This is a genomic window from Nocardioides plantarum, assembly GCF_006346395.1.
Lineage (GTDB): Bacteria > Actinomycetota > Actinomycetes > Propionibacteriales > Nocardioidaceae > Nocardioides > Nocardioides plantarum.
Map to the genome: position 1 here is coordinate 1,978,946 of NZ_VDMS01000001.1, position 113,020 is coordinate 2,091,965.

The window sequence follows — 113,020 nt, forward strand, 5'->3', positions numbered from 1 at the left end:
CGTTGTGCGAGGCTTCCGCCGTGGCTGACCAGACGAGCGGCGAGGCGGGCGGCGAGGTGGTGAGGCCGCGGCGGGGCCGGCCCGGGCACGACCAGCCCGCCGTGCTGGCCGCGGCGATCGACCTGTTCAACCGCAAGGGCTACGACGCCACCAGCATCGGCGACATCGCCGAGGCGCTCGGCGTCACGAAGTCCGCGGTCTACCACCACGTCGCCAGCAAGGAGCAGCTGCTGGCCGAGGCCCTCGACGAGGCGCTCGTCGAGCTCGAGGCCACCGTCGCGCACGCGGTCGGTGCCGACGGCTCGGCCTACGAGCGCTTGCGGGGCGTCGTACGACGCAGCGTCGAGGTGCTCGTCGAGCACCAGCCGGCGGTGACGCTGCTGCTCCGGGTGCACGGCAACAGCGAGACCGAGCGCGACGCGCTGCGCCGGCGCCGCGCCATCGACACCCAGCTCGCCGCCCTGGTGCGGCGGGCCACCGAGGAGGGAGCGCTGCGCGGCGACCTCGACCCCGACCTGGTCAGTCGGCTGCTCTTCGGGATGGTCAACTCGCTGGTCGAGTGGTTCCGCAGCACCGGCCCGGTCTCGCCCGAGCAGCTCGCCGCGGCGGTCGCCGCGATCTCGTTCGAGGGCCTGACGGCCCCCTAACGCGGCTACCGGGGCGGGCGCTGGTCGACGATGCGGCGCATCTTGCCGACGGACCGCTCGATGCCGCCCGGGTCGCGGACGTCGACGGCGACGCTGACGCCGATCGAGTTCTTGACCAGCCGCTGCAGGAGCGAGCCGGCCTCGTGGGCCGCGTCGAGAGCAGTGCTCTCGCGACGTTCGACCCGGACGGTGAGATGGTCGAGGTTGCCGTCGCGGCCCAGCACGCACTGGAAGTGCGGCGACAGGGCAGGCGTCTGCAGGATGAGCTCCTCGATCTGGGTCGGGAACAGGTTGACCCCGCGCAGGATGATCATGTCGTCGGTGCGGCCGGTGATCTTCTCGATCCGCCGCATGGTGCGCGCGGTGCCGGGCAGCAGCCGGGTCAGGTCGCGGGTGCGGTAGCGGATGATCGGCATGGCCTGCTTGGTCAGTGAGGTCAGCACCAGCTCGCCCTCCTCGCCGTCGGGCAGCACGTCGCCGGTCACGGGGTCGATCACCTCGGGATAGAAGTGGTCCTCCCAGACCGTCAGGCCGTCCTTGGTCTCGACGCACTCGCTCGCGACGCCGGGCCCGATGACCTCGGACAGCCCGTAGATGTCGACGGCGTGCATGTCGAGGCGCTGCTCCATCTCGCGGCGCATGTCGTTGGTCCACGGCTCCGCGCCGAAGATGCCGACCTGCAGCGAGGTCGAGCGCGGGTCGACGCCCTGGCGCTCGAGCTCGTCGACGATCGAGAGCATGTAGGAGGGCGTGACCATGATCAGGTCGGGCCGGAAGTCGAGGATCAGCTGCACCTGGCGCTCGGTCATCCCGCCGGAGACAGGGACGACGGTGCAGCCGAGCCGCTCGGCTCCGTAGTGGGCGCCCAGGCCACCGGTGAACAGCCCGTAGCCGTAGGCGTTGTGCAGCACGTGGCCGCGACGGCCGCCCGCTGCGCGGATGCTGCGAGCCACGACCGTCGCCCACGTGTCGATGTCGTCCTTCGTGTAGCCGACGACCGTCGGCTTGCCCGTCGTACCGGACGAGGCGTGCACGCGGACGACGTCCTCGCGCGGCACCGCGAACATGCCGAACGGGTAGTTGTCGCGCAGGTCGGCCTTGGCCGTGAACGGCAGCCGGGCCAGGTCGGCGAGCTCCCGGACGTCGTCGGGGTGGACCCCGACCGAGTCCCAGGCCGCCCGGTAGTGGGCGACGTGGTCGTAGGCGTGACGCACCGACCACCGCAGCCGCTCGGTCTGCAGCGCGCGCAGCTCGTCGACCGAGGCCGTCTCGATGGGCTCGAGGTCGCCGGGGCGGGGGCTGAGGTCGGGCAGGTCAGGCATCGAAGTCGACCGTCACGGCGTCGCCCAGCGGGAAGGACTGGCAGGTGAGCACGAACCCGGCGTCGACCTCAGCCGGCTCGAGGGCGTAGTTGCGGCGCAGGTCGACCTCACCGTCGGTGACCTTGGCCCGGCAGGTGCCGCAGACGCCGCCCTTGCAGGCGAACGGCAGGTCGGATCGCATCGCGCTCGCACCGTCGAGGACGGACTGGGTGACCGGCAGCGGGGCGGTGGTCGACAGCCCGTCGAGCACGATCGTCACCGCGACGGTCTCGCCGCTCACCTCGGCGTCGACCCGGGTGAGCTCGGGCGGCGGGGCGTCGACGTAGAACAGCTCGAAGTGGACCCGGTCGGCGGGGACGTCGAGGTCGCCGAGCACGACGCGGGCGTCCTCGATCATGGCGTGCGGGCCGCACAGCCAGACGTGGTCGTACGACGCCACCGGCGCGACGGTGGTGAGCAGCCGCCGCAGCCGCACCTCGTCGAGGCGGCCGCTGAAGAGCTCGACGTCGCGCGGCTCACGACTGAGCACGTGCACCAGCTGCAGCTGCGGCCCGAAGCGGTTCTTGAGGTCAGCGAGCTCCTCGGCGAACATCACCGACCCGCTGGTGCGGTTGCCGTAGAGCAGCGTCACGTGGCCGCCGGCCCCCAGCACGCTGGCGGCCACCGAGAGCATCGGGGTGATGCCCGACCCGGCCGCGACGCAGAGGTGACGGCCGCCCTGCAGGACCGCCGGGTCCGGGCAGAACCGGCCGGTCGGCACCTGCACCTCGATCTCGTCGCCGGCGCGGACGTCGCGCACCAGCCAGCGGCTGAACAGGCCGTCGGGGATCTCGCGCACCCCGACCCGCGGCGGGCCGCCGGCAGGGGCGCTGATGGAGTACTGGCGGCGGTGCTCGACCCCGTCGACGACCTTGCGCAGGGTCAGGGACTGACCGGGCACGAAGGCGAACGCCTCCGCCAGGTCGTCGGGCACCTCGAAGGTGACCGCGGCGGCGTCGTCGGTGAGCGACTCGACCTCGCGGACCCGCAGCGGGTGGAAGGCGGCTCGGGCGGGCGCGACCATCAGATCTCCTTCACGTGCTCGAACGGCTCGAGACAGTCGGTGCAGCGGTAGAGCGCCTTGCAGGCCGTGGCCCCGAACTCCGAGGTCAGGCTGACCGCGTCCGATCCGCAGCGGGGACAGGCGATCGCCCGTCGGGTCGGGAACAGGTCGAGCAGCACGGGTCCGGTGACGGCCGGCGCGGGTCCGGGGGCCGACAGCCCGTGGTCGCGCAGGGCCTGACGGCCGCGCTCGGTGATCCAGTCGCTCGACCAGGCCGGCGTCAGCGCCACCTCGACCCGGGCGGCGTGGCCCGCGTCGCGCAGCCGGTGCACCAGGTCGTCGCGCATGGTCGCCATCGCCGGACAGCCGGAGTAGGTCGGCGTGATCGTCACGACGACGCCGTCGGCCTCCTCGCGGACGTCGCGCAGCACCCCGAGGTCCTCGAGCGTGAGCATCGGCATCTCCGGGTCCGTGACGGAGCACGCGAGCTCCCACACGTCGGTCGAGGTGCGAGGCGCCCCGGCGCCGGTCCACACGTCGGTCGAGGTGCGAGGCGCCCCGGCGCCGAGCCTCGAGACCTCCGCAGCCGACCCACCCGACCCACCCCGTGGCCTCGAGGCTCGCTGCGCCCGCACCTCAGCCGACGGCGTGCTCACCACTGTCCCCGCGGATGCGCCCGGGCGACGACCTGCATCTCGGCGAGCAGCCGCGAGAGCGCCTCGGTGTGGCCGGTCCCGGCCCGCGGGGGGCGGTCCGGACGCTCGACCCCGGCCACGGCGAGGACCTGGTCGAGCACCACGTCGGCGGCCGGGCCGGCCTCGTAGGCTGCCGCCAGCTCGGCGTACAGCGGCCAGAGCGCGTCGAGCCCGGCCGCCAGGCGACGCGCGGACTCCTCGGTGCCCTGCGCCAGGGTGACGAACCAGCGCGCGGCGTAGTCGCGGTGGTAGCTGAGCTCCTTGACGCCCTTGACCGCGATCGCGGACAGCACCGGGTCGGCGTGCGTGCTGAGCTGCTCGAACGCCGCCAGCCGGACCGTCGAGAAGAGCAGCAGCCGGACCATCGTCTGCGCGAAGTCGCCGTTGTCGACCTCGACCATCCGGTGGCACCGGAACGCGACCGCCTCGCGGAAGAACGCCAACGCGTCCTCGGCCGGGACCGGCGACCCCTCGGGCAGGACGGGTACGACGGACGGGTCGGCCGCCGCCGCCCGGGCCAGCAGCAGCCGCGCCTGACCGAGCAGGTCGAGCGCGCAGTTGGCCAGCGCGATGTCCTCCTCGAGGTCGGGCGCGTTGCTGCACCACTCGCTGAGCCGGTGCGACAGCACGAGCGCGTCGTCACCGAGCATCAGGCAGTACGCCGCCAGCTCGGCCGCGTCGAGGCCTGCGGGCACCGTGGTGTCGACCCCGGCGAGCGGGTCCTCGAAGTCGGTCCCGAACGCCCACTGCGAGTCGTCGCCGACGACGTCGTGGTGCTCGAGCAGGCCGTCGTACGGACTGTCCATCTCCGAGCCGCCCATCACATGTGGGGGACGTCGTCGGGGATGGCGTAGAAGGTCGGGTGCCGGTAGACCTTGTCGCCGGCGGGCGCGAAGAGCGGGTCCTTCTCGTCGGGGCTCGAGGCGGTGACCGCGTCGGCGCGCACGACCCAGATCGACACGCCCTCGTTGCGGCGCGTGTAGACGTCGCGCGCGTGCCGGACCGCCATCTCGTCGTCGGCGGCGTGCAGCGAGCCGACGTGCACGTGGTTGAGGCCGCGCTTGCCGCGCACGAACACCTCGTAGAGCGGCCACTCCCGCTCCTTGCTGTGACCCGGTTGGGACGCCGGCACCCCGGTCAGCGGCACCGCGCCGTGGCCACCGGATGCGGCGAACTCGCCCGCGCTCACGCCGACACCTCGAGACCACGCTGCTTGTCAGCGAAGGCCGACGCGGCCTCACGCACCCACGCACCGTCCTCGTGGGCGCGCTGCCGGTGGGCGATCCGCTGGGCGTTGCAGGGGCCGTTGCCCTTGACCACCGCCATGAACTCGTCCCAGTCGGGGGTGCCGAAGTCGTGGTGGCCGCGCTCGGCGTTCCAGCGCAGCTCGGGGTCGGGGAAGGTCACGCCGAGCACCTCGGCCTGCGGCACGCTCATGTCGACGAAGCGCTGACGCAGGTCGTCGTTGGTGTTGCGCTTGATGCCCCAGGCCATGGACTGCTCGGTGTTGGGCGAGTCGTCGTCGGGCGGACCGAACATCATCAGCGCCGGCCACCAGAACCGGTCGACCGACTCCTGCACCATCGCGCGCTGCTCGTCGGTGCCGCGCATCATCGTCATCAGCAGCTCGAAGCCCTGGCGCTGGTGGAAGGACTCCTCCTTGCAGACGCGGATCATCGCGCGGCCGTAGGGACCGTAGGAGGTGCGGCACAGCGGCACCTGGTTGCAGATCGCGGCGCCGTCGACGAGCCAGCCGATGGTGCCGACGTCGGCGTACGACAACGTGGGGTAGTTGAAGATCGAGGAGTACTTCTGCCGGCCCTCGATGAGCATCTCGGTGAGCTCCTGGCGCGACACGCCGAGCGTCTCGGCGGCGGAGTAGAGGTAGAGCCCGTGACCGGCCTCGTCCTGCACCTTGGCCAGCAGGATCGCCTTGCGCCGCAGCGACGGGGCCCGGGTGATCCAAGCGCCCTCCGGCTGCATGCCGATGATCTCGGAGTGGGCGTGCTGGGCGACCTGGCGCACGACCGTACGGCGGTAGGCGTCGGGCATCCAGTCGCGCGGCTCGATCCGGTCGTGGCGCGCGATGGTCGCCTCGAACTGAGCCTGCAGGTCCGTGTCGCCCCCGGCTTCGGTCTCGCTCTCGGTGGTGGTCACGGGTCCTCCTCGACGCTTTACTGACCGACCGGTCTGTTATACCTTGACACGGCTGCACGTCGCCACGCAAGCACCCCCGACGAAGGAGTCACCCGTGACCGCACTGCTGGAGAGCTACGCGTCAGGACGCTGGTTCTGCGCCGACGACGACGGGCAGCCGGTGCGCGACGCGGTCACCGGCGAGGAGGTCGCCCGGGTCAGCGCCGCCGGCCTCGACCTCGGGGCGATGGTCGCCCACGGCCGGACCGTGGGCGTCGCCGCGCTGGCCCCGCTCACGTTCCACGAGCGCGCCGGGCTGCTCAAGGCGGTGGCCAAGCACCTCACCGACCACAAGGACGAGCTCTACGAGCTGTCCTTCCGCACCGGCGCGACGCGCCGGGACTCGGCGGTCGACATCGACGGCGGCATCGGCACGGTCTTCTCCATCGCGAGCAAGGGCACCCGCGAGCTGCCCAACGACACGGTCCACCTCGACGGCGGGCTCGAGCGACTGGGCCGCGAGGGCACGTTCGTGGGCCAGCACGTGTGGACCAGCCGGCCCGGCGTGGCCGTGCAGGTCAACGCGTTCAACTTCCCGGTCTGGGGCTTCCTCGAGAAGCTCGCGCCCGCGTTCCTCGCCGGATCCCCGACGATCGTCAAGCCCGCCGCGCAGACCGCCTACCTCACCGAGCTCGTCGTACGCCGGATCATCGAGTCGGGCCTGCTGCCGGAGGGCTCGCTGCAGCTGCTGTGCGGCAGCCCCGCCGGCCTGCTCGACGAGCTCACGGTCCAGGACCGGGTCGCGTTCACCGGCTCGGCCCACACCGCCGGGCTGCTGCGCAACCACACGCAGGTCCTGCACGGCGGCGTCGAGCTGACCGTCGAGGCCGACTCGCTCAACTGCTCGATCCTCGGCCCCGACGTCAGCGCCGACGACCCCGAGCTCGACCTGTTCGTCAAGGCCGTCGTGGCCGAGATGACCGTCAAGGCCGGCCAGAAGTGCACCGCGATCCGCCGGGTGCTGGTGCCCCGCGCCCTGGCCGGCACCGTCACCGACGCGATCGCCGCACGGCTCGCCACCATCACCGTCGGCGACCCGCGCTCGACCGACGTCCGGATGGGCGCCCTGGTCAGCCTCGAGCAGCGCGACGAGGTCCGCAAGGCGATCCAGTCGCTGCGCGCCTCGGCCGAGATCGTCTTCGGCGATCCCGACCACGTCGACCTGGTCGACGCCGACGCCGAGCGCGGCGCGTTCCTCTCCCCCGTGCTGCTGCGCGCCGCCGACGGCGCGGTCGAGCCGCACGACGTCGAGCCGTTCGGCCCGGTGTCCACCGTCGTCGCCTACGACGGCGTCGACGACGCGATCGCGCTGGCCGCCCGCGGCAAGGGCAGCCTCGTCGGGTCGCTGGTCACCCACGACCCCGACGTAGCGCGCCGGGTCGTGCTCGGCGCGGCGCCCTGGCACGGACGCATCCTGGTGCTCGACCGCGACGACGCGCGGGAGGCCGCGGCTGCCGGTGGCCACGGCTCCCCCCTGCCCGTGCTGGCGCACGGCGGTCCCGGTCGGGCCGGCGGCGGCGAGGAGCTCGGCGGCATCCGCGGTGTCCTGCACCACCTGCAGCGCACGGCGATCCAGGCCTCGCCCGACATGCTCACCGCGATCACCGGTCGCTGGACCACCGGCGCGCAGCGCACCGAGGACCCCGACGGCACCCACCCGTTCCGCAAGAGCCTGGCCACCCTGCGGGTCGGCGACACCATCGCCTCCGCGTCGCGCCGGGTCACCCGCGCCGACATCGACCACTTCGCCGAGTTCACCGGCGACACCTTCTACGCCCACACCGACCCCGAGGCCGCGGCTGCCAACCCGCTCTTCGGCGGCATCGTCGCCCATGGCTACCTCGTGGTCTCGCTGGCCGCGGGCCTGTTCGTCGACCCCGACCCCGGCCCGGTGCTGGCCAACTTCGGCGTCGACCACCTGCGCTTCCTCACGCCGGTCAAGGCCGACGACACCATCGCCGTCACCCTGACCGTCAAGCAGATCACCCCGCGCACCTCCGCCGACTACGGCGAGGTCCGCTGGGACGCCGTCGTCACCAACGCCGACGACGAGCCCGTCGCGACCTACGACGTGCTCACCCTGGTCGCCAAGCAGTGGCCCGCCTGAGCCCGGCCTGGGCCACTAGCGTCGGCACATGACCGAGGCCGACGTCGCGACCTGCCCCAAGCACATGACCTTCGGGCCGTGCGGCGGGGTTCGCGACGACGGCAGCTGCGAGATGCGGGCCCATCCCTGCCCCTTCGCGCTGACCGCGGAGCCGGTCGCCTGGACCGACCCGCCACGGTCCGAGCCGCCACCGTCGTCCGGCCTCCTGGCCGCGCTCGCGACCGGCCGCGCCGTGATCACCGACCTCTCGCTGCCGCCGTACGACGCCGAGGCGGTCGCGGCGATGACCCGCCTGCTGGCCGACTCGTGCGACGCGTTCCTGGTGGGCGAGCACCAGAGCCGGCCCGACTTCCCCCCGGTGCTGATGGCCCAGCTGATCCGCGGCGCCGGCGGCGTCCCGTGGCTGACCCTGGCCTGCCGCGACCGCAACCGGGTCGTGCTCGAGCAGGAGGTGACCGGGCTGCGGCTGGCCGGCGTCGACGGCGTCCTGTGCGTCACCGGTGACGGCCGGGCCCCGGGTGTGCGCGACGGCGTCACCCAGGTCTTCGACCTCGACGGCACCGAGCTGGCCGCCCTGGCCGCCGCGGCCGGGCTCGCGGTCGCCGTGCCCGAGTCGCCCGACGCCTTTCCGCGCGAGCTGCGACCGGGCCGGCTGGTCGAGAAGCAGCGGGCCGGCGCCCACGTCGCGTTCCTCAACCACGTCGGGAGCCCGGCCCGGGTCGCGACGTACGTCGCCCGCGCGCGCGACCTGGGGCTGACCATCCCCGTCGTGGCCGGGGTCGCGGTCTACACCGACGAGCGCTCGGCCCGGGTGCTGCAGAGCTTCCCGGGACTCCAGCTCGACGACGCCCGGGTCGAGCGGGTCCTGGCCGCACCCGACACCCGCGCGGCCGGCATCGAGGCGGCCGTCGAGGAGGCCCGTGCCCTGCTGGCGATCGACGGGGTGGCCGGGGTCGATCTGTCGGGCCGGGGCAGCTCCCGCGGTGAGTTCCACGAGGCGGAGGTGAAGGCCGAAATCGGGTACCGGCTCCGCGATGCCTCCTGACGACGCGATGGTCGACGAGTTCGACACCTATGCCCGATGGACCGCCGACGCGGTCGCCGAGCTCGGCGACGACCACGCCCTCCCGGCGGCGTGCCGGGGCAGCGGGAGCCCCGCCGCGCTCGACTGGCTGGCCGGGCGGATGGGGCTGCGCCGTGGGACCCGGCTGCTCGACAGCGGGGCCGGGGTCGGCGGCCCGGCCGAGCACGTCGCGCGGGGCCTCGGCGTGGTCCCGGTCCTGGCCGAGCCCATGGAGGGCGCGTGCCGTGCGGCCGCGCGCCTCTTCGACAACCCGGTCGTCGTCGGTGACGGCGCGGCGCTGCCCTTCCCCGACGGTGCGTTCGACGCGGTCTGGTCGCTGGGGGTGCTCTGCACCGTCGACGACAAGGTGGCCCTGCTGGCCGAGCTGGCCCGCGTCGTGGTGCCCGGCGGGCCCGTGGGGCTGCTGGTCTTCGAGCGCCGGGTCGAGCACCTGGCCGACCAGCCCGAGGGCAACTCGTTCCCCACCTCCGCCGAGCTCGCCGCCCACCTGGAGCGCGCCGGGCTCGTCGTACGCGACGAGACGTGGGTCGAGGACCTGCCCGCGACACCGCGGGACTGGACGCGGGCGGTGGAGGAGGTCGAGCGGGTCATCGCGCGCGACCACGGCGACGACGAGGGGTTCCGGGTCGCCCAGCGGCAGTCGGACCAGGTCGGGCACCTGATGGGTGACGGCCTGGTCGCCGGACGGCTGCTGGTGGTCACCACCCCGGTCTGACCCGGCCTGACCGCCCCCGGCCGGAGCCGGCGACACCGCCTCCGTCACGCTGGGACCCATGAGCCACCGCCTCACCGTCCAGTACTTCGAGCCGACCGACGGCCCCGCCTTCGAGGCCGCCTACCGCGAGCGCCACGTGCCGCTGGTCCGGGCCGTGCCCGGCCTGCGCAGCTTCACCCTGACCCGGCCCCGGGGCGGCGAGGGGACGCCGTACCTCGTCGCCGAGCTGTGGTTCGACGACGCTGCCGCGTTCGAGGCGGCGATGACCTCGACCGAGATCGCCGCGACGGGCGCCGACGCCGAGACCTACGACGTCGCCCGCAAGGTGATGTTCAGCGGCGACGTCGACGACGTCACCAGCTGACCCGCCCGGCCGGTCAGCCGAGCAGCGCGGCGACGGCCGCGTCCGAGGCCGCGAGCGCGTCGCGGTCGTACGTCGAGCCCGTCACCAGCAGCTCGTCGGCCCCGGTGCGCTCGGCCAGCTGCTCGATCCGCTGCCGGATCGTGTCACCACGGCCGGCCGCGACGCCGTCCAGACCGGCCTCGACCCGCTGGCGGTCCTGGTCCTCCCAGCGGGCGGCCCTGATCTGCGCGACCGGCTCGAGGGGTGCGAAGACCCCGGTCCGACGCGAGCGCACCATCGCCCACACCTCGGGCAGCGCCAGGTCGCGCGCCTCGCGGTCGGTGTCGGCCACGAGCACGTCGAGCGAGACCGTGACCCGCGGGAGGCTCCCCCGGTGCGCACGGAAGTCGCGCCGGTACGCCGCCAGGCGGTCCCCCACGTCGGGCTCGGACAGCACCGGGCCACCCACGACGACCGGCAGTCCCAACCGCGCCGCGACGTCGATCCCGCGCCCGGTAGCCAGCACGAAGAGCGGGATCTCCTCCTCGACGAGGGGGCGCGCGGTCACCGGGGCGGTGCCCTCGAGGTAGCCACGCAGCTCGACGACGTCCTCGACGAACGCGTCCGACTGCTCCGCACCCTGCCGCAGCGCGCGGCGTACGGGGGCGGTGAAGCCGGGCGACCGACCCAGCCCGAGGTCGATCCGGCCCGGGTGCAGACCGGCGAGCATCAGGAACTGCTCGGCCACGACGAGGGGCTGGTGGTGGGGCAGCATGACGCCGCCCGACCCGAGCCGGATGCTCCGGGTGCGGGCGCCGATCGCGGCCAGCAGCACCGCGGGGGCCCCGGACGCGATGCCCGGTACGCCGTGGTGCTCGGCCACCCAGAACCGGTCGTACCCCAACGCCTCGGCCGCGACGGCCCGCTCGAGCGTGTGCTCCAGGGCGTCGCCCTCCGCGGCTCCGGCCCGGGTCCGGGAGCGGTCGAGGAGGGACAGTCTCATGGTCGGCACAACCGTCGGTGACGCCGCGACGTTCCCCGCGGCGCGGCGTGCCCGTGTGACCCGGGCGACCTTTGACTTCGAGTACTCGAAGTTCCTAGCGTCGTCGACATGAGCCCACGGACCGCGCAGCGCGGCTACACGATCAAGGAGACCGCCGCCCTGACGGGGATGCCGGCCTCCACGCTGCGCTACTACGAGCAGATCGGCGTCATCCCGGCCATCGGCCGCGACGCCAGCAGCGGCCACCGCGTCTACGACGAGGACGACCTCGACCAGCTGGTCTCGGTCGCCTGCCTCGCGGCGACCGGGCTGTCGGTGAGCGACATGCGGACCTACGTCGCCAACAACCGGATCGGCGCCGCGGCCGCCGCCGACCAGCGTGCGCTGCTCGAGGCCCAGCAGCGGCGCCTGGCCCACGAGGCCGAGCACCTGGTCCTGCGCCAGCAGTACGTGCGACTCAAGATCGACTACTGGGACGCGGTCGAGGCGGGTGACGAGGCCCTGGTCGAGCAGATCACGACCCGCGCCCACGCCCTGGCCAACGAGCTCCAGCAGACCAAGCAGCACTGACCCAGACAGAAGAGAGATCACCACCATGCCCAGCACCACTGTCACCGCCTACGCCGCTCCCGCCTCCGGCGAGCCGCTCGCCCGCACCACCATCGAGCGCCGCGAGGTCGGCGCCCACGACGTCCTCATCGCGATCGAGTACGCCGGGATCTGCCACTCCGACATCCACACCGTCAACGGCGACTGGGGTCCGCAGCCGTTCCCGGTCGTCCCCGGCCACGAGATCGTGGGCACCGTCAGCGAGGTCGGGGCCGAGGTCACCACCCACCGGGTCGGCGACCGGGTCGGCGTCGGCTGCATGGTCAACTCGTGCGGCCGGTGCGTCAACTGCCGCAACGGCGACGAGCAGTACTGCGTCGACGGCACCGTGCTCACCTACGCCTCCACCGACCGCGACGGCTCCACCACCCAGGGCGGCTACTCCACCCACGTCGTCGTCGACGCCGGCTTCGTGCTGTCGGTGCCCGAGGGCCTCGACCCCGCGGCGGTCGCGCCGCTGCTGTGCGCCGGCATCACGACGTACAGCCCGTTGAAGCGGTGGGGCGCCGGCCCCGGCAAGCAGGTCGCGGTCGTCGGCCTCGGCGGGCTGGGCCACCTGGGCGTCAAGATCGCGCACGCGATGGGCGCGGAGGTCACCGTGCTGTCGCAGTCGCTGAAGAAGCAGGAGGACGGTCTGCGCCTGGGCGCCGACCACTACTTCGCGACGTCCGACCCCGACACGTTCGAGCAGCTCGCCGGGAGGTTCGACCTGATCGTCAACACCGTCAGCGCGGGCCTCGACATCGGTCCCTACCTGCAGCTGCTCGCCGTCGACGGCGCGCTGGTCAACGTCGGCGCCCCGCCGGAGCCCTACAGCGTGCCGGCCATGCTGCTCGTCAGCGGCCGTCGCACGTTCGCCGGCTCGATGATCGGCGGCATCGCCGAGACCCAGGAGATGCTCGACTTCTGCGCCGAGCACGGCATCGCCTCCGAGATCGAGGTGATCCGCGCCGAGCAGGTCAACGAGGCCTACGAGCGGGTCCTGGCCTCCGACGTGCGCTACCGCTTCGTGATCGACGCCGCGACGATCGACTGACACGGGTCCGGCGCCTGCTCTTCGTCACGTCGTGAGGGCCACGAGCGGTGACGGTGCCCACGTGGGCCACTCGACCGGTCCGGTGACGACACCCTTGGTGAAGGCGGCGCACACCCGGAACGGTTCCTCGGCGTTGCTGTTGTCCAGCACCTCGGTGACATCAGCGATCCGGATGGCCTGGGCGACGTAGTCCCACAGGCGTTCGTAGCGGCCCCGGATCTTGTCCTCGTCGACCCGGTGGCCGCCGAGCCGGACACGGTCGTGGACACGGCGGACCGTCAGGCCGACCGGGACGATGACGACATGGAGGTTGACGATGTAGCCGAGCGCAGACGCGTCCGAGACGAGCGCGACCTTGCTCTCGTGTGAGAACACGGTCTCGCTGATGAACGACTGCCCCAAGTTGAGCGACTGCCTCCGCAGGGCCTCCGCGAATTGAGCCGCCTCATAGGCATGCGGCTCAGGGTCGGCCCACGTCTGGGCTGCGATGACATCCGCGTTGATGAAGGGGAGCCCCGTCACAGGAATGAGGACGTCGTCGGCGTAGGTCGACTTACCTGCCCCGTTGGACCCGGCCAGGAGGTGGAATACCGGCACTACTCAGAGCCGGGGTGAATGATGACGTTGCCGTCCTCGTCAGCCTCGGAGTACGCCTGACCGGACGCCCTGAACGTGGCTCCATAGTTCAAGCTCGACCGTCGCTCAGCGATCCGTTCGGTCCAAGCCCCACGCACCACGGCCTGCTCGCGCTGGCCGAGCTCGTCGTAGGAACCCTCACCTGAGAGGACCTGCCTGATCGCGCGATGGTTGACCTGGGGCGACATCTCGAGCTCGCGACCGATCCGAGCCCAGTGCGCGATCTGCTGAGGAACCGTGCGGGAGTCCTGTCGGGCCGCCGCCGCCGCTGAGTCATAGATGTCAGCCGGGAGTCGGGTCGGTGGAGTCGTCCGCATGCCGCGAGTGTAGCACCGTGCTACCGAGTAGGACGGAGCCAGACCGTGAACAGAAGACCGGCGGGCCTCTAGACACGGTTGGCTAATCGATGTAGCTTTTGGCTAATCCAATAAGCTAACCGTTCGGAGGACGCCATGACCCGCCACCTGACCATCGACGACCACACCCTCGCCTACGACGTGAGCGGCGAGGGGCCGCTCGTGGTCCTCGCCCACGGCATCGGCGACAGCCGCCACTCCTACCGCTTCGTGGCCCCGGCGCTGGCCGCGGCCGGCTACCGGGTCGCCGTCGTCGACGTCCGAGGCTGCGGTGAGTCCAGCGTCGGCTGGGACGGCTACAGCCGCACCGACATCGGCGGTGACCTGGTCGCCCTGGTCCGCCACCTGGGCGGGCCGGCCGTCATCGTCGGCCACTCGATCAGCGGCGGGGCCGCGACCATCGCCGCCGCCACCGCACCCGAGCTGATCACCGGCCTGGTCGAGCTGGCCCCGTTCACCCGCGTGCAGAAGATCCCGCTCGGCGGTCTGGTGAGCAACCGGCGCTACCGCCGTGGCACCATGCGGCTGGTGCGGACCTTGCTGCTCGGCAGTGTGTCGAGCTGGTCGGCCTACCTCGACCTGGCGATCCCGACCAAGCCCGCCGACTGGGACGCCGAGCTGGCCCGCATCCAGACCACGCTGGGCGAGCCCGGCCGGATGAAGGCGCTGCAGGCCATGTGCAAGACCAGTCCCGCAGACGCCGGCGACCAGCTCGCCCACGTCGCGTGCCCGGTCCTGGTGATCGAGGGAAGCCTCGACCCCGACTGGACCGACCCGCGCGCCGAGGGCGAGAAGATCCTCGCCGACCTGCCCACGGGCCTCGGCGAGCTGGCCGTCATCGAGGGTGCCGGCCACTACCCCCACGTCCAGACGCCCGACGAGGTCGTCGCCCTGACCCTGCCGTTCCTGGCCCGGACGCTGACCGGTGCCTAGGGCCGGACTCACCCCGGCCACCGTCACGGCGGCGGGCGCCGCCCTGGCCGACGAGATCGGGCTCGACCACCTCAGCATGGGCCTGCTCGCCGAGCGGCTCGGCGTCAGGACCCCCTCGCTCTACAAGCACGTCGACGGACTGGGTGACCTGACCCACCGGATCGCCGTCCTGGCCATGACCGAGCTCGCCGACGCCGTCCGCGACGCCACCCAGGGCCGGGCCGGCAGCGACGCACTCGTCGCCGCGGCCCAGGCGGTGCGCTCGTTCGTCACCGAGCGGCCCGGGCGCTACGCGGCGGGCAACGCGGCCCGCCCCTCCGGCCCCGACGACCCCCTGCTCCCGGCGGCCGACCGGTTCCTGGGCTCGCTGTCGGCGATCCTCCGGGGCTACCGGCTCGACCCCGCCGACGAGATCCATGCGCTGCGGATGCTGCGCAGCATGCTGCACGGTTTCGCCAGCATCGAGGCGGCCGGTGGGTTCATGATCGACACCGACATCGGCGACAGCTTCGCCTGGATGGTCGACCTGGTCGACCGCGGCCTCACCGTGCGCGCCCAGGTCGCACCCTCGATCCCTACGCCGCGACCGAGTCCAGCGCCTCGGCGGTGAGCGTGACCGACCTCAGCCGGGCCGCGGTGCTGGGTGCCTGGTGGGCGGTGATCAGCTCGTCGGCGCCGATGCGGTCGCGGAAGTCCTCGAGGTAGCGCGCCACCGCGGGACCGTCGCCGACGGCGGCGTAGGTGAACATCTGGTCGACGTGCTCGGCCGCGCCACGGCGCAGCAGGACGTCGGCCTCGACGTCGCTCAGGGTCTGCCCGCGTCCGAAGAGCGTGACGGCGATGGTGCGACGGGCCGCCTGCAGGTTGGCCGCGGCCTCCTCGGTCGTGTCGGCGGCGACCACGTTGACGCCCGCGATCACGTACGGCGCCGCGAGCTGGTCCGAGGGCCTGAACTCGCGCCGGTAGGCGGCCACGGCCGCCTCGAGCGCCTGCGGAGCGAAGTGGCTGGCGAAGGCGTACGGCAGCCCGAGGGCCGCCGCCAGGTGGGCGCCGAACATCGACGAGCCGAGGATGTAGAGGGGCACCTCCGTGCCCTGGCCGGGCACGGCCGTCACGCCGGGCACCCGGGACTCCGTGCCCAGGAACGCCTGCAGCTCCTGCACGTCCTCGGGGAAGCGCTCGGAGGCGGAGGGGTCGCGCCGCATCGCCTGGGCCGTGGCCTGGTCCGAACCCGGCGCGCGCCCGAGACCGAGGTCGATCCGGTCGGGGTACATCGCGGCGAGGGTGCCGAACTGCTCGGCGATCGTCAGCGGCGAGTGGTTGGGCAGCATCACGCCGCCGGCGCCGAGCCGGATCGTCGAGGTGTGCGCCCCGACGTGCGAGATCAGCACGCTGGTCGCGGACGACGCGATGCTCGACATGTTGTGGTGCTCGGCGTACCAGACCCGGCGGTAGCCGTGGGCCTCGGCGCGCTGCGCGAGGGCGACGCTGGCCGCGATGCTGCTGCCGACGGTCTCCCCCTTCGCGATCGGGGCGAGGTCGAGCACGGACAGGGGGAAGCTCATGGGTGGTGCCTCTCGGGTCGACTACCCGTTCCAACAAGACAGTGGGTGTCCCTCTTCCCCGGTGAGGGACACCGGCACGGCGCGCGTCAGCCGGTGGCCGAGGCGGCGGCGCGTGAGGGATCGGCCGCGGCGGCCAGCCGGGAGTCGACGGCCGCGGGGCTGAGGACCTGGTCGAGGGCCATCGCGGCGCAGCCGACCAGGCCGGCCCGGTCGCCGAAGGTCGAGGGCAGGAAGCGCAGGTCGCGCGTGGCCAGGGCCGACGCGCGCGCGTAGACGGACTCGCGGACCCCGGCCGCGTAGACGTCGAAGGCGGCGGCCATGTCACCCCCGATGACGACGGCCTCGGGGTTGAGGATGTTGATGGCGACGGCGAGCACCTCGCCGAGCCGGCGGCCGCTCTCGCGCAGGCGGTGCTTGGCCTCCGCGTCGCCGCCGGCAGCGAGGGCGGCGAGGTCGCGCACGTGGTCGACGGGGTGGCCGGCCTCGCGCAGCTCGGCGACCAGCGCCCAGCCGGCCGCGATCGTCTCCAGGCACCCGACGTCACCACAGCGGCAGGGCCGACCGGCAGCGGCCTCGACCTTGGTGTGGCCGATCTCGCCGGCGGCCCCGAGGTGCCCGGCGACCACCCGGCCCTCGGCGAGGATGCCGAGGCCGAGACCGGTCGAGGCCTTGACCACGAGCAGGTCGGGGTGGTGGCGGGCGTGCCCGAGCCGCTCGGAGCGGGCGAGCACGTCGGCGTCGTTGGCGACGAAGGTGGACCCCGGCTCGATGCCACCGGCGACGAGGGCCGCGCGCAGGTCGACGCCGTCCCAGCCGGGCATGGCCGGCGACTCGATGCTGACCCCGAGCACCGGGTCGACGGTGCCGGGCAGGCTGATGCCGGTGCCGTAGACCGGCTGCGCCGTCGGGAGCGGCTCGATCAGCTCTCGCAGGTGGGCCGCGACGACGGGCATCACCACGTCGGGCGAGGCGCCCACCTCGTGCTCGACCGAGGACGAGCCGAGCTCCTGGCCCTGGAGGTCGAAGACGGCCAGCTGCGAGCGGGACCGACCGATCGCCACCGCCAGCACGACCGCCGCGTCGGCGTTGAGGGACAGCCCGGCGGGGGGCCGGCCGCCGGTGGAGGCGAGCTCGTCACCGGTGACCACGAGGCCCGCGGCCTCGAGCAGGGCCAGGCGGGCGCCGACCGCGGTGCGGGAGAGCCCGGTGAGGCGTCCGAGGTCCGAGCGGCTGCTGGCCCGGCCACGGCGGACCAGCTGGAGCAGGTCTCCGGCGGTCGTCATAGTCGCATCCTAGACACAAGTTGCGCGTAGTTATGTCTTTGTCATGCGTAAGTTTGCTTGTTCAGAGCAGTCTTTGGCTCTACCGTGGTCCGGGTGACCCTTCCGACCTCCGAGCTCGCCGACGGCATGCCGACCTGCGACTTCACCATCGTCGGTGCCACCGGTGACCTGTCCCTGCGCAAGCTCGTGCCCGCGCTCTACCGCCGCGAGGCCGAGGACCAGCTGCGTCCCGGCACTCGCATCATCGGCGTCTCCCGCTCCGACCTCGACGACGACGGCTACCGCGCGGTGGTCGGCGAGGCCCTGGCCCACCACATCGGCGACGAGCTCGACCCGGTGGTCGTCGTACGGCTGCTGGCCCGCGTGCACCACCTCGTCCTCGACGCCGCGACGCCCGACGGGTGGCACCTGCTCCACCACCTGCTCAAGGAGGGCGACCCCGACGCCGTCCGCGTCTTCTACCTGGCGACCGCCCCGGCCCTGTTCGGACCCATCTGCCACCGCCTCGACGAGATCGGCGTCGTCGACCCGAGCGCCCGTGTCGTGCTGGAGAAGCCGATCGGTACCGACCTGGCCTCGGCCCGCGCCGTCAACGACGCCGTCGGCCAGGTCTTCGACGAGCAGCAGATCTTCCGGATCGACCACTACCTCGGCAAGGAGAGCGTCCAGAACCTCCTGGTCACCCGGTTCGCCAACACCTTCCTCGAGCCGCTGTGGAACTCCCGGTGGGTCGACCACGTGCAGATCACCGTGTCCGAGACCCTCGGGGTCGGCGAGCGCGGCGACTACTACGACGGCTCCGGTGCGTTGCGCGACATGGTGCAGAACCACCTGCTGCAGCTGCTCTGCCTGGTCGCCATGGAGCCCCCGACGTACGTCGGACGCGAGACCGTGCGCGACGAGAAGCTCAAGGTGCTCCAGGCCCTCAAGCCGATGAGCGCCGACGACGTCGACCGCGACACCGTCCGCGGCCGCTACGGCCAGGGGCTCGCCGACGGTGTCGCCGTGCCGTCGTACACCGAGGAGCTGGGGCGGCCCGGCAGCGCGACCGAGACGTTCGTCGCCCTGCGCGCCGAGGTGCAGAACTGGCGCTGGGCCGGCGTCCCGTTCTACCTGCGCACCGGCAAGCGGATGGACCGCAAGATCTCCGAGATCGTGGTGGTCTTCAAGGAGCCGCCGCACGCGATGTTCCCCCACCACGAGGGCACCCAGCCGAGCCCGGCGGCCAACCGCCTGCACATCCAGGTGCAGCCCGACGAGGGCATGCAGCTGCACATGACGGCCAAGGAGCCCGGCCCCGGTGGCATCCGGCTGCGGCCGGTGTCGCTCGACCTGAGCTACGCCACCGCCTTCGACGCCCGGATGCCCGACGCCTACGAGCGGCTGCTCATGGACGTCATCCGCGGCAACCCGACGCTGTTCATGCGTCGTGACGAGGTCGAGGCGGCCTGGACCTGGGTCGAGCCGATCCTCCGGCGCTGGTCGGTCACCCCCGACCGCCCCCGGCGCTACCCGGCCGGCACCAGCGGGCCGACCGCCGCCGCCACGCTCATCGAGCGCGACGGCCGAACCTGGCAGGAGTCCGACCATGACTGAGATGCACCCCGTGATCGCCGAGGTGACGCGTCGGCTCGTCGAGCGCAGCGCCGACACCCGCGGCGCCTACCTCGCCCGGATCCGGGCCGCCGGCCAGACCGGACCGGCCCGTGGCGACCTGGGCTGCGCCAACCTGGCCCATGGCTTCGCCGCGGCCGAGCCCGACGAGAAGCGCGCCTTGCGCGGACGGGTCAAGCCCAACCTGGCGATCGTCACCAGCTACAACGACATGCTCTCCGCGCACCAGCCGTACGCCGACTACCCGCCGGTCCTCAAGCGGGCGGCTGCGCGGGCCGGCGGGCTGGCCCAGGTCGCCGGCGGCGTCCCGGCGATGTGCGACGGCATCACCCAGGGCCGCGCCGGCATGCAGCTCAGCCTCTACAGCCGCGACGTGATCGCCATGTCCGCCGCGATCGCGCTGAGCCACGACATGTTCGACGGCGCCCTGATGCTCGGGGTCTGCGACAAGATCGTCCCGGGCCTGCTCATCGGCGCCCTCTCCTTCGGCCACCTCCCGACGGTCTTCGTGCCGGCCGGCCCGATGGCCTCCGGCCTGCCCAACGGCGAGAAGGCCAAGGTCCGTCAGCTCTACGCCGAGGGCAAGGTCGGGCGCGAGGAGCTGCTCGAGGCCGAGTCGGCGTCGTACCACTCCCGTGGCACCTGCACCTTCTACGGCACCGCCAACTCCAACCAGCTGCTGATGGAGGTGCTCGGCCTGCACCTGCCGGGCTCGTCCTTCGTCAACCCCGGTACGCCGATGCGTGACGCGCTGACCCGCGCCGCCGCCGAGCGCGCCGTCGGCATCACCCGTCAGGGCGGCGAGCCGACCCCGGTCGGCGAGGTCGTCGACGAGAAGGCGATCGTCAACGCCTGCGTGGCGCTGCTGGCCAGTGGTGGCTCGACCAACCACACGATGCACCTCGTCGCGATCGCCCGGGCGGCCGGCGTCCAGCTCACCTGGGACGACCTGTCCGACCTGTCGGCCGTGGTGCCGTCGCTGTGCCGGATCTATCCCAACGGCTCCGCCGACGTCAACCACTTCCATGCCGCTGGCGGCATCGGGTTCCTCGTGCACACCCTGCTGCGCCACGGGCTGCTGCACGACGACGTCCTCACGATCATGGGCCGCGGGCTGCACCACTACACCCGCGAGCCCGTCCTGCGCGGCGACCACCTGACCTGGGAGGAGGGCCCCAAGGCCAGCCTCGACCTCGACGTGCTGCGTCCCGCCGACGACCCGTTCGCTCCCGACGGCGGCCTCAAGGTGCTGACCGGGCCGCTCGGCACCGCGGTGATCAAGACCTCGGCCGTCAAGCCCGAGCACCGCGTGGTCACCGCGCCCGCGCTCGTCTTCGACGACCAGGAGGGCTTCCTGACCGCCTTCGGCGAGGGCCGGCTCGACGGCCGCGACCTCGTCGCGGTCATCCGCTACCAGGGTCCGGCCGCCAACGGCATGCCCGAGCTGCACAAGCTCACCCCGGCCCTCGGCGTCCTGCAGGACCGCGGGCAGCGCGTCGCCATCGTCACCGACGGCCGGATGTCCGGCGCCTCGGGCAAGGTCCCGGCCGCGATCCACGTGACGCCGGAGGCGTCCGTGGGCGGCCCGCTCTCGCGGGTGCGCGACGGCGACCTGATCACCGTCGACGGCGTCCGGGGTCTGCTCGACATCGACGTCGAGCTGCGTCACCGCGAGCCGACCGGCCGCGCCCCCGAGGGCCCCGAGTGGGCGGGCACCGGGCGCGAGCTCTTCGCCGCCTTCCGGGCCACTGTCGGCCCCGCCGACCTCGGCGCCAGCATCTTCCCCGTCCACCCGGCACCCGCCGCGCCCTCGGAGGTCTCCGTTGCCCAGCTCGCCTGAGTCCCTGCTCGACGCCGTACCCGTGATGCCGGTCGTCGTCGTCCACGACCTCGCCGACGCCGTACCGATCGCCCGCGCCCTCGTGGCGGGCGGCCTGCCCGCCATCGAGCTCACCCTCCGTACGCCGGTCGCCCTCGACGCGATCGCGGCGATCGCGGCCGAGGTGCCCGAGATCCTGGTCGGCGCCGGCACGATCGTCACCCCCGGCCAGGCCAAGCAGGCCCAGGACGCCGGCGCGCAGTTCCTGGTCTCCCCCGGCGCGACGCCGTCGCTGCTCGCGGCGATGACCGACACCGGGCTGCGCTTCCTGCCCGGCACCGCCACCGTCTCCGAGGTGCTCGCCGTGCTCGAGCTCGGCGTCACCGAGATGAAGTTCTTCCCGGCCGAGGCCTCCGGCGGAGCCCCGTTCCTCTCCTCGATCGCCTCGCCGGTCCCGGCCGCCCGCTTCTGCCCCACCGGCGGCATCACCGCCACCTCGGCACCGCGCTACCTCGCGCTGCCCAACGTCGGGTGCGTCGGCGGCTCGTGGCTCACCCCGAGCGACCTCGTCGCCGCCGGCGACTGGGCCGGGATCGAGTCGCTCGCCCGCGAGGCCGCGGCGCTCGGCGACTGAGTCCAGGGCCCACCGCGCTCGGTGAGTCATCCGCGGCGGCCGCTTGGTCCCGACCCCCTCACGAGTCGCCGTCCGACGGATCGACCGACTCGGCCACTACGTCGGCGCCTGGTCGATCTGACGATCAACACCACGACGCGGTCGGTCCAGAGCGCTTTCGATCCCGCCAGGGCCGACCGTCCGAAAGGCACCCACCCCAGGGGTGCGTCGCAGCATCCGGGGTCCTCGGCCTCAGGATCGGGTCGGTCGGCAAGAATTCACCGTGCGTGGTGTGGGCCCGATCGCGGTTGAGGTGACATCCTCCGAGGAGTCGTCTTGCATCGGGTGAGACGCACTCTCGGAAGGCACCATCATGCGTCGTCTCGCCATGGCCGCTGCGGCTTCTGCCACGCTCGTCACCGCGGCAACCGGGTTCGCCACTCCCAGCACCGCTGTGCAGCCCCCCTCGCAGAGCATCACCGACTGGACCCGCGTGGGCTGCGCCGACCTCCAGGGCTACACCGGGGCCCGTATCTGCCTGGACTACTCACCGGGCACCGCCGGTGCGGCCCGCGGAATCCTGTTCAACGACTCCCAGTCCGCCATCCCGAACAAGGGCATCTTTGTGAACCTCGGCTCTGGTGCAGACGTTTCTTGCAGCCAGGTCGTCACTCCAGCCGGCGACCGGGTCCAATGCGTCAAGACCCTCAACGGCCGCTTCGCCCTTCGCTTGAACTACACCAAGGGCAGCGGCGCCCCCGACAGCGTCCAGACCGCAGCCCACACCTTCTAGCCCACCTGTGGCGGTGGCCACGTCGCAGCCTGGGACGTGGCTGCCGCCGTACACGTAGAGCGAGAGCCCCGGCACCGATCGTCCGGGGCAGGGGTTCTCTCCGCTGGTCCTGTACGCCGGGTGGAACCTCGACGAGGAGTCAACGACCTGCGCCTCCGCGTTGGCCCAGGCTGCCGCACTCCACGGTCAGCGCGACTGCAGTTCCAGTGGGACGTGGATCGACGGTGGCACACGGCCGCCACGGCAGATGGCACCGTCGTCGGCATCGCGATCCCGTCAGCGACCCCGACGCACCGCATCGACATGGCCCAGATCGCAGCGTCCTGCGACCCAGGTGGAAGAGGCGGGCGTCGACCGTGCCCGCTACACGACCGTAGGCGAACCCTGCCATCCGGCGTCCGCCCCGGTCGTGCCGATCGGCGACAACTGGATTGCTTGCGGTCGAGACGGCCTGGGAGGGTCGGGAGATGCGAGTCATCCAGCCCTCAGCAGCCCAGCTGGCCGCTGCGGCGACACTGAGCGTTCCGGTCGAGACCTCCCTCCCGGCCAGGGAGGCAGCAGCGGAGATCGAGGCGGGCCGCATCCGGCCCGAGTGGTCCGTCCTGGCTTTGGACGAGTCCGACGCAGTCATCGGGCGAGCGATGTGGTGGGGCCGGGACACGACCGCTCCGATCGCGTTGGACGTGTGGGAGGTTCATCCGCACGTGCGCGACCGCGACATCCTGGCCAGGGCTCTTCTCGAGGCCGGGCACGAGGCCCTGTCGCGTCGCGGCGTGGCCGTTCCGCTGCCGCACACGATGCGGCTGTCTCACGACTGGCGCGACCAGGCGGCCTTCGTCGCCGAGGTCGACCTCAAGACTCGTGCCGCTGCTGCCGTGGGCCTGACGCAGGTCAACGAGCGACTCCAGTTCCAGTGGGACGCCGATCGACCGTGGCCGGCCCACCGCGGCTCGCTCGCGTTCGCGCCCGCCGACGACGAGACCTTCGTACGACTGTTCGCCGCGGCCGCAGAGGGCTCGCTGGACGTCATGACCCGCCGCGAGCTCGCGTCCACCAGTCCCGACGAGCTGGCCCGTGCCGAGGTCGACTACTACCTGACCTGCCCGGGTGAGCGCTCCTGGTGGCACACGGCCGCCACGGCCGATGGCACCGTCGTCGGCATCGCCATCCCGTCAGCGACCCCGACACACCGCAACGTCGGCTACCTCGCCGTGCTCCCTACGCACCGAGGTCGGGGCTACGTCGACGAGATCCTCGCCTTCATCACCCGCTTCCACGCCGAGCAGGGCGCCTCCCGCGTCACGGCGACCACGGACGCCGCCAATGCGCCCATGGCTGCCGCCTTCCGCCGCGCCGGCTACCGTTGCACCGAGACGCGCATCGACCTCGAACCACTCTGAAGCCGGCATGCACACCTACCACCCCGACGACGAGGTACCGGCCGGATGATCGACCGCACCGACGACGACCGTCGCCCCAGGATCGTCGAGCTCCAGACGGCTGACGGTCCTGTCCGGGCCGTCCAGGCCGACGGTCTGGTCCGGGCTCGGGGCATCCGCTACGGCCGCGCCGCACGGTTCGCCCCGGCCGAGCCCATCCGCCCCTGGGACGGACCCGTCGACGCCACCGAGAAGGGACCCGCGCCCCCGCAGCAACCATCGCGGCTCGAGCTCGTCATGGGGTCCTCGACCCGTGGGCTGCGGCAGGACGAGGACTGCCTCGTCGTGTCCGTCACCGCGCCCGCCAGCGGCACCTCGATGCCGGTGATGGTCTGGTTCCACGGCGGCGCCTACCTCACCGGCTCCGGCGAGTCCGACAAGTACGACCCCACCCAGCTCGCCCTCGAAGGCGGCGTGGTCGTCGTCAACGTGTCCCACCGCCTCGGCGTCCTGGGCTACCTCACCCCTCGCTCCGTCTCCGACCAGGAGCAGAACCTCGGGCTCACCGACCAGGTCCTCGCCCTGCACTGGGTCCATCGAAACATCTCCGGCTACGGCGGCGACCCGGCCAACGTGACCGTGTTCGGCCAGTCCGCCGGAGCCGACTCCATCTGGGCGATGCTGCTCAGCGAAGGAACCACCGGGCTGTTCCGCCGGGCCATCCTTCAATCCGCGCCGCTCGGTCTGCGCACCGGGCGCGACGCCCTCCGCAACGCCATGCTGGACGTGCTCGACGCACACCCCGAGCTGATGGGCGTCCAGGACAGCGCCGACCAGACCGCCGCCGTCCTCGCGACCCAGGCCACCGCCGTCCGAGCCGCCCGACGGTTCGGGGCCGCCGGCGCCCTGCCGTTCGCCCCCGCCCTCGGTGGCACCCTGCTACCTCCCCCCGAGCAGGTGCTCGACCAGATCGGCAGGGTTGCCCCCGGCGTCGACCTCCTCCTCACCCACACCCGCAACGACGCCCTGCCCTTCGTCCTGGCCGACCCCAGAATCAGCCGGCTAGCCGCCCGCCGGATCGCTCGCTCGACCGTCATCGAGCAGGTCGACCGTCTGGTCACTCGCCGCGTGTTCGCCAAGCCGGCCGCCTCGCTCGCCAAGACCTGGCGCGCCGCTGGCGGCCAGGCGGCGCACTACCAGTTCGACTGGGCCACACCCGACAGCGGCTGGGGCGCCTGTCACTGCATCGAGCTGCCGTTCCTGTTCCCCGGCGATGACACCTGGGCCGATGCGCCGATGCTCGGCACCACGTCGATCGGCGACGACCCGACCGACCTCGTCGGCGCCAGCCTGCGCGCGGCGTGGGCAGCGTTCGCCACGAGCGGGCAGGTGCCGGGTACGGGACATGGGCTGCGACTCCTCACGCGCTGAGCCTGGCTTGCTCGCTGGGGTAGCGCAGGTCAGCGTGCGCCCGGGCGCCGTGGTGGTCGAGAAGACGGCCGCGAAGCCGCCGAGGGTGGGGGAAAGGGCGGCAACGTGCGACCGAGAGTGTTCACGAGGGGGGTTCTCCAGACCTAGGGAGTCTCTGTTCTGGGTCATGCGCCCCGGCGCCAGCCCCATGGTGGCCACACCTTACGCACAAATTGGCAAGTATGTGAGACATGAGGTTGCATCCGTACGGACGACCTGGACAACATCGGGCTCGCGCGTGCCCGACTGGTCGCAGGGCCGCACGGCCCGGGTGGGTCACTCCACCCGGACGACGGTGCCACCGAGCCCCGTGAGCACGGCCGTCACCCCGGCGCGCAGCGCGTCACCCGCGCGCCGCGAGGTGAAGCTGGCCGGGTCGAACGAGTCCGGCCGACCCAGGCCCTCGCCGCGGTAGCCGGCGCCGTCCCAGTCGGCGGCGGTGACGTTGAGGGTCGGCTCGGCCAGCTCGGCCCCGAGGACGAGGAACTGCTGGTCGAGGTTGCTCGCGGTGACCAGCGCCAGCGGGTCGACGAGTCCGTCGCCCGTGGTGACGACGAGGTCGGGGTGGGCGTCGATGGCCTCCTGGATCCGGGCGAGGTAGTCGTCGGGGTCGGCGGCCTCGACCTCGGTGAGGTCGACCCCGGTCTCCTTCGCCCACGCGCGGGTCGCCTCGGAGAGCACCCGCGTCCTGGCCCCCTTCTCGGTGGTCAGGAGCACCACGCGGTACCCGGCGGGCGGGTTCGTCCCGGCCCACGACTCCGGAGCGGGCGTGAACGTACCGGCCGGCGGTGGCGGGGTCGCCGGGGCAAAGCCGGGGCCGGCGGTGAGCACGGCGCTCGGGGTGTCCGAGGCTCGGTCGCTCCCTGCCTCCGAGCCCCCGTCGGCGGAGCAGCCCGCCGTGGTGAGGAGCAGGCCGAGCAGCGCCCCGGCGAGCAGCCCGGGTGAGGGACGCGATGACTCAGGACGCCTGGTGGGCACGTGGTTTCCTCTGCTGGGCAACGGGTCTGGCGGTACGTCGGGCAACGAGACGGCGTTCATTGTGCCCACCTCGCAGCGGCACGTCGGGACCACCTCGACGCCGGTGCCGGCGGTTGGCCGGACGTTCGCGCTGCGTCCCCCAGTCGTTCGTGAGACCTCGGGAAGGTGACGCGCCCCCGCTCAGATTGAGGTTCCCTTCCGTGGCTGTCGTCCTCCGCCGGTGCTCTGCCGGCGTCCTGCTCCTCCTGCTCGTCCTCGCTCTCGTCCTGGCCGGGGGTCGCGCCGAGGCCCACGGCTTCAGCTCCGTCGTCTACGCCGACGTCACCTCGCCGCAGAGCGGCACCGTGCGCGTCGCCCTCGAGCTCGAGTACGACCTGCTCGTCGTCTCGGCCGCCGACGCCCAGGGCGACGACGACCTCTTCGAGGAGGGTGACGGCGCGTGGCAGGACGGCGACCTCCCCGGCCAGGTCCGGGCGCTGCGCGACCACAGCAGCACGGTGCTCGACTACGTGACCGCACGGTTCACGGTGACCGCCGACGGGCGGTCGTGCACCCCCGCGCTGCACGGCGACTACACGGTCGGGCTGCGCGACGTGCCCTACGCCCACCTGACCCTCGACTACACGTGCCCCCAGGCCGACGAGCACGAGATCGCCACCAGCCTGTTCCCTGACTCCGAGGGCTACGTCAAGGGCACCAAGGCCGTCGTGACCTACGACCTCGACCTGCGCGAGGGCAGCGCCGCCCTCGACCCCGAGCGACCCTCGTTCTCGACGCACCAGACCACCGCCGAGCGGTTCTGGGACTTCTTCCGCCTCGGCGCCGAGCACCTGCTCGGCGGCCTGGACCACCTGCTGTTCCTCGCTGCCCTCATCGTCGGGTCGCGGCGCCTGCGCGAGGTCGTGCTCGCCGCATCCGCCTTCACCCTGGCCCACTCGGTCACCTTCGTGCTGGCGGCCCTCGGCCTGGTGACGGTGCCGGCCGGGCTGGTGGAGCCGGTCATCGCGCTCTCCATCGCGGTGGTGGCCGGATGGCACCTGGTGGCGCTCGTACGCCGCGGCCGGTCCGCGACCGACCTCGACACCTCCTCGAGCAGCCACCTCAGCCTCGACCGCTCCGGGTGGGGTCGCCTGGCCGTGGTCTTCTCGTTCGGGCTCGTGCACGGGCTGGGGTTCGCCGGGGCCCTCGGCATCGACGCCGCCTGGTCGTGGACCCTGCTGTGGTCGCTGCTGGTCTTCAACATCGGCATCGAGACGGTGCAGCTCGGCCTGATCGTCGTGACCTTCCCGCTGCTGGTCCTGGTCCGGCGCCGCTCGCCCACCGCCGCCCTGTGGCTGACCGGGACCGTCGCGGCCGTGGTCACGGTGATGGGCCTGATCTGGTTCGTGCAGCGGGTCGCGGCGTCCTGACACACCGGTCGGATCGACCGACCGGCCCGCAGTGGTGGTTGTCGCCCGCAACCGTCGACTGCCGACCCATCGTGCGCCGCACGTCGTTCACCTGCCCGCCATCGCGCGCCGCCACGGTGGATCGGCTCGGGCGGTTCGTCCGCAGCACCCTCCTCCAGTTCTGAAAGGGACTTCCTTGATGAAGCTCCACACTGCGACGGCCGGGGCCGGCCGTCGTCGCATCGCGGCCGCCGCGGTCGCGCTCACCGTGGGCATCGGTGGCCTCGGCATCCTCAACCTGCCGAACGCCGAGGCCGACGACACCGCCGCCGACGTCACCGACGTCGTCCTGACCGTCGGGGCCACCACCTCCGAGCGCGTCATCTCCTGGTCCGGCAGCACCGTCGGACCCCAGGGCGTCCAGTACGCCCCCACCAGCACGCTGACCGGCGGCGCCTTCCCGAGCACCGCCGTCACCCTGCCGGGACAGGTCGCTGCGAACACCAGCGGAGCGGCCGCGGGCTACGCCAGCCCCACGCAGGAGGTCGCGAACGGCTACGCCGTGCTCTCGGACCTCACGCCGAGCACCGAGTACTCCTACCGGGTCGGCAGCGACGGGCACTGGTCGGCGACCTACACCTTCAAGACCACCGCCCCCACCGGCGACTTCGACTTCCTCTTCTTCGGCGACCCGCAGATCGGCTCCTCCGGCGACACCACGCGCGACGGCCAGGGCTGGGCGCACACCATGGACGTCGCCTCCGACCTCGACCCCGACGCCGAGCTCTACGTGTCCGGCGGCGACCAGGTCAACACCGCCGACCGCGAGACCGAGTGGGACGCGTTCCTCAGCCCCGACGAGCTCCGCTCCACCCCGTGGGCGGCGACGATCGGCAACCACGACGTCGGCAAGAAGAACTACGAGCAGCACTTCCACGTGCCCAACTCGGACAAGTCGGGCGAGTACTACGCCAACGGTGACGCGTCGTCCAACACCTCCGGTGGCGACTACTACTACGTCTACAAGGACGTGCTGTTCATCGACATCAACTCGAACAGCTACCAGGTCAGCGGCAGCGGGACCGGCACCGGCGACGCCGCCCACATCAACTACGTCTCCGACGTCATCGCCGACCACGGCGACGAGGCGAAGTGGACGGTGCTCGTCTACCACCACTCGATCTACTCCCCGGCCGACCACGCCAACGACGGTGACAACGCCAAGCGCCGTATCGACTTCCCCAAGGCGTTCTCCCGACTGGGCGTCAACCTGGTCCTCCAGGGGCACGACCACTCCTACTCGCGCAGCTACCTCATCAACCGCGGCAAGAAGGCCGACGCGGCCGAGCAGCCGAAGGCCAACGACGTGTTCGCCGGCCCCGGTGGCGTGCTCTACGTGACCGCCAACTCGGCCTCGGGGTCGAAGTACTACGACCTGACCGAGCCCGACACGTCGGCCAACGCCGGCGACTACGGCCCCGACCCGCTCGACGCGGGCGACCCGGACCAGGACGGCCACGTCCGGCACTGGGCCAACTCGGTGGAGAACCAGGAGCACGTCCCCACCTACGTCCGCATCGGTGTGACGGACAAGAAGCTGACCGTCTCCAACATCCGCAGCGGCGAGTGCGACGGCAGCACCCCCAACCCGGCCGTCGAGCGCGGCACCGTCGGGGAGAAGTGGTGCGGCACGGCCGACAACACCCTGACCCTCAACGGCACCACCTACACCGCCGGCAAGAACCCCCGCGGCGGCGTCGGCACCACCGTCGACCAGGTCAACATCCACCGGGTCCTCTCGGCCCCGGCGTCGGCCGCCATCACCGGCACGCCGACGGTGGGCCGCACGCTGACCGCCACGGTCAGCGGCGCCTGGCCGAAGGGCACCACGGCGACGTACACCTGGAAGGCCGACGGCGTCACCCTCGCCGGCCACGGTGCCTCGATCGTCCTGAGCCCGTCGCAGCTCGGCAAGAAGATCACCGTCGCCGTCACCGGCAACAACGACCTCTACGAGAGCGCCACGGTGACCGCACCGGCGACCACCGTGGTGACGGCCGGCACGCTCACGGCGGCCACCCCCCGCATCCAGGGGACCGTCCGTGTCGGGCAGAGGCTGACCGCCGTCCCGGGCACCTGGACCTACGGCACGACGCTCGCCTACCGCTGGTACGCCGACGGCAAGGCGATCGCGGGCGCGACGTCGCGGACCCTCCAGCTCGGCACCGGGGTGACCGGCAAGCGGATCACCGTGCGCGTGACCGGCAAGCACGCCGGCTACGTCACGGTGGTCAAGACCAGCGCGGCGACGGGCAAGGTCGCCAAGCGCTGAGCACCACCCGCAGCACCACCTGACAGCCGGGCCCGGCAGCGTTCGACGCTGCCGGGCCCGTCTGCTTCGTCACTGCGTCGTCAGGCTCGGCCGGCGCGGGCCAGCAGCTCCTCGAACGGCGTGGGCTCGGCCAGCTCGGCCTCGACCGTGCGACGCCGGGCGCGGGTCGCGTCGGGTCCGGAGACCCCGGCGCCGAGCTTGCCCACCAGGGTCGCGAGCTCTCCGGCCGCCCGGGCGATGCGCGCGTCGAGGTCGGTGCCAGCAGTGCCGAAGTCGTCGGTGGCGGCGAAGACGCCGGTCGGGACGACGACCGCGTGCAGGTAGGAGAACAGCGGTCGCAGCACGTGGTCGAGGACCAGCGAGTGCCGGGCGGTGCCGGCCGTCGCGGCGATCAGCACCGGCGTCGCGTCGAGGGCGCCCTGGTCGAGGACGTCGAAGAACGTCTTGAAAAGCCCGGAGTACGACGCGCTGAACACCGGCGTGACCGCGATGACGCCGTCGGCGTCGCGCACCTGCGCGAGGGCCTCGGCCAGCCGCGGCGACGGGAACCCGGTCAGCAGGTGGTCGGTGAGGTCGTGGGCGAGGTCGCGCAGCTCCACGTGGACGACCTCGACCTCCTCGAGGGCCTCGACGGTGGCGTCGGTCAGGCGGTCGGCGAGCAGCCGCGTCGACGAGGGGTTCGAGAGCCCGGCGGAGACGACGACCACGGTGCTCATGCGGACACCGGCTCACCGGTGGGGACCTGACCGGTCACGTCGTCGACGGCGTGCACGGTCGTGTCGTGCGCACCGCCGGCCGCGACGACCAGCGAACCGTGGGTGGGCGCGTCCGGCACGTGCGCCGGGCGCCCCTCGGCGAAGCCGGCCCGCATGGCGGGCAGGATCTCGCCGAGCAGGTCGAGCTGCTCGAGGACGGTCTTGAGCGGCAGGCCGGCGTGGTCGATCAGGAACAGCTGGCGCTGGTAGTCACCGGCGTACTCCCGGAAGGACAGCGTCCGCTCGAGCACCTGCTGCGGCGAGCCGACGGTCAGCGGCGTCTGGCTGGTGAAGTCCTCGAGCGAGGGCCCGTGCCCGTAGACCGGGGCGTTGTCGAAGTAGGGGCGGAACTCGCGCACGGCGTCCTGGCTGTTGCGGCGCATGAAGAACTGCCCGCCCAGGCCGACGATCGCGGTGTCGGCCGGGCCGTGGCCGTAGTGCTCCCAGCGGCTGCGGTAGAGGTCGACCATCTGCGCGGTGTGCGAGGCCGGCCAGAAGATGTGGTTGTGGAAGAGCCCGTCGCCGTAGTAGGCCGCCTGCTCGGCGATCTCAGGGCTGCGGATCGACCCGTGCCACACGAACGGCGGTACGCCGTCCAGCGGCCGGGGCGTGGAGGTGTAGCCCTGGAGCGGGGTCCGGAACCGACCGGACCAGTCGACGACGTCCTCGCGCCACAGACGGTGCAGCAGCGCGTAGTTCTCGATGGCGAGGTTGATGCCCTGGCGGATGTCCTTGCCGAACCACGGGTAGACCGGCCCGGTGTTGCCGCGACCCATCATCAGGTCGACCCGACCGTCGGTGAGGTGCTGGATCTTGGCGTAGTCCTCCGCGATGAGGACCGGGTCGGTGGTCGTGATCAGCGTGGTCGCCGTCGACAGCACGATCCGCTCGGTCTGGGCCCCGATGTAGGCGAGCGTCGCGGTGGGGTTGGACGAGACGAACGGCGGGTTGTGGTGCTCGCCGGTCGCGAAGACGTCCAGGCCCACCTCCTCGGCCTTGAGGGCGATCGCCACCGTGGCCTTGATGCGCTCGTGCTCGGAGGGGGTGCGGCCCGTGGTGGGGTCGGCGGTGACGTCGCCGACGGAGAAGATGCCGATCTGCATGATGACCTCCCGGAGGGTGCTCGCGCCGCCCGGACCGGGAGCGCTGGTGTCGCTCGGCCCAACCTAGGTGACGCGTCAACTATTCCGTGACGCCGGGCTGGTGGCAGGATGGCATGACACGATCCGACTTCCGGGTCCTGGCAAGCGGAGGACGTGATGGCTCGACTGGACGAGGTCGGTGCCGCGGCGGCCCGCGACGCCGGCGGCATCGACCCCGGGCTCCTCGGCGACTTCCTGTCGATCGTCGTCGAGGCCGCCGCCTCGGGCCGGCGCCTGCGGCGCGGGGAGCTGAGGGCCTGCGGCGAGCGCGGTGCCGCCGCGGCCCTGGTCGGCGTCCCCCTCCGGGCGCTGGTCGACCTCTACCTCTCCGCGTGCTGGCGGCTGTGGGAGGAGCTCGACACCGGCGCGGACGTCGCCCAGGTGCGCGCCTCCGCCCTGGCGGTCCTGCGGGCCGCCGACGACGCCGTGGCGGCGCTGGCCGAGGGGTTCCAGCTGGCCCGCAACGACGTGTCCCGTCAGCAGGAGTCGACCCGCCACGACGTCTTCGACCTGCTGCTGGCCGGTGGCCCGACGGCGGTCGAGGCGACCGGCCGGGCCGCCGACCTCGGGCTCGACCTGACCAGCCCCCACGCGGTCCTGGTCGCCCGGCACGACCTCACCTTCGACCACCCGTCACTGACCTCGGTCCCCCGCCGGCTGGAGACTGCACTGAGCGGCCGCCACGGTGACACCTCTCCGCTGGTCGCGACCCGCAACGGCCTCCTCGTGTGCATCTTCGCCGCGCCCGACCAGAGGAGCGTCACGCTGGTCGGCGAGCGTCTCGCCGGGGTGCTCGACTCCGTCGCCCCGCCGGCCCGCGGGTCGGGACGGCCACGCGCCTGGCAGGCCGCGGTCGGGCGGACCCAGCCGGGTGCCGCCGCGGTCCGGGTGTCCTACGAGCAGGCCAACAGCGCGCTCGACCTGGCCGACCGGCTCGGCCTGGAGGACGCCGTGGTCGACTCCGGCACGCTGGTGGTCTACGAGGTGCTACTGCGCGACCGCGCCGCGATCGACGAGCTCATCGCGTCGGTGCTGGGACCGCTCAAGGGCGCGCCGGGCGGCGCGACCACCATGCTCGAGACCCTCGAGGCCTACTTCGCCAGCGGCGGCGTCACCACCGCCACCGCGACCCGGCTCAACCTCTCGGTGCGGGCCGTCACCTACCGGCTGCAGCGGATCGGGGAGGTGCTCGGCCTGGACCCCACCGACCCCGCGCACCGCTTCACCCTGCACGCCGCCGTGCTCGGGGCTCGGCTGCTCGACGTGTTCTGACCGATCCGTCCCGGCCGATACCGGCGGCGTTGCCGGATGTCGGCAATGTGCGAGGTCGAAGTCGTCCCGCTTTCGACCTCGTTCGAGGGCTCCGGCCGGCCGAGACTGGAGAGGTATCCCGACCACCTCGAAGAGGAGACCATCGTGCACGACGTACCCGTCTGGCTGTGGGGCGTGTTCGCCGCCACCGTCGTCATCGCCCTGGCCATCGACCTGCTGGCCCACCGCGACGCCCATGTCATCGGCTTCAAGGAAGCCGCCCGTTGGAGCGTCGGCTGGGTGGGGCTCGCGATCGTCTTCGGCATCGTGGTCTTCGCCGTGGTCGGACGCGACGCCGGCGTCGAGTACACGACCGCCTGGTTGCTGGAGAAGAGCCTCTCGGTCGACAACCTCTTCGTCTTCGCCCTGATCTTCGGCTACTTCAAGGTCCCGGCGCAGTACCAGCACCGGGTGCTGTTCTACGGCGTCATCGGCGCCCTGGTGTTCCGCGGCATCTTCCTGGCCCTCGGCGTCGCCGTGGTCAGCCAGTTCACCGCCATCCTCTTCGTCTTCGCCGCGATCCTGCTCTACAGCGCCTACAAGCTGATCAAGGGTGACGACGACGACTACGACCCCAGCACCAGCCTGGCCCTGCGCCTGATGCGCAAGATCGTCCCGATGAGCGACGAGTACCACGGCACGAAGTTCTTCATCAAGGAGGCCGGCAAGCGCGTCGGTACCCCCATGCTCGCCGTCGTGGTCGCCATCGAGGCGGCCGACCTGCTGTTCGCCGTCGACAGCGTGCCCGCCGTGCTCGCGGTGAGCGACGACGCGTTCATCGTCTACACCTCCAACGCCTTCGCCATCCTGGGCCTGCGGGCGCTCTACTTCCTGCTCTCGGGCCTGCTCGACCGGTTCCACTACCTCGGCACCGGCCTGGCCCTGATCCTCGCCTTCATCGGCGTCAAGCTGATCCTGCAGGCGGCCCACAAGACCATCGACACCTCCATCCCGGAGATCCCCTCCCTGGTCAGCCTGGGCGTGATCGTCGTGGTCCTCGCCGGCTCGGTCGGGCTCAGCTTCCTGCGCCCCAAGGCCGAGGAGCCGGCGGACGCCGACCCCCTGGCCGGCCCCGAGCACGCCGGCGACCAGCCGACCGAGGTCGAGCCCCGCTGACCTGAGGCACCCAGCACGACGAACAGCCCCCGACCGGCATCACGCCGGTCGGGGGCTGTCGTGCGTCTCGGGTGGTGTCGGGTGGTGTCGGGCTAGGCGACCTGGTCGACGACCGGCGCGGGACCCGGGGCCGGGGTGGTCAGCAGGACCGGCGGCGCCGGCGCCGCCATGCGCGGCGGCTCCAGCCGAGCCAGGAGCAGGATCAGGAAGAAGCCGCCGGCGAGGATGCCGCCGATGAGGAGGAGGATCTGGTCCAGGTCCTGGCCCATGAGGTCACTGTGTCTTTCCGGTCAGCGGCCGAGTCCGCGCTGATGAGGTGCGCCCGCGAGGCGGGGCGCACGACGATGTCGGACAAGTTTCTCCCAGGCCCTTGACTTTCATGACGCCCCTACGGGTGAGATCCCCGCTGCGGGGCGCCGGGCCAGCCGGCCGGTCGTTCACGCGATGGTCTCGTCCTCGCCGCTGCCGAGGGTGTCGACGGCTTCCCGGAGGTCGTCTCCGGTTCACCCGTCGTCCCTACGTTCCTGGAGGTTCTCGACCCTCCCGCCCAGGAAAGCAGCTGCATGATCACCTCCCCTCGGCGTGGCTCACGCACGCCACGTCTCGTCCCCACGGCCCTGGCCACGTCGCTCGCCGCCGCGCTCGCGGTCGGCGGTCTGGCCTCGACGGCACCGGCTGGTGCCGCGACGACCGCCCCGGCGGCCGCCGCTGCCCGGGCGACGACCGACTACACCGACCTGGTCAACCCGTTCATGTCCACGCAGGGCGACAACGGGCAGAACATCCCCGGCGCCCAGGTGCCGCACGGCCTGGCCAAGCCCAACCCGATGACCGCGCCGGGCCGCACCCACTCGGGCTACGACTACGCGCAGGGCAACATCCGGGGCTTCACGCTGACCAACCTCGACGGAGTCGGCGGGTCGGGCGGCGGGGGCGACCTGCTCGTCGTACCGACCTACACCGGCTACACCGCGCGACCCGCGAGCAGCACCTACGCGCTCCCCTTCTCCCACGACGACGAGAGCGCCGAGCCCGGCTACTACCAGGTCGGGCTGAAGGCCCCCCAGGGCACGATCGAGGCCGAGCTGACCGCCACGGTGCGCAGCGGCCTCGAGCGGTTCACCTTCCCCACGGCCGGCAAGGCCTCGCTCGTGCTCGACCTGCAGAACAACTTCACCGGCCGCCTGGCCTCCGACCTGGCGGTCGAGAAGCTCGCCGACGGCCGCGCCGAGCTCTTCGGCAGCGTCACCGGCACCTTCAACGGCTACAACTACAAGCTCTACTACGACGCCGTCACCAGCGCGCCCGTGACCAGCGTGAAGACCTGGGGCGAGGGTGCGGCCTTCGGCCCGACCACGCGGCGTACGGGCACCGACACCGGTGCCGTGATGACCTTCGACGTCACCGCCGGCCAGGCCGTGCAGCTCACCACGACGCTCTCGCCCGTCAGCATCGAGCAGGCCCGCAGGGACCAGGCGGCCGAGCTGACCGGCAAGTCGTTCGACGAGGTCCGCGCCGCCGCCCACGAGGACTGGCAGGAGACCCTCGGCAAGGTGGCGGTCACCTCCGACGCCACCAGCGACCCCGACGGCGACATCGCCGCGATCTTCTACACCAGCCTCTACCGGATGCTGGCGACCCCGACCAACGCCACCAGCACCGACGGCACCTACCGCGGTGTCGACGGTGCCGTGCACCGCGCCGACGGCTACACGCACTACGACGGCTGGGGCACCTGGGACGACTTCCGCAAGTACTCCGTGCTGGCCACCACCCACCCCGATCTGTACGCCGACGTCGTGCAGTCCCTCGTCGACATCTACGCCGACGACGCCAACGTGGGCAACGCGACCCTGAGCAGCCGCACCATGGCAGTGCCGACGGTCCGCTTCGAGCGCTCCGCGATCGTCATCGCCGACGCCGTCTCCAAGGGCGTGCACCTCGACCGGCTCGCGCAGGCCTTCCCGGCCCTGGTCGCCAACGCCAACACCTACAACGCGGCCAACCAGGCGCTCGGCTACATCGCCGGCGACCCGGGCACCACCGTCGCGACGTCGTACGACGACTACGCGCTGTCGGTGATCGCGACCGAGCTCGGCCGCACCGCCGACGCGGCGACGTACAAGAGCCGCTCGGCCAACTACCGCAACGTCCTGAAGCCGAAGGCCTGGACGGCGCCGGACGGCACCGACGTCTCCGTGCTCTCCTCGCGCGACGCCTCCGGCGCCTTCGCGGCCGACGACCTGGAGCAGTTCCAGGCGGCGAAGCTCTACCAGGGCACGCTGTGGCAGTTCCACTGGTACCCGGCCCAGGACATGGCCGGCCTGGTCGCCGCGATGGGTGGCACGGACGCCGCCCGCAAGGCGCTGAGCCACTACTTCGGGGAGCAGGCGCCCGACGACGGCACCAAGATGCTGAAGTCCAACGCCAACGAGGTCGACCTGCAGACGCCGTACCTCTTCAACTACCTCGGTCAGCCGGCCAAGACCCAGAAGTGGGTCCGTGACCTCTACACGAAGCAGACGTGGCAGCAGTACATCGCCACCGGCGGCACCGACGGCAACAACCCGCCGTCCAGCAACGGCAAGCTGACGCCGCCGATCAAGACCAAGGTCTTCAAGAACGAGCCGCTGGGCTTCCTGCCGACGATGGACGACGACACCGGCGCGATGTCGGCCACCTACGTCGCGGCCGCGCTGGGTCTCTACCCGGTCACCGCCGGCTCGTCGCAGTACCAGGTCGGCTCGCCGTTCTTCCCGCGCGTCGACATCAGCCACGACGACGGCACGGCCTTCAGCATCGTCGCCAAGGACGTCTCGCCGGACCGCTTCTACATCCAGGACGCGACGCTCGACGGCAAGGCCTACGGCAACACCTGGGTCGACTACGACGACATCGCCGGCGACGGCTCGTTCGACGTGACCATGGGCGCCGAGGCCTCGACGTGGGGCACCACGGGCGCGCCCGCCTTCTCGCTGAGCACCGCCGGCGCCGGCACCCCCGCGGCCGCCACGGCCACCTCGGACCGCACCACGCTCACCGCGGACGCGGCCGGCGCGGTCGACGGCACCATCACCATGACCCTGAAGGGCGCGACCCTCGCCGGCGCCGACGGCGACGTGCTCACCACCACCGGCCGCGCGACCGTCACCGGGCTCCCCGACGGGGTCACCGTCACCGTCACCCGGACCAGCGCCACCACCCTGGCGGTCAAGGTCAGCGGCACGCTGGCCGCCCAGCGCCGGACGAGGTTCGCGGTCCGGCTGACCGACGCGGCGCTGGTCGGCACCACGGCCGCCGCCGTGACCGGCACGGGTCTCTCGACCCGTGACCCGTTCACCATCCTGGTCACCGACCACTGGCGCGACGCGCTGCGTGACTCCTACGAGGAGGCCCGACTGGTCGTGGCCGGCAACTGGGAGGGCTCGACGTACGCCGCCCTGGTCACGGCCCGCGCGAGCGCCCGGACCGTGCTGGCCGACGCCACCGCGACCGACGCCGAGATCGATGGCGCCGACGCCGCGCTCACCGCCGCCCTCGACGGGCTGACCCTGAGCCAGGGCGGCTACCGCCGCCTCGAGGCCGAGAAGCACGACCTCTGGTCGGGCGGTGCAGACCTGCACGACGAGCCCACCGGCATCGGCGGCGTGCGCCCCGGCGCCTGGATCGCCTTCAACGGCGTCAGCTTCAGCGGCGGCCAGGTGCCCGACCAGGTGCAGGTGCGCTACTCCGGTGCGGTCAACGACGGCTACGCCAACGCCGCGGTCGAGGTGCGTCTCGGCGCGGTCGACGGCCCGCTGCTGGCGACCGTGGCGACCCCGCCGACGGCGTCCGGCTTCGGCACCTACGCCACCGCGACCGCCGACCTGACCGGCGTCGACGCCCTGCTGGCCGCCGCGCCGGCGACCGTCTACTTCGTGTTCCGCGGCTCCAACCCGACCTCGAGCGACACCACCCCGCACTGGGTCGGCAACGTCGACTTCATGCAGTTCGCCGAGTCGGGCGCCACCGAGGAGCCCGTCGAGAACGACGTCGTGCTCACCCCCGACGGCCGGGCCGGCTGGGGCGGCGACGGCGTCAGCGTCGGCAGCGGCACCCTCAAGACCGAGACCGACCAGGGCTCGGCCGGGCCGTTCACCGCCATCGCCAACACGCACAACGGCGACTGGGTGAAGTGGGCCGGTGCCGACCTGTCGGGCGCGCCCACCAGGCTGTCGGTGCACTACGTCAACAACTCCAACCGGGTCGCACCGGACGCCAACCTCGACGTCTACCTCGACACGATGACCGGTACCCCGCTGGTCAACGTGAAGCTGCCCGCCACCGGAACGGCGTGGACCCAGGACGGCTACGCGACCGTCGACCTGCCCCAGGTCACCGGCACCCACGACGTCTACCTCGTCATGCACGGCACCTACACCGCCGAGCGTCCCTACGTGGGCAACCTCGGTGACCTCACGTTCGTGATCCCCGACGCCCCGAGCTCCGACGGCCTCGAGGTCCAGTTCGAGAACCGGACGTCCTGGACCGGGCCCGAGCTCAAGACCGAGTCGTTCAGCTGGAACGACGGCACCAGCGGGACCAACGTCGGCGGCACCCACGACGGCGACGTCCTGGAGTACGACGCCCTGCGGTTCGCCGACACGGCGACGTCACTCTCGGTGCACTACGTCAACAACTCCTCGCGCGTCGGCAACAACTCGCGCATCGAGGTCTACCTCGACGCACGCACGGGCACCCCGCTGGTCACCGTGCCGCTGCCGGTCACCGGCTCGGCCTGGTCCAACGCCGGCACCACCAAGATCACGCTGCCCACCGCGGTCAGCGGGACCCACAAGGTGATCCTGGTGCTGCGCACCGACGTCCCCGACGCCAACCACCCGTTCGTGTCCAACCTGGACTCGTTCACGTTCAACTACGGCGTCGACAAGACCGCCCTGCAGCGGGCCTACGACGGCTACGCACCCAGGCTGGCCGAGACCGGGCGCTACGTCCGCGTCGACCTCCGCGCGTTCTCCGAGGCGATGGCCGTGGCCCAGGACGTCCTGGCCGACGACACCGCGACCGGCTCGGACGTCTCCGGCGCCCTGCGCACCCTGCAGCTCGCGGGTGGCCAGCTGGCGCCGCGCGCCCAGCGCTCCCTGCTGGCCGCGGTCTCCGACGCCCGCGAGCTCGACCTCACCCGCTACACGCAGAAGACCGGTGAGGCCCTGACGGCGGCGCTGGGCGACTCGACGGCCATGCTCACGGCGGCGACCGCGACCGACGAGCAGTACGCCGCCCAGGCGGCCACGCTCGAGGGCGCGATCGACGCCCTGGAGCTCAAGGTCACCAGCGTGCCGGACGCGCCGCAGGCGGTGTCGGCCACCGGCGTCGGGCAGCGCATCACTGTCGCCTGGGCCGCCCCGGCCTACGACGGCAACTCGCCGGTCACCGGCTACCTGGTGCAGCTCGAGGGCGGCGACCCGGTGACGGTCCCGGCCGACCGGACGTCGTACACGTTCACGGGGCTGGAGCGCGGCCGGTCCTACCGGGCCACCGTCAAGGCGGTCAACGCGCTCGGGACCTCGGCGGCCAGCGCCTACACGGCGTACGTGCCGGTGGCGACGACTCCCCCGTCGAACCCGGCCCGGCCCGGGATCAGCGCGGTCGGCCAGGCCGTCACCGTCACCTGGGTCACGCCCGACGACGGTGGCTCGACGATCACCGGCTACACGGTGCGCCTCAGTGCCGGCACCGTGGCGCAGGTGGAGGGGACGGCGACGAGCCACACCTTCACCGGCCTGGCGGCCGGCACCTACACCGCCACCGTCGCGGCCACGAACGTCGCCGGCACCTCCCCCGCCTCGCCGGTCTCGGAGAGAGTCACGGTCCTGCCGGCTCCGACGGTCACGAAGGTGACCGCCACGGCCCAGACCTGGTCGCAGGTCCAGGTGGGGTGGCGCACGACCGCCGGCTCGGAGCGCTTCGTGGTGAAGGTGTCGCTCACCCGTGGTGGCCGGGTCGTCGCCTCTCGCCAGGCGTGGTCCGACGCCTCCGGGGTGCGCTTCACCGGCCTGGCCGCGGCGACGTCGTACGGCGTCAGCGTCACGCCGGTCGGTGGTGACACCGCCGCGCGCACCACGGTGCGCACCCCGGCCCGCCCGAAGGTCGTCGCCCACGCGGTGCAGATCAAGGGCAAGGCGAAGGTCGGCGCGACCCTCTCCGTCGACGTCCACCACAGCTCCTGGAGCTCGGGCACCCGGTTCGCCTACCAGTGGCGGGTCGAGGGCAAGATCGTCGGCTGGACCAGCCGGCTCAAGGTCAAGAGCAGCTTCGCGGGGCGCAAGATCACCGTCCGGGTCACCGGCACGCGCGGTGACTGGACGCCCACCGCGGTGACCAGCAAGGCGGTCCGCGTCGCTCGCTGACCGGTAGCGCAGACCTGAAGCGGGTCCGGTGGCGAGCAGCCGCCGGGCCCGCTTCGGCGTTCGGCCACGGCTCGGGCGGTCAGCGACTACCGTCCCTCACGCCTGGTACGTAGGCGTTCCCTCTCGGACCCACCACGGAAAGCCCATGACACCGAAGCTCGTTGCTCTCTCCCTGGCCGCTGCCACCACGGCCCTGGTCACCGCGTTCACCGGCACCATCACCGCGGCCGACGAGGCACAGGCCGCCGAGGCGGGCGGGATCGCTGGCGTGGTCACCCGTGCCGACGGCCGCCCCGACTCGCGCTACATGATCTACGTCGACCCGGTCGACCCGGCCTCGTCGACGCCGGAGGGCTGGCACAACGGCACCAACGACGGCGCCTTCCAGGTCGACCTGCCGCCCGGTGCCTATTGGGTGAAGTTCGCCGGCTTCCCCGGTATCGCGACGGAGTGGTGGGGTGACGTCGCCACCCGCGGCGCCTCTACCAAGGTGGTCGTCGAGGCGGGTCGGCTCACCCGTCTGAACCCACAGCTCTCGGCCGGCGGATCCATCAGCGGAACGATCGACCGGGCAGCGTTCGAACCCGATCCCCTCTGGACCACGTCGACCGCCGAGGTCTTCGCGGCCGACCCCACCGTGCCCGGTGGATACGTGCGCATCAACGCCGACGCGGGCGACGGAGACGGCCGGTACGACGTGCCCCGCCTGCACGCCGGCAACTACGTGGTGCGCTACTACACCCACGAGACCGGGCTCGAGGGGTGGTGGCGGGGCTCCGGCTCCACGGCCACCGCCGCCCGTCTCGCGACCACGGTGACCGTGACCGAGGGAGAGGACACCGCAGGCGTCGACCCCGTCGGGCTGCACCCCCAGGGCACCGTCACCGGCACGGTCCGACGCGGCGACGGCAAGCGCCTCGGCGGCGTCACCATCACCGTGCTGCACCTCAACGACTACGGCGAGTGGGTCACCGACTACGAGGACGAGGGAGCCGAGCGGACCGTCACCAGCGCGCGCGGCACCTACCGGTTCCGTGCCCCGTCCGGGCCCTACCGCGTGCGCTACGCCGAAGGACCTACTGACTCGCCGATCCGCACGGAGTTCTCCGGCGACGCCGCCACCGTCGAACGAGCCCGTGATGTCGTTGTCCGCATCGACCAGGAAACCAAGGCCGACACCTCCGTGGAACCCGTGGCCGTGGTCGCCGACGTACGGGCCGTCCAGTCCGGCACCCCGCGCGTCGGCGCGACCCTCACCGTGAGCCGGGGCTCGTGGTATCCCACCACCGCCAAGGTGGCCTACCAGTGGGCACGCAACGGGGTTCCGATCAGCGGCGAGCACGGCCGCACCTACCGCGTCCGGCCGTCGGACCTCGGCGCCCGCATCATCGCGCGGCTCAGGGCAGTCAAGCCGGGGTACACCTCGACCTACACCTACGTCACCCCACGTGCCCCGAAGGTCCTGACCGGCAGGTTCACCGTCGAGTCCGGGCCCCGGGTCCGCGGGCGCCTCACCGTCGGCTCGACGCTCCGCGTGACCCGACCCGTCACCCACCCCTTCTCCAGCCCGCGCTACCAGTGGCAGCGCGACGGCCGGGCGATCGGCGGGGCCGACGGCGCGTCGTACGAGCTGAGGCCCGCCGACCGCGGCCACCGCATCAGCGTGCACGTGCGAGCCTTCCGCGGCGCCTACGACGAGATCCACTGGCGCACCCGGCCGCTCGGCCCGGTGCGGTAGTTCCCGGTCATCCCCGTCACGGCATCTGGTTGTGACGCGGTACGACCCCCATCGCGCGTCCCGCATTGCAGGACCGCTCTCGGTCTGTGTGTCGCGCAGATTCCGGCTCGGTCGAGCGGCACAGGGGAGCACGCCGCTTTCGCCGCCTCAAGGACACCGATACGCCCGGACATGGCACCCCTCTGTGTCAAGCAGGGGTCGCGAGCAGCGTTCTAGACTCGTCGTCGGCGGGTCCGGGAAGTGACTTGTCCGAAGAGCTGGTGTGGGGCTGTGAGCCGGTCGCGCTGGATTCAGAGTCGTTGCCCCGTTGTCCTCCCGGGCCCGTCGCCGGATTGTTGCTGTCATCGGCGACGACGGTCCTGATGGAGTCGTCGAGCATCGTTCGATAGACGACGTCGGACAGCCGTCGTTTGAGGCATCGCATTGCTTCCATCGATGACTTCCCGTCGGCCTTCTTCTTGTCGTAGTAGTCGCGACCTGGGCCGGGGTTACGCAACTGAACGACCGCCATGACGTGCAGCACGTGGTTGATCTGACGGTTGCCCAGACGTGAGAGTCGATGGCGCACGACGTCGCCAGAGGACGCATCGATCGGTGCGGTGCCGTTCCACGATGCGAAGTGGCCGCGGTCGGGGAACCGGGTGATGTCGCTGACCTCGGCCAGGAGCCGGGCTGCCGATGCCGTTGAGGTCCAGCAGGCTGGTCCCAGTCGCGGACCAGGTCACGCAGTTCCTTGTTCGCTGCTTCTTGCCCGCAAGGTGTAACAGCAGATCGGGCATTGGCATGGACTGCATCATCTGCATGTTCGCGAGGTACAGTGGTCGAGAAGCCCAAGGAGGTCACGTGAGCCAGAAGGACGCAGCCAAGAGCACGCCGCGAGGCGGAACGACGAGCGCAGCGATGAGCGCCACGAAGGGCACCACGAAGGGCACCACGAAGGGCGCGGCGAAGGGCGCTGTGACGGGCACGCGACGAGGAGTCGGGAAGGACCCCACGGCCAAGAAGGCCGCGTCCGCGCGGAAGACGACAGCCAGGACCGGCAAGGCCGCTTCGGGGCTGAAGCCGGTCCCACCGTCGGCGTATCAGCAGGCGGTCGGCAAGCGGGTGCGGCCCGCCGTGCCGGGCGGGGTGCCGGGTGACTACCGGGAGGCGCAGTCGGGACTGGCCTTTGTCGCTGGGCCCGCTGGCTCGGGCCTGAGCACGGTCGCGACGATCCTGGCCGATCTGAGTGCCCGGATGCTTCGTACGGCTGCCTCCCTCGGGCCAGCGATCGCGGCCGTCGAGGTCGACGCGTCCCCGCAGATGGTGCGTGCAGCCCGGGCCCAGGAAATCTTCTACGACCGGATCGACGGGACCTTCGGTCTTCTCTCGGCCAGCGAGGCTGGACGCCGTATGGGCTCGACGGCCACTCGGCCGGACAACCTCGCTACGCATGCTCGCAAGGCGGGGCGACTCCTCGCCCTTGAACGCGGCAGCCGCCTGCTCTTCCCTGGCTGGAACTTCGACGCGGACGGTCAGCCATTGCCTGTCGTCGCGGACCTTCGCGTCTTGGGCGCCCAGCACGGCCGGTCGGAGCGCGGGATCATCGAATGGGCGAGCGCGCCAAGTGCCTTCTTCGGCGGCGACGCCCCTGCCTCGTACCTGGCCGTCGACCCGGAACTGGTCCTCCAGAGCGCCGCGAACGCCTGGTCGACGGAGTGGTGAGGCTCGGCGGGACCGTCGCAGACCCTCCCGACCCGTTCGACGCCGAGCCTGTCGTCCTGGACGAAGGCACCCTCCTGTACCGGACGCACGGCGAGGGTCGCCGTGTCACGGAGTTCAACCCGGGCATCGGTGCGCCGACTCGTTTCGCCTTCTTCGGCGACCCGCCCGTGCCCGTCCTGTACGCCGCCGAGACCGAAGAGGCCGCGGTCGCCGAGACGCTCCTGCATGACGTACCACTCGGCGGCGGCATCTTGTCCTTCGACGACTACCGCAAGCGCATCATGGGGCGCTTCGCGGTGAGGCGCACCTTGCGCCTCGCCCGTCTTCACGGTCTCGGGCTGCGCCGTCTCGAAGTCGACAACACCGACGTGATCGACGTGCACGGCCCGGGCGTCTACGAGCGCACGGTCGCCTGGGCCGAAGCCGCTCACGACGCCGGCTTCGACGGCGTCGAGTGGATGTCGACGCGATGCAATAGCGACCGCGCCCAGGTCTTCTTCGGCGATCGTGTCGACGCGGACGACCTCGCTCAAGACGTGACGTTCGCGCGCGTCTTCGGCATCGAGTCGGGGTTCAACTGGCTCGTCGACATCTGCGCCCCGTTGCGCGTCGACGTCATGCCTCCTACCTGACGGGTCGAGACGGGCTCCTAAGCCCGGACGTCTTCGTCAGCGGCGCCACTCCGCGTCGATGGCCCGCGCTTAGGCGACGAGCGTCTTCAGGTCTCGTCCCTGGCGGACACAGGCGAGGCTTTCCGCGCCGCAGGTTCCGCCCGACCATGCCGCGGAGCGCGCGCGCCCGCGAGGTGCATCTTTCCGTCGCCTCTAGGACTGGCAATCCGCCCGCTCGTGCCGAGAGCCGGGCTCGGCGATGGGAGACTGAGTTGCATGACGGACGACCTGGTGGCGGAGGATTACGACTCCGTCGATGAGGCCATGAGGGCGGTCGGCTGCACGTCGTTGAACCAGCTCTTCGACATCTGGCAGGACCTAGTGAGGCAGGTCGAGGAGGGCTACGCCTGGACCGAGTACGAGTACTGGGATGAACTCTCTAGCCGAGACGCGATTGCGCGCGCTTGGCCAATCTTGACGCCACGGATAAGGCGGCTGCGTGAGCCTGCCCTCCTAGCGATAGACACCCGGTTCCGCCTGGCGACAGTCCCTAACGGCGCTGACGCCGATGCGACGCCTGGCTGGTGGCGGAGACGGTGGCCCCGCTTGACGGACGACTTTCAGTAGACGCCCGACCATGCCGCGGACCGCGCGCTCCCGAGGTGCGGCTTTCCGCCGCGATCAGGCGACGGTGATGACGGCGCGGTAGGTCCCCGTTCCCGAACTAGGCTGAGCCCCATGGCGGCCGGCGCGACGATGCACACGTTTGAAGTCGAGCTGGCCGACACCGATCGCGGCGTCTACGAGGAGTTCACGCTGCGCGCGGCGCGGCATCCCTCAGAGACCGAGGCGTACCTCGTGACGCGCGTGCTGGCCTACTGCCTCGAGCACGAGGAGGGCATCACATTCAGCGAGGGCATCTCGGCGACCGACGCCCCGGCGGTGCTGGTGCGTGACCTGAGCGGGAAGCTGCTCGCCTGGATCGAGGTCGGCGCACCGGATGCCGCGCGGCTTCACACGGGCAGCAAGGCTGCCGAGCGCACGACGATCTACACGCACCGCGACCCGGCCAAGGTGCTCGCGCAGTGGGCAGGGGCGCGGATCCACCGGGCCGCCGAGATCGTGCTGCACAGCTTCGATCCCGGGTTCATCGATTCAGCGGTGGACACGATGGAGCGCCGCAACACGATCACGCTCACCGTCACGGAGCGGCAGCTCTACCTGGAGCTGAACGGCGTCCACCTCTCATCGGCGGTGCACGACCACGCGATCAACTAGCGGGAGCGACGTCCCGCTGCCATTCCTGATGCGCGACTTCCAACGCCCGTCAATGCCCCGCCTTCGAGCTAGCCGTCGAGGGCGGGTGGAGCAGGACACGTAGGTCGGACCCTATGCCTTCGCGGGGCAGCGGTCCCGTCGGCGAGCACGCCCCCGGGACGCTCGCACCCGGCGATGGCTGGCACCGAGTCCGCACGGAAGCCGCCGGTCGAGTCGCAGGTCGTGGCGGTGCCGCCCGGCCCTCTGCACAACGAAGAAGCCGCAGGTCAGCTGGGCTGACCTGCGGCTTTCTGTGCGCCTGTAGGGATTCGAACCCCAAACCTTCTGATCCGTAGTCAGATGCTCTATCCGTTGAGCTACAGGCGCATGCCCCGCGGACTTGCCGCAGGACTGGACGAGAATAGCCGACCCCGCGAGCGTTGCCGAATCGGTATGTCGTTCCTGGGGCGGTGCCGGGCTAGTTGTCCTCGAAGAGCCGGATGGACCAGGTGAGCCCGCCGCCGTTGACGTCGGTCCGCCCGTGGCCCGCCGTGTAGGTGTAGCGCGCCCCGGCCCGCAGCGTGACGGACCGGTTCAGGGTGTAGGCGGCGACCTGGTCGCCGTCGCAGGTCACGGCGCCGTCGACGAACGGCCGGTGGCCGGGCTGACCGATCACCACTGCGCCGGGCACGCACGTCGCCCCGGACCTGCTCACCCGGACCTGCACCTTCCACCGGGCGGTGCGCTTGACGGAGAAGGACACCTTCACCTGGTTGCGGGCGGTCTTGGTGATCTCCGCGACCGCGGTGCCTCGCGTGCGGCCCGTGGAGGTGAGGCTGTGGACGCCGATCTTGTCGGTCTGGGTGACCGAGACACCGCTCCCCGCCCGCGTGAGGGTGAAGGAGCCCCGGTGCCGGACGGACCCGCTGTCGTAGGAGTACGCCGTCGCGCCGGGGCCTGAGACGTCTGCCGAGACCTCGGACCGGCCGGCGGGTGCGGGGAGCTTCTCGGGCGCCGGGGTGGTGGCCCCGGCCGAGCCGGGCAGCAGGACGAGGGACGCGAGGAGGAGACCGGCCAGGCCAGTAGCACGACGATTCATGCCCGCACGCTACGCCTCTCCGCCCCCGGGTGTGACCTGGCCCACGCCCCTTGGATCGGTCCAATATGAGCGTCCGCGACACCGGGTTAGCCTCACGGAACTCGAATCGCAGCAACGGCGCCCGCGATCCACACCACGACTCCACGACATCGTCGACACCGATCGACGGCCGGCCCGGGGCACTCCGCCCGAGGGCCGAGAATGCGCGAGAGGGACCACGGCATGACCGCCACGCAGGACCGCACGACCGACCAGAACGCCTCGGCACCCACGACCCACCAGGGGGTGCTCGACTTCGTCGCCGAGGTCGCCGCGCTGACGCAGCCCGACCGCATCCACTGGTGCACCGGCTCCGACGAGGAGTGGACCGAGCTGACCGACGCGCTCGTCGGGACCGGCACGTTCACCCGCCTCGACCCGGCGATCAAGCCCAACTCCTTCTACGCCGCCAGCGACCCGATCGACGTCGCCCGCGTCGAGGACCGCACCTACATCTGCTCGGTCGACGAGAAGGACTGCGGGCCCACCAACAACTGGATGGACCCGAACGAGATGAAGGACCTCATGCGCGGGCTGTACGCCGGCTGCATGAAGGGCCGCACGATGTACGTCATCCCGTTCGTCATGGGCCACCTCGAGGCCGAGAAGCCGATGTTCGGCGTCGAGCTGACCGACTCGGCGTACGTCACCGCCTCGATGCGCGTGATGGCCCGCATGGGCAGCCACGTGCTCGACAAGATCACCGAGCTCGACGCGCCGTTCGTGCAGGCGATCCACTCGGTCGGCATGCCGCTGGCCGAGGGCCAGGCCGACGTGCGCTGGCCGTGCAACGACACCAAGTACATCGTGCAGTTCCCCGAGGAGCGCGCGATCTGGTCCTTCGGCAGCGGCTACGGCGGGAATGCCCTGCTCGGCAAGAAGTGCTACGCCCTGCGCATCGCGTCGGTGATGGCGCGCGACGAGGGCTGGCTCGCCGAGCACATGCTGATCCTCAAGCTGACCAGCCCCCAGGGCGTCACCAAGTACGTCGCCGCGGCGTTCCCGAGCGCCTGCGGCAAGACCAACCTCGCCATGCTAAAGCCGACCATCCCCGGCTGGAAGGTCGAGTCGATCGGCGACGACATCGCCTGGATGCGGATCGGCGAGGACGGTCGGCTGTGGGCGGTCAACCCGGAGTACGGCTTCTTCGGCGTCGCCCCCGGCACCAACGAGCACACCAACCCGCACGCGATGTCGACGATCAACAAGGGCAACTCGGTCTTCACCAACGTCGCGCTCACCGAGGACGGCGACGTCTGGTGGGAGGGCCTGGAGAACCCGCCGGCCAAGGCCACGTCGTGGAAGGGCGAGGAGTGGACCCCCGAGTCCGACTTCGACTCCAGCCACCCCAACAGCCGCTACTGCACGCCCATCAAGCAGTGTGACATCCTTGCGCCCGAGTTCGACGACCCGCGCGGCGTACCGATCGACGCGATCCTCTTCGGCGGTCGCCGCAAGACGACCGTCCCGCTCGTGTTCGAGGCCCGCGACTGGGCCCACGGCACCTTCCTCGGCGCGACCCTGTCGTCGGAGACCACCGCCGCCGCGGTCGGCGCGGTGGGCGTCGTACGCCGTGACCCGATGGCGATGCTGCCCTTCATCGGCTACAACGCCGGCGACTACTTCAGCCACTGGATCAACGTCGGAAAGAACAACGACGAGGCCAAGCTGCCCCGCATCTTCTACGTCAACTGGTTCCGCCGCGACGCCGAGGGCGGCTTCCTGTGGCCCGGCTTCGGCGAGAACAGCCGCGTGCTCAAGTGGGTCGTCGAGCGCATCGACGGCCAGGCCGCCGCGGTCGAGACGCCCATCGGCCGCGTGCCGGCGCCGGGCTCGCTCGACATCGACGGGCTCGACCTGACGCCCGAGGACCTCGAGGCCGCGCTGGCCGTCGACGTCGACGAGTGGCAGGCCGAGATCCCGCAGATCCAGGAGTGGTTCGAGAAGTTCGGCGACGACCTGCCCGCCGTGCTCTGGACCGAGCTCGACGGCCTCAAGGCACGGCTCGAGGCGAGCGACCAGGTCTGACCCGACCACCCGTCGTACGACGGCCCCTCACCCCGACGTCGGGGTGAGGGGCCGTCGGCGTCAGTAGGATCTGCCGCACGCTCGGGACCAGCGCGACGAAGGGGACAACTCATGACGTACGGCCCGGACGAGCGTGCCCTGTTCGCCGACGGGGCCGCGACGCTCTACGACGAGATCGTGATGAGCCAGGGCATCGCCGCGGGCGACCCGCGCGTGGCCGACGGCGGCCCGGACCGGCCGGCCTTCGACCTGCTGGTCGACCTGGGCCTGGTTCAGCTCGACCGCGACACCGACCGCTGGCTGCCCGAGGACCCCACGACCGTCCAGTCGCGGGTGGTCTCGCCACTGAGCCAGCAAGCGGCGCAGCTGCTCGAGGAGTCGTCGCACTGGGCGCGGGCGTTCGGCTCCCTGAGCCAGTCGTGGCGGCGATCGCCGCTCTCCCAGGCGCGCGGCCCGTTCACCTACCTGCACGGCGACGCGATCGGACCGTTCATCGCCGGCCTGGTCTCCGAGGCCGAGGAGGAGATGCTCACGGCTCAGCCGCAGGCCGGCCGCGACGCCGCCTCCCTCGCGGCCGCGGCGCTGCGCGACACCGCCGCGCTCGAGCGGGGCATGAAGATGCGCACGCTCTACCAGCACAGCGCGCGCCGCAGCTCCTTCACGGCCAAGTACGTCGCGGCGGTGACCGACCGCGGGGCCGAGGTCCGCACGCTCGACGAGTTCTTCAACCGGATGATCGTGGTGGACCGCCGCGTCGCGGTGATCCCGGCCAGCGACGACCTGACCAGCGCGGTCGCGGTCCGTGAGCCGTCGGTGGTGACCTACCTGGTCGACATCTTCGACCGCACGTGGGAGCGCGCGCGGCCGTTCACCAACCGCGAGTCGACCACGATGAAGGACATCGCGGCCGAGCAGCGGGCGATGACGATCCGGATGCTGATCGAGGGCCACTCCGACCAGGTCAGCGCCAAGCGGCTCGGGGTCAGCCCCCGCACCTACGCGGGGTACGTCGCCGACCTCAAGCAGGAGTACGAGCGGGAGACCCGATTCCAGCTGGGCTACGCGATGGGGCAGGCCGGGGTCTCCGGCCAGGAGCCCGTCGACTCGGACTGACCCTGCTAGGGAGACGTCGTCAGCGGGTCGCAGCCGGAAAGGTCAGTGGCCGGGGCGGCAGGCGCCGCCGCAGCCCCACGAGGAGTCGTAGGCGTGAGCGGCCGGGGCCGAGAGGCCGATCAGCGACGCACCCAGGGCCGAGGCAGCCAGGGTCAGGGCGAGCTTACGAGCGAGCTTCATGGAGATTCACACACCTTCTGGTCTCGGACCCACGGAAAGGTCCGTGAACGTATTGTCGGTTGCGACCGCCAGGGTTGCCAGACAATCGCCAGTGCAGTTTCGTGCATTGCAGTGATCCGCAGCCAGTCATAGCGAGTCATACCGCGACCTGCGCTCATCGGGCCCCTCCCCCGCCGGGCGGTGGCCCAAACCTGGCACCGACCAGCACCACCCGCCCAGCGGGGCTGGACGGGTGGTCACGGTCATGTGGCGGAGGCGGAGGGATTTGAACCCTCGATGGGGTTGTAGCCCCAAACCCGCTTAGCAGGCGGGCGCCATAGACCGGACTAGGCGACGCCTCCACGCTGCCGTGCACGCACGACAGCGCGCTCAGGCTACAAGGCGGCCGGGGGGCTGGGCCAATCGGATCGGTGGCCGGGGAGGCAGGGGGCGATCAGGAGCCGCTGGCGGCGGCCTCGAGCCGCTCGCGGACGTCGGTCGCGAACCGGTCGCGGTCACCGGCGAGCATCTCGACCGGGATCGAGGTGGTGGTGCCGTCGTGGCGCTCGAGCACCAGGCACACGACGTCGCGCGGGTGGGCGGAGCCTGCCTCGCGCACCTCGTCCCAGCGCCCCTCGGCGACGCCCACGCCTCGGACGAACCGCACCCGGTAGCCGGTGTCGGTGAGGCGGACGACGTAGGCCCGTGAGCGCAGCCAGGACGCCGTACCGAGGACGGCGACGAGCCCGAGCGCGACGACCACGACGATCAGGTCGCCGGGCCACGACCAGGCGAGGGCGGCGGCCGTCAGGCCGAAGGCGAGGACCGCGAGGACCATGAGCCCGAGGCCGACGAGACGGGCGGCGAACACCGGAGCCAGGCGATAGTCGGTGACGGTGGACGCGCTCATGGGACCATCATCGCTCGACCTTGTCCGTCGACTCGACGCCGGTCATGCTCGTGAGCAGGACCACACCTGGGACCCGATCCCACCCCCAACCCCACCTCGACCCACACCGAAGGGCAACCCATGGCAGCCACGAGCGCGACCCTGACGAGCGCCCTGCGCGGGCTCGTCGGGGCCAACGACGCCCCCGGGCGCGAGGGGCCGGGACTCGGCAGCTGGCGATGGACGATGCGGCAGCGGATGACGGCCGTGCGCGAGGCGCTGCTCGAGGAGAACACAGGCGGCGAGGACGAGTGGCTCGCGGCCCGCGGCGGTACGGCGTTCCGCGAGCGCAACGCGCTGCTGATGCGCCTCGGCACCCTGGGCACCCGGGTGCTGGAGGACCCCGACGTGGGCGCAGTACGCGCCGAGGTGGCCCGGCTCGTGGCCGACGTGACCCGGCACGTGCAACGTCTCAACGACCTCGCCTACGACGCGGTCGAGATGGAGCTCGGCGGGTCGGAGTAGCGCTCGCCGACGCAGTGGGAGCGTCCGTTCAACTCGCGCAATCGAACGGGTCGAGCCGGTCTGAGGGACCTTGACCGCGCCGACTCGTTCGATTGAACGAGTCGGCCCGCGCCGGCGCCGTCCCGCGGCCCCAACTCGTTCGATTGCACGAGTTGGCCGACCGCCGATGGCCGACCGGCGACCACCGACAAATTAAGCAGAGGGGGCGGGATTCGAACCCGCGGTAGGTCTCCCTACGACCGCTTTCAAGGCGGTTCCGATCGGCCGCTCCGGCACCCCTCCTCGTCCCCGGGCACGCCCGCGGACGGGTCGATCCTAGTGGGGGCGCGCGATCAGGGCGTGAGGGAGATCAGGACGTCGCCCTCCTGGACGACGTCGCCCTTGGCGACCTTGACGGCCACGACGGTGCCGGCGGTCTCGGCGAAGACGGGGATCTCCATCTTCATCGACTCCAGCAGGGCCACCTCGTCACCGACGGCGACGGAGTCACCCGGTACGACGCTGACCTCGAGCACCCCGGCGACCATCTCGGCGACGAGATCGACACGCTGCTCCCGGACCATGGGGGCGACGCTATCCGTTACCCCTCGGTACGCCGAAGCGTGGGTCAGAGCAGCGCCCGACCACGCGCCGGCTCGGGCCGCAACGCGGAGGCCTGCTCGGCCGCGCGGCTGCGGCGCCCCCGCGAGCCGCGGGTCTCGCCGGTGAGGAGCAGATCGAGGCGGATGACCAGGAAGCCGATCACCAGGCCCACGAGCAGGCCGTAGACCACGGACAGGGCGCTCTCGGTGCGGGTGATGGCGGGGTTGGCCAGCGAGTTGGCGACGGCCGAGGTGGCAGCGGCACCGAAGGCGCAGATCCACCAGCCCTGGCGGCGGCGGGCGCGCATGTGACACCCGTAGGCGAGGGCCGGGACGCCGAGCACGGACTCGATCGGCCGCGGGAAGGCGCCGAGGTGGTCGCGGCTCCAGCCGACCACGTCGAGCAACGACGAGACGAGCTCGGGGGTGCCGTAGCGGCGCAGCATCTCGGCGTACAGCAGGGTCGCGGCGAGCAGCAGGCCGCCGACGACGACGATGACGACACCGCGCCGGCCGAGGCCGTGCAGGCCGGCGCCGAGGCGGTAGACGACGGCGAAGGCCCCGGCGAGCGCCAGGCCGAAGGTCGCGTACTCGAAGCGGGTCACGGTGACGACGGGCTCGAAGCCGAGCGTCGCGAGCGCACCGATGGCCGAGATCGTCACGGCGAGCACGCACTCGCGGGCCGCACGCCAGTAGGTCACCGCGGGCACGGTCGCCATCACCCCGAACACGGCGGCGACGGCGGCGGTCGTCACCGCGGCGCCCGTGCGCAGGCTGTCGTCGTCGAGGACCAGCGCGGCCGCGCCGAGGACGGCGGCCAGGACGCCGAAGACGACCGGGCGGCCGCCGGTGCGCGCCGCCAGCCCCCAGGAGTACGCCGCCACGACGGTCACGCTGCCCGCACCGCCCAGCCAGTCGGGACCGGCCGGGACCATCGCGCAGACCAGGGCCGCGGTGCCGACGAGGACCACGAGCGTCCACAGGACCGCCGCCGTACGGGTCTCGCCGAACCGGCTCAGCCGGTCCTCCCACGAGCGCCGCGGACGGGCTCCTGCGGCGGCCGGCTCGGCCGACGGCTCCTCGACGGCCGCCGGTGGCGCGGTCAGGACCGTGCCCGACGGCGGCGTCGGAGGGGTCCCGGCGCGACGGCGACCGGGGGCTCTGGACATGACTACGGAGGTTACAGACGTCGGTTGCGCAACGACGGGTTGGTGCGACGGGCCTCGTCGAGCACCTCGCGGTGCAGCGTCGCCCGGACGACCTCGGGGGCCTCGCCGGCCTCGGCCAGCACGTCGCCGAGCGGGTCGACCGCCATCGAGTGCCCCGAGTAGCGCGGCGCCGGCTGCCCGGCAGCGACCACGAAGACGGTGTTCTCGATGGCCCGCGCGCGCAGCAGCGTGCGCCAGTGGTCGACCTTGCGCTCCCCCGCCACCCAGGCGGCCGGGACCACGACCACCTCCGCGCCGGCGTCGACGAGCAGCCGCGCCATCTCGGGGAACCGCAGGTCGTAGCAGGTCATCAGCCCGACCTGCCAGCCACCGACGGTCACCACCACCGGCGCCGGGTCGCCCGCCACCAGGCGGTCGGACTCGCGGTAGCCGAAGGAGTCGTAGAGGTGCACCTTGCGGTAGGCCGCCGCCGTCGCCGCGCCCCGCACGACCAGGGTGTTGAACGGGCGGGCCGGGTCGTGGCTGGTCTCGAACTGGCCGGCCACGATCGTCGTACGGCGGGCCTCGGCGACCCGCGCGGCCTCGGTGGCGAAGGGGCCCGTCACCGGCTCGGCGTAGGCGCTGACGTCGGAGCCGGCCTCGCCGAAGTCGCGGGCGAACGCCTCGGGCCACACCACGAGGTCGGTGTCGTCGGGGGTCAGGGCGTCCAGCCGGGCGCGGTTGGCGTCGGGCTCGAGCCCCGAGGCCTCCTGCACCAGGGCGACGCGCATCACGTCTGCTCTGTCGGGCTCCACGTCTCCAGGGTGGCACGCTGGGCCCGTGGATGACGTGCACCTGGAGTCGTACGCCGCGATCGTGCTGGCCGGCGGCCAGGCGATCCGCCTCGGCGGGTTCGACAAGGCGTCGGTCGAGCTCGACGGACGCTCGCTGCTGGCGCACGCGCTCGAGGCCGTGATCGACGCCGCCGAGGTGGTCGTGGTGGGCGAGCAGGTCCCGACCGACCGGCCCGTGACGTTCGTCGTCGAGAGCCCCCGCTTCGGCGGCCCGGTCGCGGGCCTGCTGACCGGCGTCGACGCGTTGCTGCGGCGTACGACGTCGGTGGCGGTCCTGGCCGTCGACATGCCGTGGGTGGGTCCGGGCACGCTGCGCCGGCTGCACGAGGCCGCCGCCGGGCGCGACGGGGCGGTGCTCGTCGACCCCGACGGCCGACGCCAGCTCGCGTTCGTCGTCGAGCGTGCGCGGCTGGACGCCGTACGGCCCGACCACGAGGGTCAGCACAACCACGCGCTCCACCGGCTCCTCGCGCGCCTCGACCTGGCCGAGGTGCCGGCGACCGGCCGCGAGCACCGCGACATCGACACGTGGGCCGACCTGCGCGACGCCGGCGACCGGGTTGCGGAGTGACCCGCATCGTGTCCAGGGTGGGGGCGTGAACCTCCACGACTGGATCGACGAGCTGTGTGACGTGCTCGACCTCGAGACCGAGGTCGACGAGGGGCTGCTGAACGACCTGTCCGAGCTGGCCCACGACAAGGTCGACGTCCACGCCGGACCGGTGATCGCCTACCTGCTGGGCTACGCCGCCGGCGGCCGCGGGGCTGGCCCGGTGACGATCGAGAAGCTGGCCGCCAGGGCCCAGGCGCTGGCCGAGAGCTGGGACCGGCCCGCCGACGCGCCCGACCCCGACGACGTCGACGACGTCGTCCCCGCCGACCTGCCCGCCGACCTCGTGATCGACGTCGACTCGGTCCTCGTGGAGGACGACGAGGACGACGACGAGGACGACGCCCCGGCGCCGAGCGCGGTGACCAGGTGAGGGCCGTCGTCGCCGACGGCGCCGGCGGACCCGAGGTCCTGTCGGTCCAGGAGGTGCCCGACATCGAGCCCGGGCCCGGCGAGGTCGCGATCGAGGTCGCGGCGACCGCGGTCAACCGCGCCGACACCCTGCAGCGCCAGGGCTTCTATCCCCCGCCGCCCGGCGCCAGCGAGACCATCGGCCTGGAGTGCAGCGGGACAATCTCGGCGCTCGGCGACGGCGTCGAGGGCTGGGCCGTGGGCGACGAGGTGTGCGCGCTGCTCGCCGGCGGGGGCTACGCCTCGCGGGTCGTCGTACCCGCCGGGCAGGTGCTGCCGGTGCCGGCCGGGGTCGACCTGGTGCACGCCGCGGCGCTGCCCGAGGTGGCCTGCACGGTGTGGTCCAACGTGTTCATGGTCGCGGGCCTGAAGCCCGAGGAGTCGTTCCTGGTGCACGGCGGCGCCGGTGGCATCGGCACGTTCGCCATCCAGCTCGCGCACGCGCTCGGCTCGCAGGTGCTGACCACCGGCGGCACCGCCGACAAGCTCGCGTTCTGCGCCGGGCTCGGCGCCGACGTCACCATCAACTACCACGACGACGACTTCGTCGAGGTCGCCAAGTCCGCCACCGACGGCGCCGGGGTCGACGTCATCCTCGACAACATGGGCGCCTCCTACCTCGGGCGCAACGTGTCGGCCCTGGCCACCGAGGGGCGGCTCGTCGTCATCGGCATGCAGGGCGGCAGCAAGGGCGAGCTCGACCTCGGCAAGCTGCTCACCAAGCGGGCAGCCGTCATCGCCACCTCCCTGCGCGGCCGCCCCGTCGAGGGCAAGGCCGCGATCGTCGCCTCGGTGCTCGAGCACGTGTGGCCGCTGGTCGCCGACGGGTCGATCCGCCCGATCGTCGAGCAGACGCTGCCGCTCGAGGAGGTCCGCCGGGCACACGAGCTGATGGACGCCGGCTCGCACACCGGCAAGATCGTGCTGACGCTCTGAGCTGAGCTGGGCCGGGCTGGGCTGACGGCCGGCCCGGCGGGGGCCGGGTGGATCGGGCGCGTCTGGATACCGTAAGACGCATGAGCGAGCAGCAGCCCGACCCCCAGCCCGAGGCGACGTCCGAGCAGGACCAGCACGTCGTCATCATCGGCCCCGACGGCAAGGCGATCGGCGCCGTACCGGCCTCGGCGCTGAGCGGGGGCGACGACGACGCCGAGGACGACGGCGAGCGCAACCTCACCGACCTGGTCGAGCAGCCGGCCAAGGTGATGCGGATCGGCAGCATGATCCGCCAGCTGCTCGAGGAGGTGAAGGCCGCGCCGCTCGACGAGGCCAGCCGGGCCCGCCTGAAGGAGATCCACGCGTCCTCCATCAAGGAGCTCGAGCAGGGTCTGGCTCCCGAGCTGGTCGAGGAGCTGCAGCGGCTGTCGCTGCCGTTCGCCGAGGGCACGGTGCCCTCCGAGGGCGAGCTGCGCATCGCACAGGCCCAGCTGGTCGGGTGGCTCGAGGGCCTCTTCCACGGCATCCAGACCGCGATCTACGCCCAGCAGATGGCGGCGCGGGCGCAGTTCGAGCAGATCCGGCGGGCGCTGCCGCCCGGCATGGGACTGCCCGGCCAGCCGGAGCAGGGTGCGCCGGGTCAGCCCGGCGCGGCTCCGCAGCCCGGCGACAGCCCCTCCAGCGGGGGCATGTACCTCTGACGGCGCTGGCGGCAGCTCAGGAGCGGCGCGGGCGGCCCATCCGGCGGGCCAGCACGAGGCCGAGCACGCCGACGATGACGAGCGCGAGGCCCGGCGCCGCGGCCCGGTCGAACGACTGGCTGTCCTCGAGCGACGAGCACGAGTCGCGGTCGTCGATGTCGACCTCGTCGCCGGTGTCGGGGCAGCGCAGGCCGACCTCGTCGACCGGGGCCGCGGGCTCCTCGGCGGCACCGGGCGCGCGGCCCTCGCCGTACTGGACGGTCAGGGCGATCAGCCCGTCGGCGTCGGCCAGGGCGACGTCGTCGCAGGACGAGATGACGTACTCGGCGCCGGAGCGGACGGCCACGAAGCTGCGCAGGCGCTTGTCGACGGTGGGGACCGCGGGGGTCTGCGTGGGCGACGGCTCGCCGGTGGCCGTGGCACCGCTGGACGGCGTGGCCTGACCCTGGCTGGCCGACCCCTGGCCGACGCCCGAGCCTCGGGGACGGCAGGTCTCGAGGTTGAGTCGCGAGCGCACGGTGACCCGCTTGGTCGTGATGGTGACCGGACCGAAGACCTGGTCGATCGCGACCTGGTAGCGGCGCACGGGTCCGGCGCCGTCGGCCTCGACCTCCGGCGCGCGCACGAACCGACCCGTGAAGACGGGCCGGTCGGCGTCGGCCCGGGCGGCCACGGCCTGCGCTGCGGGGGCGGCGTCGGCGTGGGCGGGCGACCACGCCGGGACGGCCAGCAGCGCCACGAGGAGGGCCGCTGCCAGGCCACGCAGAGCGGAGGTCACGAGTCCATCACAACAGATCGGGGGTGATCGGGACCAGTCGGGCCAGCGTGCGCGAGACGCCGTCGGCGTCGTTGGCGGCCACCACGTGGTCGGCGGCGCCGAGCACCGAGGGGTGGGCGTTGGCGACGGCGTACGACGTGCCGGCCCACGCCAGCATGGGCAGGTCGTTGGGCATGTCGCCGAACGCGATCACCTCGGCCGCGGGCACGCCGAGGTCGGCGGCCACCTCGGCGAGGGCGGCCGCCTTGGTCACGCCGGTGGCGCTGATCTCGACCAGGCCGGGCATCGACCAGGTCACCGTCGCGGCGTCGCCGACCGCCGCGGCGATCGCCCCGGGCAGCTCGGCCGCGCCGATGCCGGGGTGGCGCACGAGGAGCTTGGTGACGCTGTCAGACCACAGCTCCGCGAACGGCCCGACCCGGTCGGTGAGGTCGTCCTTGAACTGGGTGGACTCGACGGCGATGCCCTCGAGGTCCTCGAACGCGAACAGGACGCCGGGGACAGCGGCACGGATCGCATCGGCCACGGCGAGACCGGCCGTGCGCTCGATGCCGTGCAGGTGGCGTACGGCGCCGGCCGCGACGTCGTAGACGACCGCGCCGTTGCCGGCGACGGCCACGCCGTGGGCGCCGACCATCGGCCAGAGCTGGGTCATCCACCGCAGCGGGCGCCCGGTGACGAACACGACCGGCACCCCGGCCTCCTCGACGGCGCCCAGCACCCGCCGGGTCGCGCCGGACACCGTGCCGTCGGAGCGCAGCAGGGTGCCGTCGAGGTCGGTCGCGACGAGCATCAGACCGCCACCGCGGGCAGCGGTCGGGCCATCACCAGCAACCCCTCGTCGTCGCTGCCGCGCAGCTCGGTGAACCCGGCCTTGGCCAGCACCCGCACGCTGGCCCGGTTGGTCGGCTCGGTGCGCGCGCGGACGCGGACGCCCAGCCGGTCGGTCTGGTTCAGCACGCAGCGCAGGGCCTCGGTGGCGAGCCCGCGGCCGCGGACCTGCTCGACGAGGCCGTAGCCGACCTCGACCTCCCCCTCGTCGGGCGGGCCGAAGAACCCGAGCGACCCGACGGCGAGCCCGTCGTGGACGAGGTGGCGCGGGCCCCAGGTGCTGGGCTCGTGGATCATCGACGCGGCGTCGCGGTCGTCCTGGCGCGGGTAGTCGGGGTGCCAGCGGTCCTGGTGGCGGCCGTCGCGCATGTCGGCGGCGTCGGCGAGGGTGACCAGGATCAGCCGGAGCCGGTCGGTGGCGAGTCGCTCGGGCAGCTCGGGCGGCTCGGGTGTGGGCGTCGCCGGCTCGGTCACCCGAACCAACGCTCGATCTCGACCGCCGCACCGTCGTCGTACACGGTGTCGGTGACGTGGTCGGCGGCCTCGCGGACCGGCTCGATGGCCTGGCCCATCGCGACCCCGCGTCCGGCCCAGCGGAGCATCTCGATGTCGTTGCGGCCGTCGCCGATCGCGAGCACGTCGGCGGCGGTGAGGCCGAGCTCGTCGACGACGTGCTGCAGGCCGGAGGCCTTGGAGACGCCGACGGGGGTGAGGTCGAGCCAGGCGGTCCAGCCGACGACGTAGTCGGTGCCGTGCAGACCGAGGCCGGCCGCGAGGGCCACGAAGTCGTCGGCGGTCGCCTCGGGGTCACGGATGATGACCCGGCTGACCGGGAGCCGCACCAGGTCCTCGATCTCGGTCAGCACCATCTCGCCCGAGAGCTCGCCCTCGGGGAACGGCGTCGACACGCGGTAGCCGAGGCCCCGCTCCTCGATCGCGACCCGGGCGGTCGGGCGCGCCTCGAGGATCGCGCGCACGGCCGGGGCGGCGTCGAAGGTCTCCTCGACGACGACGTCGATCTCGGCGCCCGGCAGGTAGCGGAAGACGACCGCGCCGTTGCTGGCCACCACCCAGAGCGGCTCGGAGCCGGGCGCGACCACCCCCAGCAGATCGGCGGTACCGGTCATGCCATGTGGCGAACGACCCGAGGACAACACAATGTGAGCGCCTGCGGCGTGAGCACGTTGGATGGCCGCGTGCACGCGCGGAGTGACCGTGCCGTGCGTGGTGCCGGATCCCTTGATCCATGCAAGCAGGGTGCCGTCGATGTCGAGGGCGAGTAGCCGAGGAAACGTCTTCATCTCAGGACCAGAGTAGGAGGGTCCACCGCAAGCTGACCCACGGGCTGGGCGCCTGACGAGCAGGAGACCAGACACCTAGGCGGTCGACACTGGGGCGGCTTACGAATGTGCGCCAACCCCGGCGCCCAGCCTCACGCCACAGGCCTCTCGAAGACTGCCAGGAACGAGTATGACTGCTCGCCATCGCCAATTCCGCACAACTCAAGCTGTGAGAGACCCAGATCAGCAGCGTGTTGCGCGATGCTTAATGGGTTGACAGGATTCGTACGCAGCGCGAACTTTTCACCATCGACCAAAACGGCATAATAAGGATTTAGTGCTGTATAGACTGGGTTGATGTCTGCGACAATTAGTCGGCCTCCTGGTTTTAGCAACCCCGCGAAGGGTCGGAAATCTGGCGATGCTGGCATCGAAGACAGCACGAGGGAGAATAGAATGATGTCGAATTCTTCATCCCGGACCTGTAATGGAACTTCCGCAATGTCACCGAAGATTAGCCGGTTGTTCTTGCCCAACTTCGTTCCTGCGAGGTTGGCCTGAAAAGCGGAGCTCATCGAGAGGCTGAAGTCCGAATATGTCCAGTGCATATTGGACTTGTGGAAGAACTGGGTAGCAATCTGCTTTCCGGTTCCTCCGCCCAAGTCGAGGACCTTGAAATTGGTCTTGCGCTTCAGGTGCGACCGAATCTGCGTCACCACCGCTTGGTGCGTCTTCAGCAGGTCCGACGAGTTGCGGAGATCATAATTTCCCGCAATATGGTCGTAGAAACTCTTGGCTTCCGACGCCGCGAACTCCTTGTCGAATAGCGACGGCTTCGCTTGCGCAACCACAGGTTGATCAGTGCCGATATCGAGTTGAGCGGCAGCAAATTGACGGTTTAGGGTATCGGGCGGTTCAGCCGCAACTCCAAGTCCGCCGGATACAGGATCCACTGGCTTGGCACCAATCCTCGGCGGCCACACGCTAACTTCGCGACCGTTCAGGACAGCCCAAATGGCGAGGCCGATGAATGCGAATAACAGTGCGCCCCCAACGAAAGGTGCCGCAACGCCGAAGAACTCCTTGAACTCACCCACTTGAACCCACCCTCAAGCTCCCCTGCCATTGTCTGTCAGCACTACGCCGGACGCCAGAATCTGATTCTTAGGACGTTACTAGCGCGTATCTTGGCATGACGGACGCGCCGGAAGTGGCGGAACCAGCAACTCACCGGTGCCGTAGCTCAACCGCCGTCCGATGGAAGGGTCCACGACGTGAGCGATCATCTGTGCCTACGACCTGCTCGACGTTGACCTACTGAGTCAACGGCTTCAGGACCTCGAGGCCGCCCAGGTAGGGCTGCAGCGCCTTCGGCACCCTGACCGACCCGTCGGCCTGCTGGTGGGTCTCGAGCAGCGCGATCATCGGGCGGTTGGTCGAGCACAGGGTGCCGTTGAGGGTCGCGACCGGGACGGTGCTGCTGCCCTGCTCGCCGGCCCGGGTGCGGATGTCGAGGCGCCGGCTCTGGAAGTCGGTGCAGTTGGAGGTCGACGTCAGCTCGCGGAACCGGCCCTGCGAGGAGATCCAGGCCTCGCAGTCGAACTTGCGCTGGGCCGACGTACCGAGGTCGCCGGCGGCCACGTCGATGACGCGGTAGTGGAGCTCGAGGAGGTCCATGAACTCCTTCTCCCACTCCAGGAGCCGCTGGTGCTCGGCGTAGGACTCCTCGACGGTGGTGTAGACGAACATCTCGACCTTGTCGAACCAGTGCACCCGGAAGATGCCGCGGGTGTCCTTGCCGTGGGAGCCGGCCTCCTTGCGGAAGCAGGAGCTGAAGGCGGCGTAGCGCAGCGGCAGCGCCGCGGCGTCGAGGATCTCGTCGGAGTGGAAGGCCGCCATCGGCACCTCGGAGGTGCCGACGAGGTAGAGGTCCTGGCCCTCGATCCGGTAGACCTCGTCGGCGTGCTCGCCGAGGAAGCCAGTGCCCTCCATGGCGTGCGACTTGACCAGCGCCGGAGCGACGACCTCGGTGAAGCCGTTGGCGGCGGCGGTGTCGAGCGCGAGGTTCATCAGCGCACGGTGCAGGCGGGCACCGATGCCGGTGAAGAAGTAGAAGCGCGAGCCGGACACCTTGGCGCCCCGCTCGAGGTCGATCGCGCCGAGCATCTGGCCCAGCTCGACGTGGTCGCGCGGCTCGAAGTCGAACTCGGGCTTGGTGCCGCGGGTCTCGAGCACGACGAAGTCGTCCTCGCCGCCCGCCGGGGCCTCGTCGGCCGCCGGGTTGGGGATGGAGCGGATGGCGTCGTCCCAGGCCTGCTCGGCGGCCGCGCGCGCGGCGTCGGCCTCCTTGACCTCGGCCGAGAGGGTCTTGGTCTGGGCGAGCAGCGCCTGCTTCTCCTCGCCGGAGGCCTTCGGGATGAGGGCGCCGAGCGACTTCTGCTCGCCGCGCTTGGCCTCGAAGGTCGCGATCGCCGTACGGCGTGCGGCGTCGGCGGCGAGGGCCACGTCGACCACGTCGCCGGACAGGCCGCGCTTGGCCTGGGCGGCACGCACGCGGTCGGGGTCGTCACGCAGGAGTCGGGCGTCGATCATGACGCGAGGCTATCCGTCGGGCCGCGGGCGCCTCACGTCAGTTGCGGTTCGTCATACTTGGTCGTTCCGTCCCCGCCTCCCCAGGAGCCTCGTTGCTCGACCGACCGCGCACCACCCGGCTCGCCTGGGCCCTGGGGTGCCTGCTGCTCTTCGCCCTGATCGCCACGGCGGTCCAGCAGGGCTGGGGCTGGCTCGACGACGTCGACCACCGCGGCCGGACGGCCCGCACCTGGGCGATCGACGACCGCGGCCTGCGCGGCGTGCTCCAGGTCGTCGAGGACCTCTTCGCCGTGGTCGGCATGACCGTCTACTCCTGCCTCCTGGTCGCGGGCCTGTGGGTCAAGAACCACCGGCGCGCGGCGGTCTACGTCGCCGGGGTGATGCTCGTGACCTCCGGGCTCACCACCCTCGCCAAGCTGCTCTTCGCCCGCTCGCGGCCCGAGTGGCAGGACCTCGAGGAGGTCCTCAACAGCAAGTCGTTCCCGTCCGGGCACGCCTCGTCGTCGGCAGCCCTCGCCGGGGTCGTGATCGTGATCGCCTTCATGCTCGTACGCCGCAGCGCGATTCGCCGGCTGCTGTCGGCCCTCGCGGCACTGATGGCCGTCGTCGTCGCCCTCGACCGGGTGCTGCTGGGTCGCCACTACCCCTCCGACGTGGTGGCCGGGGCGCTGCTGGGCGTCGCGGTCGTGCTGCTGGGCCTGGTGGTCTACAGCCCGCTGCCGCGCAGCCACGCCCTCAAGAGCGAGCCGCTGCCCCAGGCGCTGCCGTCGGCCAAGCGGCTCGCCGTCGTGCTCAACCCGATCAAGGTCGAGGACGTCGAGGTCTTCCAGGGCATCGTCACCGCGATGGCCCGCGGCGCCGGCTGGCAGGACCCCACCTGGCACCTCACCACCCCCGAGGACTCCGGCACCGGCCAGGCCGAGGAGGCCTCGGTGGCCGGCGCCGACCTGGTGATCGTCTGCGGCGGCGACGGCACGGTCCGCGAGGTCGCCGCCGAGCTCGCCGGCACCGGCATCCCGGTCGGCATCGTGCCCGCCGGCACCGGCAACCTGCTGGCCCGCAACCTCGACATCCCGCTCTACATCCGCGCCGCCATCGACATCGCGCTCACCGGGCAGGACCGCGCGATCGACATGGTCGCCGTACGCGGGGACAAGCCGGCCGACCCGCACGGCGAGCCGCTCGACGCCGACACCGACGGGACCGCCGAGCAGTTCGAGAGCCACTTCATGGTGATGGCCGGCATGGGCTTCGACGCCGCGATCATGGAGGGCGTCAACGAGGACATCAAGAAGAAGGTCGGCTGGCTCGCCTACGTGCTGTCCGCCCTGAAGTCGCTGATGTTCCCGGTGACCAAGGTCGAGATCTCCATCGACGGCGGCGAGTTCACCAAGCACCGCGCCCGCACCGTCCTGGTCGGCAACGTCGGCTACCTGCAGGCCGGGATGCCGCTGCTCCCCGACGCCTCGATCGACGACGGCCAGCTCGACGTCGTCGTCCTCTACCCCCAGCGCTTCCTGTCCTGGATCCCGCTCGCCGTGCGCGTGCTCGCCAAGCGCACCCGCACCGACGACACCATCAACCGAATGACCGGCCGCACCGTCTCGATCCGGGCTGGCGTCGACATCCCCCGCCAGCTCGACGGCGACTCCATCGGCCCCGGGCGTGAGCTGCACATGGAGTGCATCCACGGGCGGCTGCTCGTGCGGGTCCCGCGATGACGTGACCGAGCGGTCTGCGGACCGGGTCGCCGCCTGGGAGCGTCGCTCCGAGATCCCGCTCCTGCTGCTCGCGGTCGCCTTCCTGGTCGCCTACGCCTGGCCGGTGCTCGACCCGACGCTGGACGCCGGCGTCGAGGACTCGTTGCGGGCGGTCTCGTGGACCGTCTGGGTCGCCTTCGTGCTCGACGTCGCGATCCGGCTCGTGCTGGCCGACCACCGTGTCCGGTACGCCCGGCAGCACTGGTGGGACATCGCCCTGGTCGCGCTGCCCATGCTCCGTCCCCTCCGCCTGCTCCGGCTGCTGGCGTTCGCCCGCCTCCTCCACCGCTCCGCACGGGTCAACCTCGTGGGCCGCGTGGGCATCTACGTCTCCGGTACGGCGGTCGCCGCGGTCGGGCTCGGGGCGATCGCCGTCCTCGATGCCGAACGGGAGGCACCCGACGCCACCATCACCACGTTCGGCGACGCCGTGTGGTGGGCGGTCACGACCGTCAGCACGGTGGGGTACGGCGACCTCTACCCCGTGACGACCACCGGGCGACTCGTGGCCACCGTCCTGATGATCGTGGGCATCGCCGTCGTCGGCACCGTGACGGCCACGGTCGCCGCCTGGCTGATCGCCGAGGTGGCCGACCAGCCCGCCGAGCCGCCGCCGACCCGTTAGGCCGCGGCGCGCAGCGCGTGCCGCGACGCCTGCAGCACCGTGTGCGCCAGGGCGGCGCAGCAGGCGACCGCGGGACTGTCGTCGCGGTGGCCGGGGCGGGTGTGGTCGAGCCGGTCGGCGGCGTCGATCAGGCACCGACCGCAGCGCACGAACTCGCGGTCGAGCCCGGGTCCGGTCGGACCGTCGGCCAGCTGGTGCAGGCGCTCCTCGCCGAAGCGCGCGAGGAGCACCAGCGCCTCGGTGTGCGCCACGCCGATCCCGCCGTCGACGCGGCCGACGAGCACGAGCCGGGCGAGGTGGTCGAGCAGCCGGGACACCCGGGCCGCGTCGGCGACCAGCAGCAGCCGGTGCGTCGCCGCCTGGCGTCGTACGGCGGACCCGACGATGTCGCGCCGGGCCTGCAGCTCCGCGGCCGCGACCAGGGTGTGCCGGTGGGCCCCGTCGCGCAGCACCCGCCGGGCGGCGTCGCGGTCGGCGTCGAGCGACGCGCGCACGACGTCACCGAGCGCGGTGGCGAGGGAGTCGAGGAGCTGGTGGTGCACGTCGGGTTGCGGGGCGGTGCGCGTGGTCATGCCTCTGTTCTATGACCCCTGCGGCGGACGCCGGGCCGGTCTTGACGGGGTCCTGACGCACGAGGCGCCGGTCTTGACGCCGGACGCACGTCAGGGCGGTCGGTGACCCGGCCGCCCTGACGTTGTCGATGCTCAGCTGTCGATGCTCAGCACGCCTGCGCGGTCGTCCTGTCGACGCAGGTCCGGCCGAGGAGGGTCGGGCGGAACGTCGAGTCCTCCGAGTCGAGGGTCCACGAGTAGACGAGGGCGTCGTTCTTCTCCATGTCGGGATAGACCCGGGTGTAGAGGCCCTTCCCGCCACCGGCGGTGAAGGTCTCGTACCTCCCGGTGACACCACTGTCGGAGGTGAAGCCGCTCCCGAAGGGCACCTGGCCGTCGTACTCGTCGACGACCAGGTCGCCGCCCGCGAACGAGACGACGGTGTAGCGGGTGCTGTCGCCCCCGCCCAGCTCGTCTCGGATCAGCCAGCCGGTGCTGGAGCCGTAGCGCAGCAGCTGCGTGTCGAGCGTCGGATCGACGGCGCCGGGAACGTCGACCTGGAGCGGGCTCGTGTCGCCGTCGACGAGGAGCGCGAAGCCGGCGCCGCTCGGGACCAGCTCGGCGGTCCAGCCGTCTCCCCCGGGGTAGGAGACCTGCTCGCCCGGGGCGACCGTGTCGACCTGGTCCTGGGCCGGCAGCTCCGGCGCGTCGTCGACACCGTCGAAGGGGTCGCTGGGGCACGCGGTGGCCACGCCGTCGGCGATGCAGTAGGTGCCCTGCCGGGTCGGGACCAGGTCGACCGCGTCGCTGTCGGGCCCGCCGCCTCCCTCACCGGGACCGGTGACCTCCCAGTCGTAGACGTCGTAGCGTCCCTCGTCCGGCGTGCCGATGGAGAGGCGCGTGCGCAGGACCCCGTCGTTGAGCCAGGTCAGGTAGCCCTGGTCGTCGGCGGTGTAGCCGTTGCCGAACGGCACCGAGGCGGGCTCGGTCGCCGCGACGAGGTCGCCGGAGCGCAGGACCAGGACGGTGAGGTCGGCGTGCTCGTCGCCACTGCGGACCAGCCAGCCGTTGCCGGCCTGGCCGAGCCCGAGGGTCTGGCTGGACAGCCGGTTGGGCGAGCCGTCGTCGGCGACGTCGAGGTCGGCCGTGTAGGAGGTCCCGCGGTCGTCGGTGACGGTCAGGGTCGTGGAGTCGGCCGACACGACGGCGGTCGATCCGTCGTCGCCGGTCACGGTGGTGCCGGGATCGACGTAGCCGAGGTCGGTCTCCTCGAACAGTCCGTCCGCGCCGGTCACCGGGGTCGTCGGCGGGGCGGAGGGCCCGTCGGACGGTGCGGAGGACGCGGACGGGGACGCGAAGTCCTTGTCCCCCCTCGCGGAGGGCGCGTCACTGGTGACGGCGACCGCCACGACCGCGGCCGCAGCCACGAGCCCGGCGGTCACGACGGCCGCGACGACAGGGCCGCGCCGGTGGAGAGGGACGACGACCGCCGGCGGGGCCGCCGGGGTCAGGTCATGCGCGTCGACGAGCTCGGCACGGGCGTGGAGGGCCTCGGTGAGGAGGCCCTCGAGCGGGTTGGTGGCGGGGGCGCTCATCGGCCCTCTCCCTTCAGGATCAGCTCGAGCGCGTCGAGCGCGCGCGAGGCGGTGGACTTGACCGAGCCGCGGGAGATCCCGCAGGCCTCGGCGATCTCGGCCTCGGAGAGGCCGGACCAGTAGCGCAGGACGAGCACCTCGCGCTGGCGCGGGGCGAGCCGGTCGAGGCCGGCGAGGACCTCGCGGTGCTCCTCGGCCAGCACCGCGCGGTCGTCGGGCCCCGGTGGCTCGGCCTCGGCGGGCGGCACGTAGCCCCGCGCCGTACGACGACGCCGCAGCGCCGAGCGGGAGCCGTTGACCACCGACGTGCGCAGGTAGCCCAGCGCGGCGTGGGGTTCGCGGACCTGGTGGAGCCGTCCCGCGAGGGAGGCGAACGCGTCCTGCACGACGTCCTCGGCCGAGGCCCGGTCGTCGACGAGCAGGAGGGCGAGGCGCACGAGCGAGAGCCGGTGCGCGGCGTACAGCTCGGCCAGGTCGTCGGCCGTGAGGCCCCGCCGTCCGGGCCTGCTGGTGATCCCCGAGAGATCCGTGGTGGTGGTCATGCCCACTGAGACGCCTCGGGGTGCTGTCGGTTGTCTCGCGCGGTTGACTGGCCTCATGACGACCCCCGCGCCCGTCCTCGCCTGGCACGACATCGCCCGCACCCGCGACCCCGCGGGCCTCGACGCCCTCCTCGCCGACGACTGCGTGTTCCGCTCGCCGGCGGTGCACACGCCGCAGGAGGGCAAGGCCGTGACGACGGCCTACCTGCGCGCGGCGATGGTGGTGCTCGGCCCGACCCTGCGCTACCTCGACGAGTGGTACGCCGGCGATGACGACGGGGGCTCCGCAGTCCTGGAGTTCGAGTGCGAGGTCGACGGCAGGGCCGTGCACGGCGTCGACATGCTGCGCTGGGGCAGCGGCGGCCGGCTGACGTCGTTCACGGTGATGGTGCGGCCGGTCAAGGGGCTCGAGGCGGTCATCGCCGGCATGGGCGCCGAGCTCATGAGGGGCTGAGGACGTGGTCCTCGGGGACTTCGACGAGGTCGACACCGAGGTCGACGACGTGCGCATCCACGCCCGCGTGGGTGGCTCGGGCCCGCCGGTGCTGCTGCTCCACGGCTACCCGCAGACCTCGGCGATGTGGCACCGGGTCGCCCCCGGGCTCGCCGAGACGCACACCGTGGTCGCGCCCGACCTGCGTGGCTACGGGCGTTCCGACCGACCGGCATCGACCGGCGACCACGCGTCGTACGGCAAGCGGGCGATGGCCGCCGACCAGGCCGGGCTCATGCGTGCCCTGGGCCACGAGCAGTACGCCGTCGTCGGCCACGACCGCGGCGCGCGCGTGGCGCACCGGTTGGTGCTCGACCATCCCGACGCGGTCACCCAGGCTGCCGTGCTCGACATCGCACCCACGCGGCACGTGCTGGCCCACGTCGACCTGTTGCTCGCACGCGTCTACGACCACTGGTTCTTCCTCGCCCAGGACAACGACCTGCCCGAGGTGCTCATCGGCGGTGCCCCCGAGCACTGGCTGCGCACCAAGCTGGGCCAATGGTCGGGCCCCGGCGCGGTCTTCGACGAGGCGGCCGTGCGTGAGTACGTCGACTGCTTCGACGCCGACTCGATCCGCGGCTCGACCGACGACTACCGCGCCGGCGCGACGATCGACCTGGTCGACGACGAGGCCAGCCACGTCGCCGGTGACCGGATCGGCTGCCCGCTGCTGGTGCTCTGGGGAGACGCAGGGTTCGTCGGCCTGGCCTACGACCCGCTCGCGGTCTGGCGGGAGTACGCCGAGCACGACGACCTGGTGAGTGGGCAGGCCCTGCCCGGCGGGCACTTCCTTCCCGAGGAGGCACCGGCCGAGACGCTGGCCGCGCTGCGCGCGTTCCTGGCGTGAGCCCGGTCCACCACCTGAGCTCGAGGTGGTGGGCGTAGACCACGAAGCCGAGCGGTGCTCGACGATCAAGCCGGACGAGGCGATCAGGACCCGGCGCAGGACACCGCTGCGAACCGCCATCCGGTCGGGTCGGCGCCCGACGGCACCATCCGCAGGGACTCCCACAGCACCAGGGCCGGCCACCAGGCGGCCTCGCTCGCCGTCAACGGCCGGACGGACTCGTAGCCCTCGAGGAGCTGCGCGCGGACCTCGGCCGTGACGGGACCCCAGTCGTGGAACCGGGTCCCCAGCAGGACGGCGGACCGCGCCAGCTCGGCGACGCGGTGGTCGAACCTCGCCTCCTCGAAGTCGAGGACGGCGGCGACCTCGCCTCCGGCACACAGCAGGTTGGCCGAGCGGACGTCGCCGTGGACCAGCTGGACGGGAGGCGGGTCCGGTGGCGCGTCCGCCACGGAGCGTCGTAGCACCGCCTGCGCCTCGGGAGGGAGGTGCGCGGGTACCGCGTCGAGCCACGCCCCGACCCGGGCCGCCAGGGGCTCGTGGACCGGCGCGGCGGGGTACCGGTCGGCCTCGGGCCAGCGCGCGAGGGCGTCGTGCAGCCGGGCCAGGGTCGCACCGGCCGCCCGGACCTGCTGCGCGTCGGCGGGGTCGAGCAGGTCGCCGTCGACCTGGCGTTGGAGGCCGAGCGAGACGCCGTCGAGCTCGGCGTGGAGGTCGCCGCTCGGCGTGGGTACCGGCGCCGAGACGGGGATCCCCTCCGCGTGGAGCCACGCCGTGAGACGCGCGAGGGCAGCGAGCTGCGCGAAGCGCTCGGCCGCGACCGACCACTTGGCGATCATCGGGCCGGACGACGTCTCGACCCAGGCCAGGGCGTTGGCGTAGCTGATGACGATGCGCTCGCACGACTCGACCCGGAGGTCCCATCGGCCGTCGAGCGTCGCCGTCACCCAGGCCACCGCGGCCCCGGGGGCGTCGAACCCGAACCGGGTGCGCAGCGCCTCACCGGGGTCGCTCGACTCCCACAGCATCTCCACCCGCGGCGACCCGGCCTGCGTCATGCGGCGAGTCCACCACACACGACGAGCCGACCCGGTACGCCGCCCCGGCCCCACCCCCGCCAACGCCGGCTGAGGTGCGAGGAGCCCCAGCGACGAGCCTCGAAGCCACCGCAGCCGATCCGCTGGCTCCCCCCACTCCCACGTCGGTCGAGGTGCGAGGAGCGCTAGCGACGAGCCTCGAGACCACCGCAGCCGACAGTCCCCACCCGACCCGGGGCTGTGGAAACAACCACGAGTCATCCACAGGAAGCGGACGCGGCCGGGTTGTCCACAACCCCCGTGGTTGAGCGGGAAAGTCGATCAGGACTGTCAGTGGTCGGTGCTGGAATACTCCTATGGCCCAGCACACCGACACCCCCGGATCGGGACACCCGATCGAGGCGTTCCTGTGCACGGTGCTCGACGAGCTGAAGGGTCTGGCCGACGTCCCGACCTGGTCCATGGACGCCACCACGACCACCCGAGTGGTGGGTCTGAGTGCCCGGGCCGCCGCCGGTGTGGCCGAGCTCGAAGCCCGCACGATCAGGCAGGCCGAGGTCCTGGACCTGCCCGGCCAGACGCAGTGTCGCAACGTGGGCCGCTGGGTCCAGCAGACCACGGGCGTCACCCGCCGCACCGCCAGGACCAAGACCAGGCTCGCCGAGGCCCTGGCTGATCTGGAGCCGACGCGTACGGCGACCGCTCGTGGCGAGATCCACGCCGAGCAGGCCCAGGCCATCGCCAACCATGTCGCGGTGTTGGACGACGAGAAGGTCTCGGCCCACGACCAGGCCCGCGCCGAGACCTTCCTCCTCGAGGAGGCCAGGCACGGTCACGACGCCGACGACCTCGTGGCGATGGGTCACGCGATCTGGGAACGCCTGGACCCCGAGGGCGCCGACGAACGCGAAGCCAAAGCCCTCGAAGCCCAGGAAGAACGCGCCCGGCGCAGGACCCGACTCACCATGGGCGACGACGGTGACGGGTTGACCCACGGCCGATTCAGCATCCCCACCGCCGCGGCTGATGCGTTCACCAAGCACCTGCACGCCCTGGCCGCCCCCAAGCACGTCCGCGCCGAACACGGGCCCGGGTCCTACGACTGGCAGAGACCCTCAGCCGAACGCCTCGGCCAGGCGTTCGTGGACTGGATCGAGACCTACGACCCAGCCCAGCTACCCAAGATCGGCGGCCTGTCCGCCACCGTGATCGCCATCGGCGACTACGACCTCCTCCAAGGCAAGCTCAAGGCCGCCCAGCTGGAGACCGGCACCAAGATCAGCCCCACCCAATACCTCCGCCTGGCCTGCGGCGCCGGGATCATCCCCGCCTGGATGAACGCATCCGGCGAAGTCCTCGCCCTGGGTAGGAAGCACAGGTTCCACACCCCCGCCCAACGCCTCGCCGCGATCGTCGAGCAACGCCACTGCCAACACCACAGTGGCTGCGACGTCCCCGGCTACCTGTGCCACGCCCACCACGACATCCCCTGGGCCCAGGGCGGCGGCACCGACCTCAGGACCACCACCCTCTACTGCCCATACCACCACACCCGCGTCCACCAACCCGGCCACGACCCCACCCGCACCTGACACGGCACGCTCCGACGCCCGACCACTCGGCCAGTCCACGTACCCCCGTCCGCATCGATTCGTCTGGCGCGCCTGGCCCAGGGGCGGCCCTGCGCGTCATGCCCTCGACGACCAGGCCGGGCCGGTCAGAATCCTCCGCAGGCATCCGTGACCGTCTGGACCCACGACTTCGGGTCCGTGAACCAGAAGTCGTGCGGCACCCCGGGCACGACCGAGAACCGGCCGTCGGGCACCAGGTTCGCGAGCTGCACCAGAGGCCAGGACGGACGGATGTCCTTCTCAGCGGCGATGAAGTGCATCGGCACCGTGCAGTCAGCGACGTCGCGCCAGAGGTGCGGCCCATGGATCCACTCGGTGAACGACCCGCTGAGCGAGGTCCACACCTCATCGACGAGATCGATCGCGACCACCGGCTCCTGCGCCTTCCCAGCCTCGTAGGTCTCCGACCACGTCCGGTCTCGATGCAGGCCCTTCCCCGCGACGCCGACCACCGCCCGTACGACGTCGGGATGCTCGAGGGCGTAGCGGACCGCGAGGTCGCTGCCCCACGAGTGTCCGAGCACGATCCAGGCAGACACCCCCACGGCCTCGCGGACGGCCTCGAGGTCGGCGACGGCGCGTTCCATGTCGTGTGGCCCGCCACCCGAACGGCCGACTCCACGGGGCTCCGGATACCAGGAACGGTGGCCCACCGGAGCGAGCTCATCGCGTTCCAGGTAGTGCACGCAGCCGGGTCCGCCACTCAGCACCACCACGTCCGGCCCGCGGCCGGTGCACCCGACGTGGAGTGCGGCGCCCTCGACCTCGACGACCTGTGACTCCACCTCGGCACGCTAACAAGGCGGGCGACGGACGTCGCTGGAACCGCCCGTCGGAGGCAGCAGCGCTCCCGGAGCGCGGGGTCAGCTCGGCTCGCGTCCCTGCCACGTGGTCAGGCACGCCCGGTTGCCCTGCGGGTCGGCCAGCACCCAGAACGCCGGCGCAGCGCTGTCGTCGACGAGCGTCCCGCCGGCCGCGATCGCGGCGGCGATCCGGTCCTCGACGACCTCGGGCGGGATCCGCAGGTCGAGGTGCCAGCGCTGCCGCGGGACGTCGTGGGGGCCGGTGGGCTGGAACCAGATCGTCGGCCACCGCCCGGTGCGGTCGCGGAGCTGGAGCTCGCCCCAGGCCTCGACGGTGTCGTAGTCGAGCAGGGCCGCCCAGAACGGCCTGATCGCTGCCTCGTCGACCGTGTCGAGGCCGAGCTCGAGCACGCTCGTGCGCTCCGGGTGCGCCGTGACCGCGGCGGCTCGGGCCAGCTCACTGATGGCCCGGGCCAGGGCCACGTCGCGCGAGGTCACCCCGCCGACGTCGTGGCTGATCAGCCGGACGTCGAGCCGCCCGTCGGCCAGGTCGAGGTCGGGGTAGTGGCCCAGCTGCTCGGCGGCCAGGGCGATCGCGTCGACCAGCCTGACTGCCGTGCCGAAGTCGCCGGTGTCGAAGCTGGCGTGGAGGCGGTCGATCAGCATCCGCCAGTCGGGCAGCTGCTCGCCGTCCAGCTCCTGCTCGGTCAGGATGCGCCTCGGATCGGGCCCGGTCTCGTCGCTCACTCGGGTCATCCTTCTCTGTCCGACCGCCTGCCGCCGGGGCTCCCCCGGACGGGTCGAGCTCGGACGCTAGCCGGTCGTCAGCTCGACGGTCTCGGAGGCGTTGAAGAAGGTGACCGCCTGCCCCTCGACCCGGCAGCGCCCCAACGCCCGCGCGGCGCCGCCGTCCTCGAACCCGGGGTCGTCCGCTCCGAGGGAGCCCCCGCCTCCGCTGATGGTGTCGCCGTCGTGCAGGAGCGTCCCGTCGCGCAGCTCGACCGCGCGCTGCCCCTCGTTCCACCGGGTCCCCTGGGGCCAGACGACGGACTCGCCCCCCAGCCGCAGGCACCCGTCGACGAGCTCGAGCTCGCCGCCCAGCAGGGCCATCAGAGCGATCCCGTCGTCCTCGTTGGCCGCCACCACCGGGCCGTCGACCGCGTACTCGGCCCGCCAGGGCGCCCAGGCCACGAGGCCCACCAGGAGCGCCGCGACGACGGCGACGGCCACGAGCACACGACTGCGACGAGGGACGACCACCCCGCGATTCTGGCCTGTCCCGCTTCGGCGATCCTCAGTGGCTACGGCTGGAGCGCGATCCCCGTACGGCGCTCGAGCCGCCCGAGCAGGTCGTCCTGGAACGCCGGGTCCAGCGCCGCGGGGTGCAGCCGCGAGGCAGCCCGGTGGTACCAGTAGCCGCCGGTGCGGGGCTCGACCTCGCCCTCTCCAGCAGTCGCGAGCCAGACCTGGGTGCGGTGGCCCTCGTCGAGGTCGTCGGGGGCGCCCGACCCGCCCATCCGGGTCGGTACCCAGCCGGGGTCGACCGCGTGCCAGGCCTCGTCGGGGCGGCGTACGGCGAGCGCCAGGGTGAGGGCGGTGACCCACAGCTTGCTGTCGGAGTACGACGCCTGGGCCACGTCGGCGGTGAGGTCGGGCGACCCGGAGCGGTGCATGGAGCTGGAGAGCACGACCGAGGTCCTCGGTCGGCGCAGGAGCGCGGCCAGCACGTAGGGGGCCACCACGTTGACGGGAACGACGTCCGGGCCACGCATCACCCCGGCGTTGTGGACGACCGCGTCGAACGTCCCCGTCTCGTTGAGGTCGTCGGCCAGCCGGACGACGGCATCGAGGTCGGCCAGGTCGGCCTCGACCGCGCTGGTGACCCGGTCGAGCACGTCGGCGTCCTCGACCCGCTCGAGCCGGCGCGCGTGCAGGACGACCTCGTGGCCGTCATCGAGCAGGGCCCGGGCCGTGGCCAGGCCGAGCCCGGTCGACGCGCCGGTCACCAGGACGAGGGACATGGCGCCATCATGTCCGGTTCCCCCACGTCAGGGGCCCGCCGCGACGATCCGCCGTACGGCGGCCAGGTCGAGGTCGAACGGACCGATCCGGGTCAGCACCCAGGAGGCGCCGCGGCCGGTCCAGTCACGCGGGTCCTGGTCGGGCCGGAGGTCGACGACCACCTCGAAGCCGGGCGCCGGGTCGTGCTCGGCGAGGTCGGCCGTCACCGCGTCCAGGTCGTCGGGACCGTCGAGGCCGATCACGAAGAAGCCGTCGTGGCGGGCGGCCCGGCGCAGCGGCGGCCGGTTGCCGAACCGCCCCGCCAGCCAGATCGGTACGACGGGAGCGGGGCGGAAGCGCACGCCGCGGGCGACGTGGTGGTCGCCGACGTGGTCGACCGCCTCCCCGCTCAGCAGCCCCCGCAGGACGTCCAGCCCCTCGTCGAGCATCCGCCCGCGCGTCCTGGGATCCGGCTCGTCGCCGAACGCGCTGAACTCGCCCACCCAGTCGTCGCCGAGACCCAGTCCGAGCACGAACCGACCGCCCGAGAGCACGGCCAGGCTGGACGCCTGCCGCGCGAGCACCTGCGGCCGGCGGCGGGCCAGCGGCGTCACCATCGGCCCGAACAGCAGCCGCTCGGTCCGCATCGCCACCGCCGCGCAGCAGGTCCACGGGTCGGCGATCTCGGAGACCCGGTCGCCGTACTGCAGGTGGTCCCAGACGAAGAAGCCGTCCCAGCCGGCCGCCTCGGCCTCGGCCGCCAGGTCGCCGACCACCCGGGGGTCGGCCAGGGCGTCGAACGGGGCGACGAAGAGTCCGCGGCGGGTGGTCGTGGCGGTGGTCATGCCCCGATCATGCCCAGGCCGCCACCACGCGCCCGGTCAGCCCGCCAACCACGCGGCGTACGCGTCGAACGTGTAGGGCCGGCCGAGGAAGTCGGCGACCAGGTCGGCGGCGTCCTTCGTGCCACCGGGTGCCAGCACCCGGTCGCGGTAGCGCTGCGCCACGTCGGGAGCGAACAGGTCGGCCGGGTCGAAGGCGCTGAACAGGTCCTTGGCGATCACCTGCGACCAGGCGTACGTGTAGTAGGCCGAGCTGTAGCCGCCGAGGTGGCCGAACGAGGCGAACATGTGGGTGCCCTCGCGGTAGGGCCAGGGCGAGTACTTCTCCTGCAGCTCGACCATGCGCGCGGTCAGGTCGGCGGGCCGCTCGACGTGGAACCAGTAGGACATCGAGGCGTAGAACATCTGGCCGCGCGCCTGGGTGCCCTTGCCGTAGTCGTCGCTGGCGCGCATCGCCTCGACCAGGTCGGCCGGGATCGGCTCGCCCGCGGCGTCGGTCGCGAACGAGCGCAGGATCGAGGCGTCCCAGGCCCACTCCTCGAGCATCTGGCTCGGCGCCTCGACGAAGTCCCACTCCGTGGCGACGCCGGCGAACCGCGCCCATGCCACGTGGCCGCCGAGCACGTGGTGCACCAGGTGGCCGAACTCGTGGAACAGCGTGACGACGTGGTCGTGCTCCATCAGCCCGCGGCTGAAGTTGCAGACCAGGACGCCCTCGGGCAGCTGCCGGCCGGCCACGCCGTCGGTCAGCGTGAACTGGGCGGCGTGCTTGTACTTGCCCTCGCGGGGGTGCAGGTCGAGGTAGATGCGGCCCAGGCCGTCTCCGGAGGTCGCGTCGACGACGTCGTACGCCGTCACGTCGGGGTGCCAGACCGGCGCGTCGGCGACCTCGTCGTAGCGCAGCCCGAACAGCCTGCCGGTCACCTCGAGCAGCCCGGCCCGCACCTTGGGGTAGTCGAAGTAGGTGCGCACCCGCTGCGAGTCGACCTGCAGCTGCTCCTTGCGCACGAGCTCCTCGTAGTAGAACGCGTCGGCGGCCAGGACCTGCTCGGCGTCGGGCCGGTCCTGCCGGTAGCGCTCGAGCAGCGTGGCCAGGTCGCGGCGCATCGGGCCCTCGGCGGCGGCGGCGATCTTGTCGATGAACGCCGGGATCGCCGGGCCCTCGCCGATCATCTTGACCTGGGCGTCGTACGCCGCCCAGTCGGCGAACCCGACCAGCCCGGCCATTTCGTGACGCAGGTCGAAGAGCTCCTGCAGCAGCGGCTCGGTGGCCGGGTAGCCGCGGTTGAGGAAGGCGTCGTAGATGTCGCGGCGGACCTCGGCGTCGTGGGCGAACTGCCGCGTCGGCACGGCGTCGGGGTAGTCGGTCGTCACGGTGACCAGGCCGTCGTCCTCCACCGGGTGGGCCTCGAGCCAGTCGGCCGGCAGCCCGTCGAGACGCTCGGGGGCGACCCGGATGGTGCGCACGTCGTCGCGCACCGCCTTGCTGAACTCCTGGTCGAGCTCGGTCATCCGCTCCTGGATCGCGGTGATCCGGGCCCGGGTCTCGTCGTCGCGGTCGACGCCGGCGCGGGTGAAGTCTCGGCGGACCTTGCCGAGCAGCCGCAGCGCCTGCTCGTCGAGCCCGTCCTGCGACAGCCCGGCGAACAGCTCGTAGAGACCGGCGTCGAGGGACAGCTCGGTCGAGACCCGGCTGACGTCCTGCTCGGCCTTCTCGGCGGTCGTGCGTACCGCCTCGTCGGGGTGGACGTTGCCGAACAGCGAGCCCATCGCCGCGACGTTGCCGAGCTGGAGCGACGCCTCGTCCCACAGCCGGAGCACCTCGAGCGCCTCGGCCGGCGGGCTGGTCCGCAGCCCGTCCACGATCTCGGCCGCCCGGGCCAGGCCGGACGCGGCGCGCTCGCGCACCCAGTCGTCCCAGGCGGCGGCGTCGGTGGGCAGGGACAGCGGCTCGAGCGTCTCCGGGGTCACCCGACCAGCCTAGGAGGCCGGGCCGAGCTGGTCGCGCCGCCGGGTGAGGTACGCCGTCTCGGCCGGGTTGTCGATCAGCGCCAGCGCCGCGTCGTACGCCGCCCGCGACTCACCCGACCGGCCCAGGCGTCGCAACAGGTCGGCGCGGGTGGCGTGGAAGGGGTGGTAGCCCGCGAGCGACCCGTGGAGCCGGTCGACCAGGGCGAGGCCGACCTCGGGACCGTCGAGCTCGGCCACGGCGATCGCCCGGTTGAGCGCGACGACCGGGTTGGGATCGAGCGCCACGAGCCGGCCGTAGAGCGCGGCGATCTGCGCCCAGTCGGTGTCGGCGGCGGTGGGGGCGTCGGTGTGGACGGCGTTGACGGCCGCCATCAGCTGGTAGCGCCCCGGCCGGTTGCCGGCCAGGCACTCATGGACCAGCGCGTGCCCCTCGCTCACGAGACCCCGCGACCAGGCGCCGCGGTCCTGCTCGGGCAGCGGCACCAGGGACCCGTCGGCCGCCAGCCGCGCCGGGCGGCGTGCCTCGGTCAGCAGCATCAGCGCCAGCAGGCCGGTCACCTCGGGCTCGTCGGGCAGCAGGGAGTGCAGGATCCGGCCCAGCCGGATCGCCTCGGCGGTCAGGTCGTCGCGGACCGACGTGCCCCGGTCGGACGGGGCCGAGGACAGGTAGCCCTCGTTGAAGATCAGGTAGACGACCGCGAGCACCCCGACGACCCGCTCGGGCAGGTCGGCCAGCGACGGCACGCGGTAGGGGATGCGGGCGGTCGCGATCTTCTTCTTCGCGCGCGTGATCCGCTGCGCCATCGTCGTCTCGGGGACGAAGAACGCCTGCGCGATCTCGGCGACCGTCAGGCCGCCGAGCAGCCGCAGGGTGAGGGCCACGCGTGCCTCGGGGGCCAGGGCGGGGTGGCAGCAGGTGAAGACCATCCGCAACCGGTCGTCCTCGACCGGTCCGGTGGGCTCGTGGGGTGTGTCGTCAGTGACCATGAAGGCCGCCTGGTGCTTGGCGTCGCGGTGGGACTCTCGACGGATCCTGTCGATCGCCTTGCGGGTCGCGGTCGTCGTCAGCCACGCCCCCGGGTTGGGGGGTACGCCGTCGACCGGCCACTTCTCCAGGGCCACCACGAGAGCCTCGCCGGCGGCGTCCTCGGCGACGTCGATGTCGCCGAAGCGACGCGCGAGCGACGCGACGACCCGGCCGAACTCCTCGCGGTAGACCCGCTCGATCGTCTCCACGCGCGACGGACGGCCTCAGGCCTGCGGCTCGGCCTGGAAGGGGCGGACCTCGACCTTGCCGGCGCAGGCCCGCGAGCCCTTGGCCGCCCAGTCCTGCGCGGCGGCGAGGTCGGCGGCCTCGATGATCCAGAACCCGCCGAGGTACTCCTTGGACTCCGAGAACGGACCGTCGGTGACGATCGGCGCCTCGCCGGAGGCGTCGACGACGCTGCTCCTCTCCCGGGGCTCCAGGCCCCCGGCGAACAACCAGGCACCCGCCTCCTGCAGCTCGGTGTTGAAGGCGTCGACCGCCTCGATGATGGGCTGGACGTCGGCCATGGTCATGGCCGCCATCGCGGCGTCGCCGGCCTCGTCGTGGTTGACGGCCAGGAAGTACTGCGGCATGTCGTGCTCCTCGTGTCGGTGGTGGCGGTCGGCGGCCCCGGTGGCTGCCTGACACCCTGTCCACGAACGACGTCGGTGGACTACGACAGGCCCCGGAAAGTTTCTGGTCCCGCACTTCCTACCGCGCCACGCGCCCGATAAGTACCGTCGGCCCATGACCGACTGGGGAGACCTCTACCGCGACCACGTGGCGGCGATCAGCGAGCTCGTCGGCGACCTCACCGACGAGCACCTGGCGATCGAGGTTCCCGCCACCCCTGCCTGGACGGTGCGGCACGTGCTCGCCCACCTCGCCGGTGGCGCGACCGACAACCTGACCGGGCGGGTGGACGACGCACCCGGTCCACGATGGACCGCACGTCATGTCGGCGAGCGGGTCGAGCAGCCCGTCCCCGACCTCGTGGCCGAGCTGCGGGCCAACGCCGACGCGGTCGCGGCCTCCACCGTCGACAACCCGCGACCGGCCATCGTCTGGGACATCGCCGTCCACCACGCCGACCTGCACGAGGCCCTCGGGCTGCCTCGACTGCCCGACCACCTCTGGACGCCGGTCGTCGAGATGGTCGGCCCCTGGCGGGCGCCCGACCTGGTCGGCACCGTCGAGCCCTACGAGCTGTTCCGCGGCCTGTTCTCGCGTCGCTCCCGGACCCAGATGCACCGGTGGGGCCTCGACGACGACGGCGTCGAGGCGGTCTGCATCTTCGGTCCTCGCGACGACGACCAGCCCGTGCCGTCGTGACCAGACGCGCATGGCCCGATCGGGTCCGACAACTGACCGAACGGCCGATCCGTCGGCCGGGTCCCACGCCTAGGATCGGCCCGTGCCCCGTCCGTCCAGCCTGCCCAGCCTTCTCGGGCTCCTCCTCCTGCTGACAGGTCTCTCGGTCCTCGCCCCGCCGTCCGGGACGGCGTACGACCCGACCGGCTCGACCGTCCGCCCGGCGGCGGCCCAGCCCGTCCAGCGCGCGTCGAGCGACCCCCGCCTCACCCGCGGCCTGTTCGTCGACCCCTACATGCCCGCGGCCAAGGCCGGCAAGACCTACCGCCGGATCGGCAAGGTCGCCCAGGCGCTCTGGATCACCGACTACTACGCCACCCCGGCCAAGGCCAAGAAGGCCGTCGCCGACTACACCGCCCGGGCGGCCGCGGCGAAGAAGACGCCGATCATGACCGTCTACGCCATCCCCGGGCGTGACTGCGGGCTCGCCTCCTCCGGCGGGATGCCGACCTCCGGCGCCTACCAGCGCTGGGTCGCCGCCGTCGCCGCGGGCATGAAAGGCCGCCACGCGATCGTCGTGCTCGAGCCCGACGCGGTCGCCTTCATGGAGGACCCGCGCCGTCCGGAGTGCCAGGACCCCGCGCCGCGCCAGCGGCTGCTGACCTACGCCGCCAAGGCCCTGCACGACGCCGGCGCCTGGGTCTACATCGACGCCGGGCACTCCAACTGGCAGAGCCCGACGGTGATGGCGCAGCGCCTGGTCAAGTCCGGCATCCGCTACGCCCGCGGGTTCAGCACCAACATCGGCAACTTCCGCCCGACCGCCGACGAGATCTCCTACGCCAAGTCCCTCAACTACCAGCTCGCGCGCCGCAAGGCCACCGGCAAGCGCTACCTCGTCGAGACCGCCCGCAACGGGGTCAAGCCCAGTGCCGACGGCTTCGACGTCTGCAACCCGCTGTGGGCCCGGCTCGGCGCGACGCCGCGGCTGCAGTTCAAGGGTGCCTACGACGGCAACGTCTGGATCAAGCACCCCGGCGAGTCCGACGGTGACCGCAACGACGACCAGCAGAACTGCCACGGCGGGCCCGTGTCGGGCAAGTGGTGGCCCCAGGGCGCGCGCCGGCTGATGGCTAGCTGACCCGCACCATCGCCAGCAGGGTCGGCGTGCTGCGGTCCGGCCAGCGCCCCAGCAGGGTGTGCTCGCCCTCGACGGCCACCACGGTCGTCGGGATAACCACCCGGACCACGGTCAGCTCGATCCCCGCGGCGTCAAGCACCGTGCGGTCCACGTCCTCGCGCCGCTCCACGGGCCCGACGGCGGGCACGGGTGTGCCGGGCACGCCGCTGCCGGTGACGAACGTCGTGGCCTCGCGGGTGGTCAGCACCCCGTCGATCTCGATCTCCATCTCGGCCTGCCGACCGCCGGTCAGCGCCGTGGTGGCCAGCGCGGCGGCGTACACGGGGTCGGCGCAGCCGTCGTAGACCCACCGCCGACCCAGCACGCTGTGCTCCATCTCGGTCACCAGGTCGCGCTCGGCGCCCACCAGCGGCGCGGAGCGGTAGGTGAGCGGCACCTGCAGCACCGGGCCGTCGCCCGCGCGCACCAGGAACGTCTCGATGCCGACCTCGTCGGCCGGGTCGTCGAAGCGGTAGGCGCCCAGGATCGTCAGCTCGCCGCCACCGACGAACCACGGACGGTGCGGCGCCCAGGCCGATAGCGCCTCGAGCTTGGTCGGGCTGATCGATGCCTGGTGGAGGAGGGCCATGCCGCCCACCCTGCCACCGCACGGCGAGAGTGTGCCCACCCCCGATGGTCGACCCTCGGTGGTCGACCCTCGGTGGTCGAGCTTGTCGAGACCCCGCAAGGGCCGGGTCAGGTGGCCGTGGACCCCACCGGGTCTCGACAGGCTCGACCACCGACGACGGGTCCGCGTCGCGTCCCCGTCACCACCCCCAGGTGCCGGGCTCGCCCTTGAACGGACCGACCACCCGCGAGGTGATCCAGCCGCCGTAGAACCCACCCGCCTGCGCCACGACGACCTCGCCGTCCACCAGGCAGTGGTCGACCTGGCCCGGCATCACCGAGACCGCGCCGGCGAGGTCGGCGAAGCGGGCGGTCGGGGTGGGATAGGTCCAGGCCGCGCGGGGGGCGACCCCGCCCCCACCGACCACGTCGAAGTACGACGCCGCGCCCTTCCACTCGCAGTGCGACGACCCGTCCGCCTCGCGCAGCGCGCCGTCGACCCAGGCGTCGCGAGGCAGGTAGTAGGTCGGCGGGTGACTCGTCTCGAGCACCCGCCACGAGCGCGTCGTCCGGGCGACGACCTGGCCGCCCAGCACCACCTCGACGGTCTCGGAGGAGACCTCGAGGGCCGGCGGACGCGGGTAGTCCCAGCAGGACTCCTGGCCGGGGCCGGGCTTGGTGCGCTGGTTCGGGCGGGGATGAGGCAGGGCGGTCACGACCCCAGTCTTGCGCTGAGGTGGATGACGACCCGGTCGCCGGCCTCCAACGCTGTGGTGTTTCTGGTGTTTCCCTGGGATCATGAAGGCATGGACGGCGATGACGATCTCCTGCGGACCGGGGAGGTGGCGAGGCTCTTGGGCGTCTCGCGCCAACACGTCGTCGACCTCTGCGACCGTGGCGACCTGCCCGCGGTGCGCACCGGCGTACACCGCCGGATCTCGCGTCGCGAGGTGGCACTCCTGGCAGCCGCCGGCTCTGGCGGTCTGACACGCGAGCAGGAGCGCTCGCTGTGGCTGCACCAGGGGTTGCTCGGCGTGCTCCTGGCAGAACCCGACCGAGGGCTGGCGACCGCCCGCGACAACCTCGATCGCTGGCGCACGGTGCACCGGCCTGGAGGCGCCACGCTGGGCTACTTCGACGCCTGGGAGCGAATACTGGACGCCGGCCTCGACGAGGTCGTGGCCACACTGGTGAGCCGCACACCGGTCGCGTGCGAGCTGCGACAGAACTCCCCCTTCGCCGGGCTGCTCCCCGACTCGACCAGGATCGCACTGCTGGCCGCGTTCGTCCGACACTGGGACCTCGATCACGAGCAAGCCGACCGCGGCCGGGCCTCCTGAGGCGGTCGCGACGATGGACCGTCAACAGCTCGCCCACGTGCTCCGCGCAGCCTGCGACGTCAGCGGAGACCCCGAGATCGTCGTGCTGGGCTCACAGGCCATCCTGGGCTCCTTCGACGAGGACGAGCTGCCGGTCGAGATCCTGGTCTCGATGGAGGCCGACCTGGCCTGGCTCGCTGACGGACCCGATCGCGAACGGGCCGAACGCGTCAACGGCATGATCGGCGAGCTGTCGCAGTTCGAAGCCACGAACGGCTACTACCCCGAAGGGATCTCCGTCGAGACCGCCGTGCTGCCCAACGGCTGGCGCGACCGGCTCCAAGGCTGGCCCCTGCAGGCATCCCACCCCGCCCGGCCGCTGTTCATCGACCGCCACGACCTGGTCGTCGCCAAGCTTGCCGCCAACCGACCCAAGGACTACGTGTTCGTCTCCTCGTTGGCCGCTCACGGCCTGGTGGACCTCGAGATCATCCGAGACCGCGTCGGTGAGCTCCCCGCAGGCACCGACGCCCGAGTAGCCGCGAGCATCCTGAGCTTCGTGGACTCGCTACCGGCCACCAGCCAGGCCCATCGCAGCGCAGACCGAGACGACGGCACCCCCACGATGTCGACCCAGCGACACCTGGAGGAGTCGGCCGAGTCACTCGCACTGCCAGCCGACCGACCAGCACCACGGCGCCGTGCCCCGCAGTCCCCGGACGCTCCCGACGGCTCGCGAGCTCGTGGCACCGGAGACTGAACCGATGCCGTCCAGTGACGAGCGCGGACGGAGTCCATGCGGGAGTCGGCCGCCGTTGCCGACCTCGAGAAGGTGCAGTCGGCGCGCCAGCCCCCTCGGCCTGCTCGGAGCGGGTCGGTGTGGCAGGGCAGACCCGACGCGGTCGGTGTACTCATCGCCGCTTAGCGTGGTCCGGTGAACCTGTTCGAGTTCGAGGGCAAGCGCCCCGTCGTGCACACCGAGGCGTTCGTCGCCGCGACCGCCACGCTGATCGGCGACGTGACGGTCGAGGCCGGCGCGAGCATCTGGTACGGCGCGGTGCTGCGCGGCGACATCTGCACGATCATCGTCCGGGCCGGCTCCAACATCCAGGACAACTCGGTCCTGCACGCCGCACCCGGCGAGACCCTCGAGGTCGGGCCGAACGCCACCGTCGGGCACGGCTGCGTCGTGCACGGCAAGGCGGTCGAGGAGCAGGCGCTCGTCGGCAACGGCAGCACCCTGCTCGACGGGTCCGTGGTCGGTCCCGGCACCCTCGTCGCCGCCGGGTCGGTGCTGACCCCCGGCACCGTCCTGCCCGGCGGCGTGGTCGCCGCCGGCATCCCGTGCAAGCCGACCAAGCCGATCGGCGGCACGTCCTCGGAGTTCTGGGTGCAGACCAACCCGACCTACTACCGCGAGCTCGCGACCCGGCACCGTGCCGGAGTGGTGCGCCTCGAGCCGTCCGAGTGACGCTCCCGTGAGCCGCCTGCGCGGGCTCGTCGCCGACACGCGTCCCCTCGCCAACGAGCACTTCCGGCGCCTCTGGGTCGCCAACATCGTCACCGTCATCGGCGCCCAGCTGACGGTCGTCGCGGTGCCCGCCCAGATCTACGCCGACACCGGGTCCTCGGCCTACGTCGGGCTCACCGGCGTCTTCGGCCTCGTGCCGCTGGTCGTCTTCGGGCTCTGGGGCGGTGCGCTGGCCGACGTGTTCGACCGGCGCACCATCCTGATCTGCACCACCATCGGGCTGATCGTCACCAGCGGACTGTTCTGGGCCCAGGCGGCCGCGGGCAACACCAACGTGTGGGTGCTGCTGTCGCTGTTCTCGGTGCAACAGGCGTTCTTCGGCGTCAACCAGCCGACGCGCTCGGCGGTGCTCCCCCGGCTCATCGAGCCCGAGCTGCTCCCGGCCGCCAACTCCCTCAACATGACCGTCTTCATGGCCGGCGGCATCGCCGGCCCGCTCGTCGCGGGCGCACTCATCCCGGTGTTCGGGCTCGAGTGGCTCTACCTGATCGACACTCTCACGCTCCTCGCGACCCTCTCGGCCGTCGTCCGCCTGCCGCGGCTGCCGATCGAGGGCGTCGTGGCCAAGGCCCCCGGGCTCCGGTCGGTCGTCGAGGGCTTCACCTACCTGCGCGGTCAGCCGGTGCTGATGATGTCGTTCGTCGTCGACATCATCGCGATGGTGTTCGGCATGCCGCGGGCGCTCTTCCCCGAGATCGCCGACAAGTCGTTCGACGGCAACCCCGAGGGCGGCCTCGCCTTCGCGGTGCTGTTCGCGGCCATCCCGGCGGGGTCGGTGATCGGCGGCGTGTTCTCCGGCTGGGTGTCACGCGTCTCGGCCCAGGGCCGCGCGGTCATCGCCTGCATCGTGGTCTGGGGCGTCGCCATGGTCGGCTTCGGCGTCGCCGTCGGCCTCGCCGGTGAGTACGACGCCCTGCGCCACACCATGCTCGTCGTGGCGGTCCTCATGCTGGTGGTCGGCGGTGCGGCCGACATGGCCTCGGCCGCGTTCCGCAGCGCGATGCTCCAGGCGGCCGCGTCCGACGAGGTCCGCGGGCGGCTCCAGGGCATCTTCATCGTGGTCGTCGCGGGGGGCCCGCGCATCGCCGACGTCGCGCACGGCGCGGCCGCCGCCTCGGTCGGCACGGCCGCCGCCGCCGCGGGTGGCGGCGTGCTCGTCGTGGTCGGCACGGTGGTCGCCGCGCTCGTCGTACCGTCGTTCGTCCGCTACCGCGTGACCCGGCCCGCGGTCGGCAAGGCCTGACCTACCCTCGCCCGATGGACCTGCTCCGGCGCTTCAGCCCCGAGACCTACGCCGCCGCGCTCGACGCCTGGGCGTGGCGCGACCTCGCCGACCTGACGCCGATGTTCACCGGGCCGTTCGGTGACGTCTTCCTCGAGGGGCGTGGCGGCGTCTGGTTCCTCGACCTGCTGGAGGGCACGCTCACCCGCGAGTGGGACGACGTCGACGCCCTGCACGCCGTGCTCGACACCGACGCCGGCGCCGACCGGTTCCTGCTGGCGGGCCTGGCGCACGCCGCGCAGGCGGCCGGCCACGAGCCGGGTCCCACCGAGCTGCTCACCTTCTCCGTGCCGCCGCTGCTGGGCGCGCCGGTCGCGGTCGACAACGTGACCGTGATGGACGCGATGGTCTACCTCAACCTCCAGGGCCAGCTGCACCGCCAGGTGGCCGACCTGCCTCCCGGGACCGACGTCAGCGGGTTCACGATCGCCGGCGAGGAGCCCGCGCCGGCCCCGCCGGCACGGCCCGAGAGGCGCGGGCTCTTCAGTCGGCGCAAGCGCTCCTAGACTCGTCCGGTGATCCACCCCGACGACCTCGAGACGACGCTGCGCGTGCTCGGGATGCTCCACACGATCCCCGAGGACGACCCCGACCACATCGAGGTCAAGCGCGCCGCGTCGCACATGTACAAGGCGATCAAGCGCGACCGCAAGCTCGCCAAGCGGGCCGCCGAGCTCGACCACGACCGCGCGGTCACCGAGGCCACCGCCACCGGCAGCCCGTTGCGCATCGACGACGAGACCGAGGGCATCCTGCTGACCTCGAGCGCCGCGACCAGCGGTCAGCAGTTCGCCGGCGAGCTGGTCAACCCGCGCGGCTGCTACATCTGCAAGACCGACTACACGCTGGTCGACGCGTTCTATCACTGGCTCTGCCCGTCCTGCGCGCAGAAGTCGCACGCCAAGCGCGACCAGGGCACCGACCTCACCGGGCGCCGCGCGCTGCTCACCGGCGGGCGCGCCAAGATCGGCATGTACATCGCGCTGCGCCTGCTCCGCGACGGCGCCCACCTCACCATCACGACGCGCTTCCCCCACGACGCCGCGCGCCGCTTCTCGGGGCTGGCCGACAGTGCCGACTGGATCCATCGGCTCAAGGTCGTCGGCATCGACCTGCGCGACCCCACCCAGGTCGTCGCGCTGGCCGACGACGTCGCCGCGGCCGGGCCGCTCGACGTGCTCATCAACAACGCCTGCCAGACCGTACGCCGCCAACCCGGCTCCTACGCACCGCTGGTCGAGGCCGAGCGCGAGCCGCTGCCCGACGGCGTGGCCCTTCCCGAGCTGGTGACGTTCGACCGCATCTCCGAGCTGCACCCGGCGTCGATCTCCGGAGCCCTGGCCGCAGCACCGGTGGCCCACCACGACGGCGAGTCGCTGGAGCAGGCCGAGGCCGCCCACACCGCGGCGACCCTCACGGCGCTGGCGCTGCGCGCCGGGCACGCCTCCCTCGAGGCCCACCTCGACGGCACCGCCGTCGACGCCGGCGGGCTGCTCCCCGACGTCGTGACCAGCAACTCCTGGACCCAGACGGTCGACGAGGTCGACCCGCTCGAGCTCCTCGAGGTGCAGCTGTGCAACTCGGTGGCGCCGTTCCTGCTGGTCTCGCGGCTGCGCCCGGCCCTGGCGGCGGCAGCCGCGGCCGCGCCGTCGGGGCGCTCCCACGTCGTCAACGTCTCGGCGATGGAGGGCCAGTTCTCGCGCCGCTACAAGGGTCCCGGGCACCCCCACACCAACATGGCCAAGGCCGCGCTCAACATGATGACCCGCACCTCCGCCGGCGAGATGTTCGAGACCGACCGGGTCCTGATGAACGCCGTCGACACCGGCTGGATCACCGACGAGCGGCCCCACCACGAGAAGCTCCGGATCGCCGCCGAAGGCTGGCACGCCCCGCTCGACCTGGTCGACGGCGCCGCCCGCGTCTACGACCCGGTGGTGCGCGGCGAGGCCGGGGAGGACCTGCACGGCCACTTCCTCAAGGACTTCGAGCCCAGTCCCTGGTGAGGCCCCGCAGCGCGCTCAGGCGCCGAGCAGCCCCTTGACGTAGGCCGCCTGCCCGACGTGCTGGGTGTCGTCGTTGACGACGCTCACCAGGCGTGCGCCGAGCGTGACCGGCGGGTCCCAGCGGGTGTCGACGACGCGGTCGAGGTCGTCGCCCGACAGCGTGGCCAGGTAGGCGAGGGTCCGCTCGTGGACGGCGGCGGCGTACTCCGCCAGCAGCGGGGCCGGCGCCACGAACGCCGCCACGTCGTCGCTCGACTGGCCGTAGCCGATCGCGCCCTCGTCGTAGGGCAGGGCGAAGCGGTCCACGAAGCCGGCGTAGACCTGCTCGCTGCCGGCCACGTCGGCGACGTGGTCGTCCTGAACGCGCACGAGGTGCCACACCAGCCAGCCGATCGGGTTGGCGTCGGGGCCCGGCCGGTGGCGCAGCTGGTCGTCGTCGAGGCCGTCGAGCACCGCCTCGACGCTCTCGTGGACCCGCCCGAAGGCGTCGGAAAGGACCTGGCTCGGCGTCATCCGACCAACGTACGCTGCCCGGCATGGGAGTCCAGGAGCCCGACCTGCCGACCCTGCACGAGTGGGCCGGCGGTGACCACGCCGTACGCCGTCTCATCGACGCGTTCTACGACCGGGTCGAGGCCGACGAGCTGCTCTCGCCGTTCTTCCCCGGCGGCGTCTCCGAGCACCACCGCGACCACGTCACGGCCTGGTGGGCCGAGGTGCTCGGCGGGCCGACGCGCTACACCGACGAGCTCGGCGGCTACGAGCGCATGCTGGCCCACCACCGCGACCTCGACATCTCGCCGACGCAGCGGTACCGCTTCGCCTCGACGATGAGCCTGGCCGCCGACGACGCCGGCCTGCCCGACGACCCGGAGTTCCGCGCCGCGTTCGTCGGCTACGTCGAGTGGGGCACCCGCCTGGCGATGCACAACGCGCGCCCCGGGGCCGACGACCTCACGGAGCACGCCCCCGTCCCGCGGTGGGGATGGGGCGTGGCGCCGCCCTGGCTGGGCTGAGCACGACCGGGGCTTGACCCGTCCCTTGGGGCAGGCTCCAGCCTCGGGTCACCGGCGAACCGTTCGCCGGCACGAGGGAGGGGACCGTGGGACGGATGCGGTTGATGTCGATCGGTGACGCCGCTCGGGCCAGCGGCCTGAGCGCCAAGGCGCTGCGCCTCTACGACGAGACGGGGCTGCTGCCCCCGGCCGAGGTCGACCCGGTCACGGGCTACCGGTGGTACGCCGCCGACCAGCTCGACCGGGCCCGCCTGGTCGCCCGACTGCGACTGGCCGGCATGCCGCTGGCCCGGATCCGGGTGGTGGCCGACCTGGCCGGCCGATCGGGGCGGGCGGCGGCCGCCGAGCTCACGTCGTGGTGGCGCCAGGTCGAGGCCGACACGGTGTCGACCCGCGCGCTGGTCGCCGACCTCGTGGCACTGCTGGACCAGGAGGAGCAGGACATGACCACAGGAACCACAGCAACCCCGCGGGTGCGCGCCGAGACGGCGTCGTACGTCGAGCAGGGAGCACGCGAGCTGCAGTGCGACGCCGTGCGCACCGAGGGCGGTGTCTATGCCGTCGCCGACGGCGTCGGCAACGCCCCCGGGGTGGCCGCCGACGTCGTCGGCGCGCTCGAGTCCGGCGACCTCGGCACGCTCGACGCCTCCGTGGCCCGGGCCGCGGCCCTGGTGACCGAGCGGTACGCCGAGCAGCCCGACGCGGCGACCACGCTCACCGCGGTCACCGTGACCGACGGGCAGGCGCTGCTCGCCCACGTGGGCGACACCCGCGCCTACCTCGTGCGCGACGGGCGGCTCGAGCGGCTCACCCGCGACCACAGCGTCGTGCAGACCCTGGTCGACGAGGGCCGGCTCACGCCGGAGGAGGCGCGCACCGACGACCGGCGCGTGCTCATCGACCGGGCGATCGCCGCCGGGGCTCCGTTCGCCCCCGACCTCGCGGTGCACGCGGTGCGGCCGGGCGACCGGCTCGTGCTGACCACCGACGGCGTCCACGCGGTGCTCGAGCCCGGCGTGCTCACCGACCTGCTCGTCGCAGGCGGGTCGCCGCAGGACGTGGTCGAGGCGGTGCGGGGCGTCGTACGCGCGGCCGGAGAGCCCGACAACCACGCGATGGTCGTCGTCGACCTCAGGTAGCGGACGCGCCGAGGGGCGGGCACCCGGGTGGGTGCCCGCCCCTCGGCGGTGTCTGGCGGGTCCGGCGGGTGGAGTCTGCAGGTCGGCTGCGGTGGTTTCGACTTGCCGTTGCGGCTTCGTTCCTCAGCCGCAGGGCTCGCTCAACCTTCGTACGCGACGAGCAGTCCCTCGTGCCTCGGGACTACTCTGCGCCCTTGATGAAGGCCTCGACGCGGCGGCGACCCTCGTCGTCGGGCAGCTGCACGGGCGGGCTCTTCATCAGGTAGGACGACGCGCTGATGATGGCGCCGCCGATGCCGCGGTCCTTGGCGATCTTGCAGGCGCGCAGGGCGTCGATGATGATGCCGGCGGAGTTGGGGGAGTCCCAGACCTCGAGCTTGTACTCGAGGTTGAGCGGGACGTCGCCGAACGCGCGACCCTCGAGGCGGACGTAGGCCCACTTGCGGTCGTCGAGCCAGGCGACGTAGTCCGAGGGACCGATGTGGACGTTCTTGGAGTCGACCAGGCCGGCCAGCGAGCCGGTCAGGTTGGACGTCACGGCCTGGGTCTTGGAGACCTTCTTGGACTCCAGACGCTCACGCTCGAGCATGTTCTTGAAGTCCATGTTGCCGCCGACGTTGAGCTGGTAGGTGCGGTCGAGCGCGACGCCGCGGTCCTCGAACAGCTTCGCCATCACGCGGTGGGTGATGGTGGCACCGACCTGGCTCTTGATGTCGTCGCCGACGATCGGGACGCCGGCGTCCTCGAACTTCTTGGCCCACTCGGGGTCGGAGGCGATGAAGACGGGCAGGGCGTTGACGAAGCCGACGCCGGCGTCGATGGCGCACTGGGCGTAGAACTTGTCGGCCTCCTCCGAGCCCACGGGGAGGTAGGACACCATGACGTCGACCTGGGCGTCCTTGAGGACCTGGACGACGTCGACGGCCTCCTTGGCGGACTCCTCGATCGTCATGCGGTAGTACTTGCCGAGACCGTCGAGCGTCGGGCCGCGCTGGACCTCGATGCCGAGGGTGGGCACGTCGCAGATCTTGATCGTGTTGTTCTCGGAGGCGTTGATGGCCTCGGAGAGGTCCTTGCCGACCTTCTTGTCGTCGACGTCGAACGCGGCGACGAACTCGACGTCGCGGACGTGGTAGTCGCCGAAGTTGACGTGCATGAGGCCGGGAACCACTGCCGACGGGTCAGCGTCGCGGTAGTAGTGGACGCCCTGGATGAGGGACGTGGCGCAGTTGCCGACGCCCACAATTGCTACTCGTACCGAACCCATCGGGATTCCCTTCGTGTGACTTCTCGTGTGGTGCTTGGACTGTGGTGGTGGTGCGGGTGCTGCTGGATCAGCGGTGGATCAGCGGTGGATCAGCGGTGGATCAGCTCTGCGCCGCGGGGGGCGGGGTGACCGCCCGGCTGCGCTCGGCGTTGATGAGGTCCGAGAGCCACTGGACCTCGCGCTCGGCCGACTCGACCCCGTGCCGCTGGAGCTCGGCGGAGTAGCGATCGACCTCCTTCTCGGTCAGCGACAGCTGGCTCTGGACGCGGTCGAGCCGCTCCTGCAGCCGGCTGCGCCGTCCCTCGAGGACACGCAGGCGGATCTCCATGTCGGTGCGCCCGAAGAAGGCGAACCGGATGCCGAAGTTGTCGTCCTCCCAGGCCGCCGGCCCGATGTCGGCCATCAGCCGCTCGAACTCCTGCGTGCCGGCCGGGGTGACCTGGTAGACGATCCGGGGCCGCCGCGAGACCGGCGTCAGGGCCGGTGCGAGCTCCTCGATGAGGCTGCCCTTGAGCATCTTCTTCAGCGCCGGGTAGAGCGAGCCGTAGGACAGCACGCGTCCCCACCCGAGCATCAGGTTGAGCCGCTTGCGCAGCTCGTAGCCGTGCATGGGTCCCTCGTGCAGCAGTCCGAGGACTGCCAGCTCGATGGACTCTGCGCGGCGTGCCATACGACATATCGTAGCGATATATCCGCGAAACAGAAACTTCCGATGTCTCGCGGGCGACCGTACGGGGCCGGACGGCAGGTGCCCCAGCGCGGCCCGCCTCGACTCGCGCGTGTGACGGGGTCGTCGTACGGCGCATTTGAGGCCGCCTCCCGAGGCGCCCGTACTCTGGGCTGCTGCGCCGCCCGACGGCGTACCGCACGAGCGAGCACGTGATCGACTGGTGAAGGGACCGAGATCTTGGCAGGCAAGCGGAAGGCAGCGGGAGCGACGACGTCGCGCACGGCCGACATGAGCTGGCCCGAGCTGCTGCGCGCACGCCTCGGCCGCTCGCCCAAGAAGGGCAAGGTGGCCAAGCAGGACCGGCCACCGAAGACCTGGAAGAGCCGGCTCAAGCGCTTCTTCCTGTGGAGCACCGTGGCCGGCCTGGTGCTGGCCCTCGTCGCCGTCGGTGGGTTCATCTACCTCTACCGGACCACCGACATCCCCGAGCCCAACGCCGAGTTCCTCACCAACGCCTCGATCGTCTACTACGACGACGGCAAGACCGAGGTCGGCCGCTACGCCCTGCAGAACCGCGAGTCGATCTCCTTCGACGACATGCCCGAGGTCATGAAGCAGGCCGTCGTCGCGGCCGAGGACGAGACGTTCTACTCCAACAACGGCATCGACACCAAGGGCATCGTGCGCGCGGTCTTCAACAACGCCAGCGGCGGGTCGACCCAGGGTGCCTCGACGATCACCCAGCAGTACGTCAAGATCCTCTACCTCAACCAGGAGCGCTCCTACAAGCGCAAGGTCAAGGAAGCGATCCTGTCGCTGAAGATCCAGCGCGAGCAGAGCAAGGACCAGGTGCTCGCGGGCTACCTCAACACCATCTACTTCGGCCGCGGGGCCTACGGCATCCAGGCCGCGGCCAACGCCTACTTCGACAAGCCTGCCAAGGAGCTCGGCCTGCGCGAGGCGGCCGTGCTCGCCAGCGTGCTCAACGACCCCAACGACCTCGACCCCGCCGACGGCATCGACACCCGGCGCCGGCTCAAGGGCCGCTTCCAGTACGTGCTGGACCGGATGGCCAAGGCCGGCGACATCACCCAGGCCGACGCCGAGACCGCCAAGAAGCAGCTCCCGAAGTTCCCCAAGATCAAGGCGCAGAGCGCCTACGGCGGCCAGCGCGGCCACATGCTGACCCTGATCAAGGACCAGCTGCTCGACCTGGACAAGAAGGACGGCTCGCCGTTCACCGAGGACGAGATCGACGGCGGCGGGCTCCGGATCACCACCACGCTGCAGCCCAAGATCATGAAGGCGGTTCAGGCCGGCATCGAGGAGGTCAAGCCCACCGAGCGCACCGACCAGTTCAAGAGCCCCAGCCAGCTGCACGCCGCAGCGGCCACGGTCGAGCCCGGCACCGGCGCCCTGCGGGGCTTCTACGCCGGCCAGGACTACCTGAAGTCCCAGATCAACTGGGCGATCGCCGGCGGCCAGGCGGGCTCGACGTTCAAGCCCTACGCCCTCGCGGCCGGGCTCAAGGACGGCTACTCCCTCAAGGACACCTTCGACGGCAACTCCCCCATCGATGTCGGCGGCACCGAGTTCGAGAACCAGGGTGAGGGCGGCTCCGGCGACTACGGCCCCGCGGTCAGCCTGCTCGAGGCGACCGAGAAGTCCATCAACACGGCCTACATCGACCTCACCGACTCCATGAACGACGGGCCGAAGAAGATCATCCGGATGGCTCAGGCCATGGGCGTCCCCGGCTCCAAGGCGAGCAAGACCAAGCCCTTCGGGATCCCGACCACGTCCGGCGAGCTCAACCCCGAGACCGGCGTCGCCCTCGGCTCGGCCACGGTCAGCCCGATCAACATGGCCAACGGCTACGCCACGATCGCCAACGAGGGCGTCGCGGCCCAGGTCTACGTGATCAAGAAGGTGGAGGACCGTGACGGCGAGGTGCTCTACGAGCACAAGGTCACCGACAAGCGCGCGCTCAACGCCGACATCGCCTCCGACGTCTCCTACGCCCTGCAGCAGACCGCCGACGTAGGCTCCGGGATGTCGGCCAAGCTCGACGACGACCGGCCGATCGCCGGCAAGACCGGCACCGCCACCAAGACCGGCGGCGCCGTGTCGTCGTCGTGGTTCGTCGGGTTCACCCCGCAGCTGTCGACGGCCGTGATGTACGTCCGCGGGCCCGGCAACGGACAGCTCGACGGCTGGCTGCCGGCCACCGACGACGGCAAGCTCGGCTACTTCGGCGGCAACTACCCGGCCAAGACGTGGAAGGCGATCATGACCCGCGAGCTCGACGGGGTCGAGGTCGAGGACTTCCCCGAGCCGGCCAACGTCGACGGCGACGCCCCCGACGACGGGCACGCGCCGTACGTCCCGCCGCAGACCTCGCTGCCGAGCGAGCCGCAGACGTCCGAGACCCAGGAGCCGACGGCCGAGTCGCCGACGACCCCGCCGCCCACGTCGGCGCCGGCGACCACGCAGCCGCCGACGTCGACCGCGCCCACGCCGCCCGAGACGACCGACCCGTGCGGCCTGCTCGGCTGCCCCACGAGCGACCCGCCCACCTCGGCGCCGCCGACGTCGCCGGCCCCGTCCAACCCCACGGCGCCGGCCGCCAACCCGCGGGCGACGTACCGCCGCGAGCGCTAGGTTCACGGGCGTGACCCACGTCCACCCCACCCGTGACGACGGGGTGGTGGCCACGCTGAGCGAGGTCGTCGGCGGCCCGGTGGGCGACCACGCGGGGCCCCGGCGGGGGGCCGGCGTGTCGGTGCTCGGCGTCCTGCTGGCGATCACGGCGCTGACCTTCGCGCTCGGGCTGGTCTCCAAGACGGCCTGCGCCGACGACGGCTGGTCGATGACCGACGCGTCGCGCTACACCCACGCCTGCGTCTCCCACGTGCCCGACGCCTACTCCGGCAACGGCCTGGTCGAGCTCGCCTGGCCGTGGTCGGGCGACCGTGAGACCCGCCTCCGCTACCCCGTGACCGAGGAGCCGGCCGCGGTCGGGTTGTGGACCTACGCCGCCGCGCGGGTGACCCAGGTGCTCAGCGGCTCGCCCGACGTGGGCGTGCGCTACGGCGAGCCCAGCGCGACGCTGGCCGAGAGCGGGGCCGTCGACGACGAGCGGCGCCTGTTCGTCGTCGTCAACGCCGTCGGCTTCGCCCTCCTCGCCCTGCTCGCCACGGCGGCGCTGGCGGCGGCCCACCGGCGGCGGCCGTGGGACGCGGGGGTGTTCGCCGCGGCCCCCGTCCTCGCCTTCGCCGGCATCGTCTCGTGGGACCTGCTGCCCGTGGCGGCCGTGGCCGGCGCCCTGTGGGCGTGGTCTCGGGGCCGGACCGCGCTCGCCGGTGCGCTCGTCGGCGCCGGCGCCGCCGCCGGGGTGTGGCCGGTCCTGCTGCTCCTCGCCCTCGCGCTGGTGTGCCTGCGCGACCGCCGCCCGTCCGCGCTGCTGCCGCCGGTGGTGACCGCGACCGCCGCCTGGGCCGTCCTCAACGCGCCGGCCTTCCTCAGCGGTCGTCCCCAGTGGGAGCGGTTCTGGCAGGCCGCCTGGGAGCGGGGGCCCGACGAGGGCTCGATCTGGACGGTCGTCGCCCAGACCTCCGGGCTGACGCGCGACGTCGGGCTGCCGGTGTCGTGGACGCTCGTCGGGCTGTGGTTCCTCGGCGTGACCGCGCTGGTGCTCCTGGCCCCGGTCCGGCCGCGGCTCAGCCAGGTCGCGCTGCTGCTGGTCGCCGGGGTGCTCCTGCTCGGGCTGTCCTACGAGCCCCAGCAGGCGCTGTGGCTGCTGCCGCTGGCCGCCCTCGCCCACCCGCGCTGGCGCGACCTGCTGATCTGGCAGGCCTGCGAGGTCGTCTACTTCGCGATGTCCTGGTGGTGGCGCGGGGGGCTGCTGTCGTCCGGTGCCGACACCGGTCCCCGCTTCTACTGGCTCGCCATCGCCGTGCACGTCGTCGGCACGCTGTGGCTGGTCGCCATGGTCGTCCGCTCCGTGTGGTGGCCCGAGGACGACGTCGTACGCCGCAGCGACGGGGCCGACGCGGACCAGCCGGTCGTGGTCTAGTCCCGAGATCGGCTGCGGTGGTTTCGACGCGCTCGTTCCTCGCGGGGTGCCTGCGGTCTTACGACACCGTGATCGTGTCGAACGTCGTGGCGGTGTAGCGGACCCGGACGTCGATCTGGTCGCCCACGTCGGGCACCCGCGCACCGGCCGGCAGGAACAGCATCGAGGCCTGCATGTGGGGCGGCTCGGCGAACAGCCGCTGCTTGCCGTCGATCGAGAACGGCGAGCGCACGAAGCCCACCGCGTCGAGGCCGCCGCGCGCGAGCGTCGAGGCCCGCGCCTTGATCGAGGAGTCACCCATCGGCGCCTCGAGGCCGATGCCGTGGGCGGTGCCGCCGCTGACCACCAACAGGTGGCCCGACTTGGGCACGGTGCGGCCGCGGTAGCCGAACGAGTCGCCCCGGTCGACCTCGTGCACGTCGAGCACCGTCGCGGTCACCGAGAGCGCCCCGCGGTCGCCGAGCCACAGGTCGGTGCCGGCGCGGGGTCGGATGGTGAAGTCGGCGTACGACGAGCGCAGCGTCGTCAGCTCGTCGCGGGTGAGGTGGCTGACCCAGACGGTGTCGAGCCCGTCGAGACCGGCGCCGACGGCGTCGTTGAGGTGACGGCGTACCTCGCCGAGGTGGGAGCCCTGGGCCAGCGGCAGGTGGAGCGCCAGGCCCTCGAGCCGGGCGCCGGGGTGGCGGCGCAGGTGGCCGGCGGCCTCCCAGAGGCCGCGGGGGGCGAACCCGTGGCGCCGCATCGAGGTGAGGAGCTCCAGGACCATCCGGGCGCCGGGCTGGCGGGTCAGCAGCGCATCGACGTCGTCGACGCGACCGACCGTGTGGATCACGCGGGAGGCCAGGGCCGGGTCGAGGTCGGGCAGGAACGGACGCCACGGCGTGAGCACCAGCAGCGAGCCGTCGAAGCGGGACGCCACCTCGGGCAGCTCCTCGTAGGTGCCGACGGCGATCGTGTCGACGCCGAGCCACTCGCTGCGCCGGGCCAGCCGGCCGGGGGTGAACCCGTAGCCGTTGCCCTTGACGACCGGCACCAGACCCGGCGCGGCGTCGGCGTAGGCCCGCAGGTGGTCGCGCCAGCGCGGGCCGTCGACGGTGAGGGTGAGACCCATGTCAGCCCCTCCTCGACATGTAGACGGTGAACGCCTTGTAGAGCGGGCGGTGGAGCGGGAGGTCCCACTCGCCGGCGTACTCGACGGCCTCGCCGCCGGTGCCGACCTTGAACTGGATCAGCCCGGCGTGGGGGTCGTCGGCGTCGAGGGTGTCGGTGATGCCGCGCAGGTCGTAGACGTCGGCGCCCGCGGCGAGGGCGTCCTGGAGCATCGCCCACTGGACGGCGTTGGAGCCACGGACGTCGCGCTTGTCGGTGGAGGAGGCGCCGTAGGAGTACCACGCGTGGGCGCCGACGCGGATCGCGATGGTCGCGGCCACCAGGTCGCCCTCGTGGTGGGCGAACCACAGGCGGAGGCGGTCGGGGCTCTCGGCTCCCAGCGCGTCGACCATGGTGCGGAAGTAGCCGAGCGGGCGCGGGGTGAAGTGGTCGCGCGCCGCGGTGTGGACGTAGAGGTCGTGGAACGCCTTCAGGTCGGCGTCGCCGATCGGCCCCTGGGCCTGGCGGACGGCGACGCCCGCCTTGGCGGCCTTCTTGATGTTGCGACGCCAGAGCTGGTTCATCCCGGCGAGGACCTGGTCCTCGGTGCGCGCGGTGCCGTCGGGGTGGCGCAGCGGCACCTGGAAGACGTGGCGCGGCTGGCCGGCGGCGAACCCGCCCTCGACGGCCTGCGGACGCCAGCCGAGCTCGGTGAGCTGCGAGACGACCCGGGCGCCGGCCGCGTCGCGGTCGGTGGGAGCCAGGTCGCCGAGGCGGCGGCAGGCGGGGTCGGCGATGCCGGCCTTGATCGCGGCGGCGTCCCAGCGGCGGGTGACGACGGGCGGGCCGATGCGGACGCCGAACGCCCCCTGCGCCTTGAGGTGCGCGGCCAGCGGCCGCAGGAGCGCGCCGAGGTCGTCGGTCGTCCAGTCGAGCAGCGGACCCTCGGGGAGGTAGGCGAGGTAGCGCTTGACCTTGGGCAGCTGGCGGTAGAGCACGAGCGCGGCCCCGACCTGCTCGTCGCTCCCGGCGCGGAACCAGCCGATCGACTCGCGACGCCACTCGGCCTTGACCTGGCCCCACGCCGGGGTCTGCAGGAAGCTGGCCGCGCGCTGGGCGTCGACGTAGGCGAGGTGCTCGGCCGGGGTGGTCGCGCGAACGTCGTAGGTCACCACTCGAGGTTAGAGGCGCTCGCGGAGCCAGGCGAAGTCGGCGCTGTGCTCCTCGGCGCCGCCCGGGGTCTCGCAGACCACGGGCGCCCCGGCGTCGCGGACCACGGCGGCCAGGAGGTCGGGGGCGATCTTGCCGGCGCCGAAGTTGGCGTGCCGGTCGGCGCCGGAGTCGAACCCGTCCCGGCTGTCGTTGGCGTGGACGAGGTCGATCCGGCCGGTGATCGCCAGGACGTCGGCCACGACGGTCTCGAGCGCGTTGCCGCCGGCGTGGGCGTGGCAGGTGTCGAGGCAGAAGCCGACCCGGTCGGCCTGCTCGGTGGCGGCGATGGCGTCCCAGACCCGGCCGATGCGCTCGAGGTAGCGGGTCATCGCGTTGTCGCCACCGGCGGTGTTCTCGATCAGGAGGGGCAGCTTGAGGTCGGTGGCGTCGATCGCCTTGCGCCAGTTGTCGAACCCGGTGTCGGGGTCGTCGTCCTTGCCGACGTGGCCGCCGTGGACGATCAGGCCCTTGGCGCCGACGGACGCCGCCGCGTCGACGTGCTGCTGGAGGAGCTTGCGGCTGGGGATGCGGATGCGGTTGTTGGTCGTGGCGACGTTGACGATGTAGGGGGCGTGGACGTAGAGGTCGACGCCGGCCGCCTCGGCATCGACCTTGAGCCCCTCGGCACCGCCGGCGTAACGGATCTCGGGGCCCTTGTAGCTCTGGGGGTCGCCCAGGAAGAACTGCACGAGCGGCGCCTGACGGGCCGCGGCCTCGGCGATCGGGTCGGTCTGGTCGACGTGGGCGCCGATGGCGATCTCGCTCATGGCGACCACTGTAGGAAGCACCACCGACGGTCGCCACGGTGGTGGGACCCGGACCCTTGGGTGCGACGTGGGTGTGAGCAGCGTCCCCGCCGGGAACGGGGCCTACGATTGCCAGCGCGTCTCGGGCAGCCGCGACCTCGCCTCACCGGGAGCCTCCATGACCAGCATCCGCATCCAGTCCGCCGACCGCGCCTGGTCGGCCGACACGACCGAGGGCGCCCGCGTCTTCCGGATCGGTCGCGACGAGTCCGCCGACATCGTCAGCACCGACCCGTCGGTCTCGCGCCGCCACGCCGAGATCCGCGCGCTCGGCGAAGGCTGGGAGGTCGTCGACGTCGGCAGCACCCTCGGCACCTGGGTCGACGGGCAGCGGGTCGACCGGGCCTCGCTGCAGGGCACCACGACGATCGGGCTCGGCGACCAGGGCCGTTCCTTCCAGGTCACGGTCACCGTGACCGCACCGGCACCCCCCGCACCGGCGCCCCCCGCGCCCCCGCCGTCGTACGGCGCCCCGGCCCCCGTCTTCGGCCAGCCGTTCTCGCCGACCCCGCCGACCCAGCCGATCCCGACCGCGCCGCCGTTCCAGCCCGCGGGTCCGGCGTACACCCCGGCCTACGGGCCGGCCGACCCGTTGCTCGAGCAGACGGTGGTCACCGGGGGGCTCGGCGGGTTCCCGGGCTTCGGCGGTCCCGGCCTGCTCGTACGCCGGCGCGTCGGGGGCGACCTGCGCTTCCCGGGCGGCGTCCCGGTGCGGATCGGGCGCGACCCGGGCCTCGAGGTGCACGCCGACGACCAGGCCGTCTCGCGGCTGCACGCCGTCGTCGAGCCGCGACCCGACGGCTGGTGGTGGATCGACCGGTCGACCGCGGGGTCGTTCGTCGACGGCGAGCAGGTGACGTCGTTCCGCATCGATGAGCCCGTCGAGATCAGCCTGGGCCACCCGACGGCCGGCTACGAGATCGAGGTCGTGCCGGTCATCGCCGCACGCGAGGCCGCTGCCGGCATCCAGCGCCGCAAGCGCCGCCGCGGCCTGGTGCTGGCGGCCTCCGTCGTGGCCCTGGTGCTCGCGGCGACCGGCATCACCTGGGGCGTGGTCTCGCTGGTGGGCGGCGACGACAGCCCGGAGGTCGCCGGCGGCGGCGGGGTCGACACCGACGCGGAGCGCGCCGAGGCCCTCGAGCGGGCCAAGGCGGCGGCCGTCCTGCTGCAGGCGGTCGACGAGTCCGGCCAGGTGCTCTGGTCGGGCTCGGGCTCGATCATCAGCGAGGACGGGCTGATCCTCACCAACGCCCACGTCGGCGATCCCAACGCCGAGGGGCAGGGCTCCTCGGAGGACGACCCGGCGTTCCTCGAGGTGTCCCTCACCACCGGCGACGACGACGAGCCGGCCAAGGCGACCTACCGCGCCAACCCGATCGTGTCCGACGGCTACCTCGACTTCGCAGTGCTCCAGATCAACGCCGAGCTCGACGGCACCAAGGTGTCGCCCGACGACCTCGACCTGCCGGCGCCGCTGCCGCTCGGCGACAGCGACGAGGTACGCACCGGCGACCGCATCCGCGCGCTCGGCTACCCGGCGATCGGCAACGTCGCGGCGCAGGGCGACCGCCCGCTCACGGTGACCGAGGGCGTCGTGTCCACCTTCCAGGCCGACCCCGTCGTCGGCACCGAGCGCGGGGCCATCGACAGCGACGTGCGCCTCGGCTCGGGCAACTCCGGCGGCCCCGCGATCAACGACGCCGGTCAGGTCATCGGCCTCAACACGCGGGTCATCACCGCCGCCTCGGTCGACGCGGGCTCGATCACCCAGGGCTCGGCCCTCATCGTGCCGGTCAACCTGGCCCGCGCCGTGATCGACATCGCGCGCAAGGGCGGTGACCCCGACTACGTCTCGCCCTACCTCGACAAGCTGCCGAAGGACCCCGGCCTGCCCCCCGACGCCGTCGCGACGTCCAACGGCTGGGCCACCGAGGAGGGTGGCAAGTGCCAGGGCTCCAGCAGCAAGGCGTCGCCGCAGCAGCTGACCGGGGTGTCGGTCAAGGACACCGTGCAGGCCGAGTTCACGCTCAAGGGCGTCCCGTCCGGGCTGCCGCTGTCGATCGACTTCGTCACCGCCGACGGGACCCGTGTCGACACCCTGTCGGGCACCTGGGACGGCGACGAGGCCGCCACCTGCATCTCGGCGCCCCTCACCCTGCAGGCCGCGGTGCCCGGCCTGACCGCGGTGCTCTCGCTGGGCCAGGACGGCGAGGTCGCCGCCGAGAACCCGGTCGTCTTCCCCGACATCGGCTGAGACTCCTCAGCGACCGGCCAGCAGCCACACCGTCGTGGAGGTCGTCGCCGCGGAGGCGAGGAACCCGGTGGTGAGCAGCCAGGCGGGCGCGACCGGCCGAGCGTGCCCGGGGCGTCGTACGGCGGCGGGGACGGGGACGACGCCCGGACCGCACCGGTCGGGGACCCGCGGCCACCGCAGCGGACGGACCACACCGAGCATGTCGAGGCGGTGCCGCGCCTCGCGGGCCGAGGCCGGCCGCCGGTCGGGATCGGGCTGCACCAGGTCGGCGACCAGCTCGTCGAGGGGCCCGGGGGCCCGGCCCAGGAGCCGCCGGGCGGTGACCCCGGCGGCGTAGAGGTCCTGGCGCGGGTCGGGGGCCGCGCCGGCCAGCTGCTCGGGCGCGGCGAAGCCGGGGGTGCCGAGGGGCCCGTCGTCGTGGGGTCGCCCCACCACCGCGGCCACCCCGAAGTCGCCCAGGCGCAGGTGCGGTCGGCCGTGTCCGGTCGACTCGAGCAGCAGGTTGGCGGGCTTGACGTCGCGGTGGACGACGCCCGCGGCGTGCACCGCGGCAAGGGCGTCGAGCAGCTGGCCCAGCAGCACCGCGACGTACGACGCCCCGAACGGCTCACCGCGCCGCGCGGCGACCAGGTCGGCCAACGACCCGCCGCCGAACAGGTCCATCGTGAGCGCCACCCGGTCGTCGTCGGCGATCCAGCCGGTCGGCGCCGCGACGTGCGGGTGGGTGATCCGCACCGACTGCTCGCGCACGAAGCACCCCAGCCGGGCGGACGGGCGGTGGTCACCGGGGTCCGGGGCCCGGGCGTGCGCGCGCAGGAGCTTGACGGCGACGAAGCGCTGCTCGCGCAGGTCCCAGGCCCGGTGCACCGTGCCGGTCGCACCGGCGCCGAGCTCCTCGAGCAGGTGGTAGCGCCCGGCGAGGGGCGGGTCGGCGTACGGCACGCGTCCGACGGTGCCACGGGACGGGGACGGCCGTCGGGCGTCATCCACAGGCTCGCACCGCCTCTGGCCCGACCGGGATTGCGCGGCCACGGCGCGGCGCTGTTAATCTTCCCTGTCCTCGTCCGCGCCCACCGACGGGTCTGCAACGGGACGATCGATGCTCCACCCTCCTGCCACGGAGAGACCGTGGCCGCTGAAGTCCACAGGAGGTCACGACCACAGTGCGTGCCTACGAAGTGATGGTCATCCTCGAGCCCAGCCTCGAGGAGCGGACCGTCGAGCCGTCGCTCGACAAGTACCTCAACGTCATCCGCAACGATGGCGGAACCGTCGACAAGATCGAGGTCTGGGGCCGTCGTCGCCTCGCCTACGAGATCAAGAACGCCGACGGCGTCAAGAACGCCGAGGGCATCTACGCCGTCATCAACCTGCAGGCCGAGCCGGCCACGGTCAAGGAGTTCGACCGTCAGCTCGGGCTCAACGACTCGATCCTGCGCACCAAGGTGATGCGTCCCGACGCTCACTGAGCGTCGTACCAGCACCATCTGCCACCCCGCCGGGGCCGTCCTGTGGATGAGCACTGGCGACTGTCGGTACCGCGCGTCACGATGAGCGCACACCGACAGCTGCAGGACCAACCGAGAGCACCCAAGGGAGACTGACATGGCCGGCGAGACCGTCATCACCGTGGTCGGCAACATCACCGACGACCCGGAGCTGCGCTTCACCCCCTCCGGCGCGGCGGTGGCCAACTTCACGGTCGCCTCCACGCCCCGCACGTTGAACAAGCAGACCAACGAGTGGGAGGACGGCGAGGCCATGTTCCTGCGCTGCTCCATCTGGCGCCAGGCGGCCGAGAACGTCGCCGAGTCGCTCCAGAAGGGCGCGCGGGTCATCGTCAACGGCCGGATGCGGGCCCGTTCGTGGGAGGACCGCGAGGGCAACAAGCGCACCTCCTTCGAGATCGACGTGGACGAGATCGGCCCGTCGCTCAAGTTCGCGACCGCCAAGGTCGTCCGTGCCGGCCGCTCCGGCGGCGGGGGCGGCGGCAGCTACTCCGGTGGAGGCGGCGGCGGCAACGCCGGCGGCTACTCCGGCGGTGGCGGCGGCGGTCAGGCCGACGACCCGTGGTCCAGCCCGGCTCCCAGCCAGGGCGCGCCGTCCGGCGGCGGTCAGGGTGGCGGACGTCCGCCGGCCAACGACCCGTGGGCTGCTCCCGGCGTGGGCTCCGAGGAGCCCCCGTTCTAACTCCATCCATCCAACCTCAACCATTCCGGCGCGAGCCGGGCTTCTAGAGAGGAAGCACCACAATGGCCAAGGCAATCCTGCGCAAGCCCAAGAAGAAGGTCTGCCAGTTCTGCAAGGAGAAGGCGACCGGTGTCGACTACAAGGACACCACCCTGCTCCGCAAGTTCATCTCCGACCGCGGCAAGATCCGCGCGCGTCGGGTCACCGGCAACTGCGTCCAGCACCAGCGCGACGTGGCCATCGCGGTCAAGAACGCCCGCGAGCTGGCCCTGCTGCCCTACACCAGCACCGGCCGCTGAGAGGAGTCGACTGACATGAAGCTCATCCTCACCCAGGAGGTCGACGGCCTCGGTTCGCCCGGCGACATCGTCGAGGTCAAGGACGGCTACGGCCGCAACTACCTCATCCCGCGCAACGTCGCGGTGCGATGGACCCGTGGTGGCCAGAAGCAGGTCGACTCCATCAAGGCCGCCCGCGCCAGCCGCTCGGTGCGCGACCAGACCCACGCCGACCAGATCAAGGCCAAGCTCGAGGCCGCCCCGGTCGACGTCAAGGTCCGCTCCGGCGCCAACGGCCGCCTGTTCGGCACCGTGACGATCGGCGACCTGGCCGAGGCGCTGACCGAGGTCTCCGGCGAGACGCTCGACAAGCGCACGATCGTGGTCACCAACCCGATCAAGTCGCTCGGTGCCCACACCATCGCGGTCAAGCTCCACGACGACGTCTCGGCGACCGTGTCGCTCAACGTCATCCCCGCCTGACGCAGCTCGCTGCCACGGCTCTCGACGGCCGCTCCTCCGGAACTCCGGTGGGGCGGCCGTCGTGCTGTGGTGGGTGGGCTCGGACCGGGTGGGGTGCGGGGTGGGGTAGGTGCGTCATACGCGGCGGTAGCCCGAGGCACCGGACCGTATGACGTCCGGCTAGTCGGCGGGGGCGCCGGCCCACGACCGGCCCGAGTGCACCGACAACAACACGATCATCACCGTCGGCACCAGGCCGACGAGCAGGCCGGCCAGGACGTCGAGCCCGTCGAGCCCGCCGCCGAAGATCAGCACCGGCAGCGCGACGACCGCGCCGAGGCCGAGGGCGATGCTGCGCCACCAGGCCGCGGCGCCCCGATCGCCGGCGGCCGCCGCGGTGCGCGACAGCGCGTGGGCGAGCAGCAGGTAGCAGCCGAACTGGGGCAGGTTGACCAGCCACGCGATCGACTCGTCGGCACCGTCCAGGTCGTCGAGGGCGTCCACGAACGCCGGGACCCACAGCGGGACCGACACGACCCCGGCGAGCACGCCGAGCCACAGCAGCGTCGTCCGCAGCTCCACCGTCGGCGGCAGCCGACGCAGGCCCACGACGACCAGCACCCAGCCGAGGGGGTTGGCCAGCACGTCGTAGCCGTCGCCCACGACCACCAGCAGCAGGATCACCGCCATGCCCAGGGCGATCGACTGCAGTGGCCTCACGCCGCCAGGGTAGGACCGGTGCGCAGCCAGGCGTCGCCCCGGGCCCGGCGTAGCAGCGTCACCAGTCGCCCGGTCATGAAGAGCCCGGCGAAGAGCACCCACACGCTGACCAGGCCGGCGTCCCACCAGGCGGCGGCTGCGAGGGTCAGCGGCGCGTAGACCGCGGCGACCGCCAGGCCCGCCCAGGCCAGGTAGCGTCCGTCCCCCGCCCCGATGAGGACCCCGTCGAGGACGAAGACCACCCCGGCGATCGGCTGGCCGATCGCCGCGACGATCAGTACCGGCACGAGCAGGCCCGGCACGTCCGGGTCGTCGGTGAACAGCGGCGCCAGCAGCGGGCTGGCCGCAGCGAGCAGCACGCCGGTGACCAGGCCGCTGGCCCAGCCCCAGGTCACCATCCGGCGGGTCAGGGCGCGGGTGCCCTCGACGTCGCCGGCACCCAGCGCGCGCCCGGTGATGGCCTGGGCGGCGATCGCGATGGCGTCCAGCACGAACGCCAGGAGCCCCCACAGGGTCATCGCGAGCTGGTGCGTCGCGACCTCGTCGGGTCGTCCGCCGGCGCCGAGGGCGACGGCGTACGTCGTGACGAGCAGCGCGGCGCGCAGCGTCAGGGTGCGTACGACGAGGGCGACGCCCGCCCGCGCGGCCGACAGCACCCCCGCGAGGTCCGGGCGCAGCGGCGCGTGGTGGCGGCGGGCCCCGCGCACGACGACGTACGCCAGGGCGAGGGCGGAGACGACCTGGGCGATGACCGAGCCCCACGCCGAGCCCGCGATCCCGAGGCCGTCGATCGACCCGACGCCGTACACGAGCACGACGTTGAGGACCACGTTGAGCGCGTTGCCGCCCACGGCGACGACCAGTGGGGTGCGGGTGTCCTGCAGCCCGCGCAGCACGCCGGTGGCAGCGAGCATGACGAGCAGCGGAGCGGTGCCGAGGAAGGCGATGCGCAGGTAGGTGACGGCGGACGCCGCGACGTCGGCCTCGACCCCGAAGGCGGCGACGAGCGGCTCAGTGAGCGTCACCCCGACGACGGTCAGGACGGCGCCGAGGCCGATCGCCAGCCAGATGCCGTCCAGGCCGAGGGCGAGCGCGCCGCGGCGGTCGCCGGCACCCAGGAGTCGGGCCACCCCGGCCGTGGTGCCGTAGGCGAGGAACACGCACAGCCCGACCGCGGTCTGCAGGACGGCGGCGGCGATGCCGAGACCGGCGAGCTGGGCGGTGCCGAGGTGTCCCACGACGGCGGCGTCGGTGAGCAGGAACAGCGGCTCGGCGACCAGGGCCAGGAAGGCCGGGCCGGCGAGCCGCAGGATCTCCCGGTCGGTCCCGCGCAGCCTGCCCACCGCTAGCACACTAGTGAGGTGGGTGTCCGGGAATCGGCACCAGGTGCCCGGTGGAAAACTCACCCTCCTCTGTGGATGAGCGTCCTGGCGGGCCGCGGTGTCGACATACCGGCAGGACACACCGGGGTGGACTCGAGATGAACGAGATTTCCGGTGAGAGTTTTCCCTCCACACGGTGTGGTACGACGTCTGCGCAGGTCAGAGCCGCTTTTCACACTCACCGCCGACACTCGTCCACAGGCTCCTCCCCAGGCTGTGCACACCATCGTGCGTGTCGTCCACGGCGAGTCGCGAGTTATCCACAGGGCCCTGTGGACGACTCGCTGTCCCCGGCGGCGTCCGGACCCTAGGTTCGACGCAGATCCCCCGGCGGGGCGCATCGTCGCCCGGCGTTCCTGGGGGAGGTCGCCCCTACGGTCGGTCTCACCAGTCCACCCACCAGCCATCTCGCGGGAGCGTGCGTGAGCCTCACCGAGTCCGACAACCGGGGCTTCCCCGAGCCGCCGTCCTACGACGGTCCTGGTGACCCCTGGGGCGACGGTCCCGCCGCCTATGAGCCCGGCCAGGCGCCGCGCTCGGCCGGCGACCGCACCCCGCCGCAGGACATGGCCGCCGAGCAGTCGGTCCTGGGCTCGATGCTGATCTCGAAGGACGCCGTCGCCGAGGTCTCCGAGGTGCTCAGCGGCAACGACTTCTACCGGCCCAGCCACGAAGTCATCCACGACGTGATCATCGACCTGTTCGGCCGGGGCGAGCCGGTCGACATGATCACCGTCGCCGCCGAGCTGCAGCGCCGTGGCGAGCTGGCCAAGGTCGGTGGCGCGTCCTACCTCCACACGCTGGCCGCCAACGTCCCGATCGCCGCCAACGCCGAGTTCTACGCCCAGATCGTCCACGAGAAGGCGATCCTGCGGCGGCTGGTCGAGGCCGGCACCCGCATCGCCCAGTTCGGCTACGCCGGCGAGGGCCAGGTCGACGACATCGTCGACCGCGCCCAGGCCGAGATCTACCAGATCACCGACAAGCGCAGCTCCGACGACTACTCCCCGCTCAGCGACATCATGGAGGGCGTCCTCGACGAGATCGAGGCGATCTCCAACCGCGACGCCGGCCTCTACGGCGTCCCGACCGGGTTCGCCGACCTCGACGACCTCACCAACGGTCTCCACTCTGGCCAGATGATCATCGTCGCGGCGCGGCCGGCCATGGGCAAGTCGACCCTGGCCCTCGACCTGTGCCGCTCGGCGTCGATCGCCAACAACATGACCAGCTGCTTCTTCAGCCTCGAGATGACGCGCTCCGAGATCACCATGCGGTTGCTGTCGGCCGAGGCCAAGATCCCGCTCAACCACATCCGCAACGGCAACATGCAGGAGGGCGACTGGGACAAGCTCGCCCGCCACATGGGCAAGGTGTCGTCGGCGCCGATGTTCATCGACGACAGCCCCAACATGACGATGATGGAGATCAGGGCCAAGGCACGCCGGCTCAAGCAGCGCCACGACCTCAAGCTCATCGTCATCGACTACATGCAGCTGATGAGCTCGGGCCGCAAGGTCGAGTCCCGCCAGCTCGAGGTCTCGGAGTTCTCCCGCCAGATCAAGCTGCTGGCCAAGGAGCTCGAGCTGCCGATCATCGCGCTCTCCCAGCTCAACCGTGGTCCCGAGCAGCGCGCCGACAAGCGCCCCATGATGAGCGACCTGCGTGAGTCCGGCTCGCTCGAGCAGGACGCCGACATGGTGATTCTGCTGCACCGCGACGACGTCTACGAGAAGGAGTCGACCCGCCCCGGCGAGGCCGACCTGATCGTCGCCAAGCACCGCAACGGCGCCACTCGCGACATCACCGTGGCCTTCCAGGGCCACTACTCGCGCTTCGTCGACATGGCCCACTGATGTGCGCCGTGGTCGCGGCAGCCGTCGGGATCACCGGAGTCGTCACCACTCCCTCACCGTCGTCCACCTATGCGTGCCGGAGCGTGGCCGCCAGGGTCGTCAGCTCCGATCAGATGCATCCCTGACGAGCGCTTCGACGCGGGCCTGAACATGGTCCCAAGCGTGCTCTGTGACGCCTGGATGAGAGCCAGTCTCACGCTCAGCCAGCAAGGCGGCGCCCAAGCTCGCCAAGGTCTCGACGATGGTGGCAGTGGCTCGAGGGACTGGGAGCCCCCACGACCTGCTCTCGGCCTGCAGGTCGCTGACACCTATGTCGTCGAAGTAGTTCTTGCCGTTGATCTGCATCGCGACCTGTCCGTTGTGGTCTGGCGCGTGCAGGTGCATGGAGACGTCGTAGGCCGGCGCCAGGATCACTCGACCGGTCGGCGACCGCAGGAACGAGAGGTTCTTGGCGTGCATGTCGGTGTTGCCGAGGGCGAAGTTGAATGTCACGAGGGCAAGGAGGGGGTCGGTGGTGGAACCCGAGGCTTCAAGAACTCGTGCTGCATGTCCGAGCGACGGCATCGTTGCTGCGCCGCGTTGAAGCTTGCGGTTCGCGTCGCCGGTGTTCAGTCCGATCGCCTGGGCCAGGTCCTCTTGGTGGACGCGCCCGATCGTTCCGTCTGCGAGAACGCGACGGTCGTAGCGAGGCACGGCAATGGCTCGCATGTCGCCGAGGTGGAGTATCTCGGCGGTGATGTTGCCCAGTCCGATGCGTGCTGCGCACGCCAACGCCAGCACTTCGGTGTCGATGACGTCGGCGGCTGGGCCGTCTGCGTCGTGAGAGCGCTTGATGATCCATGTCGAGGGCGCGCCGCCACGGCATGCAAGCCACCCTTGCTCATCTCGGTGGAGAAGGATCTTCGGGACCATCCCGGGCAGGGACGAGAAGGAGTCTCGAGCATCGAGGCGCCCGGTATGGCGGCTGGCTTTCGAGAGTCGTTCAGCGACGTATGTCTGGTCGAGGGGCACGTACTGCGCGTGAGCGGGCGTGGGGGATGCGTCTTCGCCGACGACGATGATCGCTCCGGCGATGTCGCGTCCGTAGGTCGCGATGAGACCGAACGTGTCGTCGCTGTCGACGCCAGCCTCGACGGCGTGGTGTGTCCGCGATTGGCCTTCAGGTAGGTAGCCGTCCAAGAACGCCTTGACCGCACCTGGGTAGGCGTGGGCACCCACGGGCAAGAGGTTGCTGACGACCCGGCTCCCCTCGCCCCATCGGTCGATCGCCTCTGTCGTCCACTCGAGTTGGGGCAGGTCGCGGCGGGTTCGGGTCAGGCGGGCGGCTCGGGTGTCGTACAGCCACAGATCCAGGGCGTCGGCGGTCATGTCGGTGCGGACTCGGCCTGGGTGGCCGCGACGTCAGGCTGGGGCGGCGGTTCGTTGCTCTCGGGTGTGTCGAAGTCGTGGAAGAACGCGTCGACAGCATTCCTCGCTGCCTGGTTGTGTCCGTAGACGAGACCGCCCCACGCGCCTCCCGGGGGATCGTCGGCATCCGGTGTGGGACGTGGGGCGCTCGTGCCAGCCGCAGGTCCCTTGGTGTCAGCAGTTGGCGCCGCCGGTGGCTTCGGTGAGGTCTCGACCTGAGCGTGCAGGGGCTCGTTGCCGCCGAAGGTGGTGTCAGCCCTGGGAACGGTCTCGAGTCGGAGCTCCACGTCAAGCTCGCGAAGGAGCGCGAAGAGGCGGGTGTAGGCGAGTGTGTCCTTGCCGGCCTCGATCTCGTGAAGGTACCGCGGGGGGATGCCCAGGTGGGCGGCTAGCTCCTGCTGCTTCCAACCAAGTTCGCTGCGGCGCTTCGCGAGGAACCTGCCTAAGTCGTCCGGGGTGTGCGCGATGGCCCACCGGCGCTCTGCTCGTGGCTCCACGTTCCACCTCTCCCGCGTATATACGCAGACTAGTCGGATCTGTGAATATGCACAACCATGCCTGGCGTTGCGATAACCACAAGCTGGCATGAGATGCGGATATTGACGCTCTCCCTGGACCGCCGGCCACTCATCAGTGCGTCGTGGCGCCCAGCGGTGGCCAGCTTGGAGGGCCGCGAACAGGGTCGTGGTGCGGTTGGCGGCCATACTGGTGGGAGCGGCGTTCAACACGGCCTTCCCGTATGGGCCGGACCTGCACCGTCCGATCGACCAGGTGACACCGCAGTCTCTACGGCCCATTCAGGAGCCCGCCACGCCCTCATGTTCGGACTGAGAGGTGGAGGCATCCGGCTCGTCAGCTCCTCGGCGAACGTCGAGCGTCCCCGACGCTCGGCTCGCCGCAGACTGCGCGATGCATGGCGTCAGCCACGTCGGACGGCTTCGAGCCGGCGCCGCCTCAGTGGCCGTCCACGAGAGACGCGCCAAGGTCACTCGCGGTGATCGGGCCATCGCGAGGCGGCGTGGGGGGCGATGGTCTGCGGTTCGCCGCCATCGGGGCGCCACTCCATCTCGATGTCGTCGGCCACGATCAACCACCGCGCAGTGTCGCTCGCCAGGTGCCACTCAACCTCGTGGACCAGGTGCCCTGCATCATCGAGCCGCAACTCGTCGTATCGCCAGTCCGCGTGTCCTGTCGAGACGCTCGTGGTGTCAAGCCGATAGTTGTGAACCGTCGGGTACTTCAGGACGATGAGTCCATCGTCGTGCGCCCCCCGAAGAGTTACCTGGATCGAGACGATTCTGTTGTGCCAATGCAGGTCTCCCGAACCTGGACGCTCAGAAATCGAGGTGGCCTCGAGACGCGAACCGTGCGGGCCCCGATGGTCGAAGGGACCGAAGTACCAATCCGACTGCGCCAACTGAAGCGCGCCTGCGGGAAATTGCGCGGCGTTCGCCGCGACATAGTCCCGGTAGGCCGCGAAGCCTTCGTCAGTGCGGCCGTCAGACTGCAACAAAAACATGACATCAACCTCCCATCTGGGCGCCTCAGGCGCAACCTACCGTGCGACCCATAGCGAATCTGGCGACGAGCTCATCTCACTCCGAACGTCGAGACGAAGTTGACAGGCACTTGTCCACGAAAGGTAATCAGTGCGGTCTCAAGGCTGGTCGCGGTGAGAGTGAAAGGCAGGTAAACGTCGACTCCCCTCAATGCGCAGGTTCGTTGATTCTATCAACCACCATGCCTACGGCAATTCCACAACGTCGACAAGACTCGGAATTTCGGGACGCCGCCGCAGTGATGGCACGAGAGCCCCCGCATCTGCGACAGCGTCATAACGAAGGAATCCGCGCGTACAGGTCGTCAAACAATTTCACTCGGGAATCCCTCACGCGGCAGTGCGCGAAGAAGTTGCGATGTTGGGATAGGTCGCAATTTGTCGGACTCCCATAGGCAGCTGGCTGGCTTACAGAAAAAGCGCCATATAGTTTCGAGGTCTCTTGAGAGCCTGTCACTACCCGCCCTCGATAAATCTTGTTGGGTTAATTAGCACGCTTCTCCTACATGCGGACGCTTCCACGAATCGCCCTGGATTGACTCGTCCTGCCCAAGTCGACCCGACTTCCGAAGGAAGTCGACCGCAACCCCCTTCAACCGGTTCTCCACCGAGTCGTTCAACCTCATATCGGCCGAGTGTCCGTGCTTGCCAATCCATCCATTGCTTCCATAGATTCCGACCTCAATTCCCTTTCTGAAGACATGCACCTCGAAATATGCCTGCCCGCCAGAAGAAGGGAACGTATCAATCCTGCCCCTATAGTCCCCGGAGATGTTGAATTCCTCGTCATCACCATCATTGTGAACAAGTACGCCTCGAGTTCCGACGAAATAGGTGTGCATTCCGTCGACCGTCAGATTGTAAGCCAATGCGTTCATCCGAGTGCTGACGTCGATTGGACTAGTCACCCGCAGCAGCCTCGAGTCTGAACCAACTACGACTTCACCCAATTCTAGATCCTGTGCTTGCTCAAACTTTTGGTCGGTTTCGGACCAAAATGGATGATCCTCGGTCGTGAGAAGCCCCTGCCCGTCGATCTCCAGTTCGAACAGGTCGTCGTGGTGGACCCAGACATGGGTCACCTTCCGCAATCCCGTCCTACCGGTATTCGGATCACCGGCGAGGACGATGTCACCGACTAGAATCGCATTAATCGGCTTCCTCGACCCGTCCGCCATCAATACCACCGTACTCCCCGAGAACGACATGCAGCCGTTCCTTTGCGTCTCTGGAGCATCAACCTGATTGGGTGCGTCTGGTAGGTCCGGAGTGGATGGTGCAGCCTTCAGGGCGTCCTTAAGGATGCTGGCGGCTTTGGCTCCGAGGATGGTGGAGACGAGGTCGCCGCCGACGGAGACGAGGAGCTTGCCGAGGGCTTGGCCCATCGCGAACTCGTTGTGGTCGTTCCAGGCGTTGATGATGGCTTTGAAGTCGTCGAAGTGGGTGACGCTCTTTACGACCGTTTTAAAGAAGGCGATCGGGTTCGGGGGGTGCTTGATGAGGTTCTTGAGGCCCTCGACGATCTTGGAGGGGGTGATGGAGTCGATGAGCTCGATGGCACCTTGGCCGGCTCCGGCGATGAATCCGTCCATGAAGCTGGGTGGCGGGGGCTTGCTGTTGTAGCTGCTGCCGTGTCGGCCGCCGTCGGCATTAGTCGCCAGGTGCATGAGCCCGCTGGCGTCGGTGAAGTTGACGGGGTTGTTGCTGGCGTAGGTGTAGCCGTTGGCGGCTTGTGGGTCGTTGGGGCTCAGGACCGGGTCGACGCTGGTGAAGCGTCCGATGCTGGGGTCGTAGAGCCGCGCGCCCATGTCGACCAGTGAGGTGGTCGCGTTGGCTGGTTGGTTCAAGAAGGTGCGAGACCCAGGCAGGGTGCCGGGTGCGGCTCCTCCGGAGTTGGCCAGGGTGTTGCCGAAGGGGTCGAGGTAGCGCCGGCTGACGGCCCATCCGTTGACGGGGTCGACGGAGACCTGGTTGCTCCCGGCGATGTCGGGGATGACGTACTTCGCAGCCGACTTGCCTTCCCGGATCGCGACGTTGCGGCCGTTGAAGGAGTAGTACTTCGTCACCGCGAGAGTGCCGTCGCTGGCTGCCTTCACCTCCTGGCCGGGCAGGTAGAGGGTGGTGGAGGTGGGGTCCTTG

At 71.7% G+C, this 113,020-nt stretch carries 110 protein-coding genes and 3 tRNA genes (1 of these 113 only partly in view); 55 read left to right on the plus strand and 58 right to left on the minus strand.

Annotated features, from left to right (window positions below; genetic code table 11):
* Window positions 1-20 precede the first annotated feature (20 nt).
* Window positions 21-647 (plus strand): TetR/AcrR family transcriptional regulator, encoded by a 627-nt coding sequence (locus FJQ56_RS09270; RefSeq protein ID WP_246084052.1) that lies wholly within the window; start codon window positions 21-23, stop codon window positions 645-647.
* Window positions 648-652: 5 nt separating this feature from the next.
* Here the strand turns inward: FJQ56_RS09270 and paaK are convergent, their stop codons facing one another.
* From paaK to paaA, 6 genes are all read right to left on the minus strand, one after another.
* Window positions 653-1,969 carry a phenylacetate--CoA ligase PaaK gene (gene paaK / locus FJQ56_RS09275; protein WP_211350811.1) on the minus strand — a complete coding sequence of 439 codons (1,317 nt, stop codon included), beginning with the start codon at window positions 1,967-1,969 and terminating at the stop codon, window positions 653-655.
* Window positions 1,962-3,032 carry a 1,2-phenylacetyl-CoA epoxidase subunit PaaE gene (gene paaE, locus FJQ56_RS09280; RefSeq protein ID WP_140009137.1) on the minus strand — a complete coding sequence of 357 codons (1,071 nt, stop codon included), beginning with the start codon at window positions 3,030-3,032 and terminating at the stop codon, window positions 1,962-1,964. The genes paaK and paaE overlap by 8 nt, the downstream gene beginning before the upstream one ends.
* Complete coding sequence (gene paaD / locus FJQ56_RS09285) at window positions 3,032-3,547, minus strand: 1,2-phenylacetyl-CoA epoxidase subunit PaaD (protein WP_342776428.1); 516 nt, start codon at window positions 3,545-3,547, stop codon at window positions 3,032-3,034. Before paaD ends, paaE begins: the two co-directional genes overlap by 1 nt.
* 116 nt (window positions 3,548-3,663) lie before the next feature.
* Entirely contained in the window at window positions 3,664-4,512 is an 849-nt protein-coding gene (gene paaC, locus FJQ56_RS09290) for a 1,2-phenylacetyl-CoA epoxidase subunit PaaC (RefSeq protein ID WP_140009138.1), read from the minus strand.
* Window positions 4,513-4,526: 14 nt separating this feature from the next.
* Window positions 4,527-4,895: a 1,2-phenylacetyl-CoA epoxidase subunit PaaB gene (paaB, locus tag FJQ56_RS09295; RefSeq protein WP_425464894.1), complete on the minus strand. Its 369-nt coding sequence runs from the start codon at window positions 4,893-4,895 to the stop codon at window positions 4,527-4,529.
* Entirely contained in the window at window positions 4,892-5,863 is a 972-nt protein-coding gene (paaA, locus tag FJQ56_RS09300) for a 1,2-phenylacetyl-CoA epoxidase subunit PaaA (RefSeq protein ID WP_140009139.1), read from the minus strand. The genes paaB and paaA overlap by 4 nt, the downstream gene beginning before the upstream one ends.
* 94 nt (window positions 5,864-5,957) lie before the next feature.
* On the opposite strand from paaA, the gene paaZ reads away from it, so the two are divergent.
* The 4 genes from paaZ to FJQ56_RS09320 are packed head-to-tail and all read left to right on the plus strand — an operon-like array spanning window position 5,958 to window position 10,172.
* On the plus strand, window positions 5,958-8,009 hold the full coding sequence (gene paaZ / locus FJQ56_RS09305) for a phenylacetic acid degradation bifunctional protein PaaZ (RefSeq protein ID WP_140009140.1): 2,052 nt from the start codon (window positions 5,958-5,960) through the stop codon (window positions 8,007-8,009).
* 28 nt (window positions 8,010-8,037) lie between these two features.
* Window positions 8,038-9,054, plus strand: coding sequence for a methylenetetrahydrofolate reductase C-terminal domain-containing protein (locus FJQ56_RS09310; protein ID WP_140009141.1), 1,017 nt, complete (start codon window positions 8,038-8,040; stop codon window positions 9,052-9,054).
* Complete coding sequence (locus FJQ56_RS09315) at window positions 9,044-9,808, plus strand: class I SAM-dependent methyltransferase (protein WP_211350813.1); 765 nt, start codon at window positions 9,044-9,046, stop codon at window positions 9,806-9,808. The genes FJQ56_RS09310 and FJQ56_RS09315 overlap by 11 nt, the downstream gene beginning before the upstream one ends.
* Before the next feature lie 58 nt (window positions 9,809-9,866).
* A complete protein-coding gene (locus FJQ56_RS09320; protein ID WP_140009142.1) occupies window positions 9,867-10,172 on the plus strand; it encodes an EthD family reductase in 306 nt (101 codons plus the stop codon).
* A gap of 13 nt (window positions 10,173-10,185) precedes the next feature.
* Here the strand turns inward: FJQ56_RS09320 and FJQ56_RS09325 are convergent, their stop codons facing one another.
* Complete coding sequence (locus FJQ56_RS09325) at window positions 10,186-11,154, minus strand: MsnO8 family LLM class oxidoreductase (RefSeq protein WP_140009143.1); 969 nt, start codon at window positions 11,152-11,154, stop codon at window positions 10,186-10,188.
* Between the two features lie 108 nt (window positions 11,155-11,262).
* On the opposite strand from FJQ56_RS09325, the gene FJQ56_RS09330 reads away from it, so the two are divergent.
* Both FJQ56_RS09330 and FJQ56_RS09335 read left to right on the plus strand, forming a co-directional pair.
* A complete protein-coding gene (locus tag FJQ56_RS09330; protein WP_140009144.1) occupies window positions 11,263-11,724 on the plus strand; it encodes a MerR family transcriptional regulator in 462 nt (153 codons plus the stop codon).
* A gap of 25 nt (window positions 11,725-11,749) precedes the next feature.
* A complete protein-coding gene (locus FJQ56_RS09335) occupies window positions 11,750-12,799 on the plus strand; it encodes an NAD(P)-dependent alcohol dehydrogenase (RefSeq protein WP_140009145.1) in 1,050 nt (349 codons plus the stop codon).
* 24 nt (window positions 12,800-12,823) lie between these two features.
* On the opposite strand, the gene FJQ56_RS09340 is transcribed toward FJQ56_RS09335, so the two are convergent.
* Together FJQ56_RS09340 and FJQ56_RS09345 are read right to left on the minus strand one after the other, a co-directional pair.
* Complete coding sequence (locus FJQ56_RS09340) at window positions 12,824-13,396, minus strand: ATPase (RefSeq protein ID WP_140009146.1); 573 nt, start codon at window positions 13,394-13,396, stop codon at window positions 12,824-12,826.
* Window positions 13,396-13,752 carry a TA system antitoxin ParD family protein gene (locus FJQ56_RS09345; RefSeq protein WP_140009147.1) on the minus strand — a complete coding sequence of 119 codons (357 nt, stop codon included), beginning with the start codon at window positions 13,750-13,752 and terminating at the stop codon, window positions 13,396-13,398. The genes FJQ56_RS09340 and FJQ56_RS09345 overlap by 1 nt, the downstream gene beginning before the upstream one ends.
* 135 nt (window positions 13,753-13,887) lie before the next feature.
* Between FJQ56_RS09345 and FJQ56_RS09350 the strand changes: the two genes are divergently transcribed.
* Both FJQ56_RS09350 and FJQ56_RS09355 read left to right on the plus strand, forming a co-directional pair.
* Window positions 13,888-14,724, plus strand: a complete 837-nt coding sequence (locus FJQ56_RS09350; protein ID WP_140009148.1) for an alpha/beta fold hydrolase — start codon at window positions 13,888-13,890, stop codon at window positions 14,722-14,724.
* On the plus strand, window positions 14,717-15,334 hold the full coding sequence (locus tag FJQ56_RS09355; RefSeq protein WP_140009149.1) for a TetR/AcrR family transcriptional regulator: 618 nt from the start codon (window positions 14,717-14,719) through the stop codon (window positions 15,332-15,334). The genes FJQ56_RS09350 and FJQ56_RS09355 overlap by 8 nt, the downstream gene beginning before the upstream one ends.
* On the opposite strand, the gene FJQ56_RS09360 is transcribed toward FJQ56_RS09355, so the two are convergent.
* Window positions 15,300-16,289 (minus strand): LLM class flavin-dependent oxidoreductase, encoded by a 990-nt coding sequence (locus FJQ56_RS09360; RefSeq protein ID WP_140009150.1) that lies wholly within the window; start codon window positions 16,287-16,289, stop codon window positions 15,300-15,302. The two genes, FJQ56_RS09355 and FJQ56_RS09360, sit on opposite strands and share 35 nt — an antisense overlap.
* 86 nt (window positions 16,290-16,375) lie before the next feature.
* Window positions 16,376-17,572, minus strand: a complete 1,197-nt coding sequence (locus FJQ56_RS09365; protein ID WP_140009151.1) for an ROK family transcriptional regulator — start codon at window positions 17,570-17,572, stop codon at window positions 16,376-16,378.
* 93 nt (window positions 17,573-17,665) lie between these two features.
* Between FJQ56_RS09365 and zwf the strand changes: the two genes are divergently transcribed.
* The 6 genes from zwf (at window position 17,666) to FJQ56_RS09395 (ending at window position 25,221) form a co-directional block, all read left to right on the plus strand.
* Window positions 17,666-19,168, plus strand: coding sequence for a glucose-6-phosphate dehydrogenase (gene zwf, locus FJQ56_RS09370; RefSeq protein ID WP_246084053.1), 1,503 nt, complete (start codon window positions 17,666-17,668; stop codon window positions 19,166-19,168).
* A complete protein-coding gene (edd, locus tag FJQ56_RS09375) occupies window positions 19,161-21,026 on the plus strand; it encodes a phosphogluconate dehydratase (protein WP_140009152.1) in 1,866 nt (621 codons plus the stop codon). Before zwf ends, edd begins: the two co-directional genes overlap by 8 nt.
* Window positions 21,010-21,639, plus strand: a complete 630-nt coding sequence (eda, locus tag FJQ56_RS09380; RefSeq protein WP_140009153.1) for a bifunctional 4-hydroxy-2-oxoglutarate aldolase/2-dehydro-3-deoxy-phosphogluconate aldolase — start codon at window positions 21,010-21,012, stop codon at window positions 21,637-21,639. Before edd ends, eda begins: the two co-directional genes overlap by 17 nt.
* A gap of 352 nt (window positions 21,640-21,991) precedes the next feature.
* Window positions 21,992-22,411: a hypothetical protein gene (locus tag FJQ56_RS09385; protein ID WP_140009154.1), complete on the plus strand. Its 420-nt coding sequence runs from the start codon at window positions 21,992-21,994 to the stop codon at window positions 22,409-22,411.
* A gap of 467 nt (window positions 22,412-22,878) precedes the next feature.
* On the plus strand, window positions 22,879-23,811 hold the full coding sequence (locus tag FJQ56_RS09390) for a GNAT family N-acetyltransferase (RefSeq protein ID WP_140009155.1): 933 nt from the start codon (window positions 22,879-22,881) through the stop codon (window positions 23,809-23,811).
* Window positions 23,812-23,856: 45 nt separating this feature from the next.
* Window positions 23,857-25,221: a carboxylesterase family protein gene (locus FJQ56_RS09395; protein ID WP_140009156.1), complete on the plus strand. Its 1,365-nt coding sequence runs from the start codon at window positions 23,857-23,859 to the stop codon at window positions 25,219-25,221.
* A 315-nt stretch (window positions 25,222-25,536) separates the two neighbouring features.
* Here FJQ56_RS09395 and FJQ56_RS09400 read toward each other — a convergent pair whose 3' ends face one another.
* On the minus strand, window positions 25,537-26,238 hold the full coding sequence (locus FJQ56_RS09400; RefSeq protein ID WP_140009157.1) for a type 1 periplasmic-binding domain-containing protein: 702 nt from the start codon (window positions 26,236-26,238) through the stop codon (window positions 25,537-25,539).
* 200 nt (window positions 26,239-26,438) lie between these two features.
* Here FJQ56_RS09400 and FJQ56_RS09405 point away from each other — a divergent pair, with 200 nt between their 5' ends.
* Complete coding sequence (locus FJQ56_RS09405; protein ID WP_246084054.1) at window positions 26,439-27,647, plus strand: HupE/UreJ family protein; 1,209 nt, start codon at window positions 26,439-26,441, stop codon at window positions 27,645-27,647.
* Between the two features lie 178 nt (window positions 27,648-27,825).
* Complete coding sequence (locus FJQ56_RS09410) at window positions 27,826-29,958, plus strand: fibronectin type III domain-containing protein (protein ID WP_140009159.1); 2,133 nt, start codon at window positions 27,826-27,828, stop codon at window positions 29,956-29,958.
* A gap of 80 nt (window positions 29,959-30,038) precedes the next feature.
* On the opposite strand, the gene FJQ56_RS09415 is transcribed toward FJQ56_RS09410, so the two are convergent.
* Complete coding sequence (locus FJQ56_RS09415; protein WP_140009160.1) at window positions 30,039-30,674, minus strand: FMN reductase; 636 nt, start codon at window positions 30,672-30,674, stop codon at window positions 30,039-30,041.
* The gene (locus FJQ56_RS09420; protein WP_140009161.1) at window positions 30,671-31,816 is read right to left on the minus strand and encodes an LLM class flavin-dependent oxidoreductase; all 1,146 of its coding nucleotides are present in this window, start codon (window positions 31,814-31,816) and stop codon (window positions 30,671-30,673) included. Before FJQ56_RS09420 ends, FJQ56_RS09415 begins: the two co-directional genes overlap by 4 nt.
* 156 nt (window positions 31,817-31,972) lie before the next feature.
* On the opposite strand from FJQ56_RS09420, the gene FJQ56_RS09425 reads away from it, so the two are divergent.
* Window positions 31,973-33,127, plus strand: a complete 1,155-nt coding sequence (locus tag FJQ56_RS09425) for a PucR family transcriptional regulator (protein ID WP_140009162.1) — start codon at window positions 31,973-31,975, stop codon at window positions 33,125-33,127.
* 144 nt (window positions 33,128-33,271) lie between these two features.
* Window positions 33,272-34,282 carry a TerC family protein gene (locus tag FJQ56_RS09430; protein ID WP_211350814.1) on the plus strand — a complete coding sequence of 337 codons (1,011 nt, stop codon included), beginning with the start codon at window positions 33,272-33,274 and terminating at the stop codon, window positions 34,280-34,282.
* Window positions 34,283-34,374: 92 nt separating this feature from the next.
* Here FJQ56_RS09430 and FJQ56_RS22130 read toward each other — a convergent pair whose 3' ends face one another.
* The gene (locus FJQ56_RS22130) at window positions 34,375-34,551 is read right to left on the minus strand and encodes a hypothetical protein (protein WP_170215329.1); all 177 of its coding nucleotides are present in this window, start codon (window positions 34,549-34,551) and stop codon (window positions 34,375-34,377) included.
* Between the two features lie 294 nt (window positions 34,552-34,845).
* Between FJQ56_RS22130 and FJQ56_RS09435 the strand changes: the two genes are divergently transcribed.
* Window positions 34,846-40,692, plus strand: coding sequence for a glycoside hydrolase domain-containing protein (locus FJQ56_RS09435; protein WP_140009164.1), 5,847 nt, complete (start codon window positions 34,846-34,848; stop codon window positions 40,690-40,692).
* 145 nt (window positions 40,693-40,837) lie between these two features.
* Window positions 40,838-42,430, plus strand: a complete 1,593-nt coding sequence (locus FJQ56_RS09440) for a carboxypeptidase-like regulatory domain-containing protein (protein WP_140009165.1) — start codon at window positions 40,838-40,840, stop codon at window positions 42,428-42,430.
* A gap of 187 nt (window positions 42,431-42,617) precedes the next feature.
* Here FJQ56_RS09440 and FJQ56_RS22905 read toward each other — a convergent pair whose 3' ends face one another.
* Window positions 42,618-43,139, minus strand: a complete 522-nt coding sequence (locus FJQ56_RS22905) for a transposase (protein WP_211350919.1) — start codon at window positions 43,137-43,139, stop codon at window positions 42,618-42,620.
* Window positions 43,140-43,273: 134 nt separating this feature from the next.
* Between FJQ56_RS22905 and FJQ56_RS09450 the strand changes: the two genes are divergently transcribed.
* The 4 genes from FJQ56_RS09450 (at window position 43,274) to FJQ56_RS09465 (ending at window position 46,023) form a co-directional block, all read left to right on the plus strand.
* Window positions 43,274-44,134: a hypothetical protein gene (locus FJQ56_RS09450; protein WP_140009166.1), complete on the plus strand. Its 861-nt coding sequence runs from the start codon at window positions 43,274-43,276 to the stop codon at window positions 44,132-44,134.
* The gene (locus tag FJQ56_RS09455; RefSeq protein ID WP_211350815.1) at window positions 44,131-44,766 is read left to right on the plus strand and encodes an RES domain-containing protein; all 636 of its coding nucleotides are present in this window, start codon (window positions 44,131-44,133) and stop codon (window positions 44,764-44,766) included. The genes FJQ56_RS09450 and FJQ56_RS09455 overlap by 4 nt, the downstream gene beginning before the upstream one ends.
* 255 nt (window positions 44,767-45,021) lie before the next feature.
* Window positions 45,022-45,372 (plus strand): hypothetical protein, encoded by a 351-nt coding sequence (locus FJQ56_RS09460; protein WP_140009168.1) that lies wholly within the window; start codon window positions 45,022-45,024, stop codon window positions 45,370-45,372.
* 111 nt (window positions 45,373-45,483) lie between these two features.
* Window positions 45,484-46,023 carry a YaeQ family protein gene (locus FJQ56_RS09465; RefSeq protein WP_140009169.1) on the plus strand — a complete coding sequence of 180 codons (540 nt, stop codon included), beginning with the start codon at window positions 45,484-45,486 and terminating at the stop codon, window positions 46,021-46,023.
* 293 nt (window positions 46,024-46,316) lie between these two features.
* On the opposite strand, the gene FJQ56_RS09470 is transcribed toward FJQ56_RS09465, so the two are convergent.
* Window positions 46,317-46,389, minus strand: a tRNA-Arg gene (locus FJQ56_RS09470).
* 91 nt (window positions 46,390-46,480) lie between these two features.
* Window positions 46,481-47,101 carry a hypothetical protein gene (locus tag FJQ56_RS09475; protein WP_140009170.1) on the minus strand — a complete coding sequence of 207 codons (621 nt, stop codon included), beginning with the start codon at window positions 47,099-47,101 and terminating at the stop codon, window positions 46,481-46,483.
* A gap of 222 nt (window positions 47,102-47,323) precedes the next feature.
* Between FJQ56_RS09475 and FJQ56_RS09480 the strand changes: the two genes are divergently transcribed.
* Window positions 47,324-49,168 carry a phosphoenolpyruvate carboxykinase (GTP) gene (locus FJQ56_RS09480; protein ID WP_140009171.1) on the plus strand — a complete coding sequence of 615 codons (1,845 nt, stop codon included), beginning with the start codon at window positions 47,324-47,326 and terminating at the stop codon, window positions 49,166-49,168.
* Between the two features lie 111 nt (window positions 49,169-49,279).
* Window positions 49,280-50,281, plus strand: coding sequence for a phospholipase D-like domain-containing protein (locus tag FJQ56_RS09485; RefSeq protein ID WP_140009172.1), 1,002 nt, complete (start codon window positions 49,280-49,282; stop codon window positions 50,279-50,281).
* 42 nt (window positions 50,282-50,323) lie between these two features.
* Here the strand turns inward: FJQ56_RS09485 and FJQ56_RS22135 are convergent, their stop codons facing one another.
* From FJQ56_RS22135 to FJQ56_RS09495, 3 genes are all read right to left on the minus strand, one after another.
* Window positions 50,324-50,461, minus strand: a complete 138-nt coding sequence (locus FJQ56_RS22135) for a hypothetical protein (protein ID WP_170215330.1) — start codon at window positions 50,459-50,461, stop codon at window positions 50,324-50,326.
* 247 nt (window positions 50,462-50,708) lie between these two features.
* Window positions 50,709-50,802 (minus strand) — tRNA-Ser (locus tag FJQ56_RS09490).
* A gap of 92 nt (window positions 50,803-50,894) precedes the next feature.
* Window positions 50,895-51,350, minus strand: a complete 456-nt coding sequence (locus FJQ56_RS09495) for a hypothetical protein (protein WP_140009173.1) — start codon at window positions 51,348-51,350, stop codon at window positions 50,895-50,897.
* 120 nt (window positions 51,351-51,470) lie between these two features.
* On the opposite strand from FJQ56_RS09495, the gene FJQ56_RS09500 reads away from it, so the two are divergent.
* Window positions 51,471-51,854 carry a hypothetical protein gene (locus FJQ56_RS09500; protein WP_140009174.1) on the plus strand — a complete coding sequence of 128 codons (384 nt, stop codon included), beginning with the start codon at window positions 51,471-51,473 and terminating at the stop codon, window positions 51,852-51,854.
* A gap of 197 nt (window positions 51,855-52,051) precedes the next feature.
* On the opposite strand, the gene FJQ56_RS09505 is transcribed toward FJQ56_RS09500, so the two are convergent.
* The 4 genes from FJQ56_RS09505 to FJQ56_RS09520 form a co-directional block, all read right to left on the minus strand.
* Window positions 52,052-52,136 (minus strand) — tRNA-Ser (locus FJQ56_RS09505).
* 50 nt (window positions 52,137-52,186) lie between these two features.
* On the minus strand, window positions 52,187-52,417 hold the full coding sequence (locus tag FJQ56_RS09510) for a biotin/lipoyl-binding carrier protein (RefSeq protein ID WP_140009175.1): 231 nt from the start codon (window positions 52,415-52,417) through the stop codon (window positions 52,187-52,189).
* 44 nt (window positions 52,418-52,461) lie between these two features.
* Window positions 52,462-53,604, minus strand: a complete 1,143-nt coding sequence (locus FJQ56_RS09515; RefSeq protein ID WP_211350816.1) for a hypothetical protein — start codon at window positions 53,602-53,604, stop codon at window positions 52,462-52,464.
* A gap of 11 nt (window positions 53,605-53,615) precedes the next feature.
* Window positions 53,616-54,398, minus strand: coding sequence for a carbon-nitrogen hydrolase family protein (locus tag FJQ56_RS09520; protein ID WP_342776429.1), 783 nt, complete (start codon window positions 54,396-54,398; stop codon window positions 53,616-53,618).
* Window positions 54,399-54,423: 25 nt separating this feature from the next.
* Between FJQ56_RS09520 and mobA the strand changes: the two genes are divergently transcribed.
* From mobA to FJQ56_RS09540, 4 genes are all read left to right on the plus strand, one after another.
* Complete coding sequence (gene mobA / locus FJQ56_RS09525; RefSeq protein WP_246084056.1) at window positions 54,424-55,008, plus strand: molybdenum cofactor guanylyltransferase; 585 nt, start codon at window positions 54,424-54,426, stop codon at window positions 55,006-55,008.
* A gap of 25 nt (window positions 55,009-55,033) precedes the next feature.
* Entirely contained in the window at window positions 55,034-55,420 is a 387-nt protein-coding gene (locus tag FJQ56_RS09530) for a DUF6457 domain-containing protein (protein ID WP_140009176.1), read from the plus strand.
* Window positions 55,417-56,394, plus strand: coding sequence for an NAD(P)H-quinone oxidoreductase (locus FJQ56_RS09535; RefSeq protein ID WP_140009177.1), 978 nt, complete (start codon window positions 55,417-55,419; stop codon window positions 56,392-56,394). The genes FJQ56_RS09530 and FJQ56_RS09535 overlap by 4 nt, the downstream gene beginning before the upstream one ends.
* An 80-nt stretch (window positions 56,395-56,474) precedes the next feature.
* Window positions 56,475-57,095: a bacterial proteasome activator family protein gene (locus FJQ56_RS09540; RefSeq protein WP_140009178.1), complete on the plus strand. Its 621-nt coding sequence runs from the start codon at window positions 56,475-56,477 to the stop codon at window positions 57,093-57,095.
* A 16-nt stretch (window positions 57,096-57,111) separates the two neighbouring features.
* Here FJQ56_RS09540 and FJQ56_RS09545 read toward each other — a convergent pair whose 3' ends face one another.
* The 6 genes from FJQ56_RS09545 to serS all read right to left on the minus strand — a co-directional run bounded on the left by FJQ56_RS09545 (window position 57,112) and on the right by serS (window position 62,576).
* The gene (locus FJQ56_RS09545; RefSeq protein ID WP_140009179.1) at window positions 57,112-57,873 is read right to left on the minus strand and encodes a hypothetical protein; all 762 of its coding nucleotides are present in this window, start codon (window positions 57,871-57,873) and stop codon (window positions 57,112-57,114) included.
* A 7-nt stretch (window positions 57,874-57,880) separates the two neighbouring features.
* The gene (locus tag FJQ56_RS09550) at window positions 57,881-58,666 is read right to left on the minus strand and encodes an HAD family hydrolase (RefSeq protein WP_140009180.1); all 786 of its coding nucleotides are present in this window, start codon (window positions 58,664-58,666) and stop codon (window positions 57,881-57,883) included.
* Complete coding sequence (locus FJQ56_RS09555; protein ID WP_246084057.1) at window positions 58,666-59,178, minus strand: GNAT family N-acetyltransferase; 513 nt, start codon at window positions 59,176-59,178, stop codon at window positions 58,666-58,668. Before FJQ56_RS09555 ends, FJQ56_RS09550 begins: the two co-directional genes overlap by 1 nt.
* The gene (locus FJQ56_RS09560; RefSeq protein WP_140009181.1) at window positions 59,175-60,005 is read right to left on the minus strand and encodes an HAD family hydrolase; all 831 of its coding nucleotides are present in this window, start codon (window positions 60,003-60,005) and stop codon (window positions 59,175-59,177) included. The genes FJQ56_RS09555 and FJQ56_RS09560 overlap by 4 nt, the downstream gene beginning before the upstream one ends.
* A 131-nt stretch (window positions 60,006-60,136) precedes the next feature.
* A complete protein-coding gene (locus FJQ56_RS09565; RefSeq protein WP_140009182.1) occupies window positions 60,137-61,081 on the minus strand; it encodes a class I SAM-dependent methyltransferase in 945 nt (314 codons plus the stop codon).
* Between the two features lie 217 nt (window positions 61,082-61,298).
* Window positions 61,299-62,576, minus strand: a complete 1,278-nt coding sequence (serS, locus tag FJQ56_RS09570) for a serine--tRNA ligase (RefSeq protein WP_140009183.1) — start codon at window positions 62,574-62,576, stop codon at window positions 61,299-61,301.
* Window positions 62,577-62,668: 92 nt separating this feature from the next.
* Between serS and FJQ56_RS09575 the strand changes: the two genes are divergently transcribed.
* Both FJQ56_RS09575 and FJQ56_RS09580 read left to right on the plus strand, forming a co-directional pair.
* Complete coding sequence (locus FJQ56_RS09575) at window positions 62,669-64,297, plus strand: bifunctional phosphatase PAP2/diacylglycerol kinase family protein (protein WP_246084058.1); 1,629 nt, start codon at window positions 62,669-62,671, stop codon at window positions 64,295-64,297.
* Window position 64,298: 1 nt separating this feature from the next.
* Entirely contained in the window at window positions 64,299-64,961 is a 663-nt protein-coding gene (locus tag FJQ56_RS09580; RefSeq protein WP_140009184.1) for a potassium channel family protein, read from the plus strand.
* Here the strand turns inward: FJQ56_RS09580 and FJQ56_RS09585 are convergent.
* From FJQ56_RS09585 to FJQ56_RS09595, 3 genes are all read right to left on the minus strand, one after another.
* Window positions 64,958-65,533 carry a hypothetical protein gene (locus FJQ56_RS09585; protein WP_140009185.1) on the minus strand — a complete coding sequence of 192 codons (576 nt, stop codon included), beginning with the start codon at window positions 65,531-65,533 and terminating at the stop codon, window positions 64,958-64,960. The genes FJQ56_RS09580 and FJQ56_RS09585 overlap by 4 nt on opposite strands.
* Window positions 65,534-65,679: 146 nt before the next feature.
* Complete coding sequence (locus tag FJQ56_RS09590) at window positions 65,680-67,107, minus strand: hypothetical protein (RefSeq protein WP_140009186.1); 1,428 nt, start codon at window positions 67,105-67,107, stop codon at window positions 65,680-65,682.
* Window positions 67,104-67,649 (minus strand): SigE family RNA polymerase sigma factor, encoded by a 546-nt coding sequence (locus FJQ56_RS09595; protein ID WP_211350817.1) that lies wholly within the window; start codon window positions 67,647-67,649, stop codon window positions 67,104-67,106. Before FJQ56_RS09595 ends, FJQ56_RS09590 begins: the two co-directional genes overlap by 4 nt.
* 55 nt (window positions 67,650-67,704) lie before the next feature.
* On the opposite strand from FJQ56_RS09595, the gene FJQ56_RS09600 reads away from it, so the two are divergent.
* Together FJQ56_RS09600 and FJQ56_RS09605 are read left to right on the plus strand one after the other, a co-directional pair.
* Entirely contained in the window at window positions 67,705-68,103 is a 399-nt protein-coding gene (locus FJQ56_RS09600) for a nuclear transport factor 2 family protein (RefSeq protein WP_140009188.1), read from the plus strand.
* A gap of 4 nt (window positions 68,104-68,107) precedes the next feature.
* On the plus strand, window positions 68,108-68,992 hold the full coding sequence (locus FJQ56_RS09605; protein ID WP_140009189.1) for an alpha/beta fold hydrolase: 885 nt from the start codon (window positions 68,108-68,110) through the stop codon (window positions 68,990-68,992).
* An 83-nt stretch (window positions 68,993-69,075) separates the two neighbouring features.
* On the opposite strand, the gene FJQ56_RS09610 is transcribed toward FJQ56_RS09605, so the two are convergent.
* Entirely contained in the window at window positions 69,076-70,050 is a 975-nt protein-coding gene (locus FJQ56_RS09610) for a phosphotransferase (RefSeq protein WP_140009190.1), read from the minus strand.
* 335 nt (window positions 70,051-70,385) lie between these two features.
* Between FJQ56_RS09610 and FJQ56_RS09615 the strand changes: the two genes are divergently transcribed.
* A complete protein-coding gene (locus tag FJQ56_RS09615) occupies window positions 70,386-71,621 on the plus strand; it encodes an HNH endonuclease signature motif containing protein (protein WP_140009191.1) in 1,236 nt (411 codons plus the stop codon).
* Between the two features lie 125 nt (window positions 71,622-71,746).
* Here the strand turns inward: FJQ56_RS09615 and FJQ56_RS09620 are convergent, their stop codons facing one another.
* The 8 genes from FJQ56_RS09620 to FJQ56_RS09655 all read right to left on the minus strand — a co-directional run bounded on the left by FJQ56_RS09620 (window position 71,747) and on the right by FJQ56_RS09655 (window position 78,897).
* Window positions 71,747-72,445 carry an alpha/beta fold hydrolase gene (locus FJQ56_RS09620; RefSeq protein ID WP_140009192.1) on the minus strand — a complete coding sequence of 233 codons (699 nt, stop codon included), beginning with the start codon at window positions 72,443-72,445 and terminating at the stop codon, window positions 71,747-71,749.
* A gap of 78 nt (window positions 72,446-72,523) precedes the next feature.
* A complete protein-coding gene (locus tag FJQ56_RS09625; protein ID WP_211350818.1) occupies window positions 72,524-73,210 on the minus strand; it encodes a 4a-hydroxytetrahydrobiopterin dehydratase in 687 nt (228 codons plus the stop codon).
* A 66-nt stretch (window positions 73,211-73,276) separates the two neighbouring features.
* The gene (locus FJQ56_RS09630; protein WP_140009194.1) at window positions 73,277-73,723 is read right to left on the minus strand and encodes a hypothetical protein; all 447 of its coding nucleotides are present in this window, start codon (window positions 73,721-73,723) and stop codon (window positions 73,277-73,279) included.
* Between the two features lie 41 nt (window positions 73,724-73,764).
* Window positions 73,765-74,484: an SDR family NAD(P)-dependent oxidoreductase gene (locus tag FJQ56_RS09635; RefSeq protein WP_140009195.1), complete on the minus strand. Its 720-nt coding sequence runs from the start codon at window positions 74,482-74,484 to the stop codon at window positions 73,765-73,767.
* Between the two features lie 27 nt (window positions 74,485-74,511).
* The gene (locus tag FJQ56_RS09640) at window positions 74,512-75,309 is read right to left on the minus strand and encodes an LLM class flavin-dependent oxidoreductase (RefSeq protein WP_140009196.1); all 798 of its coding nucleotides are present in this window, start codon (window positions 75,307-75,309) and stop codon (window positions 74,512-74,514) included.
* Window positions 75,310-75,345: 36 nt separating this feature from the next.
* Complete coding sequence (locus tag FJQ56_RS09645) at window positions 75,346-77,277, minus strand: M3 family metallopeptidase (RefSeq protein ID WP_140009197.1); 1,932 nt, start codon at window positions 77,275-77,277, stop codon at window positions 75,346-75,348.
* Window positions 77,278-77,286: 9 nt separating this feature from the next.
* The gene (locus tag FJQ56_RS09650; protein ID WP_140009198.1) at window positions 77,287-78,513 is read right to left on the minus strand and encodes an RNA polymerase sigma factor; all 1,227 of its coding nucleotides are present in this window, start codon (window positions 78,511-78,513) and stop codon (window positions 77,287-77,289) included.
* A gap of 15 nt (window positions 78,514-78,528) precedes the next feature.
* Entirely contained in the window at window positions 78,529-78,897 is a 369-nt protein-coding gene (locus FJQ56_RS09655) for a YciI family protein (protein ID WP_140009199.1), read from the minus strand.
* 154 nt (window positions 78,898-79,051) lie between these two features.
* On the opposite strand from FJQ56_RS09655, the gene FJQ56_RS09660 reads away from it, so the two are divergent.
* Window positions 79,052-79,636, plus strand: a complete 585-nt coding sequence (locus tag FJQ56_RS09660) for a maleylpyruvate isomerase N-terminal domain-containing protein (RefSeq protein WP_140009200.1) — start codon at window positions 79,052-79,054, stop codon at window positions 79,634-79,636.
* 82 nt (window positions 79,637-79,718) lie between these two features.
* Complete coding sequence (locus FJQ56_RS09665) at window positions 79,719-80,756, plus strand: glycoside hydrolase family 6 protein (RefSeq protein WP_140009201.1); 1,038 nt, start codon at window positions 79,719-79,721, stop codon at window positions 80,754-80,756.
* Here the strand turns inward: FJQ56_RS09665 and FJQ56_RS09670 are convergent.
* Window positions 80,749-81,384: a CG0192-related protein gene (locus FJQ56_RS09670; protein ID WP_140009202.1), complete on the minus strand. Its 636-nt coding sequence runs from the start codon at window positions 81,382-81,384 to the stop codon at window positions 80,749-80,751. The genes FJQ56_RS09665 and FJQ56_RS09670 overlap by 8 nt on opposite strands.
* A 178-nt stretch (window positions 81,385-81,562) precedes the next feature.
* Window positions 81,563-82,078 carry a DUF427 domain-containing protein gene (locus FJQ56_RS09675; RefSeq protein WP_246084059.1) on the minus strand — a complete coding sequence of 172 codons (516 nt, stop codon included), beginning with the start codon at window positions 82,076-82,078 and terminating at the stop codon, window positions 81,563-81,565.
* A gap of 24 nt (window positions 82,079-82,102) precedes the next feature.
* Here FJQ56_RS09675 and FJQ56_RS09680 point away from each other — a divergent pair, with 24 nt between their 5' ends.
* The 6 genes from FJQ56_RS09680 (at window position 82,103) to FJQ56_RS09705 (ending at window position 87,500) form a co-directional block, all read left to right on the plus strand.
* The gene (locus FJQ56_RS09680; RefSeq protein ID WP_246084060.1) at window positions 82,103-82,702 is read left to right on the plus strand and encodes a helix-turn-helix domain-containing protein; all 600 of its coding nucleotides are present in this window, start codon (window positions 82,103-82,105) and stop codon (window positions 82,700-82,702) included.
* Window positions 82,703-82,715: 13 nt separating this feature from the next.
* Window positions 82,716-83,441, plus strand: a complete 726-nt coding sequence (locus FJQ56_RS09685) for a DUF6036 family nucleotidyltransferase (protein ID WP_211350820.1) — start codon at window positions 82,716-82,718, stop codon at window positions 83,439-83,441.
* 174 nt (window positions 83,442-83,615) lie between these two features.
* Entirely contained in the window at window positions 83,616-84,152 is a 537-nt protein-coding gene (locus FJQ56_RS09690; protein ID WP_140009204.1) for a gamma carbonic anhydrase family protein, read from the plus strand.
* A 7-nt stretch (window positions 84,153-84,159) separates the two neighbouring features.
* Entirely contained in the window at window positions 84,160-85,455 is a 1,296-nt protein-coding gene (locus FJQ56_RS09695) for an MFS transporter (protein WP_211350821.1), read from the plus strand.
* A 14-nt stretch (window positions 85,456-85,469) separates the two neighbouring features.
* Window positions 85,470-86,000, plus strand: coding sequence for a hypothetical protein (locus FJQ56_RS09700; protein ID WP_140009205.1), 531 nt, complete (start codon window positions 85,470-85,472; stop codon window positions 85,998-86,000).
* A 9-nt stretch (window positions 86,001-86,009) separates the two neighbouring features.
* A complete protein-coding gene (locus FJQ56_RS09705; RefSeq protein ID WP_246084061.1) occupies window positions 86,010-87,500 on the plus strand; it encodes an SDR family NAD(P)-dependent oxidoreductase in 1,491 nt (496 codons plus the stop codon).
* A 15-nt stretch (window positions 87,501-87,515) separates the two neighbouring features.
* Here the strand turns inward: FJQ56_RS09705 and FJQ56_RS09710 are convergent, their stop codons facing one another.
* Window positions 87,516-88,013 (minus strand): mycothiol transferase, encoded by a 498-nt coding sequence (locus FJQ56_RS09710; RefSeq protein ID WP_140009206.1) that lies wholly within the window; start codon window positions 88,011-88,013, stop codon window positions 87,516-87,518.
* Window positions 88,014-88,036: 23 nt separating this feature from the next.
* On the opposite strand from FJQ56_RS09710, the gene FJQ56_RS09715 reads away from it, so the two are divergent.
* Together FJQ56_RS09715 and FJQ56_RS09720 are read left to right on the plus strand one after the other, a co-directional pair.
* On the plus strand, window positions 88,037-88,516 hold the full coding sequence (locus FJQ56_RS09715; RefSeq protein ID WP_140009207.1) for a group II truncated hemoglobin: 480 nt from the start codon (window positions 88,037-88,039) through the stop codon (window positions 88,514-88,516).
* A 95-nt stretch (window positions 88,517-88,611) separates the two neighbouring features.
* The gene (locus tag FJQ56_RS09720) at window positions 88,612-89,655 is read left to right on the plus strand and encodes a MerR family transcriptional regulator (protein ID WP_140009208.1); all 1,044 of its coding nucleotides are present in this window, start codon (window positions 88,612-88,614) and stop codon (window positions 89,653-89,655) included.
* Window positions 89,656-89,836: 181 nt separating this feature from the next.
* Here the strand turns inward: FJQ56_RS09720 and FJQ56_RS09725 are convergent, their stop codons facing one another.
* Both FJQ56_RS09725 and FJQ56_RS09730 read right to left on the minus strand, forming a co-directional pair.
* Complete coding sequence (locus FJQ56_RS09725) at window positions 89,837-90,922, minus strand: inositol-3-phosphate synthase (RefSeq protein ID WP_140009209.1); 1,086 nt, start codon at window positions 90,920-90,922, stop codon at window positions 89,837-89,839.
* 100 nt (window positions 90,923-91,022) lie between these two features.
* Complete coding sequence (locus tag FJQ56_RS09730) at window positions 91,023-91,592, minus strand: PadR family transcriptional regulator (protein ID WP_140009210.1); 570 nt, start codon at window positions 91,590-91,592, stop codon at window positions 91,023-91,025.
* A gap of 237 nt (window positions 91,593-91,829) precedes the next feature.
* On the opposite strand from FJQ56_RS09730, the gene FJQ56_RS09735 reads away from it, so the two are divergent.
* Both FJQ56_RS09735 and FJQ56_RS09740 read left to right on the plus strand, forming a co-directional pair.
* The gene (locus FJQ56_RS09735) at window positions 91,830-94,253 is read left to right on the plus strand and encodes a transglycosylase domain-containing protein (RefSeq protein ID WP_140009211.1); all 2,424 of its coding nucleotides are present in this window, start codon (window positions 91,830-91,832) and stop codon (window positions 94,251-94,253) included.
* A 10-nt stretch (window positions 94,254-94,263) separates the two neighbouring features.
* Window positions 94,264-95,667, plus strand: coding sequence for a glycosyltransferase 87 family protein (locus tag FJQ56_RS09740; protein WP_140009212.1), 1,404 nt, complete (start codon window positions 94,264-94,266; stop codon window positions 95,665-95,667).
* Between the two features lie 58 nt (window positions 95,668-95,725).
* Here the strand turns inward: FJQ56_RS09740 and FJQ56_RS09745 are convergent, their stop codons facing one another.
* The 3 genes from FJQ56_RS09745 to FJQ56_RS09755 are packed head-to-tail and all read right to left on the minus strand — an operon-like array spanning window position 95,726 to window position 98,735.
* On the minus strand, window positions 95,726-96,778 hold the full coding sequence (locus FJQ56_RS09745) for an alanine racemase (protein ID WP_140009213.1): 1,053 nt from the start codon (window positions 96,776-96,778) through the stop codon (window positions 95,726-95,728).
* A 1-nt stretch (window position 96,779) separates the two neighbouring features.
* Entirely contained in the window at window positions 96,780-97,928 is a 1,149-nt protein-coding gene (locus FJQ56_RS09750) for a lipid II:glycine glycyltransferase FemX (RefSeq protein WP_140009214.1), read from the minus strand.
* A gap of 9 nt (window positions 97,929-97,937) precedes the next feature.
* On the minus strand, window positions 97,938-98,735 hold the full coding sequence (locus FJQ56_RS09755) for a deoxyribonuclease IV (protein ID WP_140009215.1): 798 nt from the start codon (window positions 98,733-98,735) through the stop codon (window positions 97,938-97,940).
* Between the two features lie 157 nt (window positions 98,736-98,892).
* Here FJQ56_RS09755 and FJQ56_RS09760 point away from each other — a divergent pair, with 157 nt between their 5' ends.
* The gene (locus FJQ56_RS09760; RefSeq protein ID WP_170215331.1) at window positions 98,893-101,028 is read left to right on the plus strand and encodes an FHA domain-containing protein; all 2,136 of its coding nucleotides are present in this window, start codon (window positions 98,893-98,895) and stop codon (window positions 101,026-101,028) included.
* A 6-nt stretch (window positions 101,029-101,034) separates the two neighbouring features.
* On the opposite strand, the gene FJQ56_RS09765 is transcribed toward FJQ56_RS09760, so the two are convergent.
* Window positions 101,035-101,970: a serine/threonine-protein kinase gene (locus FJQ56_RS09765; protein WP_211350822.1), complete on the minus strand. Its 936-nt coding sequence runs from the start codon at window positions 101,968-101,970 to the stop codon at window positions 101,035-101,037.
* Window positions 101,971-102,191: 221 nt separating this feature from the next.
* On the opposite strand from FJQ56_RS09765, the gene rpsF reads away from it, so the two are divergent.
* The 4 genes from rpsF to rplI all read left to right on the plus strand — a co-directional run bounded on the left by rpsF (window position 102,192) and on the right by rplI (window position 103,979).
* Complete coding sequence (rpsF, locus tag FJQ56_RS09770) at window positions 102,192-102,497, plus strand: 30S ribosomal protein S6 (RefSeq protein WP_140009218.1); 306 nt, start codon at window positions 102,192-102,194, stop codon at window positions 102,495-102,497.
* Window positions 102,498-102,633: 136 nt separating this feature from the next.
* Window positions 102,634-103,218 carry a single-stranded DNA-binding protein gene (locus FJQ56_RS09775; protein ID WP_140009219.1) on the plus strand — a complete coding sequence of 195 codons (585 nt, stop codon included), beginning with the start codon at window positions 102,634-102,636 and terminating at the stop codon, window positions 103,216-103,218.
* 62 nt (window positions 103,219-103,280) lie between these two features.
* A complete protein-coding gene (rpsR, locus tag FJQ56_RS09780; RefSeq protein WP_056603689.1) occupies window positions 103,281-103,517 on the plus strand; it encodes a 30S ribosomal protein S18 in 237 nt (78 codons plus the stop codon).
* Between the two features lie 15 nt (window positions 103,518-103,532).
* On the plus strand, window positions 103,533-103,979 hold the full coding sequence (gene rplI, locus FJQ56_RS09785) for a 50S ribosomal protein L9 (protein WP_140009220.1): 447 nt from the start codon (window positions 103,533-103,535) through the stop codon (window positions 103,977-103,979).
* Window positions 103,980-104,138: 159 nt separating this feature from the next.
* Here the strand turns inward: rplI and FJQ56_RS09790 are convergent, their stop codons facing one another.
* A complete protein-coding gene (locus FJQ56_RS09790) occupies window positions 104,139-104,678 on the minus strand; it encodes a hypothetical protein (RefSeq protein WP_140009221.1) in 540 nt (179 codons plus the stop codon).
* A complete protein-coding gene (locus FJQ56_RS09795; RefSeq protein ID WP_379142618.1) occupies window positions 104,675-106,030 on the minus strand; it encodes an MATE family efflux transporter in 1,356 nt (451 codons plus the stop codon). Before FJQ56_RS09795 ends, FJQ56_RS09790 begins: the two co-directional genes overlap by 4 nt.
* Before the next feature lie 452 nt (window positions 106,031-106,482).
* Between FJQ56_RS09795 and dnaB the strand changes: the two genes are divergently transcribed.
* A complete protein-coding gene (gene dnaB / locus FJQ56_RS09800; RefSeq protein WP_140009222.1) occupies window positions 106,483-107,916 on the plus strand; it encodes a replicative DNA helicase in 1,434 nt (477 codons plus the stop codon).
* A gap of 99 nt (window positions 107,917-108,015) precedes the next feature.
* On the opposite strand, the gene FJQ56_RS09805 is transcribed toward dnaB, so the two are convergent.
* The 4 genes from FJQ56_RS09805 to FJQ56_RS23060 all read right to left on the minus strand — a co-directional run.
* Window positions 108,016-109,284, minus strand: coding sequence for a HipA domain-containing protein (locus tag FJQ56_RS09805; RefSeq protein ID WP_140009223.1), 1,269 nt, complete (start codon window positions 109,282-109,284; stop codon window positions 108,016-108,018).
* Entirely contained in the window at window positions 109,281-109,820 is a 540-nt protein-coding gene (locus tag FJQ56_RS22140; protein WP_170215332.1) for a helix-turn-helix domain-containing protein, read from the minus strand. Before FJQ56_RS22140 ends, FJQ56_RS09805 begins: the two co-directional genes overlap by 4 nt.
* 488 nt (window positions 109,821-110,308) lie before the next feature.
* The gene (locus FJQ56_RS09815) at window positions 110,309-110,842 is read right to left on the minus strand and encodes a hypothetical protein (protein WP_140009225.1); all 534 of its coding nucleotides are present in this window, start codon (window positions 110,840-110,842) and stop codon (window positions 110,309-110,311) included.
* Between the two features lie 527 nt (window positions 110,843-111,369).
* A protein-coding gene (locus FJQ56_RS23060; protein WP_379148627.1) for a polymorphic toxin-type HINT domain-containing protein crosses the window boundary here: on the minus strand, window positions 111,370-113,020 show its final stretch. Its footprint extends 2,714 nt past the window's final position; the window shows 1,651 of its 4,365 coding nt (coding positions 2,715-4,365); its start codon lies beyond the right edge, outside the window; it ends in the stop codon at window positions 111,370-111,372.

Bases quoted from the DNA above. Each gene is read 5' to 3' on its own strand.
- paaK (WP_211350811.1), bottom strand. From the start codon at position 1,969: ATGCCTGACCTGCCCGACCTCAGCCCCCGCCCCGGCGACCTCGAGCCC.
- paaE (WP_140009137.1), bottom strand. From the start codon at position 3,032: ATGGTCGCGCCCGCCCGAGCCGCCTTCCACCCGCTGCGGGTCCGCGAG.
- paaC (WP_140009138.1), bottom strand. From the start codon at position 4,512: ATGGACAGTCCGTACGACGGCCTGCTCGAGCACCACGACGTCGTCGGC.
- FJQ56_RS09310 (WP_140009141.1), top strand. From the start codon at position 8,038: ATGACCGAGGCCGACGTCGCGACCTGCCCCAAGCACATGACCTTCGGG.
- FJQ56_RS09315 (WP_211350813.1), top strand. From the start codon at position 9,044: ATGCCTCCTGACGACGCGATGGTCGACGAGTTCGACACCTATGCCCGA.
- FJQ56_RS09320 (WP_140009142.1), top strand. From the start codon at position 9,867: ATGAGCCACCGCCTCACCGTCCAGTACTTCGAGCCGACCGACGGCCCC.
- FJQ56_RS09325 (WP_140009143.1), bottom strand. From the start codon at position 11,154: ATGAGACTGTCCCTCCTCGACCGCTCCCGGACCCGGGCCGGAGCCGCG.
- FJQ56_RS09330 (WP_140009144.1), top strand. From the start codon at position 11,263: ATGAGCCCACGGACCGCGCAGCGCGGCTACACGATCAAGGAGACCGCC.
- FJQ56_RS09335 (WP_140009145.1), top strand. From the start codon at position 11,750: ATGCCCAGCACCACTGTCACCGCCTACGCCGCTCCCGCCTCCGGCGAG.
- FJQ56_RS09345 (WP_140009147.1), bottom strand. From the start codon at position 13,752: ATGCGGACGACTCCACCGACCCGACTCCCGGCTGACATCTATGACTCA.
- FJQ56_RS09350 (WP_140009148.1), top strand. From the start codon at position 13,888: ATGACCCGCCACCTGACCATCGACGACCACACCCTCGCCTACGACGTG.
- FJQ56_RS09360 (WP_140009150.1), bottom strand. From the start codon at position 16,289: ATGAGCTTCCCCCTGTCCGTGCTCGACCTCGCCCCGATCGCGAAGGGG.
- FJQ56_RS09365 (WP_140009151.1), bottom strand. From the start codon at position 17,572: ATGACGACCGCCGGAGACCTGCTCCAGCTGGTCCGCCGTGGCCGGGCC.
- edd (WP_140009152.1), top strand. From the start codon at position 19,161: ATGACTGAGATGCACCCCGTGATCGCCGAGGTGACGCGTCGGCTCGTC.
- FJQ56_RS09385 (WP_140009154.1), top strand. From the start codon at position 21,992: ATGCGTCGTCTCGCCATGGCCGCTGCGGCTTCTGCCACGCTCGTCACC.
- FJQ56_RS09390 (WP_140009155.1), top strand. From the start codon at position 22,879: ATGCGAGTCATCCAGCCCTCAGCAGCCCAGCTGGCCGCTGCGGCGACA.
- FJQ56_RS09395 (WP_140009156.1), top strand. From the start codon at position 23,857: ATGATCGACCGCACCGACGACGACCGTCGCCCCAGGATCGTCGAGCTC.
- FJQ56_RS09410 (WP_140009159.1), top strand. From the start codon at position 27,826: ATGAAGCTCCACACTGCGACGGCCGGGGCCGGCCGTCGTCGCATCGCG.
- FJQ56_RS09415 (WP_140009160.1), bottom strand. From the start codon at position 30,674: ATGAGCACCGTGGTCGTCGTCTCCGCCGGGCTCTCGAACCCCTCGTCG.
- FJQ56_RS09420 (WP_140009161.1), bottom strand. From the start codon at position 31,816: ATGCAGATCGGCATCTTCTCCGTCGGCGACGTCACCGCCGACCCCACC.
- FJQ56_RS09425 (WP_140009162.1), top strand. From the start codon at position 31,973: ATGGCTCGACTGGACGAGGTCGGTGCCGCGGCGGCCCGCGACGCCGGC.
- FJQ56_RS22130 (WP_170215329.1), bottom strand. From the start codon at position 34,551: ATGGGCCAGGACCTGGACCAGATCCTCCTCCTCATCGGCGGCATCCTC.
- FJQ56_RS09435 (WP_140009164.1), top strand. From the start codon at position 34,846: ATGATCACCTCCCCTCGGCGTGGCTCACGCACGCCACGTCTCGTCCCC.
- FJQ56_RS09440 (WP_140009165.1), top strand. From the start codon at position 40,838: ATGACACCGAAGCTCGTTGCTCTCTCCCTGGCCGCTGCCACCACGGCC.
- FJQ56_RS09460 (WP_140009168.1), top strand. From the start codon at position 45,022: ATGACGGACGACCTGGTGGCGGAGGATTACGACTCCGTCGATGAGGCC.
- FJQ56_RS09465 (WP_140009169.1), top strand. From the start codon at position 45,484: ATGGCGGCCGGCGCGACGATGCACACGTTTGAAGTCGAGCTGGCCGAC.
- FJQ56_RS09475 (WP_140009170.1), bottom strand. From the start codon at position 47,101: ATGAATCGTCGTGCTACTGGCCTGGCCGGTCTCCTCCTCGCGTCCCTC.
- FJQ56_RS09480 (WP_140009171.1), top strand. From the start codon at position 47,324: ATGACCGCCACGCAGGACCGCACGACCGACCAGAACGCCTCGGCACCC.
- FJQ56_RS09485 (WP_140009172.1), top strand. From the start codon at position 49,280: ATGACGTACGGCCCGGACGAGCGTGCCCTGTTCGCCGACGGGGCCGCG.
- FJQ56_RS22135 (WP_170215330.1), bottom strand. From the start codon at position 50,461: ATGAAGCTCGCTCGTAAGCTCGCCCTGACCCTGGCTGCCTCGGCCCTG.
- FJQ56_RS09495 (WP_140009173.1), bottom strand. From the start codon at position 51,350: ATGAGCGCGTCCACCGTCACCGACTATCGCCTGGCTCCGGTGTTCGCC.
- FJQ56_RS09500 (WP_140009174.1), top strand. From the start codon at position 51,471: ATGGCAGCCACGAGCGCGACCCTGACGAGCGCCCTGCGCGGGCTCGTC.
- FJQ56_RS09510 (WP_140009175.1), bottom strand. From the start codon at position 52,417: ATGGTCCGGGAGCAGCGTGTCGATCTCGTCGCCGAGATGGTCGCCGGG.
- FJQ56_RS09515 (WP_211350816.1), bottom strand. From the start codon at position 53,604: ATGTCCAGAGCCCCCGGTCGCCGTCGCGCCGGGACCCCTCCGACGCCG.
- FJQ56_RS09540 (WP_140009178.1), top strand. From the start codon at position 56,475: ATGAGCGAGCAGCAGCCCGACCCCCAGCCCGAGGCGACGTCCGAGCAG.
- FJQ56_RS09550 (WP_140009180.1), bottom strand. From the start codon at position 58,666: ATGCTCGTCGCGACCGACCTCGACGGCACCCTGCTGCGCTCCGACGGC.
- FJQ56_RS09560 (WP_140009181.1), bottom strand. From the start codon at position 60,005: ATGAAGACGTTTCCTCGGCTACTCGCCCTCGACATCGACGGCACCCTG.
- serS (WP_140009183.1), bottom strand. From the start codon at position 62,576: ATGATCGACGCCCGACTCCTGCGTGACGACCCCGACCGCGTGCGTGCC.
- FJQ56_RS09585 (WP_140009185.1), bottom strand. From the start codon at position 65,533: ATGACCACGCGCACCGCCCCGCAACCCGACGTGCACCACCAGCTCCTC.
- FJQ56_RS09590 (WP_140009186.1), bottom strand. From the start codon at position 67,107: ATGAGCGCCCCCGCCACCAACCCGCTCGAGGGCCTCCTCACCGAGGCC.
- FJQ56_RS09595 (WP_211350817.1), bottom strand. From the start codon at position 67,649: ATGACCACCACCACGGATCTCTCGGGGATCACCAGCAGGCCCGGACGG.
- FJQ56_RS09600 (WP_140009188.1), top strand. From the start codon at position 67,705: ATGACGACCCCCGCGCCCGTCCTCGCCTGGCACGACATCGCCCGCACC.
- FJQ56_RS09610 (WP_140009190.1), bottom strand. From the start codon at position 70,050: ATGACGCAGGCCGGGTCGCCGCGGGTGGAGATGCTGTGGGAGTCGAGC.
- FJQ56_RS09615 (WP_140009191.1), top strand. From the start codon at position 70,386: ATGGCCCAGCACACCGACACCCCCGGATCGGGACACCCGATCGAGGCG.
- FJQ56_RS09635 (WP_140009195.1), bottom strand. From the start codon at position 74,484: ATGTCCCTCGTCCTGGTGACCGGCGCGTCGACCGGGCTCGGCCTGGCC.
- FJQ56_RS09640 (WP_140009196.1), bottom strand. From the start codon at position 75,309: ATGACCACCGCCACGACCACCCGCCGCGGACTCTTCGTCGCCCCGTTC.
- FJQ56_RS09655 (WP_140009199.1), bottom strand. From the start codon at position 78,897: ATGCCGCAGTACTTCCTGGCCGTCAACCACGACGAGGCCGGCGACGCC.
- FJQ56_RS09660 (WP_140009200.1), top strand. From the start codon at position 79,052: ATGACCGACTGGGGAGACCTCTACCGCGACCACGTGGCGGCGATCAGC.
- FJQ56_RS09670 (WP_140009202.1), bottom strand. From the start codon at position 81,384: ATGGCCCTCCTCCACCAGGCATCGATCAGCCCGACCAAGCTCGAGGCG.
- FJQ56_RS09680 (WP_246084060.1), top strand. From the start codon at position 82,103: ATGACGACCCGGTCGCCGGCCTCCAACGCTGTGGTGTTTCTGGTGTTT.
- FJQ56_RS09685 (WP_211350820.1), top strand. From the start codon at position 82,716: ATGGACCGTCAACAGCTCGCCCACGTGCTCCGCGCAGCCTGCGACGTC.
- FJQ56_RS09700 (WP_140009205.1), top strand. From the start codon at position 85,470: ATGGACCTGCTCCGGCGCTTCAGCCCCGAGACCTACGCCGCCGCGCTC.
- FJQ56_RS09710 (WP_140009206.1), bottom strand. From the start codon at position 88,013: ATGACGCCGAGCCAGGTCCTTTCCGACGCCTTCGGGCGGGTCCACGAG.
- FJQ56_RS09715 (WP_140009207.1), top strand. From the start codon at position 88,037: ATGGGAGTCCAGGAGCCCGACCTGCCGACCCTGCACGAGTGGGCCGGC.
- FJQ56_RS09720 (WP_140009208.1), top strand. From the start codon at position 88,612: ATGCGGTTGATGTCGATCGGTGACGCCGCTCGGGCCAGCGGCCTGAGC.
- FJQ56_RS09725 (WP_140009209.1), bottom strand. From the start codon at position 90,922: ATGGGTTCGGTACGAGTAGCAATTGTGGGCGTCGGCAACTGCGCCACG.
- FJQ56_RS09730 (WP_140009210.1), bottom strand. From the start codon at position 91,592: ATGGCACGCCGCGCAGAGTCCATCGAGCTGGCAGTCCTCGGACTGCTG.
- FJQ56_RS09745 (WP_140009213.1), bottom strand. From the start codon at position 96,778: ATGGGTCTCACCCTCACCGTCGACGGCCCGCGCTGGCGCGACCACCTG.
- FJQ56_RS09755 (WP_140009215.1), bottom strand. From the start codon at position 98,735: ATGAGCGAGATCGCCATCGGCGCCCACGTCGACCAGACCGACCCGATC.
- FJQ56_RS09760 (WP_170215331.1), top strand. From the start codon at position 98,893: ATGACCAGCATCCGCATCCAGTCCGCCGACCGCGCCTGGTCGGCCGAC.
- FJQ56_RS09775 (WP_140009219.1), top strand. From the start codon at position 102,634: ATGGCCGGCGAGACCGTCATCACCGTGGTCGGCAACATCACCGACGAC.
- rpsR (WP_056603689.1), top strand. From the start codon at position 103,281: ATGGCCAAGGCAATCCTGCGCAAGCCCAAGAAGAAGGTCTGCCAGTTC.
- rplI (WP_140009220.1), top strand. From the start codon at position 103,533: ATGAAGCTCATCCTCACCCAGGAGGTCGACGGCCTCGGTTCGCCCGGC.
- FJQ56_RS09805 (WP_140009223.1), bottom strand. From the start codon at position 109,284: ATGACCGCCGACGCCCTGGATCTGTGGCTGTACGACACCCGAGCCGCC.
- FJQ56_RS09815 (WP_140009225.1), bottom strand. From the start codon at position 110,842: ATGTTTTTGTTGCAGTCTGACGGCCGCACTGACGAAGGCTTCGCGGCC.